At 40.9% G+C, this 115,343-nt stretch carries 114 protein-coding genes, 1 tRNA gene, 3 rRNA genes, 5 pseudogenes and 3 other annotated features (2 of these 126 cut by a window edge); of the genes and pseudogenes, 30 read left to right on the top strand and 93 right to left on the bottom strand.

The window, feature by feature from the left end; genetic code table 11:
• On the bottom strand, positions 1-17 hold the 5' end (the start) of the coding sequence (locus AA0Y26_RS06745; RefSeq protein WP_413366259.1) for a hypothetical protein. 409 nt of this gene lie to the left of the window's left edge; 17 of the gene's 426 nt are visible here — the first part of the coding sequence; the start codon lies at positions 15-17; its stop codon lies beyond the left edge, outside the window.
• A gap of 611 nt (positions 18-628) precedes the next feature.
• On the opposite strand from AA0Y26_RS06745, the gene AA0Y26_RS06740 reads away from it, so the two are divergent.
• A protein-coding gene (locus AA0Y26_RS06740) for an IS3 family transposase (protein WP_413366258.1) occupies positions 629-1,758 on the top strand; the annotation gives its coding sequence in 2 pieces (ribosomal slippage) (positions 629-908 and positions 908-1,758; 1,131 coding nt in all).
• On the opposite strand, the gene AA0Y26_RS06735 is transcribed toward AA0Y26_RS06740, so the two are convergent.
• Positions 1,739-2,116, bottom strand: a complete 378-nt coding sequence (locus tag AA0Y26_RS06735) for a hypothetical protein (RefSeq protein WP_413366256.1) — start codon at positions 2,114-2,116, stop codon at positions 1,739-1,741. The genes AA0Y26_RS06740 and AA0Y26_RS06735 overlap by 20 nt on opposite strands.
• Positions 2,117-2,419: 303 nt before the next feature.
• Here AA0Y26_RS06735 and AA0Y26_RS06730 point away from each other — a divergent pair.
• A protein-coding gene (locus tag AA0Y26_RS06730) for an IS3 family transposase (protein WP_413366254.1) occupies positions 2,420-3,549 on the top strand; the annotation gives its coding sequence in 2 pieces (ribosomal slippage) (positions 2,420-2,699 and positions 2,699-3,549; 1,131 coding nt in all).
• Positions 3,550-3,631: 82 nt separating this feature from the next.
• On the opposite strand, the gene AA0Y26_RS06725 is transcribed toward AA0Y26_RS06730, so the two are convergent.
• From AA0Y26_RS06725 to AA0Y26_RS06710, 4 genes are all read right to left on the bottom strand, one after another.
• Positions 3,632-4,084 (bottom strand): hypothetical protein, encoded by a 453-nt coding sequence (locus AA0Y26_RS06725; protein WP_413366253.1) that lies wholly within the window; start codon positions 4,082-4,084, stop codon positions 3,632-3,634.
• Positions 4,085-4,415: 331 nt separating this feature from the next.
• A complete protein-coding gene (locus AA0Y26_RS06720) occupies positions 4,416-4,586 on the bottom strand; it encodes a hypothetical protein (RefSeq protein WP_413366251.1) in 171 nt (56 codons plus the stop codon).
• Positions 4,587-4,621: 35 nt separating this feature from the next.
• Entirely contained in the window at positions 4,622-5,065 is a 444-nt protein-coding gene (locus AA0Y26_RS06715; RefSeq protein WP_413366249.1) for a contact-dependent growth inhibition system immunity protein, read from the bottom strand.
• 68 nt (positions 5,066-5,133) lie between these two features.
• Entirely contained in the window at positions 5,134-5,571 is a 438-nt protein-coding gene (locus AA0Y26_RS06710) for a hypothetical protein (protein WP_413366247.1), read from the bottom strand.
• A gap of 151 nt (positions 5,572-5,722) precedes the next feature.
• On the opposite strand from AA0Y26_RS06710, the gene AA0Y26_RS06705 reads away from it, so the two are divergent.
• A protein-coding gene (locus AA0Y26_RS06705) for an IS3 family transposase (protein WP_413368087.1) occupies positions 5,723-6,855 on the top strand; the annotation gives its coding sequence in 2 pieces (ribosomal slippage) (positions 5,723-6,005 and positions 6,005-6,855; 1,134 coding nt in all).
• A gap of 924 nt (positions 6,856-7,779) precedes the next feature.
• On the opposite strand, the gene AA0Y26_RS06700 is transcribed toward AA0Y26_RS06705, so the two are convergent.
• From AA0Y26_RS06700 to AA0Y26_RS06620, 17 genes and pseudogenes are all read right to left on the bottom strand, one after another.
• Positions 7,780-8,058: a hypothetical protein gene (locus tag AA0Y26_RS06700; RefSeq protein WP_413366245.1), complete on the bottom strand. Its 279-nt coding sequence runs from the start codon at positions 8,056-8,058 to the stop codon at positions 7,780-7,782.
• Between the two features lie 18 nt (positions 8,059-8,076).
• Positions 8,077-8,175 (bottom strand): annotated as a pseudogene (locus AA0Y26_RS06695) (polymorphic toxin type 17 domain-containing protein); the annotation flags it as partial.
• Between the two features lie 415 nt (positions 8,176-8,590).
• Positions 8,591-8,677 (bottom strand): annotated as a pseudogene (locus tag AA0Y26_RS06690) (DUF600 domain-containing protein); the annotation flags it as partial.
• Positions 8,674-9,165: a hypothetical protein gene (locus AA0Y26_RS06685; RefSeq protein WP_413366243.1), complete on the bottom strand. Its 492-nt coding sequence runs from the start codon at positions 9,163-9,165 to the stop codon at positions 8,674-8,676. The pseudogene AA0Y26_RS06690 and the gene AA0Y26_RS06685, both read right to left, overlap by 4 nt.
• A gap of 29 nt (positions 9,166-9,194) precedes the next feature.
• Positions 9,195-9,392 carry a hypothetical protein gene (locus tag AA0Y26_RS06680; protein WP_413366241.1) on the bottom strand — a complete coding sequence of 66 codons (198 nt, stop codon included), beginning with the start codon at positions 9,390-9,392 and terminating at the stop codon, positions 9,195-9,197.
• 319 nt (positions 9,393-9,711) lie between these two features.
• The gene (locus AA0Y26_RS06675; protein ID WP_413366239.1) at positions 9,712-10,110 is read right to left on the bottom strand and encodes a hypothetical protein; all 399 of its coding nucleotides are present in this window, start codon (positions 10,108-10,110) and stop codon (positions 9,712-9,714) included.
• Positions 10,111-10,407: 297 nt separating this feature from the next.
• Entirely contained in the window at positions 10,408-10,845 is a 438-nt protein-coding gene (locus tag AA0Y26_RS06670; protein WP_156117019.1) for a hypothetical protein, read from the bottom strand.
• An 852-nt stretch (positions 10,846-11,697) separates the two neighbouring features.
• A complete protein-coding gene (locus AA0Y26_RS06665; protein ID WP_413366237.1) occupies positions 11,698-12,561 on the bottom strand; it encodes an IS3 family transposase in 864 nt (287 codons plus the stop codon).
• Positions 12,562-12,569: 8 nt separating this feature from the next.
• Entirely contained in the window at positions 12,570-12,890 is a 321-nt protein-coding gene (locus AA0Y26_RS06660) for a transposase (RefSeq protein WP_413364128.1), read from the bottom strand.
• 117 nt (positions 12,891-13,007) lie between these two features.
• Positions 13,008-13,259, bottom strand: coding sequence for a hypothetical protein (locus tag AA0Y26_RS06655; RefSeq protein WP_036150291.1), 252 nt, complete (start codon positions 13,257-13,259; stop codon positions 13,008-13,010).
• Positions 13,260-13,271: 12 nt separating this feature from the next.
• On the bottom strand, positions 13,272-13,910 hold the full coding sequence (locus AA0Y26_RS06650; protein ID WP_413366235.1) for a hypothetical protein: 639 nt from the start codon (positions 13,908-13,910) through the stop codon (positions 13,272-13,274).
• Between the two features lie 225 nt (positions 13,911-14,135).
• The gene (locus tag AA0Y26_RS06645; RefSeq protein ID WP_413366233.1) at positions 14,136-14,345 is read right to left on the bottom strand and encodes a hypothetical protein; all 210 of its coding nucleotides are present in this window, start codon (positions 14,343-14,345) and stop codon (positions 14,136-14,138) included.
• Positions 14,346-14,679: 334 nt separating this feature from the next.
• Positions 14,680-15,081, bottom strand: coding sequence for a hypothetical protein (locus AA0Y26_RS06640; RefSeq protein WP_413366231.1), 402 nt, complete (start codon positions 15,079-15,081; stop codon positions 14,680-14,682).
• 111 nt (positions 15,082-15,192) lie between these two features.
• A complete protein-coding gene (locus AA0Y26_RS06635; protein ID WP_413366229.1) occupies positions 15,193-15,585 on the bottom strand; it encodes a hypothetical protein in 393 nt (130 codons plus the stop codon).
• Positions 15,586-15,756: 171 nt separating this feature from the next.
• The gene (locus AA0Y26_RS06630; RefSeq protein WP_036150220.1) at positions 15,757-16,029 is read right to left on the bottom strand and encodes a hypothetical protein; all 273 of its coding nucleotides are present in this window, start codon (positions 16,027-16,029) and stop codon (positions 15,757-15,759) included.
• 388 nt (positions 16,030-16,417) lie between these two features.
• Positions 16,418-17,656: pseudogene (locus tag AA0Y26_RS06625) on the bottom strand (IS110 family transposase).
• Positions 17,657-17,804: 148 nt separating this feature from the next.
• Positions 17,805-18,587: pseudogene (locus tag AA0Y26_RS06620) on the bottom strand (recombinase family protein).
• Positions 18,588-18,795: 208 nt separating this feature from the next.
• Here AA0Y26_RS06620 and AA0Y26_RS06615 point away from each other — a divergent pair.
• Complete coding sequence (locus AA0Y26_RS06615; protein WP_107897808.1) at positions 18,796-19,011, top strand: helix-turn-helix domain-containing protein; 216 nt, start codon at positions 18,796-18,798, stop codon at positions 19,009-19,011.
• Here the strand turns inward: AA0Y26_RS06615 and AA0Y26_RS06610 are convergent.
• From AA0Y26_RS06610 to AA0Y26_RS06525, 18 genes and pseudogenes are all read right to left on the bottom strand, one after another.
• Positions 19,008-19,829, bottom strand: coding sequence for a replication initiation protein (locus AA0Y26_RS06610; RefSeq protein ID WP_413366226.1), 822 nt, complete (start codon positions 19,827-19,829; stop codon positions 19,008-19,010). The two genes, AA0Y26_RS06615 and AA0Y26_RS06610, sit on opposite strands and share 4 nt — an antisense overlap.
• Positions 19,830-20,484: 655 nt before the next feature.
• Complete coding sequence (locus AA0Y26_RS06605; protein WP_259420521.1) at positions 20,485-20,832, bottom strand: hypothetical protein; 348 nt, start codon at positions 20,830-20,832, stop codon at positions 20,485-20,487.
• Between the two features lie 19 nt (positions 20,833-20,851).
• On the bottom strand, positions 20,852-21,508 hold the full coding sequence (locus tag AA0Y26_RS06600; RefSeq protein WP_413366224.1) for a deaminase domain-containing protein: 657 nt from the start codon (positions 21,506-21,508) through the stop codon (positions 20,852-20,854).
• 617 nt (positions 21,509-22,125) lie between these two features.
• On the bottom strand, positions 22,126-22,734 hold the full coding sequence (locus tag AA0Y26_RS06595) for a pentapeptide repeat-containing protein (protein WP_413366222.1): 609 nt from the start codon (positions 22,732-22,734) through the stop codon (positions 22,126-22,128).
• 13 nt (positions 22,735-22,747) lie between these two features.
• Complete coding sequence (locus tag AA0Y26_RS06590; protein WP_413366221.1) at positions 22,748-23,917, bottom strand: hypothetical protein; 1,170 nt, start codon at positions 23,915-23,917, stop codon at positions 22,748-22,750.
• A 626-nt stretch (positions 23,918-24,543) separates the two neighbouring features.
• Entirely contained in the window at positions 24,544-25,017 is a 474-nt protein-coding gene (locus AA0Y26_RS06585) for a hypothetical protein (RefSeq protein ID WP_063180277.1), read from the bottom strand.
• A 181-nt stretch (positions 25,018-25,198) separates the two neighbouring features.
• A complete protein-coding gene (locus tag AA0Y26_RS06580) occupies positions 25,199-25,522 on the bottom strand; it encodes a hypothetical protein (protein WP_063180282.1) in 324 nt (107 codons plus the stop codon).
• A gap of 218 nt (positions 25,523-25,740) precedes the next feature.
• Positions 25,741-25,902 carry a hypothetical protein gene (locus AA0Y26_RS06575; RefSeq protein WP_413366219.1) on the bottom strand — a complete coding sequence of 54 codons (162 nt, stop codon included), beginning with the start codon at positions 25,900-25,902 and terminating at the stop codon, positions 25,741-25,743.
• A 42-nt stretch (positions 25,903-25,944) separates the two neighbouring features.
• Positions 25,945-26,433: a DUF2247 family protein gene (locus tag AA0Y26_RS06570; RefSeq protein ID WP_413366217.1), complete on the bottom strand. Its 489-nt coding sequence runs from the start codon at positions 26,431-26,433 to the stop codon at positions 25,945-25,947.
• A 4-nt stretch (positions 26,434-26,437) separates the two neighbouring features.
• The gene (locus AA0Y26_RS06565; RefSeq protein WP_413366215.1) at positions 26,438-27,226 is read right to left on the bottom strand and encodes a hypothetical protein; all 789 of its coding nucleotides are present in this window, start codon (positions 27,224-27,226) and stop codon (positions 26,438-26,440) included.
• A gap of 593 nt (positions 27,227-27,819) precedes the next feature.
• Entirely contained in the window at positions 27,820-28,218 is a 399-nt protein-coding gene (locus AA0Y26_RS06560) for a hypothetical protein (protein WP_413366213.1), read from the bottom strand.
• Between the two features lie 34 nt (positions 28,219-28,252).
• Positions 28,253-28,582 carry a hypothetical protein gene (locus AA0Y26_RS06555; protein WP_413366211.1) on the bottom strand — a complete coding sequence of 110 codons (330 nt, stop codon included), beginning with the start codon at positions 28,580-28,582 and terminating at the stop codon, positions 28,253-28,255.
• 72 nt (positions 28,583-28,654) lie between these two features.
• A pseudogene (locus AA0Y26_RS06550) lies at positions 28,655-29,890 on the bottom strand (IS110 family transposase).
• Positions 29,891-30,064: 174 nt separating this feature from the next.
• Complete coding sequence (locus tag AA0Y26_RS06545; RefSeq protein ID WP_413366209.1) at positions 30,065-30,823, bottom strand: recombinase family protein; 759 nt, start codon at positions 30,821-30,823, stop codon at positions 30,065-30,067.
• Between the two features lie 582 nt (positions 30,824-31,405).
• Positions 31,406-31,717: a hypothetical protein gene (locus tag AA0Y26_RS06540; protein ID WP_413366207.1), complete on the bottom strand. Its 312-nt coding sequence runs from the start codon at positions 31,715-31,717 to the stop codon at positions 31,406-31,408.
• Positions 31,718-31,730: 13 nt separating this feature from the next.
• A complete protein-coding gene (locus AA0Y26_RS06535; protein ID WP_413366205.1) occupies positions 31,731-31,907 on the bottom strand; it encodes a hypothetical protein in 177 nt (58 codons plus the stop codon).
• Between the two features lie 224 nt (positions 31,908-32,131).
• Positions 32,132-33,370: an IS110 family transposase gene (locus tag AA0Y26_RS06530; RefSeq protein ID WP_413366204.1), complete on the bottom strand. Its 1,239-nt coding sequence runs from the start codon at positions 33,368-33,370 to the stop codon at positions 32,132-32,134.
• Positions 33,371-33,521: 151 nt separating this feature from the next.
• Positions 33,522-34,304 (bottom strand): recombinase family protein, encoded by a 783-nt coding sequence (locus AA0Y26_RS06525; RefSeq protein WP_413366202.1) that lies wholly within the window; start codon positions 34,302-34,304, stop codon positions 33,522-33,524.
• 202 nt (positions 34,305-34,506) lie between these two features.
• On the opposite strand from AA0Y26_RS06525, the gene AA0Y26_RS06520 reads away from it, so the two are divergent.
• Positions 34,507-34,725, top strand: a complete 219-nt coding sequence (locus tag AA0Y26_RS06520; RefSeq protein ID WP_342559060.1) for a helix-turn-helix transcriptional regulator — start codon at positions 34,507-34,509, stop codon at positions 34,723-34,725.
• Positions 34,726-34,810: 85 nt separating this feature from the next.
• Here the strand turns inward: AA0Y26_RS06520 and AA0Y26_RS06515 are convergent, their stop codons facing one another.
• Entirely contained in the window at positions 34,811-35,140 is a 330-nt protein-coding gene (locus AA0Y26_RS06515; RefSeq protein ID WP_413366200.1) for a hypothetical protein, read from the bottom strand.
• A 90-nt stretch (positions 35,141-35,230) separates the two neighbouring features.
• A complete protein-coding gene (locus AA0Y26_RS06510) occupies positions 35,231-35,683 on the bottom strand; it encodes a DUF4365 domain-containing protein (protein ID WP_342559062.1) in 453 nt (150 codons plus the stop codon).
• A gap of 121 nt (positions 35,684-35,804) precedes the next feature.
• On the opposite strand from AA0Y26_RS06510, the gene AA0Y26_RS06505 reads away from it, so the two are divergent.
• Complete coding sequence (locus tag AA0Y26_RS06505) at positions 35,805-36,026, top strand: helix-turn-helix transcriptional regulator (protein WP_319836917.1); 222 nt, start codon at positions 35,805-35,807, stop codon at positions 36,024-36,026.
• 534 nt (positions 36,027-36,560) lie between these two features.
• Here AA0Y26_RS06505 and AA0Y26_RS06500 read toward each other — a convergent pair.
• Together AA0Y26_RS06500 and AA0Y26_RS06495 are read right to left on the bottom strand one after the other, a co-directional pair.
• The gene (locus AA0Y26_RS06500; protein WP_413366198.1) at positions 36,561-36,935 is read right to left on the bottom strand and encodes a hypothetical protein; all 375 of its coding nucleotides are present in this window, start codon (positions 36,933-36,935) and stop codon (positions 36,561-36,563) included.
• Positions 36,936-36,951: 16 nt separating this feature from the next.
• The gene (locus tag AA0Y26_RS06495) at positions 36,952-38,646 is read right to left on the bottom strand and encodes a ribonuclease YeeF family protein (RefSeq protein ID WP_413366196.1); all 1,695 of its coding nucleotides are present in this window, start codon (positions 38,644-38,646) and stop codon (positions 36,952-36,954) included.
• Positions 38,647-39,110: 464 nt separating this feature from the next.
• Here AA0Y26_RS06495 and AA0Y26_RS06490 point away from each other — a divergent pair, with 464 nt between their 5' ends.
• Both AA0Y26_RS06490 and tyrS read left to right on the top strand, forming a co-directional pair.
• A complete protein-coding gene (locus AA0Y26_RS06490; protein WP_413366195.1) occupies positions 39,111-39,500 on the top strand; it encodes a hypothetical protein in 390 nt (129 codons plus the stop codon).
• A 77-nt stretch (positions 39,501-39,577) separates the two neighbouring features.
• Positions 39,578-39,822: a binding site (T-box leader), on the top strand.
• 84 nt (positions 39,823-39,906) lie between these two features.
• Positions 39,907-41,121, top strand: coding sequence for a tyrosine--tRNA ligase (tyrS, locus tag AA0Y26_RS06485; protein WP_413366193.1), 1,215 nt, complete (start codon positions 39,907-39,909; stop codon positions 41,119-41,121).
• A gap of 83 nt (positions 41,122-41,204) precedes the next feature.
• Here tyrS and AA0Y26_RS06480 read toward each other — a convergent pair whose 3' ends face one another.
• On the bottom strand, positions 41,205-41,438 hold the full coding sequence (locus tag AA0Y26_RS06480) for a DUF779 domain-containing protein (RefSeq protein WP_413366191.1): 234 nt from the start codon (positions 41,436-41,438) through the stop codon (positions 41,205-41,207).
• 296 nt (positions 41,439-41,734) lie between these two features.
• On the opposite strand from AA0Y26_RS06480, the gene AA0Y26_RS06475 reads away from it, so the two are divergent.
• From AA0Y26_RS06475 to AA0Y26_RS06460, 4 genes are all read left to right on the top strand, one after another.
• Complete coding sequence (locus AA0Y26_RS06475; RefSeq protein WP_413366189.1) at positions 41,735-42,244, top strand: DUF6944 family repetitive protein; 510 nt, start codon at positions 41,735-41,737, stop codon at positions 42,242-42,244.
• A gap of 247 nt (positions 42,245-42,491) precedes the next feature.
• Positions 42,492-43,739 (top strand): erythromycin esterase family protein, encoded by a 1,248-nt coding sequence (locus AA0Y26_RS06470; protein WP_413366187.1) that lies wholly within the window; start codon positions 42,492-42,494, stop codon positions 43,737-43,739.
• A gap of 191 nt (positions 43,740-43,930) precedes the next feature.
• A complete protein-coding gene (locus tag AA0Y26_RS06465; RefSeq protein ID WP_413366185.1) occupies positions 43,931-44,920 on the top strand; it encodes an arsenic resistance protein in 990 nt (329 codons plus the stop codon).
• Between the two features lie 871 nt (positions 44,921-45,791).
• Complete coding sequence (locus tag AA0Y26_RS06460) at positions 45,792-46,154, top strand: multidrug DMT transporter permease (RefSeq protein WP_413366184.1); 363 nt, start codon at positions 45,792-45,794, stop codon at positions 46,152-46,154.
• A 682-nt stretch (positions 46,155-46,836) separates the two neighbouring features.
• Here the strand turns inward: AA0Y26_RS06460 and AA0Y26_RS06455 are convergent.
• From AA0Y26_RS06455 to AA0Y26_RS06435, 5 genes are all read right to left on the bottom strand, one after another.
• Positions 46,837-47,799 (bottom strand): alpha/beta hydrolase, encoded by a 963-nt coding sequence (locus AA0Y26_RS06455; RefSeq protein ID WP_413366182.1) that lies wholly within the window; start codon positions 47,797-47,799, stop codon positions 46,837-46,839.
• Positions 47,800-48,701: 902 nt separating this feature from the next.
• Positions 48,702-48,817, bottom strand: a 5S ribosomal RNA gene (gene rrf, locus AA0Y26_RS06450).
• 131 nt (positions 48,818-48,948) lie between these two features.
• A 23S ribosomal RNA gene (locus AA0Y26_RS06445) occupies positions 48,949-51,877 on the bottom strand.
• A 277-nt stretch (positions 51,878-52,154) separates the two neighbouring features.
• Positions 52,155-53,710, bottom strand: a 16S ribosomal RNA gene (locus tag AA0Y26_RS06440).
• The 16S, 23S and 5S rRNA genes sit together here, the layout of an rRNA operon.
• A 723-nt stretch (positions 53,711-54,433) precedes the next feature.
• Complete coding sequence (locus tag AA0Y26_RS06435) at positions 54,434-55,912, bottom strand: aldehyde dehydrogenase family protein (protein ID WP_413366180.1); 1,479 nt, start codon at positions 55,910-55,912, stop codon at positions 54,434-54,436.
• 278 nt (positions 55,913-56,190) lie between these two features.
• Between AA0Y26_RS06435 and AA0Y26_RS06430 the strand changes: the two genes are divergently transcribed.
• Entirely contained in the window at positions 56,191-57,225 is a 1,035-nt protein-coding gene (locus AA0Y26_RS06430; RefSeq protein WP_413368085.1) for an SDR family oxidoreductase, read from the top strand.
• 91 nt (positions 57,226-57,316) lie between these two features.
• Here AA0Y26_RS06430 and AA0Y26_RS06425 read toward each other — a convergent pair whose 3' ends face one another.
• The 4 genes from AA0Y26_RS06425 to AA0Y26_RS06410 all read right to left on the bottom strand — a co-directional run bounded on the left by AA0Y26_RS06425 (position 57,317) and on the right by AA0Y26_RS06410 (position 61,109).
• A complete protein-coding gene (locus AA0Y26_RS06425; RefSeq protein ID WP_413366178.1) occupies positions 57,317-58,393 on the bottom strand; it encodes a PQQ-dependent sugar dehydrogenase in 1,077 nt (358 codons plus the stop codon).
• Positions 58,394-58,600: 207 nt separating this feature from the next.
• The gene (locus AA0Y26_RS06420; protein ID WP_413366176.1) at positions 58,601-58,984 is read right to left on the bottom strand and encodes a hypothetical protein; all 384 of its coding nucleotides are present in this window, start codon (positions 58,982-58,984) and stop codon (positions 58,601-58,603) included.
• A gap of 95 nt (positions 58,985-59,079) precedes the next feature.
• Positions 59,080-59,559, bottom strand: coding sequence for a hypothetical protein (locus AA0Y26_RS06415; protein WP_413366175.1), 480 nt, complete (start codon positions 59,557-59,559; stop codon positions 59,080-59,082).
• A 494-nt stretch (positions 59,560-60,053) separates the two neighbouring features.
• On the bottom strand, positions 60,054-61,109 hold the full coding sequence (locus AA0Y26_RS06410) for a tartrate dehydrogenase (protein WP_413366173.1): 1,056 nt from the start codon (positions 61,107-61,109) through the stop codon (positions 60,054-60,056).
• A gap of 583 nt (positions 61,110-61,692) precedes the next feature.
• Between AA0Y26_RS06410 and AA0Y26_RS06405 the strand changes: the two genes are divergently transcribed.
• The gene (locus AA0Y26_RS06405; RefSeq protein WP_413366171.1) at positions 61,693-62,232 is read left to right on the top strand and encodes a copper resistance protein CopC; all 540 of its coding nucleotides are present in this window, start codon (positions 61,693-61,695) and stop codon (positions 62,230-62,232) included.
• A gap of 3 nt (positions 62,233-62,235) precedes the next feature.
• Entirely contained in the window at positions 62,236-63,321 is a 1,086-nt protein-coding gene (locus AA0Y26_RS06400) for a copper resistance D family protein (protein ID WP_413366168.1), read from the top strand.
• Positions 63,322-63,417: 96 nt separating this feature from the next.
• On the opposite strand, the gene AA0Y26_RS06395 is transcribed toward AA0Y26_RS06400, so the two are convergent.
• The 6 genes from AA0Y26_RS06395 to AA0Y26_RS06370 form a co-directional block, all read right to left on the bottom strand.
• Entirely contained in the window at positions 63,418-63,888 is a 471-nt protein-coding gene (locus AA0Y26_RS06395; RefSeq protein ID WP_413366165.1) for a hypothetical protein, read from the bottom strand.
• Between the two features lie 147 nt (positions 63,889-64,035).
• Entirely contained in the window at positions 64,036-64,620 is a 585-nt protein-coding gene (locus AA0Y26_RS06390; protein WP_413366163.1) for a hypothetical protein, read from the bottom strand.
• Between the two features lie 558 nt (positions 64,621-65,178).
• Entirely contained in the window at positions 65,179-66,549 is a 1,371-nt protein-coding gene (gene argH / locus AA0Y26_RS06385; protein WP_413366161.1) for an argininosuccinate lyase, read from the bottom strand.
• Positions 66,550-66,644: 95 nt separating this feature from the next.
• Entirely contained in the window at positions 66,645-67,853 is a 1,209-nt protein-coding gene (locus AA0Y26_RS06380; protein ID WP_413366159.1) for an argininosuccinate synthase, read from the bottom strand.
• Between the two features lie 174 nt (positions 67,854-68,027).
• Positions 68,028-68,777: an SDR family NAD(P)-dependent oxidoreductase gene (locus tag AA0Y26_RS06375; RefSeq protein ID WP_413366157.1), complete on the bottom strand. Its 750-nt coding sequence runs from the start codon at positions 68,775-68,777 to the stop codon at positions 68,028-68,030.
• 91 nt (positions 68,778-68,868) lie between these two features.
• Complete coding sequence (locus tag AA0Y26_RS06370; RefSeq protein ID WP_413366155.1) at positions 68,869-70,266, bottom strand: MBL fold metallo-hydrolase; 1,398 nt, start codon at positions 70,264-70,266, stop codon at positions 68,869-68,871.
• A gap of 256 nt (positions 70,267-70,522) precedes the next feature.
• Between AA0Y26_RS06370 and AA0Y26_RS06365 the strand changes: the two genes are divergently transcribed.
• Complete coding sequence (locus tag AA0Y26_RS06365) at positions 70,523-70,795, top strand: YesK family protein (protein ID WP_413366153.1); 273 nt, start codon at positions 70,523-70,525, stop codon at positions 70,793-70,795.
• Between the two features lie 383 nt (positions 70,796-71,178).
• Here AA0Y26_RS06365 and AA0Y26_RS06360 read toward each other — a convergent pair whose 3' ends face one another.
• Positions 71,179-72,468 carry an MFS transporter gene (locus tag AA0Y26_RS06360; RefSeq protein WP_413366151.1) on the bottom strand — a complete coding sequence of 430 codons (1,290 nt, stop codon included), beginning with the start codon at positions 72,466-72,468 and terminating at the stop codon, positions 71,179-71,181.
• 208 nt (positions 72,469-72,676) lie between these two features.
• On the opposite strand from AA0Y26_RS06360, the gene AA0Y26_RS06355 reads away from it, so the two are divergent.
• The 3 genes from AA0Y26_RS06355 to AA0Y26_RS06345 are packed head-to-tail and all read left to right on the top strand — an operon-like array spanning position 72,677 to position 74,420.
• Positions 72,677-73,165: a sigma-70 family RNA polymerase sigma factor gene (locus tag AA0Y26_RS06355; protein ID WP_413366149.1), complete on the top strand. Its 489-nt coding sequence runs from the start codon at positions 72,677-72,679 to the stop codon at positions 73,163-73,165.
• Positions 73,162-74,145, top strand: a complete 984-nt coding sequence (locus tag AA0Y26_RS06350; RefSeq protein ID WP_413366147.1) for an anti sigma factor C-terminal domain-containing protein — start codon at positions 73,162-73,164, stop codon at positions 74,143-74,145. Before AA0Y26_RS06355 ends, AA0Y26_RS06350 begins: the two co-directional genes overlap by 4 nt.
• On the top strand, positions 74,127-74,420 hold the full coding sequence (locus tag AA0Y26_RS06345) for a hypothetical protein (protein WP_413366145.1): 294 nt from the start codon (positions 74,127-74,129) through the stop codon (positions 74,418-74,420). Before AA0Y26_RS06350 ends, AA0Y26_RS06345 begins: the two co-directional genes overlap by 19 nt.
• A 133-nt stretch (positions 74,421-74,553) precedes the next feature.
• Here AA0Y26_RS06345 and AA0Y26_RS06340 read toward each other — a convergent pair whose 3' ends face one another.
• A complete protein-coding gene (locus AA0Y26_RS06340; RefSeq protein ID WP_413366143.1) occupies positions 74,554-75,708 on the bottom strand; it encodes an MFS transporter in 1,155 nt (384 codons plus the stop codon).
• Positions 75,709-76,217: 509 nt separating this feature from the next.
• Positions 76,218-76,904, bottom strand: coding sequence for a hypothetical protein (locus tag AA0Y26_RS06335; protein WP_413366141.1), 687 nt, complete (start codon positions 76,902-76,904; stop codon positions 76,218-76,220).
• 315 nt (positions 76,905-77,219) lie between these two features.
• Between AA0Y26_RS06335 and yeiL the strand changes: the two genes are divergently transcribed.
• Entirely contained in the window at positions 77,220-77,891 is a 672-nt protein-coding gene (gene yeiL / locus AA0Y26_RS06330; protein WP_413366139.1) for a transcriptional regulator YeiL, read from the top strand.
• Positions 77,892-77,990: 99 nt separating this feature from the next.
• Here yeiL and AA0Y26_RS06325 read toward each other — a convergent pair whose 3' ends face one another.
• Positions 77,991-78,431 (bottom strand): RrF2 family transcriptional regulator, encoded by a 441-nt coding sequence (locus AA0Y26_RS06325; protein ID WP_413368083.1) that lies wholly within the window; start codon positions 78,429-78,431, stop codon positions 77,991-77,993.
• A 181-nt stretch (positions 78,432-78,612) separates the two neighbouring features.
• Between AA0Y26_RS06325 and hmpA the strand changes: the two genes are divergently transcribed.
• Positions 78,613-79,749 (top strand): NO-inducible flavohemoprotein, encoded by a 1,137-nt coding sequence (hmpA, locus tag AA0Y26_RS06320; protein WP_413366137.1) that lies wholly within the window; start codon positions 78,613-78,615, stop codon positions 79,747-79,749.
• Positions 79,750-80,019: 270 nt separating this feature from the next.
• Here the strand turns inward: hmpA and AA0Y26_RS06315 are convergent, their stop codons facing one another.
• The gene (locus tag AA0Y26_RS06315) at positions 80,020-80,406 is read right to left on the bottom strand and encodes a hypothetical protein (protein ID WP_413366135.1); all 387 of its coding nucleotides are present in this window, start codon (positions 80,404-80,406) and stop codon (positions 80,020-80,022) included.
• A gap of 217 nt (positions 80,407-80,623) precedes the next feature.
• On the opposite strand from AA0Y26_RS06315, the gene AA0Y26_RS06310 reads away from it, so the two are divergent.
• Positions 80,624-80,695 (top strand) — tRNA-Ala (locus AA0Y26_RS06310).
• 211 nt (positions 80,696-80,906) lie between these two features.
• Here AA0Y26_RS06310 and AA0Y26_RS06305 read toward each other — a convergent pair.
• The 7 genes from AA0Y26_RS06305 to AA0Y26_RS06275 form a co-directional block, all read right to left on the bottom strand.
• The gene (locus AA0Y26_RS06305; RefSeq protein ID WP_413366133.1) at positions 80,907-81,209 is read right to left on the bottom strand and encodes a hypothetical protein; all 303 of its coding nucleotides are present in this window, start codon (positions 81,207-81,209) and stop codon (positions 80,907-80,909) included.
• A gap of 83 nt (positions 81,210-81,292) precedes the next feature.
• Positions 81,293-82,222, bottom strand: coding sequence for a D-ribose ABC transporter substrate-binding protein (locus AA0Y26_RS06300; RefSeq protein ID WP_413366131.1), 930 nt, complete (start codon positions 82,220-82,222; stop codon positions 81,293-81,295).
• A gap of 11 nt (positions 82,223-82,233) precedes the next feature.
• A complete protein-coding gene (rbsC, locus tag AA0Y26_RS06295; RefSeq protein ID WP_413366129.1) occupies positions 82,234-83,196 on the bottom strand; it encodes a ribose ABC transporter permease in 963 nt (320 codons plus the stop codon).
• Complete coding sequence (locus AA0Y26_RS06290) at positions 83,156-84,658, bottom strand: sugar ABC transporter ATP-binding protein (RefSeq protein WP_413366127.1); 1,503 nt, start codon at positions 84,656-84,658, stop codon at positions 83,156-83,158. Before AA0Y26_RS06290 ends, rbsC begins: the two co-directional genes overlap by 41 nt.
• Positions 84,659-84,676: 18 nt before the next feature.
• Positions 84,677-85,066, bottom strand: a complete 390-nt coding sequence (gene rbsD, locus AA0Y26_RS06285; RefSeq protein ID WP_413366126.1) for a D-ribose pyranase — start codon at positions 85,064-85,066, stop codon at positions 84,677-84,679.
• Positions 85,063-85,944 (bottom strand): ribokinase, encoded by an 882-nt coding sequence (rbsK, locus tag AA0Y26_RS06280; protein ID WP_413366124.1) that lies wholly within the window; start codon positions 85,942-85,944, stop codon positions 85,063-85,065. Before rbsK ends, rbsD begins: the two co-directional genes overlap by 4 nt.
• Positions 85,941-86,924: a LacI family DNA-binding transcriptional regulator gene (locus AA0Y26_RS06275; RefSeq protein WP_413366122.1), complete on the bottom strand. Its 984-nt coding sequence runs from the start codon at positions 86,922-86,924 to the stop codon at positions 85,941-85,943. The genes rbsK and AA0Y26_RS06275 overlap by 4 nt, the downstream gene beginning before the upstream one ends.
• Positions 86,925-87,427: 503 nt before the next feature.
• Here AA0Y26_RS06275 and AA0Y26_RS06270 point away from each other — a divergent pair.
• Entirely contained in the window at positions 87,428-88,540 is a 1,113-nt protein-coding gene (locus AA0Y26_RS06270; protein WP_413366120.1) for a branched-chain amino acid aminotransferase, read from the top strand.
• A 199-nt stretch (positions 88,541-88,739) separates the two neighbouring features.
• Here AA0Y26_RS06270 and AA0Y26_RS06265 read toward each other — a convergent pair whose 3' ends face one another.
• Positions 88,740-89,621, bottom strand: coding sequence for a GNAT family N-acetyltransferase (locus AA0Y26_RS06265; protein ID WP_413366118.1), 882 nt, complete (start codon positions 89,619-89,621; stop codon positions 88,740-88,742).
• A 3-nt stretch (positions 89,622-89,624) separates the two neighbouring features.
• On the bottom strand, positions 89,625-90,566 hold the full coding sequence (locus AA0Y26_RS06260) for an MBL fold metallo-hydrolase (RefSeq protein ID WP_413366116.1): 942 nt from the start codon (positions 90,564-90,566) through the stop codon (positions 89,625-89,627).
• A 128-nt stretch (positions 90,567-90,694) separates the two neighbouring features.
• Positions 90,695-90,901: a binding site (T-box leader), on the top strand.
• 124 nt (positions 90,902-91,025) lie between these two features.
• Between AA0Y26_RS06260 and proC the strand changes: the two genes are divergently transcribed.
• The 4 genes from proC (at position 91,026) to AA0Y26_RS06240 (ending at position 94,994) form a co-directional block, all read left to right on the top strand.
• On the top strand, positions 91,026-91,832 hold the full coding sequence (gene proC, locus AA0Y26_RS06255; RefSeq protein WP_413366114.1) for a pyrroline-5-carboxylate reductase: 807 nt from the start codon (positions 91,026-91,028) through the stop codon (positions 91,830-91,832).
• 208 nt (positions 91,833-92,040) lie between these two features.
• Positions 92,041-93,051 (top strand): NADPH dehydrogenase NamA, encoded by a 1,011-nt coding sequence (namA, locus tag AA0Y26_RS06250; RefSeq protein WP_413366113.1) that lies wholly within the window; start codon positions 92,041-92,043, stop codon positions 93,049-93,051.
• A gap of 297 nt (positions 93,052-93,348) precedes the next feature.
• Positions 93,349-94,455, top strand: a complete 1,107-nt coding sequence (locus AA0Y26_RS06245) for a hypothetical protein (RefSeq protein ID WP_413366111.1) — start codon at positions 93,349-93,351, stop codon at positions 94,453-94,455.
• Between the two features lie 104 nt (positions 94,456-94,559).
• Positions 94,560-94,994 (top strand): hypothetical protein, encoded by a 435-nt coding sequence (locus AA0Y26_RS06240; protein ID WP_413366110.1) that lies wholly within the window; start codon positions 94,560-94,562, stop codon positions 94,992-94,994.
• On the opposite strand, the gene AA0Y26_RS06235 is transcribed toward AA0Y26_RS06240, so the two are convergent.
• Together AA0Y26_RS06235 and AA0Y26_RS06230 are read right to left on the bottom strand one after the other, a co-directional pair.
• On the bottom strand, positions 94,951-95,181 hold the full coding sequence (locus AA0Y26_RS06235) for an acyl-phosphate glycerol 3-phosphate acyltransferase (protein WP_413366108.1): 231 nt from the start codon (positions 95,179-95,181) through the stop codon (positions 94,951-94,953). The genes AA0Y26_RS06240 and AA0Y26_RS06235 overlap by 44 nt on opposite strands.
• Positions 95,182-95,280: 99 nt before the next feature.
• A complete protein-coding gene (locus AA0Y26_RS06230; protein WP_413366106.1) occupies positions 95,281-97,536 on the bottom strand; it encodes a S9 family peptidase in 2,256 nt (751 codons plus the stop codon).
• A gap of 233 nt (positions 97,537-97,769) precedes the next feature.
• On the opposite strand from AA0Y26_RS06230, the gene AA0Y26_RS06225 reads away from it, so the two are divergent.
• Entirely contained in the window at positions 97,770-98,273 is a 504-nt protein-coding gene (locus AA0Y26_RS06225) for a GNAT family N-acetyltransferase (protein WP_413366104.1), read from the top strand.
• A 154-nt stretch (positions 98,274-98,427) separates the two neighbouring features.
• Here the strand turns inward: AA0Y26_RS06225 and AA0Y26_RS06220 are convergent, their stop codons facing one another.
• The 3 genes from AA0Y26_RS06220 to AA0Y26_RS06210 all read right to left on the bottom strand — a co-directional run bounded on the left by AA0Y26_RS06220 (position 98,428) and on the right by AA0Y26_RS06210 (position 101,672).
• Positions 98,428-98,739, bottom strand: a complete 312-nt coding sequence (locus AA0Y26_RS06220) for an RNHCP domain-containing protein (RefSeq protein WP_413366101.1) — start codon at positions 98,737-98,739, stop codon at positions 98,428-98,430.
• A gap of 91 nt (positions 98,740-98,830) precedes the next feature.
• Positions 98,831-98,976 (bottom strand) — a sequence feature (16S ribosomal RNA rRNA prediction is too short).
• A 196-nt stretch (positions 98,977-99,172) separates the two neighbouring features.
• Complete coding sequence (locus tag AA0Y26_RS06215) at positions 99,173-100,927, bottom strand: ABC transporter ATP-binding protein (protein ID WP_413366098.1); 1,755 nt, start codon at positions 100,925-100,927, stop codon at positions 99,173-99,175.
• Positions 100,914-101,672 carry a MerR family transcriptional regulator gene (locus tag AA0Y26_RS06210; RefSeq protein WP_413366096.1) on the bottom strand — a complete coding sequence of 253 codons (759 nt, stop codon included), beginning with the start codon at positions 101,670-101,672 and terminating at the stop codon, positions 100,914-100,916. Before AA0Y26_RS06210 ends, AA0Y26_RS06215 begins: the two co-directional genes overlap by 14 nt.
• Before the next feature lie 170 nt (positions 101,673-101,842).
• Here AA0Y26_RS06210 and AA0Y26_RS06205 point away from each other — a divergent pair, with 170 nt between their 5' ends.
• A complete protein-coding gene (locus AA0Y26_RS06205; protein ID WP_413366094.1) occupies positions 101,843-102,376 on the top strand; it encodes a GNAT family N-acetyltransferase in 534 nt (177 codons plus the stop codon).
• Between the two features lie 59 nt (positions 102,377-102,435).
• On the opposite strand, the gene AA0Y26_RS06200 is transcribed toward AA0Y26_RS06205, so the two are convergent.
• The 12 genes from AA0Y26_RS06200 to AA0Y26_RS06145 form a co-directional block, all read right to left on the bottom strand.
• Positions 102,436-103,674, bottom strand: coding sequence for a DNA polymerase IV (locus AA0Y26_RS06200; RefSeq protein WP_413366092.1), 1,239 nt, complete (start codon positions 103,672-103,674; stop codon positions 102,436-102,438).
• Positions 103,675-103,807: 133 nt separating this feature from the next.
• Positions 103,808-104,239 carry an acyl-CoA thioesterase gene (locus tag AA0Y26_RS06195; protein ID WP_413366090.1) on the bottom strand — a complete coding sequence of 144 codons (432 nt, stop codon included), beginning with the start codon at positions 104,237-104,239 and terminating at the stop codon, positions 103,808-103,810.
• A gap of 36 nt (positions 104,240-104,275) precedes the next feature.
• Entirely contained in the window at positions 104,276-104,695 is a 420-nt protein-coding gene (locus AA0Y26_RS06190; protein WP_413366089.1) for a MaoC/PaaZ C-terminal domain-containing protein, read from the bottom strand.
• Entirely contained in the window at positions 104,692-105,141 is a 450-nt protein-coding gene (locus AA0Y26_RS06185) for a MaoC family dehydratase N-terminal domain-containing protein (protein ID WP_413368082.1), read from the bottom strand. Before AA0Y26_RS06185 ends, AA0Y26_RS06190 begins: the two co-directional genes overlap by 4 nt.
• 19 nt (positions 105,142-105,160) lie before the next feature.
• Positions 105,161-105,931 (bottom strand): beta-ketoacyl-ACP reductase, encoded by a 771-nt coding sequence (locus AA0Y26_RS06180; protein ID WP_413366087.1) that lies wholly within the window; start codon positions 105,929-105,931, stop codon positions 105,161-105,163.
• Positions 105,932-105,947: 16 nt separating this feature from the next.
• Positions 105,948-107,123, bottom strand: a complete 1,176-nt coding sequence (locus tag AA0Y26_RS06175; protein ID WP_413366085.1) for an acyl-CoA dehydrogenase family protein — start codon at positions 107,121-107,123, stop codon at positions 105,948-105,950.
• A 52-nt stretch (positions 107,124-107,175) separates the two neighbouring features.
• Positions 107,176-107,946 (bottom strand): glucose 1-dehydrogenase, encoded by a 771-nt coding sequence (locus tag AA0Y26_RS06170; RefSeq protein WP_413366083.1) that lies wholly within the window; start codon positions 107,944-107,946, stop codon positions 107,176-107,178.
• A gap of 154 nt (positions 107,947-108,100) precedes the next feature.
• Positions 108,101-109,567: a carboxylesterase/lipase family protein gene (locus AA0Y26_RS06165; RefSeq protein ID WP_413366081.1), complete on the bottom strand. Its 1,467-nt coding sequence runs from the start codon at positions 109,565-109,567 to the stop codon at positions 108,101-108,103.
• Positions 109,568-109,594: 27 nt separating this feature from the next.
• Complete coding sequence (locus AA0Y26_RS06160) at positions 109,595-110,569, bottom strand: quinone oxidoreductase family protein (RefSeq protein WP_413368080.1); 975 nt, start codon at positions 110,567-110,569, stop codon at positions 109,595-109,597.
• A gap of 52 nt (positions 110,570-110,621) precedes the next feature.
• Positions 110,622-111,236 (bottom strand): TetR/AcrR family transcriptional regulator, encoded by a 615-nt coding sequence (locus AA0Y26_RS06155; RefSeq protein WP_413366079.1) that lies wholly within the window; start codon positions 111,234-111,236, stop codon positions 110,622-110,624.
• Positions 111,217-112,848, bottom strand: a complete 1,632-nt coding sequence (locus AA0Y26_RS06150) for a long-chain-fatty-acid--CoA ligase (RefSeq protein ID WP_413366077.1) — start codon at positions 112,846-112,848, stop codon at positions 111,217-111,219. Before AA0Y26_RS06150 ends, AA0Y26_RS06155 begins: the two co-directional genes overlap by 20 nt.
• A gap of 690 nt (positions 112,849-113,538) precedes the next feature.
• A complete protein-coding gene (locus tag AA0Y26_RS06145) occupies positions 113,539-113,982 on the bottom strand; it encodes a MarR family winged helix-turn-helix transcriptional regulator (RefSeq protein WP_413366075.1) in 444 nt (147 codons plus the stop codon).
• A gap of 253 nt (positions 113,983-114,235) precedes the next feature.
• On the opposite strand from AA0Y26_RS06145, the gene AA0Y26_RS06140 reads away from it, so the two are divergent.
• Entirely contained in the window at positions 114,236-114,580 is a 345-nt protein-coding gene (locus tag AA0Y26_RS06140; protein WP_413366073.1) for a DUF6176 family protein, read from the top strand.
• A 60-nt stretch (positions 114,581-114,640) separates the two neighbouring features.
• Here AA0Y26_RS06140 and AA0Y26_RS06135 read toward each other — a convergent pair whose 3' ends face one another.
• Positions 114,641-115,343, bottom strand: partial view of an amino acid permease gene (locus AA0Y26_RS06135; RefSeq protein ID WP_413366071.1) — the 3' portion only. 635 nt of this gene lie beyond the right edge of the window; only the last 703 of its 1,338 coding nucleotides appear in the window; its start codon lies off the right edge, out of view; its stop codon occupies positions 114,641-114,643.

Raw genomic sequence — 115,343 nt, 5'->3', positions numbered from 1 at the left:
TCTTCTAAATTTCTCATTATTTCTCCTTTATAAGTGTACCATTTAGTTTGTATGATTTAGGAGTACCCTCTTGAACCCTCTTTTTTATACTCTTGGGGTAATCCAAATTAATTATCCCTTCCTTCAGTCTTTTATATAATTAAAAAGCCTTGAAAAGCGTATAGCCAATCAAGGTTTACTTCGAGTCAGGATTATCTATCTTGATACAACACTTCTTTATTTGTGTCTCCTAAAGAAGTAAGCAGTTTAAATGTATTACTTTTCCCATAAACTTTTGGATTCAAAACTTTGATACACCAGGTTTAATCCATGTATCCCTCAGCAATTTGTATACTTCTCTTTAAATTTAAGTCAGGGTATCTTTGATCTAGAAAATATAGCAATTCAATATACTCTTTACTTTGCAAATTATATGCTACTTCTTCAAAAATCTCACTTACAAATGAAAGTTCTGTTTTTGTACAAACCTGTAAAAAATTCAAAGTCAAGCTCTCATCTTTACTTAGTAAAACAATTAACTCTTCCCGCTTTTGCTCAATCCTTGGATCATTGGATAGGTTACACTAAGTTGGACAGATAATATAAGGGCTTGTAAACTTAGACTATCAATTAAAGGGAGCGTGCTATTATGACACGTCAACGTCGAACATTTACACCCGAATTTAAACTGCAATTAGTGAAACTTTATGAAAACGGCAAGTCTCGTGCGGACATTGCCCGAGAATATGATATTACGCCTTCTGCGTTAGATCGCTGGATTAAAAATCATAAGGAAACAGGATCATTCACAGCGAAAGATAATCGAACAGAAGAAGAAAATGAACTTGCTCGATTACGCAAAGAAAACCAACGTTTACTAATGGAGAACGATATTTTAAAGCAAGCAGCGCTGATCATGGGACGAAAATAAATGTGATTCGTAATAATGCTCACAAATATTCGGTATCAGCAATGTGTGCCGTCCTCCACTTACCAAAAAGTACGTATTATTATCACGCTGATCTATCCAATAAGCGTGCACAAAAGACCGAAGATATAGCAATTTCTAAAGAAATCGCCCGTATTTTCAAAGAAAGCAGAAACAATTATGGTACACGTAAAATCAAAAAGGAATTAGCTAAATTGCCGAAGCCAATGCTGGTTTCACGTCGGCGAATTGGACGTCTCATGAAGGAACAAGGACTTGTTTCGAACTATACAATCGCACAATTCAAGCTTCATCAATCAATGTGCAATGAAGCCCCTGTAAAAAATGAATTACAACGACAATTTAAACAAAAAGAGCCGTTGGCTGTTATTGTGAGTGATTTAACGTACGTCCGAGTCGGAACAAAATGGCATTATGTATGCTTATTTGTTGACCTTTTCAATCGTGAAATCATTGGCCATAGCGCTGGTGCAAGTAAGAGCGCAGAGCTTGTCTATCAGGCCTTATCAGGCATTAAAGGAAACTTGAACGACGTTCAATTATTTCATACAGATCGAGGGAAAGAGTTTGATAATCAACTAATTTCAGAAGCTCTTGGAGCCTTCGGAATCCAGCGGTCACTAAGTATGAAAGGCTGCCCTTATGACAATGCAGTGGCCGAAGCGATGTTTAAGGTATTTAAAACGGAATTCGCTAACGGAGCCCATTTCTCTTCCCTTGAACAGCTCGCTCTTGAACTTGGTGATTATGTTCATTGGTTCAATAACATTAGAATTCATGGAACACTGGGCTATTTAACACCTATAGAATTCAAGCAACAGCTCCTATAACTTTTGTCCAGTTTAGTGTTGACATTCCAATTCTATTTAATGTATTTTCAACTACCTCCATATCGAATTCTCCTGATAAATAGTATAGTTTTAACCAATAAGCATTATTATCAAGATAAGTTTCAAGCGCTTTTCTAATATTTCCCTCTGTAATTTCGTTAACAATAATCATTGGAGGCATGGCAGGTAGATATTCAATGTTTTCTCTTTTCATTAATGTTTCAAGGTTTTTGGGAGTACAGACAACTAGAGTATAGGTAAAACCATCATCTAGTTCCACAAAAATATCAATATTATCATCTTTACTATTATTTACTTGTAGTAATGAAGTTGGAAAACTAATTTTATTAATTTTCATCCATACTCTTCCTCTCTTTTCCTATAATACCTTTTTTGTTAACTTAGCTATTCACCTTATAACCCCTTGGAATATAAAAAGCACCTGACCAAATCACCACTATTTTCCGCCATTTATGTATTATAATAAACTCCCTTAAGGGGATTACCGCCAGAATTTCTCAACTCTCAAACAAATCATTTTTTTGTTGTCTCCTACAAATGTCCGCTGCTTTAATATAAATTATGGATAGGTTACACTAAGTTGGACAGATAATATAAGGGCTTGTAAACTTAGACTATCAATTAAAGGGAGCGTGCTATTATGACACGTCAACGTCGAACATTTACACCCGAATTTAAACTGCAATTAGTGAAACTTTATGAAAACGGCAAGTCTCGTGCGGACATTGCCCGAGAATATGATATTACGCCTTCTGCGTTAGATCGCTGGATTAAAAATCATAAGGAAACAGGATCATTCACAGCGAAAGATAATCGAACAGAAGAAGAAAATGAACTTGCTCGATTACGCAAAGAAAACCAACGTTTACTAATGGAGAACGATATTTTAAAGCAAGCAGCGCTGATCATGGGACGAAAATAAATGTGATTCGTAATAATGCTCACAAATATTCGGTATCAGCAATGTGTGCCGTCCTCCACTTACCAAAAAGTACGTATTATTATCACGCTGATCTATCCAATAAGCGTGCACAAAAGACCGAAGATATAGCAATTTCTAAAGAAATCGCCCGTATTTTCAAAGAAAGCAGAAACAATTATGGTACACGTAAAATCAAAAAGGAATTAGCTAAATTGCCGAAGCCAATGCTGGTTTCACGTCGGCGAATTGGACGTCTCATGAAGGAACAAGGACTTGTTTCGAACTATACAATCGCACAATTCAAGCTTCATCAATCAATGTGCAATGAAGCCCCTGTAAAAAATGAATTACAACGACAATTTAAACAAAAAGAGCCGTTGGCTGTTATTGTGAGTGATTTAACGTACGTCCGAGTCGGAACAAAATGGCATTATGTATGCTTATTTGTTGACCTTTTCAATCGTGAAATCATTGGCCATAGCGCTGGTGCAAGTAAGAGCGCAGAGCTTGTCTATCAGGCCTTATCAAGCATTAAAGGAAACTTGAACGACGTTCAATTATTTCATACAGATCGAGGGAAAGAGTTTGATAATCAACTAATTTCAGAAGCTCTTGGAGCCTTCGGAATCCAGCGGTCACTAAGTATGAAAGGCTGCCCTTATGACAATGCAGTGGCCGAAGCGATGTTTAAGGTATTTAAAACGGAATTCGCTAACGGAGCCCATTTCTCTTCCCTTGAACAGCTCACTCTTGAACTTGGTGATTATGTTCATTGGTTCAATAACATTCGAATTCATGGAACACTGGGCTATTTAACACCTATGGAATTCAAGCAACAGCTCCTATAATTTTTGTCCAGTTTAGTGTTGACATTCCAATTAATACAAAAAACCTTGAAAGGTATATAGCCAGTCAAGGTAATCAAATTATTTACTCATTTTCATATACAGTAATGAACAATTCTCCGTCCTCTTCCTCAAACACCCTTACTATTATCTTCCGCTTTGGAAATCTGTTCTTAAAGCTAAGTGACCAAAATATTTTAAGAACCTCTCCTAAAGCCTGTATTTGCTCCTCGAAGTTCTCATCTTCCTCAATATTAATATGAAAAAAATCTCTCACTTGATATAAGTTCATCATTTTTTCTATGTTAAATTTATTTCCTTTACATTCTTTCTTCCACATTTCGAAATGTTTTTCCGAAAACTTATCTTTTAATAAAAAACAGCCTTCGACTTCCAAAACATCAGGATAAAAAAATTTCGCAAACCCAAGTGCTGTTTTTATATCTGATTTCATATTTACATAGCTCCACCATGTAAATTTTCCTTCATTAACATCTTTAAATTCCATAAACTCACCATTTATTTCATCATTGAACAAGATTGTCACACCCTAATCTTTTCATAGATTATATTTACATGTTTATTCATTCTTCTCGTTTTATTCATAATCCACAACCCTCGTTAAAAATTTATATATTAAAAATGAAAATATTTTTTTGGTGCAGGAACTAGATATGTAGTAACTAAACTACCATTTTTATCAGTTATTACTTGTATCCATGTAGTTTCAGTGCCTTTTACATCTGGGATACTTGGCTTTACAGTACCTACAGTTTTCATCTTCTCTACAAAGAAATCGTTATTAGGTAGACCATAACAAAAAGAGAAACCTTGAAAGTCATTTAACCAATCCAGGCTTCATTATATAATTATTTTAGTTTGCTTATCTGTTTTGAGAGATAAACTCCTTGGTATTTGACCATACCTTCCACATCGCCAAATTCAACCTTATAAGCTTTATTATGTATATCATAAATTATTATTATAGTACCTACCTCTCTTTCTCTCCCACTACTTTTGATTGTATCTAGTTTTTTCACGTTCCCTGCTTGCTTGTTACATTTTCTATATCATATTATTTAATTTTATTTTTTATTATATTTACATAGCCTTTATACATTTCCTTTTCTTCATCGGACATGCAAACATCTGCAAAATCTATGAAGTTGTTCCTTTCCACATTTTCAATCATCCTATCTAATTTACACTTATGTGCCGAGAGTATCTCCGGACTAATGGATGACAACCTTTCCATCATTTCCGTTGAATCAATGTCAGCATAGAAAGGTGTGTTCTGTTCATCAATCCTTTCAATAATTTCAAACGCTGCTAAATCTTTAAAAACATCTTGGCTAATACAGCGAATCAAATCAAAGTTTGATAACTCACATAGACATTTATTTGTAATTTCTAAGTACCATACAGGAAGTGACATATCAGAATATTGAATTGCATTTTGTATTACACCTTCATATTCTTCATTGGTCAAAAACTCTTTTAGTTTCATTTTTCTATTCATTACATACATTACTCCCATTATTATTTAAGTGGTTACACTCCGCCATTGGGGGTAACCATATTTTCTACTTATTCTGGGCAAAAATCTAAAAGATCAAAAAACAAAGCATATTCAACCGTTACCTGGGGACCAAAAATCGTAACTTGCGGCTTGAATGATAAATCAGGGATAACTTCATTTAATTCCCCATAGGATAATATTGTATATCCTTTTTGGGTAAATATATTTTTAATTAATTCGTCAAGCGCTTGTTGCTTTCTAGTATACGGTTGGGTATCATAGCCATCAAGAGTTGAAGACATACTATTCGTATCCTTATTTTCAACTTCAAATTCATGCTGAAGATAAATTAATGGAGCAAGTTTGGATATCAACAAAGTACTGCTATAGATAACTTCAAATTCTCCTTTCGTATATTTCTCATATCCAAAAATCAATTTTGATGAGGGCCATATTTCCCCACCGCTCATATCGATGATTTCTATGTCGTTCTCCTCTGCAAACAAATTTAGTTCTCGCGGTATTTTTATGCTTTCTTTACACCTCACTAAATAGTCTTCTGTGTCCTTATTTCTGTAATATTGGATAGGTTACACTAAGTTGGACAGATAATATAAGGGCTTGTAAACTTAGACTATCAATTAAAGGGAGCGTGCTATTATGACACGCGGGCGTCGAACATTTACACCCGAATTTAAACTGCAATTAGTGAAACTTTATGAAAACGGCAAGTCTCGTGCGGACATTGCCCGAGAATATGATATTACGCCTTCTGCGTTAGATCGCTGGATTAAAAATCATAAGGAAACAGGATCATTCACAGCGAAAGATAATCGAACAGAAGAAGAAAATGAACTTGCTCGATTACGCAAAGAAAACCAACGTTTACTAATGGAGAACGATATTTTAAAGCAAGCAGCGCTGATTATGGGACGAAAATAAATGTGATTCGTAATAATGCTCACAAATATTCGGTATCAGCAATGTGTGCCGTCCTCCACTTACCAAAAAGTACGTATTATTATCACGCTGATCTATCCAATAAGCGTGCACAAAAGACCGAAGATATAGCAATTTCTAAAGAAATCGCCCGTATTTTCAAAGAAAGCAGAAACAATTATGGTACACGTAAAATCAAAAAGGAATTAGCTAAATTGCCGAAGCCAATGCTGGTTTCACGTCGTCGAATTGGACGTCTCATGAAGGAACAAGGGCTTGTTTCGAACTATACAATCGCACAATTCAAGCTTCATCAATCAATGTGCAATGAAGCCCCTGTAAAAAATGAATTACAACGACAATTTAAACAAAAAGAGCCGTTGGCTGTTATTGTGAGTGATTTAACGTACGTCCGAGTCGGAACAAAATGGCATTATGTATGCTTATTTGTTGACCTTTTCAATCGTGAAATCATTGGCCATAGCGCTGGTGCAAGTAAGAGCGCAGAGCTTGTCTATCAGGCCTTATCAGGCATTAAAGGAAACTTGAACGACGTTCAATTATTTCATACAGATCGAGGGAAAGAGTTTGATAATCAACTAATTTCAGAAGCTCTTGGAGCCTTCGGAATCCAGCGGTCACTAAGTATGAAAGGCTGCCCTTATGACAATGCAGTGGCCGAAGCGATGTTTAAGGTATTTAAAACGGAATTCGCTAACGGAGCCCATTTCTCTTCCCTTGAACAGCTCGCTCTTGAACTTGGTGATTATGTTCATTGGTTCAATAACATTCGAATTCATGGAACACTGGGCTATTTAACACCTATGGAATTCAAGCAACAGCTCCTATAATTTTTGTCCAGTTTAGTGTTGACATTCCATATTTTCACTAATTTCTACCACAATATTTTTTTCGGAAGAAGTTCCTTCATCCTCAATTGCCAAAAGTAAACTAGAACTTCACCGAATTGATTAATACTCTTTTCATTTTCTACTGATTCTCTCTATGCGTGTAAAAAGAAATCACCTAATAATCAAGTATTTATAAATTGTTCAATTTCCTTTCGATTGTTAGCAAACTGTGCCTCTAACTCTTCAATATCATTTTGATATAACTCAGAAATAAAAATATAATATTTTATTTACCTCAGGGGATAAAATACCAGAAACCGCCATAAAATCTCCAATATTACAAGTATCTTCTACATGACTCATAAAAGAAATTCCATTTTGGTTTTTAAAGTCATTAAAAATTTCTTTTTTACTATACCTTTGTGAATCAATTTAAAATGCCTCCCTTACTGTACTTTCTTTCCCTAACATTTTGAGTATCTCATTTAGAACATCATCACTTAGTTTTCTTAGCCATATAAACTGCCTTAATTTTATATAGTTCGGGAAGTCAATCAAGGTTTTAGAGCTAGACGCTCTGCCTCTTTCTACTCCCAGTTCCCTAGTGAATGAAAATTCGATATCACTAAATTTCTTCACATCATCCTCTGCGTACTTATAACACTTTCTTGGCAGTTCCTTTCACCTTGTTTGGATGAAGGACACCTTCACTTGATCTGGTATTTCTTTACCTGTATCGATGGTGCAACTTCCATGAGATTTTGGGTCAAATAGTAGATTACTTTTTAACCATAAATTTCTTTGCGTTAAGAAAAAACCTTGAAAGGCATATAGCCAATCAAGGTCGATCATCCAAATTATTTATTCGAAGTCTTCAAACCAACAAGTAAAAAACTTCACACTTTCATTAAAGAAAACTGTACTTTAATCATTGATATCTGAACAAGCGGAAACTTTCCCTTTATTCCAAAACCAATTACTTGATATCTTTTCAAGTATTTTTTCTGCCTCTTCCATATCAAGAACATTTGATGTTTCGATATCACATGTAACCTTAAACCATCCATCAACTTTCCAATAAGGTTCACTTGAACGCATATTGAATGAAGTTATATTACTTTCAATCTTTTTTATACAATCGTTTAATATTATCAATGCCATATCATTATCCTGACATTCTCCAAATAAGCTAAGTTTAAACATAATACCTCCTATTCTAAGTTAGTGTGAAAGTGTCCCATCAGTTGCAACGTTAATATATTTCTTATCATTTTCCGTATATTTCTGCCGCTCTTTCATTCCTTTTTCAAAAAGTTGAACACCCCATTCAAATTAGAAATTCTTGTTTGGATCACCATGATGATAAGAACTCGTAATCGATAATTTAATAAATTTATCAACATGTTCATCCAGTTGCTTATTTAACTTAGCTTCTTTACCTGAAACAAATCAAAAACTTCCTTTATGAGGTAAACTCTCCTATGTCATTGAATTTATAATATTACTTTGATAATCTTCCATTCTCCGGATGCTTCCGTCTTTAATATTCCTTATAAGCATCACTATCCTTATTCGTAAAAATATTTTTATAGGTCTTACATGGGTTACTCATATTCTATGTATAAAAAATCAACTAATATCGACTGGGTAGCACCAACTATAAAAACCTTAAAAGGCATTAGCCAATCAAGGTCTAATTTACAAATGACTTTCTTTTACTTCTTCTTACCAACAATCAAAAAATATCATCAGGTAATAGTTCGTCATCATTTGAATAACTCAAGTCATATCTATAGTTTGCTTTTAAACTATTTTTCTTTACCCTTTTTTAAAATCTTTTCCTCTTGGATTTTTGTGGCACCAATCACTCTGGTACGGCATGCTTGTGATTTTATCTAGGTCTTCTAGAGTGTAAAACCATTCTTCCTCAACCCATATTTTTGCTGTCGGATAAATCTTAAGTATAGCGTGTGAAAATCGCAATAATAAATCTTCATTATCATCAAAATCGTCAGATACTACTGCTTTAAAATATTCATTATTCGTATCATCCCATTTAAAACTCACTAATTGATATTCATACGGTTCATCATATAAGCTAAAACAAATAGTTCTTGAATAATTCTCCCTAAATGGTATGTCACTTATATAAACTCGGGTGTATTTTAGTGTCCCATCTCTATCGTAAGTTTCTTCGTCATTATCAAAGAAAAGATTCTCCTCTATACATATTTTATTAAGATCCCTCAATAAATCATTTGCTGGAATACTTTCTCCACGTTTAAATAATAAAAAAGATGACATTCCCATTACTTCAGTACTCCCCCTAACTCTTCAAGCTAATTTACAACTGCTACACCCTTGCTGTTAAGTTCTTGAATCATTTTAGTTGTTTGTGGATTTGAGACATACAGTACACTCTCTCTGCCCTCATAATTAAAGAATGGAGAGCTACTTGGATTAACACACTTATCAATTTGATCCATTTTAACAGCATACTTTGACTTCTTAAACTCAATAATTTGATGTTGCGTCATAATATCAATATCTCCTGGTGATTTACAGATGGGGATATTATGTAATTTTAAACCTACCCTGTTACTTCCACCCTTTATTAAAAATAATTTCCAACTTTACCCTCTATGGCTTTACCAACATTGCTACTATTCCTTGCACTTTCAATTACATTTGGAATATTCTTAGGGTTTTGTTCAATCCACTTTATTTTACTACCGCGTGGATTTTCAAATTCAACTCATAAATTTAGATGTGCTATTGAATAAATCGATGACTTACTCGGTCCTGGGAAGCCCCATGAGTCTGTAAAAGAGATTACACAAAAATCTTTACAAGCCTTTATATAATGACGTTAAAAGGTGCATGACCTGTTTCAGCATTCCTTAATAACGTTGGTTTTCTAAAACGTAAACTAGTTTCCAATTTGAATATGGCGATATCTCCTTCCATCTCCATAAAAGATACATTAATCCACATGGGAGCTTTTGGGAAAAGTCCTCCTACAACTCCTACCACATCCTCTAATAGTAGTTTTTTATCACCAATATTCTCTTTAGATAATACAACACGTTTCATCATTTCATCGCTACCATCTAATAGTTTCCCATGTTCCTCCACAGGCTCTATAACAAATTTAACTATATCACTTGAAATTTCCCTAGCCTCTTTTATCTTATCAACTGCTTTAGATAAATTTGTTGAAAAAATTTCTTCATTCATTTGAGTAACTTTAGTCAAAATATCTCCTCCTTTATTTCCATTTAGTTGATTGTATTTTCTTTAATTTAGTTAAATCAACATAGCCATTGCTCGTTAGTTCTAATTGGTATATTTCTAACCACGCGTTTTTCATCTTTACTCCAGCACTATTAAGTATTTGCTCATAGTTTTTGGCTTACTCAGCTGTTGGAGTATAGTGTCCTGATTCATTTGTTATTTTTCTAACATTTCCATTAGCATCAACTTTTTATTTTCCAGCAGCTTTTTTCGCTAAATGAGAATGTCCTCGTTTAATCTTTAATTTACCATTTATATCTATGATGAAGTTAACTTCTTTAATTCGATCTCTAATCTTAACTTGACCATTCTCCAAAACATATCCAAAGCTCTTCCTTGCTGAATCTCATTTAGATATCTGTTTTGAATTATTTGAACTGGTTGTCTAGATACCGAGACAACACTATTATCCGTAACATTATCTACAGCCTTACCTGCATCCCTCGCAGCACCTATAACATCCCCTGCCTTATCCAATAGCTTCGCAGGCTTAAAGAAGGTGAACCTAATTGCCATTGCTTTTTTAACTACTGTTGCTTCTGGGTCCAGTATAGTTCTAATATCCCCTGCAAAGAAATCATACGCGGCCATGGCATATGGTGCCAGTCCGCCTGGGCCATTGCCGCCCAGCACCTTCCGCATACCTTCATAGGTAAGCTCTTCCTTCGAAACTACCTCCTGCATATAAATTGTCATCTCCCCTATTTATCATACTTCCTTCGCAAAGCAAGTATTAAAACCAAGTACCTTGATGGTACAACCATCATGAGTTATGATTTTCATAAGCATTTTTTACATTGTCTATAACTCATAAAAAACACTTGATGCCTGAAATGGCAATCAAGTGTTTTACAACTAGCTATATGACTATTGTGAGTATTGATACTTTATGAAATTAAACTTCTTTTCCTTTTGATCAGTAGTTATCTTTAAAAATTCTATATTTCTGCTGTCAACTTTTAATATTTATCCATCAATTCAGGGTAATCAGAGAAATACTCATCGTCGTCAGCAAAAACTAATCCTGCATGAAGTTTATCCTCATATCATTTGTGGTGCCTGACACCTTTATCTTGAAATAGTTGATCGACATTGTCTTGCTCCGTTATGGAATACATATATTAATCGAATAGTTCGATGTCGTTTCAGGTACCAAGCGCAGAACATCCTATTATTTTTAATTTTAAAAAACGTTGCCGACTTAGTAGCAACGTTTCTTCATATTGTCCTCGTATTAGGGACCAATTCACACATTTTTCTTTCGTGGTACCTGGTCCTAGTATTTCTCTTTCAGTTTTTCGATCATATTTTCATAATCAAGAAATTCTGTTAGTTCTATGGCTATTAGTGAATTGATTGCCGTTTCCAATTGTAAATGGAAAATCTCCGCAATATTTTAATTTTTCACTAGGGCATAGACGATTTCTATCATAAATCGGTTTAATAGGAAAGATCTCTTTTTAGGATTGGTTGTGGTGACTTAATTAGGACAAAAAAAAGATCTTCTTTTTGGACTTACCCCTGTCAAGTAGACAGCTTTAAAAAAGACTAAGCAGCCATCTGGTGTCGATATTCTATCGGTGCCAGGTGGTTGAGTCGTTTTTGGAAGCGTTGGAAGTTATAAAAGTAGATGTATTGTTCAACGGCTTGTCTCACTGCTTCTTCCGTATTATCGTGTAAAAGATACAAACACTCGCTTTTAAAGTGCGAGAAGAACGACTCGATACAAGCGTTATCATGGCAGTTTCCTTTGCGAGAATGACTGCCAATCATGCCAAGTTGACCTACGGTCTGATGATACTTAATCGATGTGTATTGGAAGCCCTGATCCGAATGGATGATGCTTCGGTACACCTTTCTTTTTGCCGTCAATTCCTGTAGTGTGTCCATGACTAATTCTAAATCGTTACGCTCACTAATTTTCCAGGCGACAATTTCGTTGTTATATAAATCTTGTACAGCTGATAGGTAGAGAAAACCATTTTTCGTCGGTAAATACGTAATATCTGTCACGAGCACCTCATTTTCTACACGCTCTTTAAAATTACGCGCCAGCACATTATCAAATACACGTGATAGTCGATTTCCCCATATACGATGCTTTTTACGGATAATCGATTGAATACCCAACTCACTCATTAATCGATAGACCTTCTTATGATTCACATGAAATCCTTTGTCCCGTAAAGCGATTTTCATACGAGGATAACCATACATTTTATGCGTTTGATGAATCGCTAAAATATGCTCCTTTAAAAGGATATCATCACGTTTACGTAACGATATCTTGCCATTTTTAAGCCATCTATAATAACCTGAACGTTCAACTTTCGCCATTTCAGTGAGCCATGTAATCGGATACCGATCTTTCATTTCTTCGATAATATGATAACGGTCTGGATAAGTGGGCATTCCTCCATTTACAGATTTGGATACTGCTTTTTTAAGTATTCTACCTGTGCCTTATAGTAATCACGTTCTTCTTCTACAGTTTTAAAGTGGGTACGTTTTCCTTTTAACGGATTCTTCACACCTTTCGCTCCAGAACCCGTAGATGGAAGGCGATTAAAGGCTTCAATTGATTCAACTTCTTTAAATTTTTTCACCCAGGCCTTCACTTGTGAAACATTGCGAATTTCATATCGATCCGCAATCTTTTGCATACTTTCATTGCTCGTTAAATAGGCTTGTACAATTTCTAACTTCAATTCATTTGAATACGTATTATTTTTTCGCGACATAGAGAAAATCCCCTTTAAGTAAAATGTTTATCTACAGCGTACTGTAGGTTTTTTAACATTGTCTACTTAAAGGGGATAATATCAGAAAGGCATAAAGCCAATCAAGGTTTAAACTCCTTAGGATTCAAATGTCATTTTCTCAGGAAATACACCGCCTTCCTTAACTAGAAATCTTGCCATTCTTTGAGCCGCTCTATCGAAGTAAAATTGACTTGAATGATTTGGGTTGTTAATCGGTTCTAATTCGGAGAACATTCTAGTTTCTTTGTTTAATTCAATCTTTCCCATTATCTCTTCTTTTGGACCGAATCTATAAATCACAACTGATTCATCCTCGTAGTCTTTCAAGAGTAAAACAAAAGCTCCCATTTATAATCACCTCTAATCTATTTCCCACAGACGACCTGACCTAATAGCAGCGTCGTGAGCAGTTTCATAGTTTGTCTTAAATATACCTTCAAACCTTGACTCAAACAATTCATGATTCAATAAATCAATGTCTTTCGAGTTGTAAGTGCCTTGCTGTAATCTAGTCCATGCTTGAGCAATTTCATAATCAGGGTCAAACCTTCCATTTCCACTTGACTTGATATGTTCATTATTAAATACATGGTCTTTGATGCGTTGAATTCGAATTTCTGAAATTCCTGTGTTCTTTGAAATCGCCTGAACATCTGAAGTTGATGCTCTTATACTATCATACATTTTCGATGCTTCAGCTTCTTGACGGAAATATTCATCTACTGAGAGGTTATTACGACCTCCAGTTTGAACATTACCCGTACCCTTATCTACCGCCTTACCTGCATCCCCCGCAGCACCTGCAACGTCCCCTGCCTTATCCAATAGCTTCGTATGCTTAAAGAAGGTGAACCAGATAACCATTGATTTTTCAACTGCGGTATTCTCCGAATCCAGTATAGGTTTAATATCCTCTGTAAAGAAATCATACGCGGCCATGGCATATGGCGCAAGCCTGTCCGGTGTACTCTGGCCATTACCGCCCAGCACCTTCCGCATACCTTCATAGGTAATCCCTTCCTTCGAAAACTACCTCCTGCATGTAAAATGTCATCTCGCCTAATTCTCACACTTTTCTTCCTAGACCGCTGTTTACATAGTACTTCTTGATGGCCCAGCCTTCATGAGCTCTCGAATCAAATATCAGATAACTTTTTAACCACAAACTTCTTTGAGTTAAGAAAAAACCTTGAAAGGCATATAGCCAGTCAAGGTAATAAACTCTCAAAGAATTATTCTGTTTTCGACCTTATAATTATCGCTTAATTTGTTTTCAATGGAGTTGGCGGTTTCGCTAACTAAACGTAGAAAATGCTCTCTATCTTGTTCCTGTGCAAAACCTTTAAATCCAAAATTCACTTCGTTATCCTCGAATAAGTTATCATACATTCCTTGAATTTCATCTAGCGCTTTAACAATCAATGGCTCATTCATAAGTTCTACGTTTTTTGTTACGGCAACAACATCATTAGCATTATCCTTTACGCCACTATTGACCGCCCACTATAACTATCGGGTCATCCATGTTTAAAGTTGCAAATATTTTAAATAATGTGAAAAAAGAAGATACAAAAACAGGTCAATCATGGTATCATCTGACCATAATCAACCTGTTTTTTACAATATTCAAGCGTCTCTGTGTGTACAACGAATTGATGAAATCATTATGCGGGTATCATATGGCTTAACTGTGTTATTGGTTTAGTGTTAGGTTAATTTGGCACTAGCCCACCGTTTAACCAGCGAAAATAGATTACATATCAAAAACTCACAAGGTATATCTTTCATAAAAATCGTCATTTTTATATGATTGTTCTATCATATAAAATAAGTCTACATCAATTTCATCAGACCACATATCCAATCCAATATATGGAGACTCCGTATAATTTATTTCGATATTATAATCATCAATGACAAACTTACGTCTCTTACCATTTTTAATTAATGAAATCAATAAATTTTTGTTAATTGACAACTGCTTACCTTCAAAATAAATTTGCGGACCTGTCTTTGTTGGGTAAATCGCAAAAAAACTTTGATCATCCTTAAAATACAACCCTGTAAATCCTGGGGCTTTTTTGTACTTTGCAAATATTTTCTTTCCAGTTGAAAGTTCTAATTCACAGTACTCGGCTTCATCATATTTTTTCAATTCTATTACATTCATTTTTTCTCTGCTCCTTTAACCATTTTTCAAAACTCGAAAGCAATTTGTCCACATCAGGATTTGGTCTAGAGGCAGACTGTATAATTTGAGCGTCTGTTTTTCCGTTTGCCTTTAAATACTCGTAGGTAGGCCAAGTGGATCTCCGTACCTCCCTTTGTTTACTTCGTAAATGTATTCCCTTAAACGTTCTGGGGTAACATTATTATACTGTACACCAATATCTCTTCTAGCTTGATTCATTATTTGTGCGATTTCTGCTTCGGATCTTCCTTGCTTTAATAGTTCCTCAGCTTTCTGAGCCAAGCCTGCTACTTCTTTTTCATATGCCTGTCTAAGTGGATGGATCTTTACCCCATTAGCTGTTTCTTTTAAAATTTGTTGGATTTGTTCTTCGGTAAATCTCCCAACTTTACCCTTCCCCTTATCAACAGCCTTTCCTGTGCTCTTCACATCATCAACAGCATCTGGTTTTTTGTTTAACAAAATAGATAGTAAATCAAGCATACATTTCAAAGACATTGCACGTACTACATAATTCGTAAAAATATAATCTACGTTTTACATAGGTGACCCATATTCTCTGCATAAAAAAATGAACTATTCGTCACTGGGTAGCCCTACTAATAAAAATAGACCTTGAAAGGCTTGGGAGCCAATCAAGGTCAAATAAAAATACTAATTAATATAATAATTAATTAAGTCATCACGTAGTTTATCAATTAATTCATCTTCACTCATTGAAATCGGATATAGGTCACCATCTTCAAAAACATTATTAACCGCTTCATTATAACTATTGGCAAATTCGATAACGTACGATTTTAATCCTTTAACAAAGGTTACTTTATAATAAATGCCACCCTGTGAAAATAGTGGGATACCATTCACACTAACTTTTTCAAAACTCAATTCCTGAAATATCTCTTCGATTTTTTTCTTTAGTTCCATAATCTCATCCTTATGAATTATTTAATAAAATTCCCTTGCATGTCATAACGATTTGTTCCAGTTTTACCTGAAGATAACTTCCAATATGGAACTCCACCATGGTGTCTACTCCCAGGATGATATTGTAATATCCTGTCACCACCCCAATTAACCTTAAATCCACCACCAACTTCAAAAGTCTTTCCTTTTAATGAACCTCCACTTAGTGGTTGTGGATTATATCCATTATCTTTTAGATATTTATGAAGCTCATCAGGCTTAACTCCTTTTAACTTACTTGGGTCATCTAATATATCATCTAAACCTCTAATACTCTTTAAAGCATTACCCGTACCCTATGTTGTAATCTTAAAATCCACTAATAAAAAAACATCTATCTTCAACCTTATTAAACTACTACTTCTTCCTCTTTTATTATCGGCAATTTATAGGCTGTTTTGTGCTTCATCATGCCGTAAATAATGTTTACAAGCGTTCTCATGATACAAACTAATGCTTGTCCCTTTGTTTTGCCTTCTTTTAGCTTCCGTTGATAGTATGCATGGAATACTGGATTTCTTGGCAGCTTACTTCCTTTTACCACCTGTACTTGCTGTACGGCTAAGTTGTAAAATAAAGCGTGTAGCGCCCGATTTCCCTGCTTGCTTTTTTGTTCCCTTCCTTTCCCACCAGAACCAAAGTAAACAGGCGCAATGCCCGCAAATCGTGCTAATTTATTGGCATTAGGAAAGCGCCTTACATCACCTATCTCGGCAATTAATGCGGAAGCTCTCACAAGGTCAATTCCTGGCATAGAGTCTAGGTGAAAGTCTAGTAAGCTCATTAACTCTTTTAATTCTCTTTCCACCTTGCCTATTTCCTGCTTTCCAAATAAAATATGGCGCAAAATGCTTTCTACCAAAAAATTTCGTGTTTCTTGATATTCTTTTGTTGTATTCCCATCCTCTTTTACTAGCTTCAATATTTCGTTTGCTTTTTTCACCGAACACGTATTATTACTCACTTCTAATAAAAAGGTAGTCAACTGTTTTACACTCACACCCTCTAAGCAAGATGGTGAAGGGTACTTTTCCCAAAATGCTAGTGCTGTTTTTCCATCCACCTCTGAGAAAAACTTCTTATAGCCTGGATAATGGTGGTTCAATTGAATGTGAAGTTGGTTCTTCAAAGCACCTTGTGCTTTCACCAATGCATTTCTTCTAGTGACCAGTTATCGTATTGAGCAAAATAAATCATGTGGCTTTGCGTCTGGCAATTGGTCAAGTTTATTTACCAATATGCGCGCCACACAATTCGCATCCCAACTGTCACTTTTTTGTGTGGTCATGCGGCTTTTTCGTTCAGCGTATGAAAGTGCTGGATTTACTTCTTTTACAACTTGTCCATGGTCAGTTAGATATTGTGCCAGTGCTCGACCGTAACCACCCACATCTTCTAAGCCAAATACAGGTGTCAACCCTTCTTCTGTCAGTTTATCAATATCTAGTAAACATGTTGAAAAAGCGGACGGTTTATTTTCAACCTTTATTTCATCAAGCTTCTCTCGCCAACAATTAATAATCACTGCCACATGAGGATGTTTATGTAAGTCTACTCCCACATAAAAATGTTTCTGTCGTTCGTGCATTAACTTATCCTCCTATTCAATGGAATGAAAATGCCAGCAACCTTAGTTCGAGCGTTCACCAACTGGTGCGCATTGGTACGAAAGCCTATCCATTTTCACCGTTATATGAAGATATATAAGTAAATGAGCACCTTTTTTAAGTAGCCCTTCAAATTATTGCAGGGTGTTGCCCATTTGCTTGTATTTGTCCATATGTATAAATCCCCCGATAAAAGCTCTCACGGTCTAAAATGCGCTTCACTTGTACTTTTGTAAATCGTTTTCCTTTCTCTGTTTGATAGCCTTCCATGTTAAGCTGTTCTGCCAATTGAGATAGTGACCAATGTTAAAAAAAATGTCTTAATTCAAATAGCCTCCGTACAACGATCGCTTTCTCTGTATCCACTTCTAATACTTTTCGCCCTTTCTGTACTGTATAACCAAACATGACACCGCCACCTGCATAGCCACCTTGTTCAGCTTTTTTCTTTCTGCCCCTACTTAGTTTCAATGCAATCTCTAATCGTTGATATTGGTCTAATAGCTCCAACATCCCATTCACTAAAAAATCATTTGGTTCATGTGTGTAGATGCTGTAATTTGGCTGCTCAATCGCTTTCACATCTGCGTTATATTTTTTCAACTCTCGTTGTATCAATACTTTTGCCATATCAGAGCGCCACAAACGAGACGTATTTAATACAATTACTTGGCTCACTTGATGATATTCTATATCTGCCAATAGCTCTTGCAAGCCTTCTCGCTCAATAGTTAATCCATCTTCATCAACTGTCGCTCCGCTGAGTCCTCTATCCTCATATATGTGAAGCAGTTGTAGCTTATTTTCGTCACAATACCTCTCAATTTCTTCTACTTGATACGCTAAGCTATATCCTTCACGTACTTGCCCTTTTGTTGAAACTCGTACATAACCAACTACTTTTTCTTTCATAATGCCCCTCCCGTTACAGCAATTAAAGTCCCTGTAACGCTTACCCGTTTTTTGCGGATAACTTGTGTGTAACGTCTATCCGTTACAACATACTGTACGACCTTACCCAAATTCTGCACAACCCTTTATTTTACAGTCGTTTTTTCTCTAGTAGGGTCGTACACTATAAGTAACCGTTACAATCCAAAAAAGAGGTGGTGTTTTTATTATGTCTTCTACTATTCGTCTACGTCTCAATGAAATTTTAATTGAAAAACAAATGAGCCGTCGGCAACTTGCCAAGCAAGCCTCATTGCGTCCTAATACCGTCAATGATTTATGTACTCAGCCCATACAACGTCTGCATCTAAGTACTCTTTCAGCTTTGTGCGACACATTACACGTCTCGATCCAAGACCTACTTGTATTGGAGATAAACGATTAACTTACTCGAAGAACAATTGAACTTGGTTCTTCTATCAATCTTTTCCACTCCACCCTTGCTAATTCATCGAAGTCCAATCGATACTGATTCGTAAGGGTCTTTTTTATTTCCCTCCGTATATACTGTGTATACATATCTCTTCCATCTCGCATGCTAGCTACCCGTTCTTGTTGTTTTTTCTTAAATTCTTCCCCATCTATGACCACCGCCGCAAAATAGTGTTCATTCTGTTTTGGTGGATGTTTCATGAGGTCTTTAAGCAGTACTTGCTCATTTACCTTGTACACCACTTCTATTCGGCTTAATTCATGTGCTAAATAAATTCCTTTATTCCTTGCTAGTTCTAGTCGTTTATCATAAACCCTACAGAAACCATTCCGTTTACGTTGGTCACTTCTACCAAAATACCGTGTTGTATCAAAGTGTGTCATATTCCTCCGTGCGTCTGTCGGTATCACCACTATATTTTCCAAGCCCGTTTGTATATCATACGCTACATCACAGCTTACAAATTCTACTCGGCTTGCTCGTATTCCTATCCTCTCTAGTATTTCTTTGAAATGTGAGTAATGCTCTGGCCTTGTCTCAATCCTTAGGGTATGTAAGTGACCTTCTGTTTCTCTAAAGTTTTTAAAATATAAATGAATGTATACATCGTCACTTTTCCGCATGTGCAGTTCATAGCTATATGTTCCACTATAAATCTTCATTTTCACTTTATATTTCTGCACCCCCACCATATAAACACGTAAAAATGCTGAATGTGGTACATCCTTATAATCTATAACAAACTTATCTATCGAAACCTCTATTTCCATTGCCTGCTCCTCCCCTTGTATGCTAGTACTTGTATAAAATTTAACACTTAGTACACTAATTAAATAATCATCATCTTCTCTATCTATGAATATAGAAATACGAAAAAGCACTTGTCGCCTGTTATAGACAATCAAGTGCTTTAAGTTTATAAATTTTCTAAGTTTATTAATATATTTGAAAGTTTTATAAGTAATTTTATATCGACAGTATGACATCTTTTATACTACTTGGCAAGTGTAACGTTTAAACCCTTTAGCATGTTTAATCTCGTGTGTTGTTACTAATACCATCCATAAGTGGCCCTTGTAAGTAAAATGTCATCTCGCCTATTCTCGCTCTTATTGCTTTATTGTTAAAATAGGACTCCTTGATGGTCTAGCCTTCATGAGTTATTATTTCAAATTCAAGGAATCTTTAACCGTAAACAAGTTTTAAATGACTCTGTCATATTATACCTTGTATTTATCGCCACGAGCATTGGCAGTATCATTTGTTTGTTACTATTTCCTGGTCTTACTACCCTCACTGTGTAAAATGTCATATTGCTTACTTCTCACGCTTTTTATTGTTTAGTAATACTCACACTGCCTTCATGATATCATAATTTTAAACACCGCATTGTTTATTACCTCAACTAATTCTAATTTTTCCTTACTATAAAATTTTATTAACATCCTTAGATTTCTTTTTAAATCTTTCGATGTCTAATAAAATTTGTTTTGTATTTTCAGAACCTACTTCCTCTTTAGTAGGTATTGATTCGAGTTCATTTATCATACTCATTAACTCAGCTTTAATATCTTCACGAAGATAATTTCTTTCAATACTCAAAAGTGCAATTCTTAAATATATAACTAATTTCTCAACCTTACTATTCACTATCCCCCTATAGTATTCTTCAAGAAGTTTTTCAGTTACTTGTGAAATAGATAAACCTTCATTTAAAAATTCATCAAAATCTTCTATGACATATTGATTAAGCTCTTCATAACTACTCAACATTGATTTTATACATTCCCTTCTAATCTTTAAATTCTCCCGAGTATACATTTAATTTGATATTCGGATATTCTTTTCTAAACTGCAAAATTATATCTGTACAACTTCCACAAGCAGGTAACTCCGTAAATAAATCAATTGTTCCCTTAACAGTCTTATCATCGCCTAATTGCCTTGATATATCTTCAAGGATTTTACGTTCAGTATCATTAGCTCTTAAGAACGCATTTGGTGCATCTGTTTCTCCTTTATGGTTAACTGACTTAGCTGGAAATTTACCTTCACCAATGACATATGAAAAACCACCTTCATATTCTTTATGAATTCTACTATGCGCTTTAAATTCTGACTTAAGTCCAGAAATATTAACATCCGCTACTGCAACGTTACCATATTTCTTATATTTTGATGGTAAATTATCACGGATAGCCTGGGTCCTTTCTTGATATTTATCTACTTTTTGTGTATATGAAAGATTACCCGTACCCTTACCACCAATCTTCTCATCCAGCTTCTTGGCCATCTGAACAGTGGCTTTCTTTAAGTCCTGTGCCATTTCACTTACTGTCTTAGGCACTTTTATGCTGCCTAGCGGTGTCGCTGCTTCATACGTAAGAGGTGTTTTTACATCTCCTAATTTTTTCGTATAATTTTTAAAATACGTATAACTCTTCTGCAATGGAGACTTTATATAATCGCCGTACACTTTCTTGGCAGCTTTTTTACCTTGTCTGGATGAAGGACATTCTTTACTTGTCTCACCACTTCTTTCCCCGTATTAATGGCGCCTTTGCCTACCTTAGCTCCTACTCTGACAAGCGGCTCTCCGGGAATAGCTGCTAATTTTGTCGCCGTTGATTGGATTTACGCCGAAGACTTCTTCGAGTCCGTCCTTAATATTAGAGATACCCAGCTAAAGGACTTCTCTTCCGATTTATATACCTTTTAGGATTCCTCCTTCGACAGATTCAGCGCCTTTATCATAATCTTCACTCTTTAAAACTCCAGCAATTTCATTTACACTCTTCCCACTAGATGCACTTGGGTTTGATTCAATTGTTTCAATTGATTTAACTGTAACTTTACCATCATTATTTTAAGGTTCATAATATATGATCAACTAATCAAAGATTTTTAGAAAACAGACTCCTAAATAATTTATCACACTACTGTTTTTTCATCTTTCAACTGAAAAAAATCCGACAAAAAAGCTGATAGATCAGTTTTTCTGTCGGGTTTTATTATATGTTAATGAATAATCTAGGATTAGAATAATTGTTTTTTCGGAAGAATATTTTATTGTAGTAAAGTCTTCATCTCATGGTTTGATAAGCCACTTTTAGACTCTCCATTAATTACAATTGTTGAATTTACAAATTGGGTCTCACTAAAACCTGTAATATTTTGAAATGTCGTTTTCTCAAAGTAACAATTAATAAATTTTACATTTTTAAAAGTTGAATCATTAAATGATGCTGATTTAAACTGTGTATTTTTAAAAACCACTTCTAAAAAATGCGAATCATCCAAATAGGTTAATTCATATTTGGAATCGAAAACGTTCACATTGTTAAATTGAGATTCATAAAAAGTAGTTCTAAATAAATCAAATCTATTTATTTCTGTTGAATTAAAAATTGAATAGTCAGCATTACCTTTCCTAAAAGTATTTTCTGAGAACTTACATTTGTCAAAAACACTACCACAAAGCGTTGCTCCACTTAAATATACTTTTGAAAAATCACAACTATTAAACTTAACCTCTAAGAAGTTGCTATTATTCAAATCATATCCCGTGAATACTATGTCCTCAAATGAAGTATCTTCGTAAATTAGTTCACACACTTCTTCAGATAATCCCATTGAAAACTCTTTATATTTTTTTAGTTTAGTAAATAAATCCATATATTAGCACCTCCTAAGGCCACACTACTACTTTATCCTTTAAACCTCGATTTGAAATTTCTTGCAAAAGCCCTGTTTTATTATCCTTACTCATATTAGAAACATCAAGTATAACATTTTCTCCTTCTTCTAAAGATTTATCAATTGACTTCATTGCGTTTTCAAGTTTATAACCTCCCTTTTTAGGAGGATAATTTGAGTTAAAAGACTTGACATCCCAGGCTTGCCCTTTGGCATCAAAAAATTCAGCCTTGCCAGACGGATCTCTAGTTATTGGCCCATCTAGTTTCTTAGCCTCCTCCAATTCTAGACCAACCCTTGCTTCATGTTTTCCTTTATCCATATCAATCTGCCTTGTAGAGCCTGCATGAGCTGGATCATGTGCCAATTCATCCAACTCTGCTTTTGTTCTTCCTCCAGTATAATTACCCGTACCCTTACCAACTGCCTTACCTGTGCTCTTCACATCATCAACAGCCTCTACAGCCTTCCCTGCATCCTTCGCAGCCCCTGCAACGTCTCCTGCCTTATCCAATAGCTTCGCAGGCTTAAAGAAGGTAAACCCGATAGCCATTGCTTTTTCAACTGCTGTTGCTTCTGGGTCCAGTATGGTCCGAATATCCTCCGTAAAGAAATCGAATACATACTTGGCAGATGGCCCCATAGATTTGGCATATAGCGCAAGCCCGTCCGGTGTACCTGAGCCATTTCCCCCAAGCACCTTCCGCATGCCTTCATAGGTGATCTCTTCCTTCGCCGAATAGGTACCAAGTGAGGACGGGCTGCTAACATCCATGCCTTCTGCCTGCTTGGCCAGTGCAGCATAGATTTCCTCCAGATCTGGATCGCTGCTTTTGCTTACCTGCTGCACCGTTTCACTTGTTTGATTGCCTGGTGATAGGTTCCCTAAGCCGAGCATCACAGGGCCATACGTTGGGTAGGGCTTTTGCGCAAATCCGCCAAAGCCGAATCGGATTGGCGCCATATTGGATAAGGAAGCCTGCAGCATCATAGTAAGCTGATTCTGTTCATGCAGCGCATGTGCCACACTGCCGACTGGTGCCTGCTGGGCAGCTATCGCCATGCCCAGGCTGGACCGTGAAGCCATCGCAGACCAGGTATCAGCTGGGAAATTGACATCTGTCAATCCCGCTTTATCCTCGAACTTTGCTATTCTCGTCATCCGTATAATGAAACAAAATATTATTGCAGCCTACTTGAGCTTTCCACTCGCAGATAAATCGGTTTTAAATTGTCTCGAATGTATCAGCTAATTTTATCATCAGAGAAAAAACCTTGAAAGGCATTTAGCCAATCAAGGTTTTTGCTTGGAAACCAGGATTAATCTCTCTTGATACAAAATATCATTATTTGTTTCTTCTAAAGAAGTAATTAGTCTAAATAAAGTAATTTTTCGCATAAACTTTTGGATTCAAAACTTTGATATCTCAAATTTAATCCATGTACTCCTCAGCAATTCGTATACTTCTCTTTAAGTTTAAATCTAGGTATCTTTGATCTAGGCAATATATTAATTCAATATACTTTTTACTTTGTAAATTATAAGCCACTTCTTCAACAACCTCACTTAAAAATGAAAGTTCTGTTTTTTTGTACAAACCTTTAAAAAACTCAAAGTCAAGTTTTCATCTTTACTTAGTAAAACAATTAACTCTTCCTATTCCTGCTCAATTCTTAGGTCATTATCATCTAGTAATGCTCGTGCACCTAAGACTGCTCTAACTTTTAGGTAGATGTTAATTTCTTCTATAATTATAATGGTTTTATTCGTTTATAATAACCAAATGCCTAGTTTGGCAATTTTTCTTTAATGTAAGAATGTTCAAGAAAACTAAGCAAACTCTTGGTTAAATATTTTACCTGGTATTGATCTAAATCACTATTGACAATTAACTGACCATTCTCTTTTCTAAGTAATTGATCCGAACCGTTTTCTAAAAACAATAGATTTCCGCCAACTTGTCTCATAAGATTCCCAATAACTTTAAACAAAACTTCTATTCCTTGATAGAAAGTGTTACCAAATAATTGAACTCTAATGCATACATTTACATCTAAATCGTAATGCCTTCTAATAAAAGCTATGTCAGATATATCCTCAATTTCTAGAGCTAATGAAAAATACTTAATCCCAATAACTATTTCTTCTTCACTAATGTGAACAGTTATCTCTTCGTTCACAGATTCAACTATTATACTTCGAATAATTTCCGCCAGGGATTTACAACTTAAATTAGAGCTTAAAAACAATTCGTAATCCATTTATTTCTCCTCTCCAAATACTCGTGTAATTTTTCCGTCGTTCACAATAAGTAATTCTTTTAAGTTTTTCAAATCTCCATTTGGATTAGCTTTTCTTTAAATACCTTCAGTAATTTCAAGAATTTTCTCAGGTGGAAAATTATCCACATTAAGAACAATTCTTTCTGCCTGTGTTTTTGTTTTACTTGTTATGGGTCCTAAGGACATTATCTGTCTTCGTATTTGGTGTTGGAGCATAACAATCAAATACTTTGCCTTCAATGAGAAAATCTGGATTAGATGTTGCTTTTATACCGTGACCATTACCGCCATTTACTTCATTTAACATTTTTATTTCATAGCCCTTATTTGCCAAGAACTCTGCTGTTTCATTCTCTTTCTTAACACCAGGTGAATCACCCTTTGTGTATTCTCCTTTTGGCTTACTCCCATTAGGTAATGAAGATTCAGTCAGATTAGTATTACCCGTAGCCTTATGCCCTGGCAATAGGATTTTATAGACCATTTATAAAAAACACAAACCACAATACAAGCGCCTAGCTCACATTATGGTTTATTGATTGTATTGTAAGTTCTGCTGATAGGATTGAAAATAAAATATCTGGATAAATTATTATGTGTCTAGCTTTCTTAGAAGATATAGACAATGAGTTTGCGTCTATTGCTGACTCTAATCTATAAGCATTAATCAACATCAATTATCTAAAAGGAAGATTATTTTTACTACAAACTAAGCTCTAGCTCATAGATTAAATTTTGTACCATTTTTATATTTTCACTTTTTAATAATTGAGGGTTTAATACTGATACAAAGCTTAAAAACTTTTGTGCATTTATGAGTGTCTCTTTTACAAAGATATCTATATCAATTAAACTTTCTTTCACGATGGCTTATTAGTCCATCGTTCTCTTTAAACTCTCTAGTTATTATAATATTAATTGCTTCTCCGCATCCAAAAACTCCTCAACAAGTTCTTTAATTGTATGTTTTGAATCAGATGGATAATAAAATGCATCCGATACTTTTCTAAAAAAGTCATACATATTTTGGGGCGTATTAAACATTGAAAAAATATTTTCAATTTCTTCAAAGATATTTTCATCAGAATAATTATTATATGCCTCTTTTATAATACTATATAACCACTTATGATACTCTTTAGCCATGTCTTCCGAAGAACTGTCAGAGATTATTCTTTCAAGTATATCATCTACTTTATCTTCTACTTTATCTTCTACTTGTTCCCACGCCAATTCAAGGATGAACTCATTATTAACATTAGGATTATTCTTTAGATATTCGGTAGCGTAATTTGTTACTTCTAAGGAAGATATTAACTTAAACTGTCTACCAATAAATAACGTAGCCCAGTTACAATTAAATCCATTTTTCTCAACTATTTCGATTTTATACAATTTCCTATTTCCCCCATTGATTTATTTTTCCTGTAACTTTGCCACCAGGTATAAATGTTCTATGGGTTACTGTGTTAGTCTTAGGATCTACCACCCATTCAAACACTCCATCTTTTGTTTCTTTCGTCTGTATCATTTCAGAGGCGTTATTCTTAACCTTTACATATTTCGTTTCATACTTAACCACTGAACCTTCTATCTGATACAACGAATCCATATGTCCTTTTTTATTTGGCAAATCAAATCTTTGAGCATCATCTGCATAATTATCAATTATATCATTAAAGTTATGATAAAAATCATCTTTTAATGCACTACCTACTCGTGGATTATCTAAAACTGGATGCTTAAGTTCACCCGTACCCCTACCCCTATCAACAGCCTTACCTGCATCCCTCGCAGCCCCTGCAACGTCTCCTGCCTTATCCAATAGCTTCGCAGGCTTAAAGAAGGTAAACCCGATAGCCATTGCTTTTTCAACTGCTGTTGCTTCTGGGTCCAGTATGGTCCGAATATCCTCCGTAAAGAAATCGAATACATACTTGGCAGATGGCCCCATAGATTTGGCATATAGCGCAAGCCCGTCCGGTGTACCTGAGCCATTTCCCCCAAGCACCTTCCGCATGCCTTCATAGGTGATCTCTTCCTTCGCCGAATAGGTACCAGGTGAGGACGGGCTGCTAACATCCATGCCTTCTGCCTGCTTGGCCAGTGCAGCATAGATTTCCTCCAGATCTGGATCGTTGCTTTTGCTTACCTGCTGTATCGACTCCTTTAAATCCGGTCTTAACATTGGAGATACTAGGTACAAGGTCAGCTACTTTCAATACCAAACTAAAGGACTTCTCTCCAGATTCTATACCTTTTAGGATCTTCTTTTTGTTACCTTTAGTGCTTTTCAAAGAAGCTTTATTCCCTTGTATATTAGTACCTTTAAAATGTTTAACATTTAGTAAGCTAACCAAATAATCCTTATCTTTTCACACGATGTACATGAAGATATAAAAATATGAAAAAACACTTGTTACCCGCAATAGGATAATCAAGTGCTTCAAGTCATATATTATCTTGTATATCTGGCACTTACGAAAGCAATAGAAGAGTGCTGACTAACCAAAAGGATATGACTATATATTAATATCATACGCTTATTTAGCGCCAAGAGCTATGTCATTCCCGTTGGTTCGTTAGTTATACTACCCTTGCTGTTTAAATATAATCTCATCCAATTTTTGTTCTTTTCTCGTTATCTCTTTATTAAAATAACTAAATGGTACAGCCTTCAAGAACTCGCGATTCTGGAACATACAATTTTCTAGCAGTAACATATAATAACTTATATTCTACTGAGTAGCTCAACAAATTTTCCACATTAAACTTTGCATGTTATTTTAACTCATTTGTTTGCTTATCAAGCAATAAACAGGAAATTTTTTTTGCTCCCACAAAGTAATATTTTTCACTATCAAAACCTTCAGCAATGAACTTAAAAATATAGTTACCTTTGTCCACTTCAAATTTATCTGTTAAATTCTCTATTTCTTCCTCATTGGCCAACTTAATTATTGGGTATGATGTATCCGTTTTCCAACCAAAAGGCAGAGAAACAAAGTGGACTTGCTCAAAATTGATTTCAATATTAACTTTCTTTGTGGTATTATCCAACCTACCTATAATTGTTAAATCCCACCCATTTGATAAAGTAACATCAAAATCCATCCATAACTCTTGAGAAACGTACTCATTAATTCGCGTTATTATTTGCATTACTTCATTTTCATCCATTAAAAATCTTTGGTCACTCAATATTATCACTTCCTTATCTATTTAACTGAATATGTGTATTTCTCGCAGCCTCTTCATTAAATAAAGGGTTTGGCCGCCCATCTTTATGCGTTTCCTTCAGTGTACTTTCATGATGCCATTTCCCATTAGAATCCATATATTCTGTTCCGTTACCTGGTTTCTGTCTCCCTACTCTATAAATACTACCAGTTTTTCCATACTGAGTTTCAGCTTCGTGAGCCCTTATCTCGTATTTATAGTCACCATCCATCCACTTTTCTTTGAATCTTCCAGGTAATTTATCTAGTCCCTGTCGCTCCATTACTATATCTAAGAAATCTTCAGGGTTAGTTATTGTAGTCAAATCAACTTTTCCAGTACCCTATGTTGTAATCTTAAAATCTAAAAGTTAAAAAATAACCCATCTAAAACCTTATTAAACTACTTCTCTCTCTTGTATTATCGGTAATTTATAAGCAGTTTTATTTTTCATCATTCCATAAACAATGTTCACAAGCCTTCTCATGATACAAACCAATGCTTGTCCCTTTGTTTTGCCTTCTTTAAGTTTCCTTTGGTAGTAAGCATAGAACACTGGGTTTCTTGGAAGTTTACTCCCTTTTGCTACTTGCACTTGTTGTACGGCGAGGTTATAAAATATAGCGTGCAGCGCCCGATTTCCCTGTTTGCTTTTTTGTTCCTTGCCTTTCCCGCCAGAACCAAAGTAAACAGGCGCAATCCCCGCAAATCGTGCTAATTTATTGGCATTAGGAAAGCGCCTTACATCACCTATCTCGGCAATTAATGCGGAAGCTCTCACAAGGTCAATTCCTGGCATAGAGTCTAGGTGAAAGTCTAGTAAGCTCATTAACTCTTTTAATTCTCTTTCCACCTTGCCTATTTCCTGCTTTCCAAATAAAATATGGCGCAAAATGCTTTCTACCAAAAAATTTCGTGTTTCTTGATATTCTTTTGTTGTATTCCCATCCTCTTTTACTAGCTTCAATATTTCGTTTGCTTTTTTCACCGAACACGTATTATTACTCACTTCTAATAAAAAGGTAGTCAACTGTTTTACACTCACACCCTCTAAGCAAGATGGTGAAGGGTACTTTTCCCAAAATACTAGTGCTGTTTTTCCATCCACCTCTGAGAAAAACTTCTTATAGCCTGGATAATGGTGGTTCAATTGAATGTGAAGTTGGTTCTTCAAAGCACCTTGTGCTTTCACCAATGCATTTCTTCTAGTGACCAGTTATCGTATTGAGCAAAATAAATCATGTGGCTTTGCGTCTGGCAATTGGTCAAGTTTATTTACCAATATGCGCGCCACACAATTCGCATCCCAACTGTCACTTTTTTGTGTGGTCATGTGGCTTTTTCGTTCAGCGTATGAAAGTGCTGGATTTACTTCTTTTACAACTTGTCCATGGTCAGTTAGATATTGTGCCAGTGCTCGACCGTAACCACCCACATCTTCTAAGCCAAATACAGGTGTCAACCCTTCTTCTGTCAGTTTATCAATATCTAGTAAACATGTTGAAAAAGCGGACGGTTTATTTTCAACCTTTATTTCATCAAGCTTCTCTCGCCAACAATTAATAATCACTGCCACATGATGATGTTTATGTAAGTCTACACCCACATAAATGTGTTTCTGTTTTTCATGCATGGTTCATCCTCCTATTCAGTTGTCAACTATTGAATGAAAATGCCGCCAACCTTAGTTCGAGCATTCACCTTCAGGTGCGCATTGGTACGAAAGCCTATCCATTTTCATGTCCTCATAGAATATATAGTAAAATAAGCGTTTTCTTTAAGTACCTTGTTAAATTATTGCTTGATGTTACCCATTTGCTTGTATTTGTCCATATGTATAGATTCCTTGATAGAAGCTTTCTCGGTCTAAAATGCGTTTTACTTGTACTTTGGTAAACATTTTACCTTGAGTTGTTCTATACCCTTCCTCATTTAATGCTTCTGCCAACCTAGACAGTGACCATTTCTTATGTAGCTGTTTTAGTTCAAACAACCGTTTAACTACTTCTGCTTGACCGTTATGTATCTTTAGCTCCTTTTCACCTTTTTGTTTTGTATAACCAAATGTAGCCCTTACTCCTGCATATCTACCTTCCTTTGCTTTTTTATTTCTTCCTTTCGTTAGTTTCAGTGCTATTTCAAGCCGTTGATATTGGTCTAATAACTCCATTAACCCATTAACCAAAAAGTCATTTGGGTCTTTTTTGTGAATGCTGTAAAACTGCTGTTCAATACTTTTAATATCACAGCCATATTTCTTCAACTCTCGTTGTATCAACACCTTCACACTATCCGACCACCATAATCGGCTTGTATTGAACACCACCACATAATTAATTTGGACAGAAGAAAGGTGAGCCAACATTTCTTGTAAGCCCACCCTGTCTATTTCCAATGCTTCTTCACTTAGTTTTGCACCACTTATACCTTCATCTCTAAAAATGTGTATCAAGTTCAATCCTTGTTCCTCACAATATGCTTTAATTTCATCTTCTTGATATTTCAAACTATATCCTTGTTTGGCTTGCCCTTGAGGGGAGACTTGTATATAACCAACAACGTTCAACTTTTCACCCTCCCGTTACATAAATTTTAATTTTCGTAACGCTTTTTAAACGAATAGCGAGCATTATACGACCATCTCTTGTAAAGATACAACCTAAAATTTAAAATCCAACGCAGAGTAAGAACACCTTTTTACGTTATCCATTGTTTATCGCCACGATCTTATGCGATTTCGTTAGTTTATTGCCTATGCCATGTTATTACTACCCCTACCATGTAAAATGTCATCTCACCTATTTCTCGTTTCCTTTCAGCCAGTCCAAGTATAAACATGATACTCCATGATGGTACTACCTTCATAAGTTATGAATTAAAAGAAATCGTTCATGTTGACCTTACTTGCCTTATGACTAGTTTATTCCCACCTTTATTACCACGATTTTTGTCATTCTCGTGTGCTAATATTAATCGCGTAGTAAGTTTGGACATTTTATTTAAATGGCACTGAAACCAATCTCGTTTGTCCGCTTACCATCATGAGTTTTTGATTCTAATTTCAGAGAAATATAACCATAAAGTCGTAAATTCAAAAAACCTTGAAAGGCATTATAGCCAATCAAGGTTATGACTACTCAAGGTTCTTTTACAAAGATTCAATTATGAACGGTAACATTTTATGGGCTAGGTTCTCCAAAAAAATAATATCCTCTCCGCTATCTTTAACCGGGCATAGACAATTACCCATGTCCTCATGGTACATCAACTTAAATGGTATATTGTCCATTTCAAAAGTACAGTATCTTGAATATATTCCCTCAATTTTATCAACAATTATTGCGTGCATTTGGGTTTTCAGAATATTTATTAAAGTATCGAAGTCTTCCCATAACTCAAACCCGACAAACTCAAAATCAACTTTTCCATCTTCAGAGATATGTTTTACAATTCTTACCACACTAAACCTCCTCTCACTCTAATCCCAATGATTCATTTACACTTTTCCTAGATTTTTGAGAACTTTCAATAATCCCTTTGTATATATCATCACCAGTTAGACCTTTATCTTTTTGCCGTTGAACAATTTGTTCCCAAGTCAAATTAGGATCTGACTTATATAATGATGTAGCCGCATCTCTATCAGCCATTAGCTCCCTCGCCTGAGTTCGATATTGGTTTCTCAATTCAAAAGCTTGTCTAGCCTGTTTCTCTATTGGAGCATTTTTGTTTATTAAGTTAGGGATATTGGCTTCCTGCTCTAAATACCACTTCCTTGCTTCTACATTATTTAGTGTACCAGGTTTAAGATTAACCGTACCCTATGTTGTAATCTTAAAATCTACTAATAAAAAAATCAGCGTTGTTTTACCTATTAAACTACTTCTTTCTCTTCTTTTATTATCGGCAATTCATAGGCGGTTTTGTGCTTCATCATGCCGTATATAATGTTGACAAGCCTTCTCATGATACATACCAATGCTTGTCCCTTTGTTTTTCCTTCTTTTAGCTTTTGTTGGTAGTAAGCATGGAATACGGGATTCCTTGGTCGCTTACTTCCTTTTGCTACTTGTACTTGCTGAACGGCTAGATTATAAAATAAGGTGTGTAATGCCCGATTTCCTTGCTTGCTTTTTTGCTCTCTTCCTTTTCCACCAGACCCGAAGAAAACTGGCGCAATCCCTGCAAATCGGGCTAATTTGTTGGCATTTGGGAAACGGCGTATATCACCTATTTCTGCAATGAAAGCCGACGCTGTCACAAGGTCTATGCCTGGCATCGTCTCTAATTGAATATCTAATAAGCTCATTAATCCTTTTAATTCTTTTTCTATCATGCGCATTTCCTGCTTTTTAAATGAAATATCTCGGACAATGCTCCTAATTAAAAAATGTTGTGTTTCTTGATGTCCCTTAATGGTGTTGCCATCCTCTTGCACCCTTTTTAAAATGTCGCTCGCTTTTTTCACTGAGCATGTATTACGGCTCGCCTCTAATAAAAAGGTCGTTAGCTGTTGTAACGTCAGTCCTTCCAAACAAGCAGGTGAAGGGTAACGTTCCCAAAATGCCAAGGCTGTTTTACCGTCTATTTCCGAGAAAAACTTCTTATAGCTTGGATAATGGTGGCTCAATTGAACATGCAGTTGGTTCTTTGAAGCACCTTGTGCCTTTACTAAACCGTTTCTTCTTGTCACTAACTGTTGTATCGACCAATATAAATCATCTGGTTTCACATCTGGTAACTGGTCTAGCCTGTTTACCAAAATCCTTGCTACACATTCTGCATCCCAACTATCGCTTTTTTGTGTGGTCATATGGCTTTTTCGCTCCGCATAGGAAAGAGCGGGATTGACTTCCTTCACAATTTGCGCATGATCTGTTAAATATTTGGCTAATGCTCGCCCATACCCGCCAACATCTTCTAAACCAAAAATCGGGGTTAAGTCATCCTCTACTTGTTGATAAACAGCCAATAAAAAGGTTGAAAAAGCAGCCGGTTTATTTTCAAATTTGATTTCATCTACCTTTTGTTGCCAACAATCCATCACCACCGCTACATGGTGCTGTTTATGTAAATCTACGCCAATATATAGATATTTCTGTTTTTCATGCACGCTACATTCTCCTCGTCATTTTAATAAATGAAAATGCCGGCAACCTTAGTTCGAGCGTTCACCTATTCGTGCGCATTGGTACGAAAGCCTATCCATTTTCATCTTTACACAAATATATATAAGAAAATGCACCTCTTTTTTAAGTAACCCCTCAAATAATTGCAGGATGTTGCCCATTTACTTGTATTTGTCCATATGTATACAGGCCTTTATAAAAACTTTCCCTGTCTAAAATGCGCTTCACTTGCACTTTCGTAAATCGTTTCCCTTTCTTTGTTCGGTGTCCTTCCGCATTCAACTGTTCTGCTAATTGAGATAACGACCAATGCGGATAAAGGTGCTTGAATGCAAAAAGCCGCCGTACAATGACCGCTTTCTCTCCATCAATACGGACTACTTTTTGCCCTTTCTTCACTGTATACCCAAATATGACACCGCCACCTGCGTAGCCACCTTGCTCTGCCTTTTTCTTTCTACCGCGGCTCAACTTCAAGGCAATTTCAAGCCTTTGGTACTGGTCTAACAGTTCTAACATACCGTTCACTAAAAAGTCATTGGGTTCATATGTGTAAATACTGTAGTTAAGTTGCTCAATTGCTTTCACATCGACGTTATATTTTTTCAACTCACGCTGTATCAATACTTTCGCCATATCAGAGCGCCATAAACGGGATGTATTCAGTACAATGACTTGGCTCACTTGGGCGGATTCCATATCTGCTAATAGCTTTTGTAACCCTTCTCGCTCTATCGTCAGCCCATTTTCATCCACTGTGGCTCCGCTGATACCTTTATCTTCATAGATATGAAGCAAATTCAAGTGATTGTCCTCACAATATCGCTTAATTTCTTCCACTTGATACATGAGGCTGTATCCATCACGTACTTGCCCTTCCGTTGAAACACGTACATAACCAACTACATTTTTCCTCATTCTATCCCCCTCCCGTTACAGCAATTAAAGTTCCTGTAACGCTTACTTGTTTTTGCGGATAACTGATGTGTAACGTCTATCCGTTACAACATACTGTACGACCTTCTCCTAATTTTGCACAACCCTTTATTTTACAGTCGTTTTTTCTCTAGTATGGTCGTACACTATACCAAGCCACTACAATTTATGAAAGGGGTGTTGGATGATGGCTTCCGTTATTCGTTTACGTCTAGACGAAATTTTAATTGAAAAGCAAATGACCCGTCGGCAACTTGCTCGACAGGCTTCTTTACGTCCAAATACAATTAATGACCTCTGTACCCGCCCTGTAAAATGTCTACATATGCGCATACTTTCTATCTTATGTGATACATTGCAAGTGTCTATTCAAGACCTACTTATATTAGAGCCTATAGACTAAGTAATGAAGCCTTATCTCACTGTTATGCCCTCTGCAAACCTATTGAAACCCACTTCATAGCAGGCTTGCAGAAGGCTTTTTCTATCTATTTCATTTCATTTTTTGTTTTTCTTTTTTCTTCCTTTTCCTTTAATTTCTCCTGTACCAATCTATCAATTGCCGCTAGTCTAGCTTTTCGTGCTTCTGGCCAAAGGAATTGCTGAAACAATACGCCTTCCCCATTTTCTAGGATTATTCTTGGAAAATATTTGGCTATTAATTTATTTCTATACCTCTGCATCTCTTTACTCAATTTTTCTCCATCTTTCTTACGTTCTACCATGTAAGCCTCACTCTTTTCTGTTTTAAATTTGGTTCGTACAATAATATATATAATAAAAAGTTGAAAATTTTTAAGTAACCACTCAACTTCCAAACAAAAAAACACTTAATTTTCTATGAGTTAAGAAATTAAGTGTTTTTGATTCGCCTAGCAGGCAATGGTTATACAATTCTATCTGACAGCTTACTTAAAAAAATCACTATTTTCAAAACGGTACGCTTCAAGTCTTGGCAGGTTTTTCTTTGATAAATTAATTCCCCACTCCGCTTTGCTTTTTTGTCCTTCTTGGTCATAATCACGACTCACAAAAACTTCATCTGGATGTTCCCATACAGTAGATGGTATTAAGTAAAAATCAGGTGCTTTATCTTCATGAAGAAACACCAACGCTAAAAATACATTATTTCTCAATGTAAATACATGCTTCTGTAAAAAAACATAGCTTAATTTTCTACATGTTTTCACTTGAATATCATAGTATTGCCCATCTTTTCTTATAATAAAATCAATTGCCTTGTCATCTACCTCAGATGTATATACATCACAACCATACAGTGTAAACTCCATCTTCGTTGCATATTCACCAAAACGTCCTACCTGTAATTTGTTCAATTCACTAATCTTACGTTTTTTCAACTTGCTCTCCCCCTACAAAATATATCCATATCCAAATGATACGCTTATACGTACCACTAATTCTTTCATTATATGCTAACTTTTTCTTTGTAGTCAATATCATTCGATTGTAGGGATAGCTATGGCGAAAAAGATTAAAGTGAACATCCATGAATTAACTAAACAAAAAGGGATCTCCCTTCGAGAATTGTCTCGATTAACAGATATACGTCATGCCGCTTTAAGTGAGCTAGCCAATCAAAAAAGGCAAAATATTAATTTCCATCATATCGAAAAAATTGCAGAAACATTAGAGATAGAAGATATTCGAGAAATTATTGACCTGATAGACATAAAAGATTAAAAAAGTCGCCTCCAGTGTTGGAAGAAGCGACTTTTTTTATCGTCATTATTAATAAAATTGTATACAACCTTTTGTTCAAACCCCGTTCCCTCTATATGGTTAGCGTAGAGCAAGAGTACCTTTTTTGTCTTTCTTATTGTTTATCGCCACGAGCATTGGCAGTATCATTTGTTTTTTATTATTTCCTACTCTTACTACCCTTGCCATGTAAAAAGTCATCTCGCATACTTCTCACGCTTTTTATTGTTTAGTAATACTCATTGATGGCACTGCCTTCATGATATTTGATTCTGGACATGGCTTGACTTTATTTTATCAACAAATTCTAATTTCTCTTTTACTCTCCTGTTATGAGCCGTAATTCTATATTCTTATTGTTTTAACCACAAAAAAAACCTTGAAAGATGGTTAGCCAATCAAGGTATTAAAAATACTTCTCTAATTTTCACTCCTTCAAAATCTTGTTTGCCTATTTTCTTACTAGTTAAGACACTATCGCTTTGTTGCAATCAAGTAGTAGTGAACTTCTTTATGTTATAATGTTTTTAGATATTCTATTTCTTCATCTGTCCATTTTTTATGAATCAACTCACAAATTTGATCAGAGAGAGAGAAAATCTCGTTCCACTCTGAACTTTTTTTTATAGAAGGACTGTCCCATACTTTTATTTGATCTACCAAAAAGTATACACTTTGTAATTCCCGACATTTCCCTAAAATTTCCTCATCTATAATTCCTTCATTACTTAGTCTATCAAGAGTAAATTTACTTAAGTAAGCTGGTGCCTCTATTGCAAACTCTTCAAGAAGATAATACTCAATTAACTCATCTGACAATGTTAAAACATTAGAATTCGAATGTTTTAAGGTCTCTAAAAGTAGTTCAAATGATTCTCCAATTGTTATCACAATTTACTCCCCTTCTTTAATCAATTTGTATTGCCTTACCTTTATCGTCAATGGTAGGAACATAACCATCCTCTATTTTATATATCTTCACTTTTTTTGTTTGTCCATTTGAAAATCCATAGTATGAACCTTTATGGACGCCTCCACCACCATGATAGAACACACTTCCATCTGGATTAGTGAACTTCCAACCAGAACCATTTCTACCGTAAACACCTTCTACCCAATTTGGTCCTAAAGTTGACTTAACTTCACTTTTAGTACTTCCATACAACTTTTCAGGGTTCGTAATAATGTCGTCAAATGACGTAGGTTTCCATTGAACATTTCCATTCCCATATTTATCTTTAAAATAATTATTCCAGTCTTGTCCAGATACTGGATTCTCTGCTCCAAAATCTACTTTAGCTCCGCTGACTGGCTTATTATTACCCGTACCCTTATCAACGGTCTTCCCTGTGCTCTTCACATCATCAACAGCCTTACCTGCATTCTTCGCAGCACCTGCAACGTCCCCAGCCTTATCCAATAGCTTCACAGGTTTAAAGAGGAAAGAACTCAACGCCTGAAAATATTCACTATTTGATGCATTCGGGTCAAGGATAGTTTTCATGTCCTCTGCAAAGAAATCATACGTGGCCACAGCATATGGCGCCAGTCCGTCCGGTGTACCTGAGCCATTTCCCCCAAGCACCTTCCGCATGCCTTCATAGGTGATCTCTTCCTTCGCCGAATAGGTACCAGGTGAGGACGGGCTGCTAACATCCATGCCTTCTGCCTGCTTGGCCAGTGCAGCATAGATTTCCTCCAGATCTGGATCGCTGCTTTTGCTTACCTGCTGCACCGTTTCGCTTGTTTGATTGCCTGGTGATAGGTTCCCTAAGCCGAGCATCACAGGGCCATACGTTGGGTAGGACTTTTGCGCAAATCCGCCAAAGCCGAATCGGATTGGCGCCATATTGGATAAGGAAGCCTGCAGCATCAGAATAAGCTGATTCTGTTCATGCAGCGCATAGGCCACACTGCCGACTGGTGCCTGCTGGGCAGCTATCGCCATGCCCAGGCTGGAGCGGGAAGCCATCGCAGACCAGGTATCAGCTGGGAAATTGACATCTGTCAACCCCGCCTGGAACAGCCCTTCGATGTTTTTCACCCATTCCTTCATCGACTGAATACTTGTTTCGATGGGGAGCAGCTGTGCCGTCTGCGTGCTATCAAATGTATGTAGCGCCTCTACCGTATCATCCCGCTTTGTTTTGGCATCCGCGATACTTTCATGGACAAGCGTATCATCGAGCTTCGGCAGGCCGACAATATCGGCTACCTCGTCCATAATGGCATTGGCTTCGTCTGTCAGCGCTGTCGTGATATCAGCGCTCGCTGTGAGTCCTTCCTCCACCGTTGTTTCGAGAAATTCTTCTACGATATGCCCATCATCCATCGGCTCTAATGACGAGAGTGCCTGCTGGGCCTGCTGGAGGATTGTATTGAACTCCTCTTTAAACGATAGGAAATACTGAAGAAAAGGAAGATGGCAGGACGTGTAGAAGTCGCGGATTGCCTGGCCGCCCTCCCCTTTCAGCGCCTCCTCCATGTTCGTCAGTTCCTCTACTGCCTTCTGGATGGCGGTCATTTCCTTTTCCAGCCGGTTCATTCGGTTGATGTTACGGGTCAATCCATCTTGGAGATGATCGACATCCAATACCTTCATTATATCACCCACTCCAATTTGTCTAGAAGTATTTCCACAGTCTTCCTTACTTGTTTCCAAAATAGCTGTACTTTCCCTTTAACATAGGAAAACCTTGAAAAGCAGAACGCTGTCCAAGGTAAATAATAACCATATTATTACATAATAAGGAACTTCTCTAAAACCGCTTTTCATCCTATTTTTTCTTATACTATTCCATCTAATTATGCCTACAGAATGCCCTGAAATTATGTAACATATCAATCATTTTTCCAGCGAACAAAAGTGAAAATATTCTTATTTCAAACTGTTTCCAACAAGCCAATTCAGCCTAGTCCCATTAGCAAATAGTTATTCTTTTTAATGGATATATAATCCAAATCTATATGGGAAAGTGATACAATGATGAGCAGAATGAAAACTGCTAGAGTATCTCTTGCTTCCCATGTACTATGAAACTCTCTATCATACAAGGAGGTTTATTCATGACAACCGATCAATTCAATACCATTACGGATGCCCTATTACAATCCTGGTCCTTACGATCAAGCTCCAAATGGACAAAAGACAATCCAGCTAAGGGGCAATGTGGTGTCACTGCATTAGTCGTAAACGATCTATTTGGAGGAGACATAATGAAAACAAAGCTTCCCGGCGGCTGGCATTTTTACAATGTTTCAGGCGGTAAGCGCTATGATTTTACCGCCTCTCAATTTAACGAAGATCTCATTTATACAGACACCCCCTCTAACCGGGAAGAAGCCTATGCGGATACGAATGAAGGGCAGTATCGCTACTTGAAGCAGGTCTGCAGCTTATACGTATCCCTTCTTGTCTGTTCAGACGGGATAACTAGCGAATATTTTTATAATTGACAAATTCTCAAATGCGATTATAATAGACAACAATATCTGCATAACGAAGATTTGTTTCGACATTTCGGAGTATAAGAGTAAAAGCGATGAAAAGAACGAGTAGTGTTGATGGAACTTACAGAAAGCGGCCGGTTGCTGAGAGGCGCAAGGAAAGTCAGCATGAATACATCTTGGAGCTGCGTACCGAAACATAAAGTAGGCTACGCCGGAGTTGCACCCGTCATCCATGCAGGAGGTATCGCATTTTGGCCGTACCGAATGAGGAGAGTTATGTGAGTAGCTCTCGAATAAAGGTGGTAACACGTTCCTGCACGTCCTTTAGGGTTTTCCCTAAAGGGCGTTTTTTGTTTTACTCTTATAGAGCTTGCAATATTAAATTATTTAATATTACAAGGAGATGTTATTTATGTTTTTAAAACCAAAAGAGCAGTTGGAAATCATTAAAAAAGGTGCCGATAAAATTGTCGATGAGGCCGAATTACTAGTAAAGCTGCAGCGCTCTTATGATGAGCAGAAGCCGCTGACAATTAAACTCGGCCTGGACCCTTCTGCACCTGATATCCATTTAGGTCATGCGGTTGTGCTGCGTAAGATCAAGCAAATGCAGGATCTTGGCCATCACGCGGTCATTTTGATTGGTGATTTCACTGGACGTATCGGTGATCCGACCGGCAAAGCAAAGGGTCGGGTTGCTTTAAGTGATGAAATGGTGATGGAAAATGCAAAAACATATTGCGAGCAAATCTTCAAAGTGCTGCATCCAGAAAAGACGACGGTCCGCTTCAATAGTGAATGGCTTTCGACCTTAACGTTTGAAGAAGTAATCAAACTGGCGGCAACAACGTCCGTTGCACGGATTTTGGAGCGCGATGATTTTCAGAAACGCTACAAAAACCAGGTCCCGATTGGCATCCATGAATTCTTCTACCCGCTTATGCAGGCATATGATTCAGTCGAGCTAAAAGCCGATATCGAGCTCGGCGGGACAGATCAGACGTTTAATATTCTGATGGGGCGTACATTGCAGAAGCATGTAGGAATGGAAAAGCAAATCGCCATTTTCATGCCGCTTCTTGAAGGGCTTGATGGCGCAGAGAAAATGAGTAAAAGTCTAGGTAACTATATCGGGGTGAACGAAGCACCGGAAGTAATGTTCAAAAAGATAATGGAGGTTCCAGATCATTTAATTATCAAATACTTCGAATTGGCAACGGATGAACACCCAACTGTTGTCAATGGCATAAAAGAGCGGCTGCTGCAAAACGAAAATCCCCGTAATCTCAAGCTTGAGCTGGCGCAGATCATTACACGTCTATACCACGGGGATGAAGCGATGAAGGAAGCCCAGCACTATTTCAAGACCGCTTTCCAGAAGAAGCAGATTCCTGCAAACATCCCAAGCCTTTTAGTTGAAATCGACCAGGAGCTGCTGCAGGACGTGATTCCCCAGCTGATCGAGATGGGGCTTGTGAAAAGCAAAAGTGAGTTTGTTCGATTACTGAAGCAAGACGGCGTCTCAGTAAATGGGGAGAAATTAAATACGGAGGAGCTTTCCCGTGTCCTTATGAACGGCGATGTACTGCAAATTGGCAAAAAGCGATTTGTGCGGTTTGAAAAATAAACTCTCTTTCATTTGAAGGCTTTGATCCAATTAAAAAGCTGTCCACAAAAGTCATTCGACTTTTGTGGACAGCATTTTTCATTCTACATTTTTTTAGCAACAAGGGTAAAGCTTTTATCCTCTCGTGTCTCAAGGGAAAAGCTGGCGCCTCTTCCTTCTGATACGCCAAGGACAAGCTGCATCCCTTCCCACATCGGCATCATCGATTCGTGCATATAGTACGGGACATCCCCTATATGACCGATCAGCTTTTCTTCCCTCCCCTCGTAGCTTTCCCATTCTACAATGATATTACGGTTTGCGAAAACTCGTATCACTACTTTGATGAATGGAGAAAGAAAATTACTCTTTCTATTTCAATGAAAATACGTATATTTATCACTCTTCCTGAGACGGTTATATAGATATTTTTCTGCGCCCCTATTGATTTCCCAGCTCTTCTTTTTCTATTCTTTATTTTTGGTTTTCGTATGGATGATTCTATATGGGATTCACACTATTTTTCTATTCTTCTTCTTTTCGGAGTGGAGACCCTTTCGCGCCGCCTAACGTTTCGGCTTAAAAATTCATATAATAATTTATAGATTAAACACTACGCATTGGACTGATGGAGATGAATGAAGCTCAAATTAGTGCTTGGCTTGAGGCTATTGGCACGACCCTATCGGCAATAGGAAGTACCCCTTCCAAGATTTTGCCGGCTTCCGTATTAAATGATTTAAATCTAATCGGCAATGTACTGCAGGCAGTGGGAAGCGGTATTATTCCTGAAGATGAGGAATACCTCGATCAAGTCGGGAGTAAAATTCAGGCATTAGGCAATATCGTCACAATTCAAGGCTTTTTTGTAGAGGACCAGCAGACGAGCCAGCTCCTGAATACCCAGGGAAACCTCATTCAGGCATTAGGTGGAGGGGTTAGTTTAGACTTTGAGAATAATCAAACGGTAAATGAAGCATTAAATAATATTGGGAATGCTATTCAGATCATCGGCAATGCATATCAGGCCATCTCGATTAACTATCCATCCAACAGTAAAAAGGCGCAGGAACTCAATACAATCGGCAGCTGGATCCAAGCTGTGGGATCCGTTCTTTCTGCTCTAACGGTGGATAGTTCATGAGGATGACTATCCATCTTCTTTGGATGCCTTTTAGCTAATGACTTTCCTCCAGCTTATCCCCTCTTTCAGAGTTTTTCTTCCATGTTTTTTTGCGTTTATCCTCCTCTCTTTTTACACCTATCAGATTTGCCAAAATAAAATGACCCCCAAGCCTAAAATTTTTGTTTTTCATAGCAGAAAGAGCAACAGACGTGTTTCCATAAGAAAGTCCTGGGTAAGCTAAAATTAGAAAGGAGAGGAAGTAAATATGCCACGAAAACTGATTTCAGCTATCAAAGAACAATCGCTCCCGTTAAATGATCAAAGTTTGGACAAGGTATTAGAGGCAATTGGAAATGCCCGAATTGTCATGATTGGGGAAGCATCACACGGTACATCGGAATTTTATTCAATTCGTGCTGAACTTTCAAAGAGATTAATCAATCAAAAAGGCTTTAATGTAATTGCTGTAGAAGGAGATTGGCCTTCTGCTCAGGCAGTAAACCGCTATGTTAAAGGCTATGGAAACGAAGAAGAATCAGCAAGGGACGTACTGTTGAAATCCTTCAACCGGTGGCCGACATGGATGTGGGCAAATGAAGAGATAGAGCAGTTTACGGAATGGCTGAAGGAGAAAAACACATTATTAGATAAGAAGGTCGGTTTTTATGGTATTGATCTATACAGCCTTTATGAATCCATTGATGAGGTTCTTAACTTTTTATCGGAAAATCCTCAGTACAACGTAGATCTGGAACATGCACGGAAGGCATTCTCCTGCTTTGAACCTTACAATCGAATGCCAGAGCACTATGCTCTTTCTGCCGCCCGTTTTACAGAAGAATGTATTAGCGAGGTATCGAGCTTGTTGAAGTCATTGAGAAATCATGAAGAGCAGTATCCGGACAAGCATGAAGAGGATTTGAATGTCATCATGAATGCGCTTGTCGCCAAAAATGCGGAACTCTATTACCGGGAGATGATGCAGGACGCCATTTCGTGGAATACGCGCGACCAGCATATGGTTGAGGCGGTTAATGAATTAATCAAGTACCACGGAGAGGATGCAAAAATCATCATTTGGGAACATAACACCCATATCGGGGATGCTTCTGAAACCGATATGAAGAATGAGCAAATGATCAATGTCGGTCAGCTCATCAGAGAGCAATATGGAAAAGACAATACATTTGCTATCGGGTTCGGCACGTATGAAGGTACTGTTATCGCTGCGGACAGCTGGGGAGATCCTTTGAGAGTAATTGATGTACCGCCAGCGAAATTAAATTCATGGGAAGGCCAGCTGCGTGCAGCCGGTGAGGAAAACAAGGTGCTGCTTTTCACAGAAGATAATCGAGAATTGTTTAATGAGTGGATTGGTCACCGCGCGATTGGTGTTGTATATAATCCCGAATTCGAGGCATATGGAAACTACGTACCTTCTCGAGTCGGCAGCAGATATGACGCTTTTATCCATATTCATCAATCAACGGCTTTACGGCCTTTAAAAGAGTAGCTGATAGAAGCCTCACCTTCTCTTTCTCAGCCTCATTGTTAACCTCATAAATACCCTTCAAAATATGGTATCGAGTTAAATCTTCATACCATATTTTTTGATGTCTCTCTTCTTGTATAAGCAAGCCCCTTTGGTAAGGCAAATAGCATATAATGTATGTATGAAAATAAATAGAGTAAGGTAGGAAAATAATGAGGATTTCAAGAGAAACATTAGAGAGCCAGCAAATCTGGATATACGCAGCTGCACTTTTAGTTGGAAGTATTGTCGGTATAGCAAGCGAATCTCTCGGAAATCGACTGGAGATATTGATATCACCTTTTATCGCCATATTAATGTATAGCATGTTCACGCAAATACCGTTTTTAGCGTTAAAGAAGACGATACATAATGGGAGATTTCTAGTTGCACTGCTCATCGGAAACTTTATACTTGCCCCGCTTGTTGTCTGGGTTCTGCTCTTATTGTTTCCCCAGACATCAGCTGTATTAATCGGTGTTTGTTTAGTATTACTTACACCATGTATTGATTACGTCATCGTCTTCACGCAGCTGGGGAAAGGGGATGAAAAACTAATGCTGGCAGCAACCCCAATCCTTTTAATCGTTCAATTGCTCCTATTACCTGTTTATTTATGGCTGTTTCTAGGAGAAGGGATTTCACAAATCGTTCATATCGAGCCATTTATAGAAGCGTTTCTGCTGTTGATTGTTATCCCCCTCCTTTTAGCGCTCGGGACACAGCTGTGGGCTAAAAAACAAACAATAGGAAAGCAGCTGTTTCGAGCAACTGGCTGGCTCCCCGTTCCGTTTATGGCTTTCGTATTGATCGTGGTTGTAGCTTCACAAATTCCAAAAGTATATCACGATTTTGAAGTAATTATTGGGGTCATACCAATTTATATATCATTCCTAGTAATCATGCCTCTTATCTCTCGGCTGCTCGTTTCAATCTTTCAATTAAGTATTGGGGCAGGACGGGCTCTGGTTTTCAGTACAGGAACTCGAAATTCTTTAGTCGTTCTTCCATTAGCTTTCGCCTTACCTGATTCGATAGCTGCGTTGACCGCTGCTGTCATTGTGACACAAACGATTATTGAATTGGCTGGTGAGTTAATTTATATTAAATTGGTTCCTAATTTGATAGTAAAGGATAGCCCAGACAATAGAAGGATGAGTTAAACGAATGGAGATTGATTTTCTCTAGTGCCTGGTTGCTTGCTATAAACAAAAATCCAATCCGTTAAGTTTTATTAAAAGTCAAGTTTTAATTATCTATACGTATTCTAACAACAGAATATAATGTTAAACATTATGGTTGTTCAAGACGGATTCCAACAGGGTTTCGTCTTTTTATTTTATTAGCAATTATTAAATGGCGAAATTTAGTTGTTAAATAGAGCGTTTATTTATTGTAGTTTTATAAGAAGGTTGATCATTTTTAAAAATTGGATTATCAACTATTTCTTTTTATTCAACAATCGCACCCGATTGTTGAATAGCTGGACTAATTAGAAAATCCACTCAAAGAACTTTGCAAGAATGAAAAGTGGTACTCCAACGAGTAATAAGCCAGCATGGCCCAAAACATGAGAAAAGAAAGTCATTCGTGCTGCTGAAATGCTCTTGATTAGGGAGCGTCAAAATTTGTTGAAGCTAGCTCTTGCTCAAAGGTAAAAAGTGGTGTTTCGTCGAATATAATAAAATATCTATCCAAGGTTATATAAAGGTTAGTTTAACGATTGTTGTGTTTGGCGGGGAAATACTCTTATGGATAAAAGAACTCGTTTAAATGAACATTAGATGTCACATCCCCTCGCCCAAAATGTCTAAAACTTTCATCGATCTCCTAAAGGGAGGCAATTTTATGTTCCTAGGATGCCGTTTAACGATAGCCTGTTAAATTACTTAGGACTGTACTCGTGTTTTATTGCCATTGAAGCTAACATATGCCTTGTCTAGAATTCTCTGGTTGCTGTTTGGAAATTTCCAAGATTAGATGAAAAGGGGAAACAAAGTGAAAACAAAATGGCTTTTGAGTAGTAGTGCCGTGATGATGGGTTTGTTGGGGTTGGCAGGAACCTTTATTCCCGAAGAAATTTCAAAAATATTAGGGATTGACCCTTCACCCATTACTCTGATTCTTCTGCAAATCATCGGAGGACTATATTTAGGGTTCGCAATGTTGAACTGGTTTACACGTTCTGCCCTGATCGGCGGCATCTATAACAAACCTGTCGTATTGGGAAATCTGATGCATTGCATCGTTGTCTTTTTTGCCCTAGTCCGGCAGTTGGCGGAGCAGTTTCATTTCATATTCGTTATTTTGACATTAGTTTATCTTGGGTTTGCCGTCTGGTTTACATTGGTTATGCGTTCGAATCCTTTAAGCAATCAATCAAAAATGTCTGTCTAACGCATAGTAGACGGGGATTTATATGGGGGTCTCTCTTTTTAAGTTCACTATGCTGAACTAGTCTTTTGAGCAACCCTTAAGTATATTAAAACGACAAAAATTCCTGCTTTTATATTGAAAGAAGGAATTTTTTTATTCCATTATGAGAATTTAAGTTAAAGATTACATGGTATCTAGCGGTTTAACTTTTTAAAATAATGATAAATCTTTTCAAGATTTCAGACTGTTGACAAACGCTTTCATACATCGTTGCTTGCCTTGCTCGTCCACTCATGAACTTAGGTTCTATTCGTGTCTTCACTCGTCGGCGCGCCTCGTCTGGCAAGCGTTTTCAAGACAGGCTGAGTAAAACATACCTTTATAAAACTACTTGAAAAAACGTAAAGACAAAGTCAAAAAGTTACTTTGTCTTTACTCTGAAATCTTTTCAAGATTTTTTATTTGTTTTCCCTTTGTTTTAAAGAGATGGGTTATGAATTTAATAACAAGTTAAAGACTTTCGAAAAGAATGTCTTAAGTTTAATCTAGATACTTTGATCTCGTTCAACAATCTGGCCCTATTACTGAAAAGACACAATTCCTTTTACAAGAATTGCGCTCGTTTATGGTATAAAAAACGTTTCTTTGTAGGGCATATTAAAATAAATGAACTGATTACATAATCTGATCTTGCAAGTAGGTTCTATATATCAATTTCTATTTCTTTGATAAATGAGAGAACTGCTTTTCTCATTTGTTCTAATCCAAGTTGTTCTATAGGAAAGTGGCCAGCTCCTTCTAAGATCACACATCTTTTCTCACAATTTAAACGATTATAAAACGGTTCACTTAAATTAAATGGCGTCATTGGATCCTTTTCCGGATGAATTAATAATATTGGGCAAGAATCAAAATGCTCGGGTTCTACCATTAGTTTCATATTTAAAAAGGTTCTTAGAAGGCGAAAGGAAATTTTTGTTCCTGCTGCTAAAGGGTCTTTAATTATTAATTGTGTCAATTCAGAGTTATTTGTGATTAACTTCATTCTCGATACCCTCGAGACAGAAATCCGAAAAGAATCCAATAGGTATGGGAATGTATCCATTGTGAATTTACCTAAACGGCTTATTGCTTTATTCGGAGCAATTTGATCACGAACTTTCGGATTACCCGTGTCGACAAAAGTCGTTACAATTAATCCTTTTACTTTTTTACTCATATTAGCAGTATGATAAGCAAGCATACCCCCGATACTGGCTCCCAATAAAACAATTGGTTTACCGTCTCGTTCACTCTCTCGTTCGATTAAATTCGTAATGATTTGAATCCATTGTTGGTAATCGATTAATTTTTGGCGCTTGGCGGAACTGAGACCATATGGAGGGAGATCTGGTGATACAACTTCATATCCATGTACTTGCAGCATTCGTCCGTAGGGTGCTAAGAGTCTACCGTTTCCACCTGCACCATGAATCATAATAACTTTGATCTTTGAATCTGGAACGGGCATCCGATCTAGATGGATCTTATAATCATCCCAATCCAACCATTCTTCAGTCGGTAGGTTATTCTCATTAATGCACAGTTCATCGGGAAAGAAACCCTGATATTTTTTCCAATATACTTCGGTTTCATTGTATGTTGGACGATTAATGAAAGTAATCACTCTTTTAGCCTCCATATTGTTTTTATTTTGTTCCCAAATACAAACTCTCTTTAATTACTTATTTATGAATTAAATACCGCAGCTCATTTTGCGGAAACTTGCCTCGTTAATTTAAGTGTAATGCCTTTCAATCCCAATTGCATTATAAAATAAATAGGTGCTAAATTTCCTCCTCAGCAATATGGAACTTAATATTTAATGGAAAAAGCACTCCCCTTTTTCTGAAGTGATCAACTTTTTTAAATACTCATTTTCCATTATAGGTTGAGTCTAGCTGCAAAGCGACGTCCTACTCTCACAGGGGCGCCTCCAACTACCATCGACGCTATCTTCGCAGCGCGATGACCGGCGGATGACGGCGTCATCTGCGCTCACTCTTTCAGTCACGTACCGAGTACGTTCCTTCTTTCGTTCCCTTGTTTCCTTGTCCTTCTTGGTCCTCCCACTGCTCGGGGATTACAACCCGTAGCTTTCGATTCTTTTGATAAAAAGAACCTTTCGCTTACGCGCCGGGCTCACCTTCGGTGTTTGGTCGTTGGGAGCTTTTTTGGCAATAAAAAAACTCAACCTCTACAGGTTGAGTCTTGTTGCCCAGCGATGTCCTACTCTCACAGGGGGGCCTCCAACTACCATCGACGCTATCTTCGCAGCGCGATGACCGGCGAATGACGGCGTCATCTGCACTCACTCTTTCAGTCACGTACCGAGTACGTTCCTTCTTTCGTTCCCTTGTTTCCTTGTCCTTCTTGGTCCTCCCACTGCTCGGGGATTACAACCCGTAGCTTTCGATTCTTTTGATAAAAAGAACCTTTCGCTTACGCGCCGGGCTCACCTTCGGTGTTTGGTCGTTGGGAGCTTTTTTGGCAATAAAAAAACTCAACCTCTACAGGTTGAGTCTTGTTGCCCAGCGATGTCCTACTCTCACAGGGGGAAGCCCCCAACTACCATCGGCGCTAGAGAGCTTAACTTCCGTGTTCGGTATGGGAACGGGTGTGGCCTCTCTGCCATCATCACTAGACTTGCATATGGATATGCTGACTTCTGCGCTGTAACACGATGTTGCGCTTTTAGCAGAAGTTCCTTTATATAACTGAAAGAAATTTATTCTTTCAAAACTGGATAAACGTTTCATTGTGCAACACACAAAATTTGGTTAAGTCCTCGACCGATTAGTATTCGTCAGCTCCATATGTCGCCATACTTCCACCTCGAACCTATCTACCTGATCGTCTTTCAGGGGTCTTACTTACTTGCGTAATGGGAAATCTCATCTTGAGGGGGGCTTCATGCTTAGATGCTTTCAGCACTTATCCCGTCCATACATAGCTACCCAGCGATGCCCTTGGCAGAACAACTGGTACACCAGCGGTATGTCCATCCCGGTCCTCTCGTACTAAGGACAGCTCCTCTCAAATTTCCTACGCCCACGACGGATAGGGACCGAACTGTCTCACGACGTTCTGAACCCAGCTCGCGTACCGCTTTAATGGGCGAACAGCCCAACCCTTGGGACCGACTACAGCCCCAGGATGCGATGAGCCGACATCGAGGTGCCAAACCTCCCCGTCGATGTGGACTCTTGGGGGAGATAAGCCTGTTATCCCCGGGGTAGCTTTTATCCGTTGAGCGATGGCCCTTCCATGCGGAACCACCGGATCACTAAGCCCGTCTTTCGACCCTGCTCGACTTGTAGGTCTCGCAGTCAAGCTCCCTTGTGCCTTTACACTCTACGAATGATTTCCAACCATTCTGAGGGAACCTTTGGGCGCCTCCGTTACCTTTTAGGAGGCGACCGCCCCAGTCAAACTGTCCGTCTGACACTGTCTCCTGCCCCGATGAGGGGCATGGGTTAGAATTTCAATACAACCAGGGTAGTATCCCACCGACGCCTCCTCCGAAGCTGGCGCTCCGGGCTCTCTGGCTCCTACCTATCCTGTACAAGTTGTACCAAAATTCAATATCAAACTACAGTAAAGCTCCACGGGGTCTTTCCGTCCTGTCGCGGGTAACCTGCATCTTCACAGGTACTATAATTTCACCGAGTCTCTCGTTGAGACAGTGCCCAGATCGTTACGCCTTTCGTGCGGGTCGGAACTTACCCGACAAGGAATTTCGCTACCTTAGGACCGTTATAGTTACGGCCGCCGTTTACTGGGGCTTCAATTCACAGCTTCGCTTGCGCTAACCGCTCCTCTTAACCTTCCAGCACCGGGCAGGCGTCAGCCCCTATACGTCACCTTACGGTTTTGCAGAGACCTGTGTTTTTGCTAAACAGTCGCCTGGGCCTATTCACTGCGGCTCTCTCGGGCTTTCACCCTACCAGAGCACCCCTTCTCCCGAAGTTACGGGGTCATTTTGCCGAGTTCCTTAACGAGAGTTCTCTCGCACACCTTAGGATTCTCTCCTCGACTACCTGTGTCGGTTTGCGGTACGGGTACCTCCCACCTCGATAGAGGCTTTTCTTGGCAGTGTGAGATCAGGAACTTCGTCCATACGGACTCGTCATCACAGCTCAACGTTACAGTGTGCGGATTTGCCTACACACACGCCTTACTGCTTGAACAGAGACAACCAACGCTCTGCTTACCCTACCCTACTGCGTCCCCCCATTTCTCAAACGGTGGGGAGGTAGTACAGGAATATCAACCTGTTGTCCATCGCCTACGCCTGTCGGCCTCGGCTTAGGTCCCGACTAACCCTGAGCGGACGAGCCTTCCTCAGGAAACCTTAGTCATACGGTGGACGGGATTCTCACCCGTCTTTCGCTACTCATACCGGCATTCTCACTTCTAACCGCTCCACCAGTCCTTCCGGTCTGACTTCAACGCAGTTAGAACGCTCTCCTACCACTGACATCAAAGATGTCAATCCACAGCTTCGGTGAATCGTTTAGCCCCGATACATTTTCGGCGCAGCGTCACTCGACCAGTGAGCTATTACGCACTCTTTAAATGATGGCTGCTTCTAAGCCAACATCCTGGTTGTCTAAGCAACGCCACATCCTTTTCCACTTAACGATTACTTTGGGACCTTAGCTGGTGGTCTGGGCTGTTTCCCTTTTGACTACGGATCTTATCACTCGCAGTCTGACTCCCGTGTATAAATATCCGGCATTCGGAGTTTGTCTGAATTCGGTAAAGCGAGATGCCCCCCTAGTCCAAACAGTGCTCTACCTCCGGTATTCTCAATCACGAGGCTAGCCCTAAAGCTATTTCGGAGAGAACCAGCTATCTCCAAGTTCGATTGGAATTTCTCCGCTACCCACACCTCATCCCCGCACTTTTCAACGTGCGTGGGTTCGGGCCTCCAGTAAGTGTTACCTCACCTTCACCCTGGACATGGGTAGATCACCTGGTTTCGGGTCTACGACCACGTACTATTTCGCCCTATTCAGACTCGCTTTCGCTGCGGCTCCGTCTTCTCAACTTAACCTCGCACGTAATCGTAACTCGCCGGTTCATTCTACAAAAGGCACGCTATCACCCATTAACGGGCTCTAACTACTTGTAGGCACACGGTTTCAGGTTCTCTTTCACTCCCCTCCCGGGGTGCTTTTCACCTTTCCCTCACGGTACTGGTTCACTATCGGTCACTAGGTAGTATTTAGCCTTGGGAGATGGTCCTCCCGGATTCCGACGGAATTTCACGTGTTCCGCCGTACTCAGGATCCACTCTGGAGGGAATAACTTTTTGGCTACAGGGCTTTTACCTGCTCTGGCGGACCTTTCCAAGTCGCTTCGCCTAAATCATTCCTTTGTAACTCCGTATAGAGTGTCCTACAACCCCAAGAGGCAAGCCTCTTGGTTTGGGCTCTTCCCGTTTCGCTCGCCGCTACTCAGGGAATCGAATTTTCTTTCTCTTCCTCCAGGTACTTAGATGTTTCAGTTCCCTGGGTCTGTCTCTAACGCGCTATGAATTCACGCGAAAGTACTGCGCGATTAAACGCAGTGGGTTCCCCCATTCGGAAATCCCCGGATCAAAGCTTACTTACAGCTCCCCGAGGCATATCGGTGTTAGTGCCGTCCTTCATCGACTCCTAGTGCCAAGGCATCCACCGTGCGCCCTTATTAACTTAACCAATAAGTTAACGCTAACTCGAAGAGTTAGACTTCAGTTTACACGTCAATTGCTTGACTTGTTTGACTCATATCTATTTAAAGATAGAAATTTGTGTTTGCTTTCAATGTCGTTTTATCCAGTTTTCAAAGAACAAGTGCGCTACCTGTGTCTACTTCTTCGCACATTTGCGACGAGTAACCGCAGGAGCAAGTTTTGAAAGTATGAACTTTCAAAACTGAACAGCAAGAACGTTAACGTATATCACCGTGTGATATACTTCCGAAAAATATCCTTAGAAAGGAGGTGATCCAGCCGCACCTTCCGATACGGCTACCTTGTTACGACTTCACCCCAATCATCTATCCCACCTTCGGCGGCTGGCTCCAAAAGGTTACCTCACCGACTTCGGGTGTTACAAACTCTCGTGGTGTGACGGGCGGTGTGTACAAGGCCCGGGAACGTATTCACCGCGGCATGCTGATCCGCGATTACTAGCGATTCCGGCTTCATGTAGGCGAGTTGCAGCCTACAATCCGAACTGAGAACGGTTTTATCGGATTAGCTCCCCCTCGCGGGTTGGCAACCGTTTGTACCGTCCATTGTAGCACGTGTGTAGCCCAGGTCATAAGGGGCATGATGATTTGACGTCATCCCCACCTTCCTCCGGTTTGTCACCGGCAGTCTCCTTAGAGTGCCCAACTAAATGATGGCAACTAAGAACAAGGGTTGCGCTCGTTGCGGGACTTAACCCAACATCTCACGACACGAGCTGACGACAACCATGCACCACCTGTCACCGTTGTCCCCGAAGGGAAAACTGTATCTCTACAGTGGTCAATGGGATGTCAAGACCTGGTAAGGTTCTTCGCGTTGCTTCGAATTAAACCACATGCTCCACCGCTTGTGCGGGCCCCCGTCAATTCCTTTGAGTTTCAGTCTTGCGACCGTACTCCCCAGGCGGAGTGCTTAATGCGTTAGCTGCAGCACTAAGGGGCGGAAACCCCCTAACACTTAGCACTCATCGTTTACGGCGTGGACTACCAGGGTATCTAATCCTGTTTGCTCCCCACGCTTTCGCGCCTCAGCGTCAGTTACAGACCAGAAAGTCGCCTTCGCCACTGGTGTTCCTCCAAATCTCTACGCATTTCACCGCTACACTTGGAATTCCACTTTCCTCTTCTGCACTCAAGTCCCCCAGTTTCCAATGACCCTCCACGGTTGAGCCGTGGGCTTTCACATCAGACTTAAAGGACCGCCTGCGCGCGCTTTACGCCCAATAATTCCGGACAACGCTTGCCACCTACGTATTACCGCGGCTGCTGGCACGTAGTTAGCCGTGGCTTTCTAATAAGGTACCGTCAAGGTACAGCCAGTTACTACTGTACTTGTTCTTCCCTTACAACAGAGTTTTACGAACCGAAATCCTTCTTCACTCACGCGGCGTTGCTCCATCAGACTTTCGTCCATTGTGGAAGATTCCCTACTGCTGCCTCCCGTAGGAGTCTGGGCCGTGTCTCAGTCCCAGTGTGGCCGATCACCCTCTCAGGTCGGCTACGCATCGTTGCCTTGGTGAGCCGTTACCTCACCAACTAGCTAATGCGCCGCGGGCCCATCCTGTAGCGATAGCGTAAACCATCTTTCAACTTTCTAACATGAGGTAGAAAGTATCATCCGGTATTAGCCCCGGTTTCCCGGAGTTATCCCAGACTACAGGGCAGGTTGCCCACGTGTTACTCACCCGTCCGCCGCTAACGTTAAGTCGGTGCAAGCACCAACAAAACGTCCGCTCGACTTGCATGTATTAGGCACGCCGCCAGCGTTCGTCCTGAGCCAGGATCAAACTCTCCATAAAAGTAGTTTGAGTTAAGCTCAAAATGTTGCTGACTATTGTTTTAGTCAAATTGTCTCTTTCAATTAAGAAAGAAAATTATTGTTAACGTCTTGCTTGTTCAGTTTTCAAAGTTCATTTTGCTGCCGCTCTTTAGCAGCGACTCTTATATATTAACATTTACCGAAGTTTATGTCAACAACTTTTTCAAAAGCTTCAATTCTGTCGTTTTACAGCGACTTTCTTATAATAACACCGACTTATCGTCGAGTCAATAACTTTTTAAAAGTTTATAATTTTATCATCGCATTTTAGCGACGTTTAATAATTTAACATGAATTTAATATAAAAACAATACTTTTTCTAAAAAAATATCATTTCTTCTTCTATATCTTGCTTCATTACTTTGTTAAATCACTTTTTAGTTTTTATCTACCGCGATACAAATGAATACATATAGACGATAGAAAAGTTAATTGCATTAATTGATGACACTTTTCCTATGACTGCAATGATCTATTCGCAACAGGACACCTAGTACAAATAATTTGAATTTCTGCAGCAGAAGAAGAACATGAGATCGATGATTTCGAGTGAAACGGTGAGACAATTATAAATATGTAGGAAAGCAAATAGGCAAAAAGATGACTTCGTTATATACCAAAGTCATCTAATCACCCGAACCTGAGAATTCTGTTTCATTATTATTGTCTGCTTTATAAGGTATGTTCCAAAAACATATACATCTTACTCTGGAATAAAAGGCAAGTCCAAATTGTTAGGTATGTTGATTACATGTGTTTCCGTATAGGATTTTAAACCATCTTCACCATATTCACGGCCTACACCGGATTGCTTGACGCCGCCAAACGGGAAACGGACATCTAAGCCTTGGATAGCTGCTGTATTAATCATTGTTGTCCCTGCTTCTATGCGTCGGGCAACTTTTATGGCATGTTCTACTTCTCCCCACACCGAACTCGTTAAACCATAGATACTCTCATTATGCAATGCAATGACTTGTTCTTCATCATCAAACGGAAGGATCGGCACAGTAGGACCAAATTGTTCCTCCACTACGATTGGATCATGGTAATCCGCACCGAGCACTAATGTCGGCTGTAGGAAGTAACCATTTTCCATCAGTTCCGGGCTCACTATTTTTCCTAACTTGATGACCTCCGCCCCCTTGCTTTTAGCATCATCAATAAGGCTTTGCACATATTTTACCTGGTTCTTATTATTAACAGGCCCTACTGTAACCTCTGGATGAAATGGGTCTCCCACTCGGATCCACTTATTTGCTGCTTCGATATATTTCTCGACAAAAGCATCATAAATAGAGCGATGGACGTATACACGCTTAGCAATCATACAAATTTGTCCTGCTGTTAAGAAGTTGGAAATAACCATTCTACGTAAAGCACGTTCATCATTAACATCGAAATCTTCTAAAACGATGGCTGCGTCATTACCGCCTAACTCAAGTGTCATCTTTTTAATCGTTTCGGAGGCAGCCTTCATAATGCTTTTCGCTGTTTTTGTGCCACCTGTAAAGGCAATTTTTGCAACCTTCTCGTTCGATGTCAGTTCAACACCTACATCTGCTTCTCCGTGTACAAGATTCAGCACACCCGGCGGAAACTCATCGGCAATGATTTCTACAACACGACTTACTGCTAACGGAGCAAAAGGACTCGGCTTTAAAACCATTGTATTACCTGTTAATAATGCCGGCGCTACTTTGATCGTCGATAAGGAAATAGGATAGTTCCAAGGGGTAATGGCTGACACGACACCTACAGGATCGAACGTAAGAATGGTTCTCCCGTTTTCATGCTCTTTTTCTTGTGGTGTCACTACATTTTTTACATGATCACAGGCAAATTCCATCCACATGAGCGAAACAGCAATTTCTCCCTGCGCATCATATAACGCTTTTCCGTGCTCGCGGGATAATAATTCAGCAATCTCCGGCGTCGCTTCCTTAATTTTTTGAATTGCACGTCTCATTCTTGCTATCCGGTCCTCTACATCACTCCATGCCCAGCTTTGAAAAGCATTATAGGCAGCATCGATGGCACGGATTGCTTCTTCCTTTGTATTAATAGGAGCATACCCGACGATTTCGTCCGGATGTGTGGGATTTTCACGAGGCAGTTTGTTTTCGGTCTCTACTTTTTTACCATCTATTATGGCATGTACAATCATCGAATCATTTGACATACACAATCCTCCATCGTCTTCTTAAGTTTTTTCACAATTCTAGTATAGGATTGAAGGTCTTCAACTATACAAATGTTTGCTTCCTTACAAAGTGAGCCACACTATTACGATAACCACTTTAATTACCTTTCGATTGACACATACTAACTCAACTAAAACTGATAAAGCCCGATCTGCAGCGTTTTGCATAAGAGCTTCAGGGTAAAGATGAAAAAAGTAACAGTGAGGAGGAATTACTAATGGAAATGAAAGATGTGGAACATGATTCTCTAATAGATATGATGCAGGATAGAGATGGATCAATGGAAGAGCTTTCATTGAAAAAGCTGCAGGACCAAGTGATCGTTATTACGGGGGCTTCTAGCGGAATCGGGCTTGTTACGGCAAGGATGGCAGCAAAAAAAGGAGCCAAGGTTGTCGTAGCCGCAAGAAATGAAAATGCCCTTCAAGAGCTGGTAGAGGAATTACAAAGTAAAGGCTGCGAGGCGGCTTGGGTTGCTGCAGATGTCGGCGTCGAAGAAGATATCCAAAAAATTGCCGACACAGCGATCGAAAAATTTGGCGGCTTTGATACGTGGGTTAATAATGCTGGCGTCTCGATTTATGGGAAAACGACTGAAGTTACCATCAAGGATATGCGCCGCATGTTCGATACTGTTTTTTGGGGTGTCGTTTACGGTTCTAGAGTTGCAGTAGATCATTATACAAAAAGAGGTACTCCCGGAGCTGTTATCAATATCGGCAGCTTCTTCGGTGACCGCGGAACAGTCGTCCAGTCGACATACTCCTCCGCAAAGTTTGCCCTGCATGGATGGACGGAAAGCTTACGGATGGAGCTGGAGAAAGAAAACGCTCCTGTTTCTGTTACGCTTATACACCCGGGACGGATTGACACACCCTACAATGAGCATGCCCGCAGCTATTTGGACAAGCAGCCGACCCACATCGGTATGATCTATGCACCTGAAACGGTGGCGGAGGCCATTCTTTATAGCGCAGAACATCCAAAGCGGGACATGTATGTAGGTGGACAGGCGAAGCTCTTAGCCGTACTTGGCAGACTGGCTCCTAGGTTTTCCGATAAGCTGATAGAAAAGACCTTATACCGGACGCAGCATGATGACCGCCCGTCCAACCCGCCAGAAGCCAGCGCCCTATATAAAGCTGGATATGGCTTGCATGAACGCGGTACCAATAAAGGGTGGATACGCGAGACAAGCTATTATGTTAAGGCAACCAAGCATCCGGTTTTAAGCTCTGCCATAGCTGCCGGAATCGGCGCTTCACTTTGGGCGGTATTTAGAAAAAAATAAAGACCCTGAAAATCAAAAAAGCAGAAGGCGACCGGTTCGTCCTTCTGCTTTTCATTATTTTTAATCACTATCATTAGAAAAGGAATCGTTATTATTGTGAAAGCGGCATCCTGTAAAGCTTGTCTCCATTTTCCTCCGGATTGCCCCGACCGTCTGTATTATTGGTGATGAAATAAAGTGAATTATCCTCTATTAACACATCACGAATTCTACCTAGTCCCGTTATGACTTCCTCTTGTTGATCTGATGCCGGGTCAAATGCCAGCACTGCCGTTCCTCTTAAAGCAGCTACATACAATTTTCCATTGTAATGGTCCATTCCCGACGGTGCCCAAGTCGTTTCAGCTCCCGACGTAAATAACGGCGAGACCATTCCTTCTTGTTCCTTATGCCCTTCGATAAGCGGCCAGCCATAATTTTTTCCTGCTTCAATCCGGTTAATTTCATCATTGGCATTATTGCCGTGCTCACTAGCAAACAGCTCCCCATCAGGTAACCAAGTAATCCCCTGCGGATTGCGGTGTCCATAACTGTAGACGTAGGAATCCGGGAATGGGTTGTCAGCTGGAATCGTACCATCCGGATTCATCCTTAGAATTTTTCCGCCCAAAGAATTCAAATCCTGTGCGATATCCCGTACAGTTGCATCACCAGTCGTCGCATACAGCTTTCCATCAGGTCCGATCTTGAGCCTGCCGCCATGATGATAGGCACCGCTTGGGATGTTATCGAGTAGCAGCTTTTCTTCCGTCCAGACACTGCCTTCCAGATGAAGTGTCACCACTCTGTTAAATTGTCCTGCACCATCTTCATACGTATAGTAGGCATATGCCCTATTTGAATCCTGAAAATCCGGTGCGAGCACAAACCCTAATAAACCTGCCTCTGAAGCAGTTGAAAGCTCCTTCTGCAGCTCAACTTCCTGCCGCTCCATTTTTCCGTTTTCGATTTTTACAATATTCCCTGCTCTTTCTGTCAGATAGAACGTATTACCAAGCTTTTCGATAGACCAAGGCACTTCAAGGTTTTCCATGATTACCTCAATGCCCTCGTTTTCCTGATCTTGAATAGCATCGTTTTGCTGATTTACCGCCTTTTGCTCTCCACCCTGGGAACACCCCGCTAATAAAGCCACCGCCAATAAACTAAATAGAAAGAGTTGCTTCACCAATCATCACCTCTGCTTTTTATAGTCAATCGTAAGTTACCCTGCTTTGTTTGCCTCGTAACTTTTATGAATAGGATACACAAATTGCATGGCTAGAAAAACAAAAAACATCCCCAGCACATATAATGATTGTTTTAAAGAAGGACCCTACTACCTATCTCCTTCAGTCAATATCGTCTGACTTTTTTTCAAAAGAAAAAGACAGCTCTAGTAGCTGCCTGGTTCTTTCTCTTCATTCCCCAGCGATTGTACATGGTATACAGCTGGATCATCTTCGAATGATACGTATGTTGGACGCGGGAAATGGTGATGCCCGTCGTGGTTAAGTTTTTCGAAAACATCGAGCAGTGCGCGTTTGAATTCGGGCTCGATCAAGTTCTCCTCGTAGCCGCTCGTAATGACACGGATCGGTGTGTAGCCTTCCTCTTCGAATTCCTCGCCGTCTTTTGTTAAGTAGTGAAGTGTGATATTAAATGTATTGACGGGTGGGTCCATCCAGATTTTGTAGAGGTGTGAATGTGCATGCGGATGTTCAGGCTTATCCCTCATTTGCTGTAAGAAGCTTTCCAGCTGGTCAAAGATTTTTTGCATAAGAACACTTCCTTTTTCATTGGTTCTTTATCTATTGACCAAATCCGGACATCATAAACTTCGTTTCAGGTATTTATACCCCGTCCAGCTCTCTGTTATTTTCTCGGCTGCAGGATGAACGGTTTCGATTGAAGGGAATCCTCGGCATCCTTTTCGGATTGAACGATGACGCGCATTTCTTCGTCCCCTTCAAACATTCTGTTCGGATTCATCATCGATACAAACAGCTCTCCATTCGCATTCGGGCGGAAGGTTGTCTGGCCGACTATTTTCCCTGCTGTAATTTTCACATTTTCCTTAGGCCCAAATGTAACACCGCCATCTGCCTTTTCAAGTGTAATGGTATACGTCTGCTCAATGGAAAGATTCTCAGCAAACACCTGGATATCGACAGCATCACGTTCAAAAATGAACTGTACATCTCCATGTCCATCAGGGAAATACAGCTTACCGATCTGCTTGATAACCATTACCTCATCCTGATCGGCCTGCACCTCCTGGCTGCCTAGGTTTTCTTCATCTGAGCAGGCGGCTAACATGGCACTTAACAGTAACATTAAACCGAATTTTTTCATATGCTCTTCCCTCCCTCGTCTATATGTTTTTGCTTTACTGTACCTCTTCAGGAATGGTTATATACTGCTCCAAGCCTTGACCAGACGTGCCTAATCGATTTCCCCTTCCCGTATATGAACGGCACGATTGATAAAATGAATTGTGTAGGTCGCAACCTGAGTATTGCTTTCTTAAAGTATTTGCAATGCCTTGTAAGCCCTTTCAAGTTCCGCCAGGCTCTTTTGTATGGTTATTTCATAGGGCAGCGAGAATTATGTGCCATAGTGTATGTTCTTTTCGCTTCTCCTGATCCGCTGTATTTTCTGTCCTCTTTACTATTTCAGCATGTAATGCCAATGAGCCGGAAGTCAATTGTTTATAACATTCCCTAATTGGCGGCAATATAAAACGGCTGTCTTCCTTTTGCCAACCGGAATAGCTATAACCATCCGTTACGGACGTGTCGGCCGATTATAGAAAAAACAACGTCCGTGAACGTTGTTTCTCTCGTTAATTAATACTGCAAGTGCTGCAGGATGCTGTTTTTCACTTCCTCAAGCGTTGAGGTACCGCCGATATCGCCTGTTTTCACGCCGCTTGCGAGTGTCTGCTCAATGGCAAGTAATACTTTGTTTCCTATCTCCTGGCGGCCAAGGAAATCGAGCATCATTTTGCCCGTCCAAATTTGACCGATTGGGTTTGCGATGCCTTTGCCAGCAATGTCTGGTGCCGAACCATGTACAGGTTCAAACATGGACGGGTATTCCCGTTCAATATTGAGGTTGGCAGCAGGCGCAATACCAATACTGCCCATGATCGCACCGCCTAGGTCTGTTAAAATGTCCCCGAACAGGTTCGATGCGACAATTACGTCGAATTGATGCGGCTTCATCACGAAAAAGGCAGCCAGTGCATCAATATGGTTTACCGCTGTATCCATATCCGGATAATCCTGCTTCACTTCCTCAAATACCTCATCCCAAAATGGCATGGAATACGTAAGACCGTTTGATTTTGTGGCACTTGTTACGTGCCCGCGCGAGCTTTTCGCAAGTTCAAATGCATAGCGCATTGCCCGCTCCGTCCCTTTACGGGTAAACACGGCATTTTGGATAGCGATTTCATCTGCTCCCTGGTGCATCCGGCCGCCGCTGTCCGAATACTCTCCTTCCGAGTTTTCACGAACGACCGTGATATCGAAGTTCTGCGGATTTTTCAATGGAGAGTCAAGTCCGGCAAGAAGCTTTGCAGGTCGGACGTTAATGGCCTGTTTGAGCTCCCGGCGGATTTTAATCAAAAGCCCCCATAAGGAAATATGGTCCGGGACTAGCTCTGGCATGCCGACAGCACCTAGGAAGATTTGGTCATAACCCTTTAAGATTTCAATGCCGTCTTCCGGCATCATCTTGCCATGCTCCAAATAATAGTCGCATCCCCAAGGAAAATACGTCCATTCAAATTGGAATCCTCCGTCCAGCTTGGCGGCTGCGTCCAGCACTTCGATAGCAGCCGGGACGACCTCCTTCCCTATTCCATCCCCTTCAATGACAGCAATGCGGTATGTTTTCAAGCCAGTTCCTCCTTATGTATGAATATTCAAATATGTTATTGCTATTATAGCAAATACTATTGAAGAAATACTATTTTTATAAAAAAGCTTGGTATAAAAGGAGAACTTACAGGCTCTCTGAGGAAAAGATATAATAAGGAACCTGGGAAACAGAAGGCAAGAGAATGCTTGGTTTATTCCCTATCAAAGAAACTGGATGGTCATTCTTGTATGGGAATTCAAGTGCCGTCTTTATGATCATGTTAGCGATTTTGCTGCTTAGCCTGTAGTTCTTGTCTATTAAGAAATCGAGGAAGAAATACCCGTTGTTCAACCTAGTTTATTAATAAAAGATTTTGACATTACCGCTATACAAAAAATATTCATTGTGACATCAGGTCAAGTATAATGTTTGTCAATTTCTCTGAAAAAAAGAGATATTTGTCTATATATTGAAAGAAATGAACCCGTCTATCAATATTTTACGAAAAATGACGGCTTCATTTCATTTAAACTTCACATTTTTTGTTTACACTAGTCAATGGAAAAGGAAGTGGACAGCCCCTTCTTTTCCATTGAATTTCTATATAGGAGGCGTAGTTCATTGAAGAAAATTATACTAACATTGTTATCCTGTGTGTTTATTTTTAGTGCCGCAGGAAATACCTTTGCACACACACATTTAAGCAGCACAAATCCACCAGACGGTGAAACGGTCACAGAGCCGCTGACGGAAGTATCGCTGACGTTCGAAGGTCAAATTGAGCAAGGGAGTACCTTTGATCTGATTGATGCAAATAATGAACCAATCGAACTTGAGAATATTTCTATCGCTGATGGCGTAATGACAGGTACGCTTACCAGCCCATTAGAAAATGGAACATACCTTGTAAAATGGAGCAGCATCAGTGCAGACGGACATCCAATGGAAGGCGAGTTTTCGTTTGCAGTAGAGATCCCTATAGCCGAAGAAACGACAGAGGAAACAGACACTATAGATGATGAGGCCGCACCGATAGCAGAAGATAATAATGAAGAAAAAGCTGCAAAGTCACCATTCACGTCCACGATGTTCAGCATAGTTTTGATATTAGTCCTACTTATGGCAGCGAGCTTGTTCTTCTTAATGAAAAGAAAGAAATAGAAGATGCAAACCCTTGTAATCATTAGTCAAACATTGTTATACCTTTGCTTTTCCGTTCTCATGGGCAGCTTTCTTGTCAGGCTGGTCCCTTCTACATATCGACCTGCGATTACTAGTTCGAGACGTCTATTAGCCATTTGTTCCATTGGTATTCCGCTGTTTGCCTTTATACCGGTACTGCAGGTTATTCTGTATCTTACACCGAGATTAGGTATAATGGAAAGCTCTCTATCTGTCTTAACGAGCTTTACGATTGGAAAAGCGTGGGGATGGACTTTTGTACTGACTGTTGGATTGCTGGTGATGATTGTGCTTGTTAAGGAGCTTGAAAGTACATTATTCAACATATCAGGTGCTGCCCTCACATCTCTGTTGATTGTAACAATCGGGTGGTCCAGCCATGCGAGCTCTGTAGATCCTCTCGCTGGTTTTATCGGAGATACGATTCATTTACTGGCGGTAAGCGTGTGGACAGGTATTTTAGTAATCATTAGCTGGCGCTCTGCAAATACTGCAAATTGGCGGTCGTTTCTCACATGGTTCACCCCGGTTGCTATTTTCTGTTTTGCAGCTGTAACAATCAGCGGGCTGCTGCTGATGAATGTGTTGATTGACGGTTATATAGCATCCTGGGTGTCATCCTACGGGCAAGGTCTTTTAATTAAGCATTTGTTTATCATTCCATTACTGTTCTATGCGGGCATCAACGGCATTTGGATCAAACGCAAGCTTAAAAATGACCAAGACTTCAACCCAAAACCATGGGCGCGGCTTGAAAGCGTCATCGTTTTTATCATTTTCGCTATTACCGCTGCTTTCAGCCAGTTCTCCCCTCCATCAGGGAGAATTGACGAAGACCCTTCAAGCTTGTTTCTGCTCGTATATGGAGGGGACATTCTTCCGGATGCTAACGTACAGCTTACATGGAGTGCTTTAGGAATATTGCTCCTGCTGCTGGCAGCTGCCTGCATCGCTTTGATAATCATGGCATTTGTTAAACAAGCCCCCCGCTTCATGGCACTCTTGCTAAGCTGCGCGCTTATCCTGTGCCTATATTTAGCACTCATGACTAGTGTCGTGTTTGTCTAAGCATACAAAAAATGGCTATCCAGCATCTGACTGGATGGCCATTTCATATCTACAGGAATAATTCAGCCACTAAAATTGCCGGTCTTTTACGAAGCGTTAGTTTTTTATATCGTACACTAGAATATCAAATAACTCCTCATCTGCATAAAGGAGAATTGCCCACTCTCCTTGGTCAGGGAAAGAGACGGAAGAAGGGGCATGTGCATCTGCTCCGTTATTTGATCCACCCATGGGAACACTCCAGCCCTGGGTCAATATTTTGTGAACTGTCTCTGTTTTACGCTCATAACCGACAACTGTTAATTCCGTCGGCTCCACACCCCACAAATGCCACATCCATTTCTGTCCGTTAACGCTTGGCATACCTGCTCCGATAACACCTGACTTATTTTCATTGCCAATCATGCCTCGGCCAAACGCCTCGGCTTTTTGCTCCCAATTGATTTCTTTAAAATCGCTCCCCTTTACGAATGCCGGCACATCGTCAGGCAGTTCAATCAACTTTTTCTCTGTACATGCCGTCATTACCAGCACAAGCAGAAATAGAACGAACGATAATTTTTTCATACATCCTCCCCCTCCCAATGAAACTATTAACTTATTTCAGATTGCTATCGAAAACTCCTTCTCAGTCTTATAAGTTTTGATTTAAACCCCCGTACAAAAAAGGACGGAACCAAAACAAGGGATTCCATCCGTTATCCTAACGTTTTATTAATAATTTCCGCCGATTGCCCCACCATTGCGGTTAAGGCCATTTGAATTATAGCCGCTTAAATTATAGCCTTCACGATCGTAGCCTTGCGCATCGAAGCCAAATATATCATAGCCATCCCTATAGCCATGCGGGAAATATTCCTTGAAAGGGTCGCCATCCATTGTCAGCCACCTTTTTGTCAAGCCATTGATATCATAGCCATGATCATCATAGCCCCGGACATGCGTACTGTGGCGGGAGTAACCAACCTTATTATAACCTTCTCTATTAAACCCTTGTTCATCAAAGCCAAATATATCGTAACCATCTTTATAGCCAAGGATGTGCAAGCCCGTTGTCGGATCATACCCATACGGATCAATCATATGTGTGAGCTTTGTACCCGTTCGCTTCTGTGAATCAAATGGTGCCGGTCCATCACCAAACACAAGATATTGCATAGCAGCATGCTCACTGTCGGAAATCTTCACACCTACTGATTGGCCATATAGGTAATACCAGCTCTTATGAATGCCAAACACATTATAGCCAAATTTGTTATAGCCTGTGAGGCCGATATACTGATCGTCATATATATTCATCTGAAGCGCCTCCTTATGATGTTATTATGAAACAATAAGATTGAATTTTCAAATTATAGATAAAGAGGATACTTTCTTTATCTATAGCTAATTTTTATTTTGAAGCAATCCATTACATGTCCGCTCCTCATTTTGTAGAATATGGTTGCGGAGGTGAAAAAATGAAACATCTTCAGCTTTCAGCACTTGTTTGAAGGCTGCCGCAAAACCATATGCACTTTCACTATTGGGAGGAGCAAAACAGTCGTGCCGCAGCCGGATATATGGGGGGACGATTACCAATCAGGCATTTCGAAGATTCTTCGGGGTAAAATCCCGGGATGCGGCAGCCCGGCTGCTTCGGAGTTTGGAACGGATAGGCGATACGCGAGGAGCTGTTTATAAAATTTCAGAGCAATTAATTACTAAGCATCAGGACTTATTGTTTAATTCGCGTAATAGGAGGTGAAATTCGCGTAATACCCTCTTCCGACAGAAAGCAAAAAGGCAGATGTGTATACACATCTGCCTTCACCTTGCTGATCGCTGCCTCACGGGACAGCATTAATCAAAGATTTATTAAAGTAGCTCTTTTGCTTTTGCTAATTGGATTTTTACCTGCTCAAAACCAGTACCGCCAAGTGAGTTACGGCGGCGTACAGCTGCTTCCGGTGCCAGCACTTCATAGATATCGGCTTCAATAAGCGCTGATTCCTTTTTCATCTCCTCAAGCGGCAGATCTAATAGGTAGATTCCCTGCTGGATACAGGTAAATACAAGCTTCCCTGTTACTTCATGCGCTTCACGGAACGGCATCCCTTTTGTCGCCAGATAATCCGCAAGCTCTGTTGCATTAGAGAAATCAGAATGCACGGCTCCGTGTAAACGCTGTGTATTCACGGTCATTGTGCGGACCATGCCCTCAAAGATTTTCAATGAGCCGAGTACCGTTTCCATCGTATCGAACATGCCCTCTTTATCTTCCTGCATATCCTTGTTGTATGTCAGCGGTGTCCCTTTTAGCACTGTTAGCAGCCCTATCAGATTGCCAAATGCACGGCCCGCTTTCCCGCGGATTAATTCCGCCATATCCGGATTTTTCTTTTGCGGCATAATGGAAGAGCCTGTCGAGAATGCATCATCCAGCTCGATAAACTTGAACTCATCTGTTGACCAAATGATGATTTCCTCTGCAAAGCGTGACAAATGTGTCATTAATAGAGCTGAATTCGAAAGGAACTCTACGATGAAGTCACGATCACTTACCGCATCCATCGAGTTTGCGTACACATCCGCAAAGCCAAGAAGTTCTGCCGATTTCAGGCGGTCAATCGGGAAAGTCGTCCCCGCCATTGCTCCTGCACCAAGCGGCAGGATATCGATTCGCTTCATCGACTCAGAGAAACGCTCCTTATCGCGCTGCAGCTGCCAGAAATAGACCATCAAATGATGGGCAAATGAAATGGGCTGTGCACGCTGCAAATGAGTATACCCCGGTGCGATTGTTTCAACGTGCTGCTCGGCCTGCTCCAAAATCGTTTTTTGGAAGTTTTCGATCAAACCGATGACTTCCGGTACACGTTTCTTCAAGAATAGGTGCATGTCTGTTGCGACCTGGTCATTACGAGAGCGCCCTGTATGTAATTTACCGCCGACAGGACCAATCAGGTCAATCAGCATTTTCTCCAAGTTTAGATGAATATCCTCGTTCGCTACGGAAAATTCCAGCTCACCAGCATCCGCTTTTTCCTTCAGCTGGGCTAGTCCCTCTAGGATTTTCGCTACATCCTCAGCTGGCAGAATTTCCTGCGCGCCAAGCATCGTTACATGTGCAACAGAACCCTCGATATCTTCCATCACAAGCTGCTGGTCAAAGCCGATTGATGCGCCGAATTCATCGACCCAGGCTTCTGCCGACTTTTGAAAACGGCCGCCCCATAATTTCGCCATAATTGCCACTCCTATATTAGTAAGTCATTTGGACAGACGATAAGATCTGCCTTTAAAAGAGGAGCAAGAAGCATTCGCCCCTTGCTCACCGTGAATTATTTTGTTACGGATTGCTTTTTCGTTACTTCTGATGCTACTACAGTCGGAAGGCCCCATAATTCAATGAATCCAACTGCTGATGCGTGGTTGAATTGGTCTGCTTTCGAGTACGTTGCCAGCTCTTCAGAATATAGAGAGTTTGCAGATTTACGTCCTTCTACAATCGCATGACCTTTATATAATTTTACACGTACTGTACCGTTTACATATTTTTGCGTTTCTTTTAAGAACGCTTCTAACGCTGTACGGATCGGGTTGAACCATAGACCGTTGTAAATAATTTCAGATAGCTTATGCTCGATGATCGGTTTGAAGTGAGCAAGCTCTTTTACAAGCGTGATATCTTCCAGTTCTTTATGAGCAGTTAATAACACTTTTGCACCTGGGATTTCATATACTTCGCGTGATTTAATCCCAACAAGACGGTTTTCTACGTGGTCGATACGTCCAACACCATGTGCACCTGCAATTTTATTCAACTCTTGGATTAGGTCCGCTAGTTTCATTTCGATACCGTTTAATGAAACAGGCTTTCCTTCCACGAACTCGATTTCTACGTATTCAGCAGTGTCTGGCGCGTTTTCCACAGAGACTGTTAAACCGTACGCTTCCTCTGGCGGCGCTACCCAAGGATCTTCCATGACACCTGCTTCGTTTGCACGGCCCCAAAGGTTTTGGTCGATAGAGAATGGAGAATCAATTGTTGCAGGAATCGGTACACCATGTTTTGCAGCGTATTCGATTTCCTCATCACGGCTCCAGCCCCAGTCACGTACAGGCGCAAGAACTTCTAAATCCGGATTTAATGCTTTAATTGACACTTCAAAACGAACCTGGTCGTTTCCTTTACCAGTACAGCCATGTGCTACTGCATCCGCATTTACTTCGTTTGCAATTTCCACTAATTTTTTTGAGATTAATGGACGGGATAAAGCTGATACTAATGGATACTTTTGTTCGTACCATGTATGGCCTTGCAGGGAAACTAATGCATATTCCTCTGCGAATTCGTCCTTCGCATCTACCATATACGATTCAATCGCACCTACTTGAAGTGCCTTGTTTTTGATGAACTCAAGGTCTTTTCCTTCACCAACGTCTAGACAAACAGCGATGACGTCCCATCCTTGTTCTTTTAACCATGGAATTGCTACCGATGTATCAAGGCCGCCTGAATAAGCGAGCACTACCTTTTTATTAGCCATTTTGATTTGCCTCCGTTATGTTTTATGTATGTTTATACATCAAATTAAAAGTTTATACATGAATAGTATCATGGAATAAAAATAAACACAAGTGTATTTCTATAAAAAATTAGACTTTTTTAATTCCTTAAAAAAGTCTAATTGTCGCGCTTTTCAGTCTATATTATGCACGTTTTATTTTTTATTGAAAAAGCCCTTTCCTACCTTCTCGACGAGCACTGGTGCCAGTGCATAAAGTTTCGCCGTTAGTCCCATTACACGAGGCAGATTCACCTCGCGTACCGGACGTTCAATTGTTTTTACGACTTCTTTTGCTACGTATTCCGGTTCGATTAAAAAGCGTTTGATCGCTTCGCGGTAAGCATTCGTTGCATCCGCCTTCTGTAAAAAGGGCGTATCGATCGGGCCTGGGAAAATACCTGTTACCTTGACATTATCATCTGCCAGCTCCAAACGAACTCCATTCAAAAATCCTGTTATTGCATGCTTCGACGCTGCATATACGCTCGCCTTGCGTGTCGCTACCTTGCCCGCCTGCGAGCTGACAAAGATGAGATGACCCCCGCCTCGTGCAATCAACCTTGGAGCAAGACGCTTTGTAAAATAGATAGGTGCTTTGACATTTACATCTATCATTGTATCCACTTCGTCATCCGTCAATTCATATACGTTTGCAAATATGCCAAGACCTGCATTCAGGATAGCCACATCGATATCTGGCAGTTCGGAAACAACTCGCTCTACGTCCTCCAGCTTACGAAGATCCGCCTGCATGACATGAGCGCCCATGCTCGATAATGTCTTGAGTGCCGATTCGTTTCTTCCAGTCGCATAGACGATATAGCCTTGCTTTATACATAACTCAGTAATTTTCAATCCAATACCACTCGTTGCGCCAGTGACAAAAACTGTTTTTTTATTCATTTTCATGTATATGACCTACCTCTCTTTTCTCCTATTCATTATATAAAAAAAGAGAGTGGCCGTATATTCGCCACTCCTCTAAAAAGGTTTTTTAAATTTCTTCGACGTCCTCCTGCCATTTTGTATAACCGCCCTCCATGTTCACTAAATTATGAAATCCATTTGCCTTCAGAACACTTACGGCAATGGCAGAACGCTGGCCTGCTTGGCAATGCACAATCAGCTTTTTGTCTGGTACTTCCTGTAACCGGTCCTTCAGGGTTCCTATCATCAGATTGATGGCGCCTTCGATATGTCCTTCTTCATATTCATTCTTTCCACGCACATCAATTACTCCTGCGTCCTCGGTGTCCATTATGTTTTTTGCTTGTTCAGGTGTTACGTTCATATAAGAGTCTAGTTCGCTCGTTTCTTCTAGTACCTTATGGACGTCAAGATAGCCTGCTATCTCATCAATACCGATTGAAAGGAGTGTAATTAGAATGCCTTCCATGTCGAATGGATCAGCAAGCAGATAAAGCGGTTTTTCGTAATCCATTATCCATCCCATCCAATGCGGAAACGATTCATTAAAAGGAATGTTAATTGTTCCCTTCAAATGTCCTTCTGAAAAGCTTTGTGCATGCCGAGTGTCGATAACTTGGTGCTCTGTTGCAACTAGTCCTTCAAGATTTGCTGTTTCAGTTAGCAGATCCGGCTGCGGCAGACACTCAAGAAGCTGCGCCCCATTTTGATTGACAGCCTTCATAAGAGCAAAATACGGCGGGATTTCCGGCTGTTCTGCTAGTATTGCCTGTACAAAATTTTCTTCCGTTTCAAACTGAAACGCCCAATTGAAGCGTTTCTCATATCCAATTGTTGAAGAAGGAACGTCACCATCAGCTTTCCCGCAAGCGCTTCCTGCACCATGCGTCGGCCATACTTGCAGGTAATCCTCCTGCTGTTTCATCTGTTCAACCGATTTATAAAGAGCTTTTGCTCCTTCTTCCGCTTTTACATCGCCGCCTGATTCTCCTAAAATATCCGGGCGCCCAATACCTCCGAATAGTAAGAAATCCCCCGTAAAAATACCGATCGGCTCATCTGCCTGTCCGCTGTCTTTCAGCAAAAAGGAAATGGACTCGGGTGAATGGCCCGGTGTGTGCAGCACTTCAAAGATCAAGGATCCGATTTCAAACTGGTCCATGTTCTTTAGAAGCTTATGCTCGAACTTCTCTAGATTGTGATATGCCCACTTTTCACCGCCCTCACCTGAAAGGTACATTGCTGCGCCTAGATGGTGTGCCAATTCCCGTGTGCCTGATACAAAATCGGCATGAATATGCGTCTCCAAAGCCCCGACGATTTTCATGTTCTTTTTTTCTGCTTCCTGTACATAAGGATTAATATTACGCATCGGATCAATAATGACTGCCTGCCTTGTCTTTTCACAGCCAACCATATAGGAAGTGTGTGCTAATTTCTCATCATAAAAAGTTCGTAATAACATCGCTGTCTCTCCTTCCTGTCTACGTGTAACTTTCAAAAATAGACATTCCCTTCCTTTGTTCATTCCCTGTCTTCCTTCACATAACCATCCCGCGTTAGTTCCAAACGGCAAATAAATGTTTCATATCTTCTACAAGATCATTATGAGAGGCTGGGCTGTCCAATCATTCATAATAAAAAATTCTATATAGGAATTTGTTTTCAACGGGGAGAATAGGATAGGGACAGCTCATTTATCCAGCCAAGGAGGTGATGTAATGGAAGGTTTCAATATCTTTCTTTATATTTGCTTAGGCATTGCGGTGTTTTCTGTGGCAATTGGTATTTTCCTGAGAAGAAGACAACATGACCGGATTATCGGCAAAATGTTTGCCTTGCTGTTTTTAGTAAGTGTATCGATTCTCTTAATCAGCCTGTTCATCGGAGGCTGGGAAGGAATGGGGTATGGATTCATCGGTATTTCCATTTTCCTTGGAAGTATCATTGGATTGGCTGTTACTGTGCTGATCAGACCAACGAAGCGAATATAGGTAATTTTTTTCCACAAACCGTTCAGTATGTGGCACGTTCCTTCAGTGGACTGCCACATGCAGGCATTTTTATTCCTCAAAAAAGCACATTCACATTCGCCCAGTTATTTCACGTATAGAAAAAGCGTGCTCCACTGCCGGGATGTAAGAAATACATTTTCCTCATGCGCCGCTTTATGGAAATTTTTTCTACAATAAAAAACGATGAAGCCAGATGCTTCACCGTCTATGAATAAAAGAATGGGGGATTTTATAAATATCCCTTTACGTTTTGTTGGCCATAACCGTTTTCTTTCTAGTATTTAGACTAGCATTGCCAATTATGACAGTTTGATACGTACATACTATAAGAAGCGATCTATCCATACCCCCTTCGCCTTTAGCTAAATAACCTGTGCGCTTTTACGCTTCTTAAGAGAAGCCCATACGAGGACAGGAACCAGCAGCAAAGAAAGATACATACCAATGAAGCCTAAAATGGCGTAGCTTGAGTATGCGACAATCACACTTGAAAGAATACTGCCTAAAGAACCGCCAAATGCAATGCCAACATCAATGGAACCTTGGATCTTTGCTCTATTTTGCAATGTTGTGGAATCAACGATAATAGCTGTACCGCTAATGAGCCCGAAGTTCCAGCCAAGACCAAGCAGCATAAGGGCAATTGTCAGCATGATGACAGAGCCGTCTGTTGCAAAAGCCGCCAACAATCCCGCGGCTGCCAATGTGAAGGCTGATGCTACTACCATCTTCACTCGCCCTACTTTATCAACAAGTGAGCCTGTAACTAGTGAGGGCAAGTACATCGATGCTACATGGAGACCAATTACCATGCCGACAGCAGACAGCGTACTGCCATGATGCTGCATATGAACAGGCGTCATTGTCATAATGGCTACCATGACAATATGAGAGAGTACAAGAACGGAAGCACCTACCACAATGCCTGTACGGTGGTAGCTTATAGATGCGGTTGTTTGAACAACTTCCTCTTCTTTCTTCTCTTTTCTTTCCTCTATCATCCGAGCCACAAGAAGCGGATCAGGCTTTAAGAATAAATAAAAGACAAGTCCTGCTGCCCCATAGGCAAGGACTGCCAGCATGAATGGCCCTGAAAGTGCAGGCAGAGAGAAAAATTCCGCTACCCGTCCCATTGGCGTCACTAAATTCGGCCCTGCTACTGCCCCGAGTGTCGTGGCAATCATAGCAATGCTAACGGCTTTGGCACGCTGATGCTTGCTTGCCAGATCAGCACCAGTATAGCGAGCCTGCAGATTCGTCGCTGTTCCTGCACCATAGACAAATAAGGCTATAAAGAGAAGAGGTACATTATTTAATGCAGCTGCCGCTACCACCCCAAGTGCTCCAACTGCTCCTGTAAAGAATCCTAATGAAAGCCCTAATCTTCTTCCTTTCTGGTGCGTTATCCGCCCTACAAGATAGGCTGCCAATGCAGATCCGAGCGTAAAAAGTGCAGAAGGAAGCCCCGTCAGACTCTCCAGCCCCAGCATATCTTTTGCCAATAATGCCCCTACTGTAATACCCGCTGCCAATCCCGCACCCCCGAGCGTTTGTGAAAGCAGGACGACCAGCAGCGTTCTTTTATAAAGAGCACGCTGCAATACTTCTGAAGCAGCAATTTCCGTTATATCTGTTGTTTGAAATCGAAACATCGCTCATTCCCTCCTTTTGTTTCTATCTATTATTATAGGAAACTTCTAAGTGCTTGTATGTACTATTTCATTCAGAAACTGCTTTTGCATTCTTTCTCTACAAAAAGCCTTTGCCTTCCGATACAGTACAAGAGCAGCTTTAATAAATATGTAATTTTTGCAACTTTTGACTTTGCAGATCCGAGGATAGGTTGAAAGGTGGGAAGAGATGGAGCTCGAACTTGAACAAATATATATAGAATATATGAACGATCTATACCGCTACCTGTATTCCTTGACGCACCACCATGCACTTGCAGAGGATCTTCTACAGGAGACGTTTTCTAAAGCACATGTCGCATTGCTGGGAGGCGGCATCCGTGACATAAAGCCCTGGTTATTCAAAGTAGCCTACTATACGTATATCGATAGTGTCAGAAAAGAAAGCCGCTTCATCCATTCAGACACCGTTGATGAAATTGATGATCATACACCTGAGCAAATCACCATACAGAAAGATTCGTTTCAAAAGCTGCTGGACCTTTTGGAAACAATTAAGCCAATTGAAAAGCAGGCAATCCTGTTATGCGATGTCAATGATTGTACAAACGAGCAGGCTGCTGAGATTCTCCAGCTGAAACTGAATACATTGAAAAGTCATTTAGCCAGAGGACGTCGAAAGCTGCGTGAAAAACTTACAAAGGAGGAGAATACATGAATTCATATGAAAAATTGCTGTTACAAGCAAAGCAGGATGCGCCTACTCCTGAAAATGATTCCGGACACAAAATCAAAAAAGCAATTACTTCCTCAAAATGGAGGCTTATTCTTTCAACAATTACCGTCGCTTTGCTCATTGTTCCAACCATTTATATGCTGACGTTCTTTTACTATGCATTCGGTACAAAATCAACGACACTGATGGATGTAACAAGCTATACGATGTATGTGACCGAACCAAACACAACACTGGAGGAGCTGGAATTCGATATGGACTTTTCCCTATTTTCTATGGATTTGTCGTTTGAGCAATTCAAGCAAATTGGGGACGAATTTTATCCAATTAAAACATACAATCTAAAATTTGCATTTGATGAGCTGGTCGACAAGGAGATAGCCTCCCGTCTAGAAAAGGCGTATCCTAAATACCCTACTGAGACAAACCAATGGCTCGTCCATCCTCGGAAAACTCCTGAATTCAGCACTACAGAAGAGGATCTTAAACTAGCCGGCCTGCCTGAAGAAACTGTTGTAGAAGCTTATCTATCCTTCAACGATCTGTATTCAGTCAAGGACGTAGTGAGCACAATGGAGGGTGTTGATGTGACATGGGCTGCCATTTATACAGGCGTAGAAGATACTATGCTCAGCGCTGGCGGTAATGTTGTATCTCCAATTGGCTATCCGGTACTGCCTGATTCAACGAACTGGTCTCCTTTTAAGGATGCTCAATCTCACGAAGAAGTGTTTCTTGATATGCTGAAATATTTACAGCCATATGAAGAAATTGCGGTCGATGTGTCGGCACATAAAAATCTGGAGCTCGCAGAACGAATCGATTATCTAGAAAAGAATGGATTTATGACATATGGTGTTGTCGTGACAGGACCGAAAAATGAAGTGGAAAAACTGCAGAACAAGCCAATGATTCGTTACATGAAACTCGGGGAGGTGAAGCTATGGAACTGGGCACGCTAAAGATTAGGATTTTTCAGTGGGCAGGCTGGTTGAGTGTCATCGTCGGGTTATTCGCTTTAGCAATGTTAAATATCTCTCTCTTATCGGGATACGATACACCATTTAACGACCGATTTTCCCTTTTCATTTTCTTAACGATTTTATTTGGTATACTGGCCTGCTTCCGGCGTACCAGCCGGACGTTAGGCTTATGGGGGATAGCCCTGGCAATCTTTCTAATTCTATTTATGGGCGTCATGTTCTTCCTTGGATGGGCTATTGTTCCTTTCCCTTGATGAAAAATGAGCGGTATCTCATTTCAGGCCTACCGGAATTAACATATGTATCTGAATAAAGTGAAATAAAATAACGATTCTGCATTTGTAAAGACCGGATTCACGATCTAAGTGAACCCGGTCTCTTTGTCAGTTAGCCTATTTTTTCAACTTTTCTATACATCAAAGCAAGCAGCATGGACGGAATCGTGCAAATAATCATTCCGATGAAAGCGTAGCGCGGCTCGATTTCATACAGATAGCCCCCTAGTATCGTAAAGACAGCCGTACTCCAGCTGAGCGCGAGTGCCGAGTACATCCCTTGGGCATTTGGCACCTGCAATGGCGGGATGTTCTTCGTTAAATATTTCATAAACGCATAATGCCCCATCGCAAAGGAAGCTGCATGCAGCGTTTGGGAAATGGTAAAGACAATGACACTCGGAAACGCAAAGACAATAATCCAGCGAAGCGTGGAACCGAGCGCCGCCACTGTCAGTAACGTACCGACCGAGTACTTACTGAATGCCGTATCTGCCTTCGCAAAGAAAATGATTTCACTAATAACAGCGATATTGATAATGACACCAATCAAGTATTTCGGTGCGCCAATTTCCTGCAGATAGATATAACCGTAGTTGTAATACGAAGCATGCGCTGCCTGCAGTAAGATAACGATGAGCAGCACGAGGCCGAAATGCTTAATTTTAAAGAGATCACGCATGGCAAACGACGACTCTTTCGTTCTTTCCGGTTTCACTGACAGCACTTCCGGTGTCTGGAACAACGCAAGCAGCATAAACACAATAACCCCGAGCAGCATTGCCCATAAAATAAAGCCATCACCGAATGTTCCTGTAAACAGTGTCAGGAGCAGCCCTCCGACAACAAAGCCAATCGATCCCCAAGAGCGGCTTTTTCCATAATGCTTCAGCTGGCGGCTTTGTACCAGCACAGATGCTGCGCTATCCAATGCCGGCATCAATACCGGATAACACATATGGATCAATAAAGTTACGATGAATAATGCACCAAAAGACTGCGATGGAATATACAATAGCAATGATAAAAATGTTGCAATCCCAAATGTATTAATCAATCGTTTACTGCTCCATATACGCAGCAAATACGGGAAGATGAACAAGGTCGTAATCCCGCGTGCTGCCAGTCCGGCACTCATCATAAAGCTTACATCCGATACGGTAAGCCCTTTCTCATCAATCAGCCAGCCCGACCAGTAAGGCAGGAAAATTCCCCACGTTAGGAAAAATATAAAGAAATGCTGACTCATCCAGCGATGTATATTCATCAATCTTACCTCCAATTCTATTGCATCATAGCACGAACTTTTTTAGAATAATGTGAGATATCTCATATTCGAGGATAGAATTTTGAAATAATCTTATCATTCTTCTTTTGAGAGAAAAACCAGAGTGAAGACAAAGTCGTTTTTTACCTTTGTCTTTACATTTCTTCAAATAGTATTTTAAGGTAAAGTTTTACCCAGCCGGTCTTGAAAACGTTTGCCAGACAAGGCGCGCCGCCGAGTGAAGACGCGAATAGAACTCAAGTTCATGAGCGCGCGAGCGAGGCAAGCAACGCTGAATGAAAACGTTTGTCAACAGGCTGATTCTTTTTTTGGGGGAAGAACTTTATAGTCCTGATTATTTCGTCTACCTTACCTTCCCCTCATTTACACAAAAATAAAGCTTTCCACAGCGTCTGCGGAAAGCTTATCCTCGTACTATTCTGTTAAGTATCTTTCTAGGCTAAAAAATTTTTTTACTGCCCTTTCACGGCTATGTATGCATGATGATACTATTCTTCATCCTTTTTCGTATTCTTTTCTACTACAGGCTCTTCATCTTCCTGCGCTTTCTGTTCTTGCATAGACTGCAGTTTTTCGTTTAATTGTTCACTAGTCTGCTGAAGGCGCTCCTCCATTGCACTTACCTTACTCTCCTTACGCTCCGTATTTACTCCTCTGCGTATATCTTGTTTAATCTGGCTTTCAAGCGTTCTTTTCTCCCGCTCAAGGCTGCTTGACACGCGGCCCATCATTTCCGCTTGATCTAAAGAAACAGCTTGTGTTAGCAATGCTTCCTCTTCAGCTTTAGGTGTCATTTGTTGTTCTTCATTCGCTTTTTTACCTAAAGCCTTTTCACGCTCTTTCTGCTGAATTTCTGCCATTTGTGCTTCTAACTCTGCAATCTGCTGATCAATTGTCTTTAATTCATCTTCAATAGAAGACATATCTTTTCCAGCTTCCATTGCTCGTTCTCTTACATTGCTTTTCATTTCCATTAACTGCTCACGCTGCTTCATCAAGCTATCAATTATGGAGGTACCAGCCTTCATCCCGCTAAACAATTGACGCGCCTGTCCGCTAATTTGAATACTATCCTTTCTCTTATTGATATGATGATTATTCGTCTCCGGTTCTTTGCTTTTGACAGCAAACCATTGACTGCTTACAGCCTTGTTATGGTTAAGTGAAATCTTCATTTTTACATCTCCTTTTCTATACCTACTTTAATATATCGGGGTACGATCGATTGCTTTTTATAATCCCCAAAAATCAAATAAGCTTTTCACTTTCCTAACTTTCCCCTTAAAATAGCAGGCTTTTATTTTATATAGAGGTGCTATTTAAAAAGGACTAGGCACTGAATACAGAAGCTAATCTTGCCCGTTGATTCGGTATAAAAATTAAAAATATGTATGTTTAAACTTCCTCATTATTTTTTCAATACTGCCCCTTAATCATCACAGTGCTTCGCGTTATAATATGAGATATCTCATAGTTTTTGGAGGCGGAGCATGCAAATTTTACAAAAGGAAAAACGCGCGCACTATTTAGATACTTATCCCGTTGCCCACCTTTTTTCATTTGATATCGAGGAGTCTATCCAGGTGCATGAATACGACCGGGGAGAATGGATTATCAGGGAGGGGCAGCCGCCTGACTATTTATTCTATGTTATCGAGGGTAAGGCAAAGATTTATATTACTCACCAGAACGGCAAGGTATCTCTGCTGAACTTTATCAATCAGGCGGACTATATCGGGGAAATGGAACTGCTGCATGAAGCTTATTATTCAAAAGGAATTCAGACAACCACGAAAACCATTTGCTTTGCTATTCCATTCCATAATTGGCGGGACAAGCTATTGGAAGACGTCAAGTTCCTTCGCCATTTATCAATCCAATTAAGCGATAAGGCAACCCTAATGGCTATGAAATATTCACAGAGCCTTGCCTTTCCACTTGAAAACCGGCTTGCCGACTTTATCCTTCAAACAGCAGATGATGACCTGTATAAGGAAAAGCATATTACGGTATGTGACTTTTTAGGGGTTTCTTACCGGCATTTGCTTCATGTGTTTGCCCAATTCTGTGACAAAGGTTTTTTGAAAAAGGAAGGCCATGCTTATCGAATCATTAATAAAAGCGCGATAAAGGTACTTGCCGACATGCTGAGAAACGGATAATCTCTTTCTTTTTCGACAAAAAAGCATCTTCCTCGTGAAATAGGGAAGATGCTTGTTATTTGTTATAGTCAATCAATAAAAAAGCGCTAGCTGTCTAGATTATTTATCAAACCCAAACAGCTGGAACAATGTCTCCTTCGAGACGAGCACATCTGCAAGTGTATAGCTATCGAGCACATTTAAATATGCCTGCAATGCCTCGTGTAATGCATTTTTCAGCCGGCATTCCGGTGAGATCCGGCAAAGATTGTTTTCTGGATTGAAGCATTCCACGATATGAAAATCTTCCTCGGTTTTACGGACGACTTGTCCAATGACAATATCCTCCGGCTCCATGGCCAGGCGGATTCCCCCGCCTCTGCCCCGGATTGTTTCAATATAGCCATGTTTCCCTAAATCATATGTGACTTTCATTAAATGGTTTTTTGAAATTTGATACGTGTCTGCAATTTCCTGAATCGTTGCCAAATGACCTGGACCTCGTACGCCCAAATACATCAGCACACGCAATGAATAGTCTGTATATACTGTCAAGCGCACATTCCCACCAACTTTCTCATTCGAGTATACCATCAAAGCTCCCTAGTCCGAATGTAATTTGCTTGAAATTAAAAGATGTATTTTTTATATATGTTTTGTGTCTGATTTGTTAAAGATGTATTTTATATATTGCTTTAAAGTTTTGACGAGCGTATAGTTTGTGGTGAAAGGACGTGACGTTATGTTACAACAACAAACAATCGACATTATTAAATCAACGGTACCGGTTTTAGAGGTACATGGACAAGAAATTACAAAGACATTTTACAAAAACATGTTTGAAGCACACCCAGAATTACTTAATATCTTTAACCACACAAACCAGCGTAGAGGCCGTCAGCCAAACGCTTTAGCAAACACTGTGTATGCAGCAGCTGTACATATCGACAACCTGGAGGCGATTGTACCTGCCGTTATGCTGATCGCTCACAAACACCGCAGCCTTGGTATTCTGCCTGAGCACTATCCGATTGTCGGCGAACATCTACTAGGTGCTATTAAAGAAGTACTTGGTAACGCAGCAACACCTGAAATCATCGATGCTTGGGCACAGGCTTACGGTGTGATCGCAGACATCTTTATTTCAGTTGAAGAAGACTTATACCAGCAAACAGAAGCAGCTGGCGGCTGGCGTATGTTTAAGCCGTTTAAAATTGCACGTAAAGAACAAGAAAGCGATATCGTTACAAGCTTCTACTTATCGCCGGTAGATGGTGTGAAACTTCCAGAGGCGGCGCCTGGTCAATATATTTCCATTCGCCTTTCAATTCCAGGTGAAGAATACTTGATGAACCGCCAATATACAGTGACAGATGTAACGGAAAACAATGAATACCGAATTTCTGTGAAGCGTGAAGACGACAATACACCAAACGGTCGAGTATCTACGTACCTTCACAACGATGCTGCAATCGGTACTGAAATCGAAGTTTCAGCACCTGCTGGTTTATTCACATTGCAAGAAGGCACAAACGATGCACTATTCATCGCAGGAGGTGTCGGTGTAACACCTCTTTACCGTATGCTACAAGCAGCGGGCGGTCGCCATACTTCGTTTATCCAGTGCGCACGCAACGAAAGAGTTGCTGCATTTACGGAACAAATTAAGGCACAAGCAAACAACTATCAAGCAGTCTATTCCGACACAGACGGCTACGTAACAAAAGAACAGATTGAAAGCATGCTGACAACTGGTGCTGATGTATATATCTGTGGCCCAGCCCCATTCATGCAAGCAATCATCGGACAATTAAAAGATTTAGGTGTAGCCGATGACCGCATTCATTACGAATTCTTCGGTCCAGCATTAGCAATGTAATAAAAGAAGGTACCCCCTGTTTTGGGGCACCCTCAGAGGGAAGACAAAGTCGTTTTTTGACTTTGTCTTTGCGTTTCTTCAGATAGATTTTTAAAATAAAGCTTTACCCAGCCTGTCTTGAAAACGCTTGCCAGACAAGGCGCGCAGATGAGTGAGGACGCGAATAGAACCTAAGTTCATGCGCGGGCGAGCGAGGCAAGCAACACTGGATGAAAGCGTTTGTCAACAGGCTGAGGGTGCCCCTGTTTTGGGGCACCCTCCCTTTTATCATTACCAATCTGGTCCAGCATCTTGATTAGTCACCTTCAAGCTGAAATCGGCAGCGTCTAGATTTTGCTCTTCCACCTCCTCATAGAATATAGAGTTCACCTCTTCTAGTAATGGTTCACTCACTTCCTCATTTTCCAATATATACTTCACCCTAATATCATCTTTAGAATAAATGGCCAGCAGCATCTGAAATGTATAGCCGTGCCCCTTTAATCTGTTTCCGACCTGGTCAAATAGTCCATTCTCTTGAAAAAGCAGCTGCTGGATCTTCTCTACTTCTTTTACTTTCTTCCTGTTTTCTATTTGAACGTCAGAAGTCGCTTCTTCGATAAAGGGATTATCAAAAACAATAAAAACAGCAACTAGAAAACAAATAACTGCTGTCATAAAAATAACTTTTTCCTTTTTCAGCTTGCCTACGCTCCTTTAGTCGAAGATATGTATACAGTAAAAGGGTTATTCATTTTCTTGAACTTTAATTATAGCGTGTCATCAAATACGCCTTCGTGTCATTACTTCATTTATAGGAAAGAGGACTTCAGGTGAACTAGAAGGGATATTGTCAGGGTATAGTAGAATATGCTATAATTTGTTTGTCTTACCCGGGGCATTAGTTCAGCGGGAGAATACTTCGCTGGCAGCGAAGGGGTCACCGGTTCGAATCCGGTATGCTCCATATGTAAATTAAAAAGCGGCAGAAATGCCGCTTTTTTTGTTTTGTCTACCTATAAATGCACCGTGAAAATAATAGACATTTTCTTTTTCTTAATAGACATTTCCCCCTAGTTAATAGACACAAATTATTAGTTAATAGACATTTTCACTTTCTTAATAGACAAAATACAATAAATAATAGACATTCTATTCAACTACTCTTTTTATCCGCTCTAATTTTCCATTTTCGGTTTATAAAACACACTCAAGATCGTCAAACCGAGAAACAAGCTGCTTCCTACATATAATGCCCAGCCATTATCAGTTACTAAATGCAATAACCATATGGACGCTGCACCGCTCAGGGCAAGCATGAGATTCCCAGCAAACTTGGCTATTGATTCTTTATTTATATTTTGGGCTTCGTCCTCTACAAGCAACTTGAGTCCCCTGCCGGAACGAAACAACATGCCAAGTACAGCAAATGCTAGTATGATGACAGTTACAGCCGCGCTATTCGAACTTATCTCCCTCACCCTTTCCATCAATACCAATTAGTTTACTATACTTTTAACATAAAAAGAAAATACCCGACCATTTCTGCCGGGTATTTATTAGATTATTTTTTAACTAATTCAAGATCTACCGGAATATTAGCTTCTAATGTTTCACCATTTAAATGATCCATTGCTGCCTCTATCGCTTTTTCACCGATTAATTCCGGCTGCTGTGCTACTGTTGCTGCCATTTCGCCAGCTTCAACTTTCGCTACAGCATCCTCTGTTGCATCAAAGCCAATAACGATGATGTCCTTATTAAATGAAGAAATTGCCTCTAACGCACCTAGCGCCATTTCATCGTTTTGTGCGAATACAGCTACGATGTCAGAGTTAGCCTGCATGATGTTTTCCATAACTGTCAATCCTTCAGAACGGTTGAAGTTAGCTGTTTGGCTTGTCACAATATCCAATTTACCTTCCACTGCTTCAGTAAAGCCTTGGCCGCGGTCACGTGCTGCAGATGAACCAGCAACACCTTCTAGCATCGCAACTTTTGCACCTTCATCCACTAGTGTCAGTAAATGCTCCCCTGCTAAACGACCGCCTGCTACGTTATCAGAAGCGATATGTGTCACCACTTCGCCGCCTTCAGCTGAACGGTCTACTGTAATAACTGGGATATTTGCATTGTTCGCTGACTCAACAGCTGTTACAACTGATGCTGAATCCACTGGGTTAATGATGATTAAATCTACACCTTGCTGGATTAAATCTTCTACATCAGATGCTTGTTTTGATGCGTCATCCTGTGCATCTACTACTGTAATAGAAGCGCCTGCCTCTTTTGCCTTGTCTTGTGCTGCATCACTTAATGATACAAAGAATGGGTTGTTTAAGGTAGAAACGGAGAAGCCGATTTTCACATCAGATTTTTTATCTGATCCTGAATTATTCTCTTCCTTGTCAGAAGAAGTCCCAGAATCCATTGAACATGCTGCTAATACGATTGCAGCGATTACTGCAATCAAAAGATTTGTCCACTTTTTCATTTCGTACACTCCTATGCTGTTTTTTTACGGTCAATTAACACCGCTAATAATATTACGACACCCTTCACAACTTGCTGGAAGAATGAAGAAACTCCGATTAAATTCATCCCGTTGTTTAACACACCGATGATGAGCGCACCGACTAATGTGCCGAAAATCCAGCCTTTTCCGCCTGTTAAGCTTGTCCCGCCGAGCACTACCGCCGCAATGGCGTCAAGTTCATAGGACTCACCTGCTGTCGGCTGGGCGGAATTTAGACGTGATGTTAAAATAAGAGCTGACATTGCTGCAAGTAAGCCAGTAATAGCATAGACAGCAATCTTCACCCGGTCAGGACTGATCCCTGATAATTTAGAAGCCTCTTCATTGCCTCCAACTGCATAGACACGACGTCCAAACGTTGTCTTATGAAGAATAAAATACAATACGACAAACGTTATGATCATCGTAATAACTGGTACTGGGATACCAAAGAAATACCCTTTCCCAAACATTTGAAATGCTGCACTGTCTCCTAAACCGGAAACCGGACGGCCTTCTGTATACACAAGTGTCAGTCCACGGTAGATCGTCATCGTTGCTAATGTAGCGATAAACGGTGCGACCTTCCCTTTTGTAATGATGACACCATTTACAGCACCAAGAAGCAGTCCTAAAATCAATGCTGCACCCATCGCAATAATAGGGTCAGTTCCACTAGCCAATAGACTTGCCGCAGCCGCTCCTGTTAGTGCTAGTGTGGAACCAACTGATAAATCAATACCTCCTGTGAGGATAACAAATGTCATACCGAACGCAATTAACGCGCTGATGGATACTTGACGAAGTACATTCAATAAGTTATTTACTGATAAGAAACTTGGATTAAGTAGTGTAATAACAATCACTAATAAAAATAAACCAATGAGCGGCCCAAGCTTCGTTATGAGTTCTTTAGTTTCCTGTTTGGACAACTTTGTCGCCTCCTGTTGCATAATGCATAATCTTCTCTTGGGTCATATCCTTTTTCGACAGTGTGCCTGTCACTTTTCCTTCGTGCATTACCATTACCCGGTCAGCCATACCGATGACTTCTGGTAATTCAGAGGAAATCATAAGGATCGAAACTCCTGCTTCAGCCAGATTATTCATAATCTGATAAATTTCCTTTTTGGCGCCGATGTCCACTCCGCGTGTTGGTTCATCTAGAATAAGGATTTCCGGATTTGTTCCGAGCCACTTGGCGATAACAACCTTTTGCTGGTTACCACCGCTTAGTGATTTTGCCGATTGATCGGCACTAGATGTCCGGATACGGAGCTGCTCAATATATTTAGCTACTAGATCCTTTTCTAGCTTTGGTACAATCACACCTGATTTTGAACCCTTCTCCAGGTTGGCTAACATGATGTTTTCTTTAACCGAGAAGTCCAAAATAAGCCCTTCAGTTTTCCGGTCTTCTGTCACAAAGCCAATTTTATGTTTCATCGCATCAATGGGAGAACTGATTTTGACTGGTTTATCATCAATTAAAACTTCACCTGCAGTTGTTTTACGATAGCCGAACAATGCTTGTGCAACTTCCGTACGGCCTGCTCCCATAAGGCCGGCGACCCCAAGGATTTCTCCTTTACGCAGCGCAAATGAGACATTTTCAAAAGTGCCTTTAGACGATAAATTATTCACCTGCAGCTTGATCTTACCAATCGCTGCTTTTCGTGATGGGAAGCGCTCTCCAAGCTGTCGCCCTACCATCATTGCTACAATTTCATCAAATGTTGTCTTTGGTATTTCACGAACCCCTACATATGTCCCGTCTCGTAAAATAGTGATCCGGTCACAAATTGCAAAGATTTCTTCCATACGGTGAGAAATATATACAAAGGAGATTCCCTTTGCCTTTAGCTCTCGTACCGTTTCAAACAGCGTTTCGATCTCTCTGTCTGTCAGTGCAGCTGTCGGTTCATCCATAATAATGTACTTGGCATTACTGGCAATGGCCTTTGCGATTTCAATGATCTGCTGCTTTCCTACAGACAAATCGCCAGCACGTGTTCGAGGATCGATATGAAGGCCAAGCTTGGCTAAAAGCTCTTTCGCCTCCTCCTGCATTTCCTTTTTCCGCAGAATACCGAATAGACCATATGTTTTTTCTTTTCCTAAAAAGAGGTTTTCAGCTACCGTCAAGTCAGGCAGAATATTCAACTCCTGGTGGATTACGGCGATGCCCATCTCCTCTGAGTCCTTCGGTGATTTGAAATCCACCTGCTTGCCATCCACCTTAACCACACCAGCGTCCTTTTCATAAATTCCGCTCAAAATTTTCATCAGCGTTGATTTTCCTGCACCGTTTTCTCCCATAAGGGCATGTATTTCTCCCTCATGAAGTTCAAACTCGACATTATTTAATACGACATTTCCGCTGAATGCCTTTGAAATGCCAGACATTTGAATCATGCTTGTCCACCTCCTCTTTTAAAAAATGACACCGCTCTGCAGGATAACATTCGCATACGGCGTTGTTTCACCCGTTCGAATGATAACCTTAGCGTTAGCTGTCAGCTCTTTGAATTGTTCATGACTTACCATTTCAATATCAGGTAAATGTCTTGTTAGTTTTTTATAAATTACTGGATTGTGCGACCCGATTTCCTCTGCCACAATTCCCTTTTCCACTACCAGGTCTTCCATGACTGTCTCAAGTATCGCTAAAAACGATGGCTCCCCCAGTTTGTAGGAAAGATCAATACATGGTACCCCCTCCGGAATGGGCAGACCACAATCAGCAATGACAATTTGATCTGTATGGCCAAGCTTAGCGAATATGCCAGCCAGTTCACGATTTAATATGCCCTGCTTCTTCATAACCGCGACTCCTCCACTCGTGCTTCTACTTGCTCAATTGTCGGCATACCGCCTTGTGCACCAAATTTCTCTACCGAAAGAGATGCAGCAACGTTAGCAAATTGAACAGCCTCTTCTACATCTGCTCCCTCGCAGATTTTATGAGCAAATGCACCATTGAACGTATCCCCTGCACCTGTCGTATCGATAGCAGTCGTACGGAATCCAGCCACTTTGACAATATGTTCGCCGTTGTGATACATCGCTCCCTCATCTCCTAGCGTTACGATGAGCTTGTTAGGATATGCTTGTAAGGAAGTTTCAATTTGCTCGTGGAAAATGAGCTCACATTCTGTTTCATTCGGTGTTAAGTATGTGATGTCTTCCATCCATTCTGTTTTAAAATTACGTGCTGGTGCCGGGTTCATTAAAACAGGCACGCCATGCTTTTTGCATAGTTTCAGTGTATGTTCTACAGTTTCAACCGGGATTTCCAGCTGCATCACCACGAGTTTCGATTCTTTAATGACTTGTTCATTCGCATCTACGAGCTGTGGTGTTACATAATTATTCGCACCGGGCACAACAATGATGCGATTATCCTGTTCGAACAATAAAATATTTGCGATTCCTGTGCTTGTCGGTGCCATCTGAACAGATGAAACATCCATCTTTTCATTTTTTAAAATATCAATCAATACTGGCCCAAAGCTGTCCTGACCGACAGCACCTACCATCTTCACTTTACCTCCGAGACGTGTAGCGGCTACCGCCTGGTTGGCACCCTTGCCTCCAGGAACTGTTTCAAAACGATTGCCGAGCACTGTTTCCCCCTGCTTAGGGAATACTTCCGTCTGGCAGACGATATCCATATTAATACTGCCAATCACTGTAATCATTTTGATTTCTCCTTTGTTGAATCTCGTACAATCAAGCTTGGCGCAATCATTACGTGTTCCTTGTCCAATTCTTTGCCTTCGATGATTTTCAGCAGCATCTTCACTGCCGTTTCGCCAAGCTGGTAAATATTCTGATCGACCGTCGTTAAACTCGGTGTCACCATCTCTCCTAACGAGATGCCGTCATAGCCGACGATCTGTATATCATCCGGCACAGAAAGTCCGAGCCTGTGAATCGCTCTTTGGACGCCTATAGCAATGACATCACTGCCGGCGAAAATCCCGTCGATTCCTGGATGCGCTGATAGTAAGTCAAATGCTGTTTTTTCCGCTTCCTTGAAATGGAAGGGACTTTCTACTACATGGGTTTTTATATTTAATCCTTCCACAGCTTTTAAAAAGCCTTGTGTCCGCTCATATGCAGGTACAACATTCTGTGGGCCGCTGATGCAGGCAATTTCTTTTACACCGCAAGATACTAAATAGTCGGTACCAAGTACTGCTCCATTTTTATTATGTGAAGAAACGGAAGGAGCTTTACCATCCGTTATCCGGTCAAGCAGTACAAGCGGCACATTCAGCCCCGTATAATACTCTCTTTCAAGCTGATTCGTTGCGATGATGAAGCCCGCTATATACTTCTGTTTCAGTGTTTCTATATATTGCCGCTCTTTATGTGCCTGCTCATCGGAGTTGCATAGGATAACTGTATAACCTTCTTTAAGAGCTGTATCCTCAATGGCACGGGCGATCTCTGGAAAGAATGGGTTCATGATGTCAGGCACGATGAGGCCGATTGTTTGCATACGCTTTGTGCTCAACGACCTGGCAACTTGATTTGGCCGGTAGTTCAGCTGCTTGATTGACGTTTCTATATTTTTTTTCGCTTCTTCGCTTATATAGCCTTTTTTGTTTAAATAGCGTGATACGGTTGCTACAGAAACGCCAGCGTGCTTGGCTACATCCTTTATCGTTGTCAATCTGCCATCCTCCCATCCTTATGTAACCGATTACACATAACAATAAAAAAGAAGTCGATTGTGTAACCGATTACACACAATATAATGTATCATTTATACTTATGTCAATAGAAAAATAGTATATAGTAAAACATATTTATTTTTATAGTATGTCACTATTAGAATGCATCTCTTAAAATATGTCATTTATGCGCTAAAGTGAGCGCATTATGCTTTCTACAACTGCTTTTCTCTTTAAAAATTTTTAGCCAGAGTCAATCAATTATTGTATCGTTTTCTTCCTTCGTGCTGATGTGGGATTCCCGCTGCCAAAAGATCTGTACAGTATTCAGCCTGATATTTATAGAAGGGGGAAATTCCCTTCTGTAAAGTAAAATATAGGACATGGCGGTGTTACTTTCTCTTCTTCCATATTAAAATCTTATCGTTTTAAAAGTTAAATAATTGCGAATAGTAAATTTATTGTATACTATACTAGTACATTATTTTTGAGGGGGAGACTTATGACGAAGTTAGAAATTAGACAACAGCTAACACTTGTACGGAAAGAAAAGCCGGATCCAGATAGCTTAGAGTTTGGGCGTGTATTTACAGACCATATGTTTGTTTTAGATTATACAGAAGGACAAGGATGGCATGATCCGCGCATCATTCCGTACCAGCCAATCACTCTCGAGCCATCATCTATGGTATTCCACTACGGTCAGACAGTCTTTGAAGGGTTAAAGGCGTACAAAACACCTGCAAAAGAGGTTGTACTTTTCAGACCTGAGAAGAACATCAGCCGCCTCAATAAATCAAGTGCCCGTATGAGCATCCCGGCAATCGATGAGGATCTTGCATTAGAAGGATTAAAGCAGCTTGTCGCGCTTGATCGTGAATGGGTTCCTGAAGCACCGGGGACTTCTTTATATATTCGTCCATTCATTATCGCAACAGAGCAATATTTAGGTGTTGCTCCATCGAGAAATTATCAATTCATTATTATCATGTCACCTGTTGGTTCGTACTACAAAGAAGGCATGAATCCGGTAAAAATTTTAGTAGAAAAAGAGTATGTACGGGCTGTAAAGGGCGGTACTGGCGAAGCAAAAACAGGCGGGAACTATGCAAGTTCCTTAAAAGCACAGCAGGAAGCAACAGCTTTAGGATACTCACAAACACTGTGGCTGGATGGCAAGGAGCAGCAATATATCGAGGAAGTTGGAAGTATGAATATTTTCTTCGTCATTGATGGTTTAGTCGTCACGCCTGCATTAAACGGCAGTATTTTACCAGGTGTAACGCGCGATTCCATTTTACATGTTCTGCGCAAAGAAGGAATTCCAGTAGAAGAGCGCCGTATCTCCATTGATGAGCTTGTAGAAGCACATAAGGCAGGTAAGCTGCAAGAAGCGTTCGGTACTGGAACGGCTGCTGTTATTTCCCCGATTGGCGAGTTTTTATGGGAAGGTCAAAATCTCCTTGTCAATAATGGCGAGGTCGGTTCTCTCACGCAGCACCTTTATGATACATTGACAGGAATTCAAACTGGCACATTAGAGGACCCATTTGGCTGGACTATTACGCTAGAATCCCCATCAGGTGATAAAGTGGAGGAAATCTCTACTTTATAGTTCAACTGTAAGCCTCTTTCGTGATTAGTGATAAAGAAAATGCACATGGCGAAGCGTAAGTGCTGGCCATGTGCATTATTTTGATACTGATATTTACTAAAAGCTTGCACCCGCATGAACTAAATCAGGAAGCATTGTGCTTAACGTGTAAGAAATAAAAAAGTGTCCCTGACCCCAATCTATAACGAAATGCCTTCATCTATGCGATCGATGTAAAAGGGTACAACACTTTATCCGGATAATTGATATCTGTTTCGGCTCGTATGAAGAGCACTCCGTCATCTTCCATTATACCTTTCGTAACAGGAACTGACAGGTCGTCAGGTGTAAAGCACAGCCGTACCTGCTTAATGGAAGCATCCATACAGCAGCTGATTGCTTCGATTAAATCCAGCCTCTTCGGTGAAATGATATCAATGATGGTCAGAACATCACCATCAATTTGATACAGGAAAGCAGCATCAAGCTTTTCATTGTAATACAGGTCATCGGCATATTGATAAAGCGCATGGAACAGCACTAAATCTTCGCTTTGAATGACAGCAAGCGCATCACTGATCGGTGCCCGCTTTTTCGCAAGGCGATACAAGAGTGCACGGTCAGCGGAATGATCCATAGATAGCTTCTGCAGCTCGATAGGTAAAATCGGCAGATGGTTTGCGTCGATAGCATAGGTTGCCTGTACTCGCTTTTCAAAGCCAAACTTCGGATAGAAATCAAGCACAGTGCTATTGGCAAATAGATAAAACAAATCCACTTCATCGTAGTGACCTAGCAAGGTATGCATTAATTGCCTGGATAATCCGCGCCCCCGGTATGACGGATGCGTCATAACTGTACCAATTTGGACTGCCTTTACATTCTTTCCGTCAATGACCAGCGTAACAGTACTGCCAGACACATTCGCCACGACCTTTCCGTCATCAACGAAGGCAAAACACTTGTAAGATGATGTCCAAAAGCCCGCATCTGCCCACGCCTTAAATTGCAGACCAAATGTATCTTCAGCTAATGCATAAAAGCTTTCAACAAGCACCTTGTCATTACGTAATGCTTCCCCGCTTACGATTTGCATTCCCATCTCCTACGCTTTCTGATAAATATTTACCCCGTTTTCCTCTGACACGACGGCAATCCCCTTATCTACTAAATAATCAAGTTGACCTAGTGTCTCAGAGAGCGTTAACCCAAGCTGTGCTTGATAAATCTTTGCAAAAAGCTGCTTTGTCACCTCTAATACAGTCTTTGGTTCTGTAATCATTTCGCTTACTTTCAGTGCACGGCTATGCTGCTTGGCAAGACGTTCTTCTACAAGCTCACTTGCATTGAATACTTCTCCGCCATGACCTGTATATAGTTTAGAAACATGTAAATCTCTTAATTTTTTTAAAGAAGCATTATATTGTAATAATGAACGCGGCCGTTCTCCCTCTAACGCAACGGGTGGTTCGACAAGCGGATTGGAAGAGACACGCTCTAACAATAAATCTCCGCCGATGCACTCACGTGTATGATCTTCCAGGAAAATAAGATGGCTTTGCGCATGTCCGGGTGTTTCATAGACAAACAATCCAGGATGACCTGGTACCTCGTCCCCCTCCACAAGGAAGCCGGTCAACGGTCTTGTACCGAATAACTCCATCTCACCTCGCACTTCTACAATGCGGTCGATGTAACTCTTTGGTACCCCCTGCTTTTGAAGCTCCCCTATATAAAAATGATTTCGATACTCAAGAAATTCAGGTTCCTGACGCATCCAATGGTCTACATACTGATGACCTAGAATTTCAGCATTTGGAAATGCATCCACCCACCCTGCATGATCGGGATGATGATGCGTCAGAACGACCTGCTCAACGTCCTTCATTTCATATCCTGCCGAGCGGATTCCCCACTGGAGCGCTTCATAGGCTTCCTGCGTCTTTGGGCCGGCATCAAACAGCGTCAATGCATCTCCCTTTAATAAAAACGCATTCACATCCCCCACCGCGTACGGTGTCGGCACGATTATTTTATGTAGCTGCATTACAACATCCCCTTTATTATTTCAAAAAATGAATAGCTATTCATATATTTTACCCCTTTTTTTGTCTTTCGTCACGCTTTAGGTTGACACTTTGTCATTACATTTATATAATTTTCACATAATTCAAAATAAAAGCATTGACGAAGCCAAGTAAATTGTTGAATGGTGGAAAGAGAGTGTCACATAAGCTGAGAGTGACACCACCCGCTTCAAAAATTGAACCTACTTCCGAGCTGCCATGACAACATGGCCGCGATCCTGGCGTTATAGGGAGAAAAGTTGCACTTTATGTGAACTAAGGTGGTACCGCGGAAACAAGCGTTTTCGTCCTTATTAGAAGGACGGGAGCGCTTTTTTTAATGGAAAAGTTTTTGAAGGTCGTCAGGGCTATGAATAATCATTTCGCCCTGATATCAACCTATATAACCAAAGCCTATAGATAAGGGAGGCACATTTTTCATGAAGAAAATTGTATTTATTGGAGCCGGATCAATGGCTGAGGCGATCATTGGCGGCTGGGTGAAAAATGGATGTGTACGTGCAGACGAAATTTACGTAACAAACCGGTCAGATTATACACGCCTTACGTATTTAAAAGACACTTACGGGGTACAGATTTTAGAAAGACTGCCCGACACAGAAGATGCAGACCTGCTCATTTTAGCTGTAAAGCCAAAGGATGCTTGGGCTGCGATGCAGAGTATTGCTCCGTATATTGGAGACAAAACAGCAGTTCTATCTGTTCTTGCCGGCATTCCTATTGAAACGATCGAAAAAGGGCTCTATTCAAGACCGATTGCGCGCGTCATGCCAAACACTTCTGCTACAATTGGAATGAGTGCAAGCGGGATTGCTTTCAATAAGCGTGTATCTTTAGAGCAGAAATCGGTATACATTCAAATGCTTTCGGCCATCGGGCTTGTAGTCGAAGTCGAAGAAGACAAACTACATGCCGTAACTGCCCTTTCCGGCAGCGGGCCAGCTTATATTTATTATCTGATTGAAGCATTTGAAAAAGTCGGCACCGAAATTGGACTGCCAAAGGAAGTAGTTCGTCAGTTAATGGTACAGACGCTTGCAGGTTCTGCCTCAATGCTTCAGTCCGTTGATGAAGAGCCGGATGTGCTCCGTCGCAAGGTAACAAGCCCCGGCGGCACAACAGAAGCCGGCATTCGGGCTTTGGAGGATCACCATTTTAATGAAACAATCAGTGCCTGTATTAAAAGTGCAGAGCAGCGCTCCCGTGAGCTGGCAAAAGGTGTTTAGCTTCTTTTTGCAAAAATCTTCTGCCTCTATAAATGTCGAAATGACTGTGGGCTGAAATTACTTTTCAGTCGGAATAGGGATGACAGATGATAGAAGCAAAAAGCCTCCGGCGGGATGTCATCGGTTCGAAAAGGATTTTTTTTAAGGAATTCAGCTGAATCCGGACACCATTATGTCGAGGTACAATTGAATTTAGGAGGTACTCTTTATGGTAAAACTATTTGAACCTTACAAATTACGCAATATCGAACTAAAAAACCGTATTGTCATGGCACCAATGTGCATGTATAGTGCAAACGAATTTGGGTTTGCCCAGCCATTCCACGTTGTCCATTATGCTTCCCGTGCAATGGGGCAGGTTAGCCTTGTCATTTTAGAAGCAACAGCTGTTCTGCCGGAAGGCCGTATTTCAGGAAACGACTTAGGTATTTGGCGGGATGAACAGCTTGAAGGGTTAAAGCAGATTGTCGATCAAATTCATGCATACGACAGCAAGGCAGGTATTCAGCTTGCCCATGCAGGACGTAAGGCGACCGTGGAAGGTCCGATTTATGCCCCTTCCTCTATCCGATTCAATGAAAATTATGAAATGCCGCTTGAACTGACGAAGGAGCAGATCAAGGAAGTTGTGGAGGCATTTGTAGCTGGTGCGCAGCGTGCGATCAATGTAGGGTTTGATGTACTTGAAATCCATGCAGCACACGGCTACTTGATTAATGAATTTTTATCACCGCTTTCAAACAAGCGGGAAGATGAGTACGGAGGCAGCCCAGAAAACAGATATCGTATGCTGCGTGAAATTATTGACGGCATCCGTGCTATTTGGGATGGTCCCCTATTCGTCCGCATTTCTGCCCATGAATATGCAGAAGGCGGCCACACACCGGAGGACTATATTCAGTATGCAGCTTGGATGAAATCGCAAGATGTAGATCTTATTGATGTTTCCTCTGGCGGAGTTGTACCCGCACATATTGATGTAAAACCGCTTTACCAGGTACCATTCTCTGAAACAGTCCGGTCTGCCGGTATCCCTACTGGCGCTGTGGGTCTGATTACAACAGGTACGGAGGCAGAGGAGGTTCTACAAAAAGAGCAGGCAGATCTCATCTTCATCGGTCGTGAGTTACTGCGTGACCCATACTTCCCTTATCATGCCGCGAAGGAGCTAGGTGCTAAAGTTAATACACCGAACCCAACGTATGAACGCGGTTGGTAATACGAAGAAATTCCCTAAACAGTTCATCAACTTATCGTAATATTTCCCATTCTACTGGACTAATCATTTGTATTAGTCCAGTTTTTCATTTTTAATACGTCATTTGGAAAATCCCTCGGAAAATTGTATAGTATAAGTAAAGAGATTTACAATTACTTCCGGCCTTTAAAAACCTATTACTTAAAAAATGTCCCTTCCTTCTGTTGTGTCACTAAGTTATTTAGTCTGTTTGACGAGCTGTGAAGCCTTCTTACCTATACAGAGAAAATACAAACTATAGAAAGCGGAGGTTTTGTGATGAAAAAATGTTTACTTCTTATCTGCCTGCTAGCCCTTTCAGCTTGCGGGGGAGAAGCTATAAAAGATAAAAAACCTGCAGATTCAAACACTACTTCTGATGCTAAAGCTGAAGAGACCGCAATAGAGGTTATCAAGGAATTTTGGCAAGCCTTTGAAGAAATCGATACAGCCGCCCCATTGGAAGAAAAGCGTGCCCATTTACTGCCTTTTCTAACAGAAAAACTTTTTACACAACTTTTCCAAGAGACAGAAAAACCAGTCCTCCCCGCCCTTCCTATAAACGCCATAAAGACAAAAGTGACCGAAACTTCCGTTGATTCCTTTACAATTGAACACATACTGCCTGCTAGTTTAGAAGATTCATCTGCTATTAAGCAAACAATCTCGTTCGAAAAACAGGAAGAGGGCTTTGTTATTAATGCTTTTACAAAGGAAAATACAACTCTTTCCCTGACACGGACAGAGGCAGAAGCTTTTCTAGCCGGGCAGGGCTATGAACTGACATTTATCAAAGAAGGCTCATTGAATGACCTCTCTATTCTGATGGATGAAGCCTACTTCTTTCAGGATGTAAACGAAGAACGTATACAGATGGTCATTAATAAGGAAACAGGCTATTTCACCTGGCTTGTGAAAAGCAGAGATTCATTGGAAGATTTCGAAAAGGAAGCGATAAAGTTAGAACAAATTCGGAATACCTATTCTCAACTATTTACCCACCAGCTTGCAGAAATTGATGTTGCGAAACTTTCTGCTGAACAGCAGCGTATTTATAATACGTATATTATCCTGCCAATTGAACAAGCAATTGATATAGACTTTGACCAGGCGCTTACTAATGAAGAGCAGATCAGGCAAACAAAAGAGCTGCTGGACCAAACCGTAAAAAAACTGCTTACGGAAATTCAGCATACTACGAGTGAAAAAGACTTTACTTCCATTCAAGTACATCATGAAAAGTGGCTGGATGAACGCCAACACTACGCGGAGGCTGTGGCAAATGTTTCTGGAAATTTTAAAGAAGAATCATTCCACGCGGCATATAAGGAAGCAACGGAAGACTATCTTGCCCATCTCTTTTATAAATACTTTTATGAAGAATAGTGCTTAGTCTACAAACCAAAATCACTTTATCAGCCTGGTCATTCTAGTTGACTCTCGGTTTATCGGATAAGTCCTTTACAATACTACTAGCAGGGTGAATGATAATGCTAAAAGTGATAACAGCAGCTATTATTGTAGTCGTTGCTGGTGTTATGCTTACGGGATTTTTCCGTCTAAGTAAGATGCAAATTGAAAAGACATATGTAATTGAGCCAGAAAACATAGCAGAAGAATCAGGGGAATATTTTCTTTCAATTGATGATCACCAATTAACGCTGCAAAATGTGAACGATGAGGCAATTGAATTCGGAAGGCAATATAAAGTCCTCTATGAAACGAGTAGTTTCAATAAAAATAAAGAGGAATTGCTCAGAGGGGAAGAAGTAAGCTTCCCACCAAAAAATGAATATTTTCATCATAAAGCGTATCCGCTTATTGTTATAGCGGATACGCTTCTTTATTTAAAAACAGCGGCCAAACGAAATCAAATTTCTATTAAAGCACCCCTGCTTTTATACGCTTTACGATTGAATATGTAGTATAGATTGCCATTGGTGCTAATACAAGCGGCATTACAATCCAAAAAGTCAATGCGCCTGCTGCCTGCAGTGCACTATAGTTTGTCAGCAGGTAGACGACCACCCCAAATAACAGAATATAACTTAATACATTTGGAAAAATGACCAGCAGCCGCAAAACAGCCGGATTCATTTTTGGTTGATTCATATCCTCACTCCCTTTGTTCTATTATAGCTCGTACACGCCATTTTTTTCTACAAAAAGTGAAAAGCGGCTAAGTTTCCCTAACCGCTTTTTCAAGTCTTCTTATTTTAAGTGTTTACCAAGGAACTCCGTCATGGCATTATAAAATTCAATTTTATTTTCCTCGTTCATAAAGCCATGGCCTTCATTTTCTTTCACCATATATTCTACATCAATACCGCGTTTTTTTAGTGCTTCAACAATCTGATCTGATTCTTGTTTATTAACGCGCGGGTCATTTGCACCTTGTGCCACAAATAAAGGTGTTTTGATTTTATCAGCATGGAATACCGGAGATACAGATTTCAGCAGCTCTTTGTCCTTTTCCGGATGGCCAACTCTTACATGGAACATATTCAGCATTGTTTCCCAGTAAGGAGGAATTGTTTCAAGTAACGTAAAGATATTGGATACACCTACATAATCAACTGCCGCTGCATACAGGTCCGGTGTAAATGTAATACCTGCCAATGTTGCATAGCCGCCGAACGATGCCCCATAGATTCCGATTTTTTCAGGATCTGCAATGCCTTGATCAATTGCCCATTGTACGCCGTCTGTAATATCATCTTGAATTTTTAGACCCCATTGTTTGTTTCCGGCATCCACAAATTCTTTCCCATAGCCGGTAGAAGATCTAAAGTTCATTTGCAATACAGCGTAGCCGCGGTTTGCTAACAGCTGTACTTCTGGATTAAAGCCCCACACATCACGAGCCCATGGACCACCATGCGGAATAACAACCATCGGCAGGTTTTCTGCCTTTTTATTTTTCGGCAGTGTCAAATAGCCATGAATCGTCAAGCCATCTCGACTCTTATAAGAAATAGGATGCATTTGCGCCATCTGTGCCTCGTCTAACCATGGACTCATTTCTGCCAACTGCGTCACCGTATCAGTCTCGGAATCATAATAGTAGTACTTGCCGTACACTGTATCGCTTCCTACACTAACAATGAACTTTGTCATTTCCTTATTGTAATCATTGATGCCCAATTCACTTTCATCAACACCAAGCTTGTCTTTCATCTTGTTAAAGACTGCTTCAAAATCGCTGTCCAAAAACTCATAGTGTACTTTATCCGTAATATACGAGCTGTACAGAAGTTTGTCTTTTGAAGAACTGTACAAAGCACCCATAATATCGACATGTGGATTCGATACAATCACTTCTTCTTTTCCTTGTAAATCGTATTTCACCAGCTCAATTTTATCCCGTCCCTTATCAGACAATGCATAAATAAACTGGTTGTCCTGCGAGAAGGCAATCGGTGATACCGTATCACCTGCTTCAATTGTAATGAACGGCTTGAACTCGTCTTTTTCTGTTTCGCGATACAACACATTTCCTTCATATCCGTCTGATTCGACAGCCAGGCGGATTTCACCGTTGCTGTCGGAAATCCAGCTTTGGATAGAACCAGGGTTTTTCGCAACAAGTTGCGTTTCCCCTGTTTTCACATTTAACTTATATACATCAAAAACCGTTGCGTCTTCCTTATTCATCGTGACAAGAATTTCATCCTTCACGTCTTTCAGCATATCAAGAGGAAGTACTGCTACTCCCTCATACGGTGTCAGATCCTTTTCTTCCGCCCCATTAAAAGAAGAAGAATAGATATGGTAGTTCTCGTCTCCTCCGTTATCCTTCAGGTAAAGGATGCTGTCATCCTTCCAGAAGAACCCTGCAATATCCCGGTCTTTCGTGCTTGTCACACGTGTTGGCTCACTATCGTCCCCCATGGCTTTCACAAACACATTCAACCGATTTTCCCATGCGGAGGCATAGGAAATATAGTTACCATCCGGTGATAATTGATAACCAACATCCCCTGGATTTTTCATGAAATCTTCAACCGGGATTTCAGGTACCCCTTTATCATCGATTGTTTTGTGCTGGTACTTTTCAATGTTTGCGAAAAGCTTCTGCATTTCTGTTCCGGTAATTGGCGCTACACTTGTAATGCCTTCAAAGAATCCAAGCTTCACAGCTGATGTTTTATAATCAGCAGGCACTTTTTCTTCTTGTTGAAGACCAAGCGCTTTGATGAGGATCAAAGCAGCTTCCCCTTGCGAAATCGGAGCTGCTTCATCCGCAAATTGGTAGTCACCAAGCCATTTTTGTATGATTTCCTCTCTCATATAATCTGAGCCATGCTGGTACGTAAACTCTGTAACAGCTTGCTCTAAAAATGCTTCAACTGTCACACGTGCGTGTTTCGTTTCAACCACAGCAGGCGCCGATTCATTTGCAAAGCTAGACATCGGCACTGCTAAAAGTGCTGCTGAAAAAATAAACGGTAACCATCTTTTCTTCACTAGTATCTCTCCTTTCTTTTCTCTGTTTCCAGCATACTGTTAATTTACATCATTTAGTATAAACTCTATAAAATATTCAATATTTTTACATATATGAAACAAAAAATGTCTAAAAATTGTATTTATTTGAAACTTCTCTTTTTCTTTTTACGTATATAAAGGTTATGCGAGGTATTTACCGTGCTGTAAAAATAGCGTTGTCATAAAAATATATAGAAAAGTGAGGTTCTCTTATGCCATATTCCTTTGAAACGAAACACCTTATCCTTCGTACTATGCAAGCGGAAGATGCAGAGGATATAACTCTTATTTGGGGAGACGCGCAAGTGATGAAATATTCGGGAGGCTCCAGCACAAAAGAGCAGGTCAGCCGTTCCATTGAAGCCTACCAGCGTTTATATGAGGAAAAAGGCTACTCGACTTATACTGTTTTACTAAAAGAAAACTCACGTATTATCGGCGTATGTGGATTTAATCCTTCTAATAATGAAAATGAGATTGAGCTAATCTATCATTTTAATCCGAGCTACTGGGGCAAGGGGTATGCAACAGAGGCAGCTTCCGCATGTGTAAAGGATGTGAAAGAGCGCAAGCCAGCTATTAAGAAAATTAAAGCAGCCGTCGATCCTAATAATCCTTCTTCAAGCAAGGTCCTTTCTAAAATCGGAATGACGGCAAAAGGAACGAAGTGGTTCGATGATACCCAGCAGGAGGAGCTCTATTATGAGCTTGAATGAAGTCTATAATTCAGGCGGGCATTCAAAAAATACTTGTACTTATTGACCGGGAAAGTTATGCAGCTTTCCGGGCGGAAATTCCGTTTATCACAGCGTAACAAATTGCAGGCTTGCCAAGTGTTTACGGCAGGCCTGCATAATAGCATGAAAGGACTTACGAATTCGTTTGCATAAATCGGATAAACTGGTCTTCCTGCACGCAGTCCACAGCTGCTTTATTGCGGCTGATCTGATGACAGACTGTACATTGGTGAATCAATTGATAGCCTTTTTTAGCTGAGTAATCTATTTCCACCGGCTTCATTAACCCGTGGCAGCTATTGGCCCTGTCGCCTGGGAAAATATCCAGATGCTTTGAATAGAGACATTCCGGACAATGATTCCGAAAGCTCCCATTATTTAAAGGTGTTACGGCTGTGCCGCAGTTTTCACATTGAAATGCTGTATTTTCTGTTTTTCTGCTCAATTGTTCTTCCTCCAAGATGTAGTTTCATCTATGGAGAAAGGGTTCCGTTTTGTTTTTCTACTTTAGAGTATCAGGCTTTCATAAGGATTGACCCATTCACCGCCCTGCTCTACAAGGCGATTACTTCTAGTTCCCGCTTCACAAGGGCCTATTTTCATCCCCTGATCCGAACCTCGATTGATTTTATTCATTTGTCTCAACCACTGTAAGACGGACTGCTCCACCTTCCACTAGTAGGTGCTCACTTATAATCACTGACTTCGGCATTCGTCCCCTAATGAACAATTGAAATAACGAAAGGTCTTTTCAATACTTGCTCTCCTTTTTATCAGTTCATGCTATCTTACTTATTATACCAAATCATTTACTATACCAAATACAAAAGAAGGCAGCACTTATTGTTAATGAGTGCCGCCTTCTTACCTGCTTGCTTTTATTGAGTTTGAATGATTGAATCATTCTCCCCGTGATGACCCGCTGATAGCTGCTGCAGTTTTTGATAATACGTATGGCTAGTCATTAACTCCTCATGTGTTCCAGTGCCTGTCACCCGGCCATTTTCCAGTACAAGAATTTGGTCGGCATGCTTGATTGTCGACAGACGATGGGCGATGAGGATGGTTGTACGGTCCTTCATCAGCCTTGTCAATGCCTCCTGAACCGCATGCTCGGACTCGTTATCAAGATTGGATGTCGCTTCATCAAGTAAGAGGATTTTCGGATTTCGCAGGATGGCGCGTGCTATAGCAAGGCGCTGTCTTTGTCCGCCTGACAGCTTCATACCGCCTTCTCCTACCTGTTCATCGAGCCCCTGCTGGAAGCGTTCAACAAATGACCATGCATTTGCCTGCTTCAGCGCCTCGATTACTTCTTCATCTGTACAATGCTCTTTTCCGTATTTTACATTGTCCCGCACTGTGCCATTCATAATAGGACTCTCCTGGGAGACATAGCCGAATAGCGAGCGCCACTGCGTGAGGTCTATTTCATCAATCGGCTGCTGGCCGAATCGAACAGTTCCTTCTGCTATATCATAAAATCGTTCTAGCAGCGAGAACAGTGTCGTCTTACCGCCGCCGCTTGCCCCAACAAGCGCTGTCGTCCTTCCTTTTGGAAGTAAGACCGATAAATCCTGAAGCACCGGCTTTTCACCGTATTGGAAACGGACATCTTCAAACACGATATCTTGTTCTGTAGAAGCAAGCGGCTGCTTCCCGCTTTTTTCAATTGGTAAAGCGAGCAGCTCATGCAGTCGCTCTGTTGCACCAAGCGCCTTTTGAAAGGCAGTGAAAAACGTTGCCATTTGTGTAAAGGGCACAATAATCTGAATGAGGTAAATCATAATCGCAACAAGCGCTCCTGCAGAAATCCCGCCTGTCGCTACTTGCGCACCGCCGTAACCGAACAATAAAATCAGCACAATCATCATAACGAAGGTCATGATCGGTGAAAGAATGGCCATAATTTTTGCTTCCTTCAACCCGTAGCGGTACAGCTGCTTGATCTGGCCTTCTCCTTTTTCTATCTCAATGTTCTCAGCCTGATATGCCTTTACCATTCGAATATTTCCAAGCACACGCCCCATGCTTCCTGTAAAACGTGCCAGCTCATCCTGGTTTGCCAGGGCAACTGCATGCATCTTGCTTCCTAATGGCAGCATCGTCAGTACTGTTAGCGGTACTGCAATCAGCATGAGCAATGTCATCTTCCAATCGATAACAAACAAAATGATAACCGAACCAACAATAGACAATAGACCTGTCACAAAGCTGATAAGGTGCTGGGTGATCAATTCCTTCACGACATTTGTATCCTGTGTGATTCGGCTCATTGTCTCCCCTGATTCATGTTCATCAAAATACGGCATTCGCAGCTTCAGGACATGTGACCAAATACGGCTGCGGATGGATGCCACAATTCCTTCACCAATCGATGTCATTAGATAGAAGGCGACCCCGGACAGGACGGCCTGCCCAAAGAGCGCTAACGCGGCAATAAATATAAGGTTATAAGAGATTCCCCCCTCTGAAAAGCCGTTAATCATTTGCATCGTCAGTAGCGGTACAAGCAGTCCCGCGACCGTCTCTAGTATACCGATGAAAAAGGCAAACCCTATTCTTCCCTTCGGAGGTTGTGCCTCCTTGATTAAGCGAAATAATTTTCCTGGTTGAAATTTAGGCTTCTCCATCTTTCTTGCTCCTTTCTTCCTCTGTAGCTAATATGTTGAGGCGTTCAATCATGCCATCAAGCCAGGCATCCTCATCTGGTGTAAATGGCGAAGGGAAAAGTGCTGCATCAAGCTTGATATCCTTTCCCTCCATTATCTCAGTGATCCGGGTTATCAGCCCAGACGGCACCAAATCGATGAAGGTGGACAAAATCCCCATTACCTCCTCCTCTGACGCCCCGTCCCGATATGCCTTCTTTAGTTTCCTCGTCAGCTTTATAAATGTCCGATTGACCTCTGCTATTTCCTTTGAGGAATAGTCATACAGCTCCTCCACTACATCCTCCGGCAGGACATCCCTTAGCCAGCTCTTCTGCTCATTCTCCAGTCGAAGATTTTGAATAAGCGCAATAAAGACGTCAGACTCGACCGTTTCCCCGTCCTCCGATAGCTTAACTGCATAATCAATCGTACGGATGGACTGTTCAATCTGCTCCTTCTTTCTTTCCAGCTGTTCTTTTTGGTACAGGAGCGAATCATGAAGATCCCAATCATTTTCATTAATAAATGTCTCGATTTCCTCTAGGGAATAGCCGAGAAACTTTAACGTCATAATCTTTTGCAGTGTGATGATATCTTCATCCTTATAATACCTGCGCCCGCTTTCCGACACGTATGAGGGCTTCAGCAGATTTTTTTCATCATAGTAGCGGAGCGTCCGGATCGTGACGCCCGTCTTTTTGGAAAATGCACCGATTGCATACATGATTGTTCTCCTTTTTTCTTTTGATATCCCTATTATAGAACCTCACGTTACGTGAGAATCAATAAAAAAGATAAACATATATATATGGAAAGATTTCTATTCAATCCATCAACCATAATATGGTATATTTAACGAACTACTCAAACAGGAAGAAAAAAGGAGGAGAGAGGATGTTTCCTACACTTGAATCAGAACGGCTTCGACTGCGAGAAATAACCCTCGATGATCGAGAGGATCTGTTCGAATACTTGTCAAATGAGAATGTAACAAAGTACTACGGACAGGAAGCATTTGTAGATCTAACGGAAGCAGAAACATTAATCGATTTTTTTGCAACTAACTTCCGAGAAAACAAGGGAGTACGTTGGGGAATAGAAAGAAAAGGAGTCCAAGGACTTATTGGCACAGTTGGTTTCCATGCCTTCTCCGCAAAGCATAGGCGCGCAGAAATCGGGTATGAAATTCACCCCGATTACTGGAGAAAAGGCTACACGCAAGAAGCAGTTATAAGCATCCTTCAATATGGGTTTGATGTACTGGAACTTACTCGTATCGGTGCTGTCGTTTTTACAGAAAATGATGCCTCCTATCAACTTTTAGAGAAACTTGGATTTGAAAGAGAAGGTCTGTTAAGGGACTATATGTATCAAAATGGTGCTTCACATGATACCTACATTTATTCGCTGCTCAAAAATAGCAGATGATAAATAGCCTTCCGTCGTTTTTACGAACGGAAGGCTACTGTAACTGGTTATAAGAAAACCTATTTAAAATCATCTAGAAAATCCTTGCTGAAGCTTGTATTGGCCTGGTATTTTCCCGGCCTTTTTGCCTTGATGCCACGATGAATGATACCTTCACCGAATTTACGTTCAAGCTGGTTCATAACATTGACAATCGGCTCGTCTTTCAGATGCTCCTCAAAACTAAAGATAGACAGCTGCTCCGTGCGGTCCGTCTTGTCGATTACATTTCCCACTGTCACTCCGAGCAGGCGCACCGGTTTCTCCTTCCAATGCTCTATAACTAAATCTCTAGCAATAGCAAAAATTTTACCTGTTTCATCTGTCCCGTTATTAACCGTCCGGCTGTTCGTCTGGTTCTTCCAGTCATTGTATTTAATTTGAATACTGATGGTTGTGCCGACCAGCCCTTTTGCTTTCAGGCGGCTGCTCACCTTTTCAGACAGCGTGTAAATGACGTCTTCTATCTCCTTGAGTTCCATCACATCATAAGGGAGCGTGGTCGAATTGCCTACACTTTTCGTATCATAGATGGATTCTGGATCTACTAGGCGCTGGTCATGGCCATTTGCTTTCTGCTTCATCCGTTCCCCGTTTATGCCAAATGAGATTTTTAGCAGATGGCTGTCTGCCTTTGCCAGCTGCTCGATCGTAAAAATGCCGATGCTGTTCAGCTTTTCTGCTGTCTTCTTGCCAATACCGTGCATTGTGATAACATCCCGCGGCCATAATAGTTCCGGTACATCTCTCTTTCTTAATACCGTGATCCCCATTGGTTTTTTCATATCGCTTGCTGTCTTCGCAAGAAATTTATTTGGCGCAACACCGATTGAGCATGGCAGCGACAACTCCTCATAAATCCGGTTTTGGATTTCCTTCACAACATCCAGCGCATAACGGGTTTGGGACAGCTCTGTTATATCAAGATACCCTTCGTCAATCGATACTGGTTCGAGAATTTCACTGTATTCCTTGAGCAGGGAAAAAAACGCATGGGACGCTGCTCGGTAGCGCTCGAAGTTCGGCGGGATAATGATCAGTTCCGGGCATAGCTTTTTGGCCTCAGGAATCAGCATCGTCGTATAGACACCATACGCTCTCGCCTCATAGCTGCATGTAACAATGATGCCTCGTCGCTCTTTTGGGTTACCAGCGATGGCGATCGGCTTACCTTTAAGCGAAGGGTCGTGCACTTGTTCAACGGAGGCATAAAAACTATTCATATCAATATGAAGGATGACTCTTGCTTTGTTTTCCATTATGCACCTCCAATACGCTAAGCTTTCTATGTATATTGCCAAGTCCTTTTTCTCTCATTATAGCATCATACGAAAAAAAGCTTTACTGTAAACAAAACTTACAGTAAAGCTTTTCTCCCTGTTCAAACGAATATTACACTTCCTGCGCAGAACCTGTATCCGTATACTCCTGAAGTGTTTGGCGGAGTTCCGGGTAAATCTCGACCGACTTCTGTTCACGAAAGTTAAAGCATACAACAACGGCTCTCCCCCGGGCAATTAAGGTACCCATCTCCTTCTCGTAAATTTCATGGAGAAGGGTAAAGCTTTTCGTTCCAATATGTTCTACCCTGCTTTTAATCGTTAACGTTTGTGCTGCATAGGCCTGTGCAATGAAATCACACTCCGTTCTTGCCAAAATGAAGCTGTTCTCCTCATCTGCCTGCTCAAATCCGAAATGAATGTCCGTAAAGAATTTCGTCCGTGCTTCTTCTAAATAACAGAAATAGCTCGTATTGCTGACATGCCCTCCTGCATCTGTTTCACAAAAGCGAACATACACGTCTACATCTGGAATGGTTTTCATTCCATCAGCCCCTTTCGGATGATTTTTGTCTGCTGTTTATCCGGCCGTTGTCACCTCATACAGACGGAATACGACTGTTCCGTTCACCACTTCCTGGCCCTTTTGATTCACTGCTGCTACCTTGAATTCCTTTTTGTTCTTTTCCCCATTTTTCAGAACCGCCTGTAATGTCAGCACATCATCGATGAACACCATATTCCGGAATCGAATAGCATAGTCCTCGATAAATCCATCCTCTAAATAAGGTGTGAACAGCTTGGCCAAGTTCCCCATCGTCCACATACCATGTGCGATAATTCCAGGCAATCCGGCATTTGTTGCGTCCTCGTCAATTGTATGAATCGGATTGAAATCCCCTGAGGCGCCCGCATACTTGATTAAATCCAGCCGTGTAACCGGGTCCAATTGTACCTGCTGTAATGACTCTCCTACTTGTATTTCTGTCATGGGTGTCATACCGGCATCCCCTTTCTTGCTGCCTCATTGATAATGATGATCTGCTCCTCTGTATAGATCAGCTCACCTTTTACATCTGCTCCTTGACGTTCGATGACAAGGAACCCCATTTTCCCGAAAGAGCCTGTCCGCTCATAGTAATTTTTTATTTCTGTCACGCCGTACACTTCCTCCCCTACAAAAAGAGGACGCTTATAATGAAACTTCTGCTCTCCGTGGATCAGCCCCTTTGTCGGCAATACGAACTCCTCAATCGTTCCGTACTCGAGCGTAATCGGGAATGTCGGCGGTGCAATATTACGGCCATATCGAGAAGCTTTTCCAGCCTCTTCGTCTATATAAATCGGTGCAGGATCATTGATTGCTTCTGCAAACTTCTTTACCGCTCCTCTTTCTATCACATTTTTTACAGGGATGGAACGCTTACCAATCAGTTCTTTAAACATCATCAGCTCTCCTCTACTATTAGTTTTTCGGTCCGCCGGCCACATATAATACTTGACCGCTGACAAAGGATGACTGCTCGTCCGCGAAAAACAGGACAGCGTTGGCAATGTCTTCAGGCTTACCGCTGCGCCCGACTGGAATCGTGCTGATCATGGCTTCTTTCATTTGCTCAAATGTTACTCCAATTCTTTCTGCTGTCGCGCGTGTCATATCCGTTTCGATGAACCCCGGTGCCACGGCATTGACCGTAATACCATATTTACCAAGCTCTATTGCAAGTGTCTTCGTAAATCCTTGCAGCCCTGCTTTAGCTGTTGCATAGTTTGCCTGTCCGCGATTACCAAGTGCTGATGTAGAGGACAGATTAATAATGCGGCCATATTTCTGCTCAGTCATATACCTCTGTGCTGCGCGGGAAGCATAGAATGCGCCTTTCAGATGGACGTCCATCACTGTCAGCCAGTCTTCATCTGTCATTTTAAACAGCATATTATCCCGGATGACGCCTGCGTTGTTTACTAAAATATCAATGGAGCCGAATGTTTCATATACTTCCTTCATGGCCTGCTCGACCTCTTCACGGTTCGTTACACTGGCTGCTTTCGTATAGACAGAGTAACCTGCTTCTGTAAATTGCGCCGCTGCTTCATTCAATGTTTCCTCATTCACATCAATAATTGCAACGTTGGCGCCTTCCTTTGCAAACTGTTCGGCAATTGCTTTTCCGATGCCGCGGCTTCCCCCTGTAACAAATGCTGTTTTCCCTTCAAATCGTTTGCCTGCTGCCATTTCCCTTTCCTCCCAATCAAATAAACTGTCCTACTTTGACATGTCCTTTTAATAGATTTCTTGAAATAATCATGCGCTGGATTTCATCAGTGCCATCATAAATTCGCCATAATCTTGCCTCCCGGTACCAGCGTTCGATCGGCAGTTCACGCGTATAGCCCATTCCTCCGTGAATCTGCAGTACACGATCCACCACACGATTCCCCATATTTGCTCCATACAATTTTGCGATCGATGCAAGATGACGGTTATCCTTTCCTTGATCGAGCGTAAATGTAGCATTTAGTACCAGCCATTTTGCCGCCTCAATCTCCACAGCTGAGTCAGCAATCATCCACTGAATTGCCTGGCGGTCAGCAATCGGCCGGCCAAAGGTTTCTCTTTCCTTTGCATAGTCGATTGCCATCTGGAGCAGCCGCTCTGCCATCCCCACAGCTTGGGCACCAACAACCCAACGTGCAAAGCCGATCCACTCTAGGCCGAGATTATATCCTTTATGGAGCTCTCCTAAGATGTTCTCCTCCGGGACACGGACATGATCGAAAATAAGGCTTGCCGGCCCCCATTCTCCCATCGTATCAATGTATTCGGACTTCCATCCCATTTCCCGGTCTACGATGAAGCACGTCACACCTTGCGTGCCGGTTTTTTCATGCAGCTCCTTATCCGTTACGGCAATAGCCATGACGAAGTCCGCCTCATTTCCGCCCGTAATGAACGTTTTCTCCCCATTCAGCACCCATTCATTGCCGTCCTTAACCGCCGTCATTTTAATATTGCGCGTATCAGACCCCGCGTTAGGTTCCGTCATAGCAAAACATGATTTCTTCTCCCCATTGATGGTCGGGAGTAAGTATTTTTTCTTCTGCTCCTCATTGCCGTAATAGAGAATATTATCAGCCGAACCGCCAAACGAGAACGGCACAAAGGTTTTTGAAAGTTCCATCAGGACGATGGCGAGCATCATCTGGCCAAGATTGGCGCCGCCATATTCCTCAGGTGTATTAATGCCCCAAAAACCAAAGTCCCTGGCCTTTTGCCGCAGCTCCTGTACCTTTTCCTTTGAAAGGCTCGGCCTGCCTTCACGTTCATTTTTCAACACTTCATTTTCCAGCGGCATCAATTCTTCTTTCACAAATTTACGGATTGTTTGCTGCACTAATTTTTGTTCTTCTGTTAATCGTAAATGCATATATTCACCCCATTTTCATTAGTGGACCTTCTTATTTCACTCTATCGGCTCTTTATAAAGAGCTGCCGCCATCTACCGCAATGACCTGGCCTGTAATAAAGTCGCTAGCGCGGCTTGCCAGGAATAAGGCTGCTCCCTTCAGCGAGTCAGGGTCGCCAATCTTGCCCATTGGATTACTTTTTTCAAGATAATCCCGATTCTTTTCAATAACATGGCTTGTCATTTTTGTTTCGAAAAAACCCGGGGCAATGGCATTGACGGTAATTCCATGCTCGGCCCATTTGCGGGCAAGATCGCGGGTAAAATGGTGAACCGCTGCCTTGCTTGTACTATAGCCAATTGCATTTAGTACTTTGCCTGGTTCTGCTCTTAAGCCTGCTACCGAACCAATATTAATGATTTTTCCGTAGCCATTGTGGATCATCTGCCTGCCGATCGCCTTTGTCATTAAAAATGTACCAGTCACGTTGACACCCAGCACTTTCTCCCAGGCTTCCAGCGGCATATCCTCTACTTTTTCTCCCCATGTAGCTCCGCTGTTATTCACTAAAATATCGACCCGTTCAAAATCCTCCAGCACTTCCTTGACAGTCCTGTCCACCTGCCCTTCCGAACTGACATCACACTGATAGGCCCGTGCCTTTACTGCATAGCGCGCCTCAATTTCCGCGGCCGTTTGTTGGCATTGTTCAATTTTGCGGGAACATACGGCAATATTTGCTCCGTGCTGAGCAAGCACAGAGGCGATGTCTTTGCCAAGGCCGCTTCCTCCACCTGTGATAAGCGCTGTACGTCCAGATAAATCAAAATAAGGCTGCTCCATCGGCTCACTTCCTTCTCAACTTTATATACTAACCGGTCATTTAATTAAGCTCGTTAACTTTCTCTTTTAGATAGATTCATACCATTCTGTTATTGAGAGGCCGCTTTCCGAACAATAGTCCCGTTCGGACGGCCCCTGTTAATTTTACTTACAATTACTGCGCTCCTACTATACCAGCTTCCCAAATCAGGCGAAGTTCCTGCTCAGGATCGTTCACAATTCTACATTCCTGATCAAATAACATCGTCTCCCTATTTTTCACCTGATAGGCAGGCCATATCGGCAGTTCCTCTATGTTCGGGTCTCCATGTTTTGCAAATGTCGCCCAAGCTTTATGCATATAATCGGACAGCTCTTGATTTGGTGCATTCCCCAGTAAAAATTCTGCTCCCCGTCCAAGAGCATTCCATACAAACGGAATTTCAAGGGCATGGCAGGATTTCAGACTTCCATTTAGAATAGGCGTTTCCCAATCAAATCGGTACATCCATACATCCCCGCCCTGCTTTACCTGCTCTTCTGCCAAATAAATGGCGGGCGCTGTGAAGATATCAAATGTCATGATTTGCTCAACAAGTTCTTTATTAAATGCCCGATTAGACAGGTGAGCTGCAAGATGCGGCCATTTATCAGGCAGCATATGCGCAAGTCGCTGCTTAATTCCTTCATCGTCCAATTGGTCCAGCGACGTATCCAAAATGGAGTAAAGATTGTATTCATCCTTATTTGTCCCAATTAGAATAGTAATATCCTTACATACACCCTTTGCTACAGATACTTCAGGGGACTCCTGAATGACAATGCCATCTAGAACCGGACCAAGCATCATAGGGGGCACATGTTTTGAAGCCTCAAGCAACTCAGCGGCAGACAGCTCCTCAAGTTTTGATAAATCATCTGCACCGATTTCAAGATTAGCTAAAATCCCTTTGCATACCTGCTCTGCAACAACCGGGCTCAGGACATTGCGTCCAGCACCGCTTTGCAGGATTGCTTTTTGAAACAGCGGCTTTGCATTTGGAAGTGTCAGCAAAATGCCGACACTCATCGCTCCGGCAGATTCTCCGAAAATAGTGATATTATTCGGATCACCACCGAATCCTTCTATATTCTCCTTCACCCATTCCAGCGCGGCAATTTGATCTAAAATACCGCAGTTGCCAGAACCCGCATACTGCTCATTATCCAGGTGGAGAAAACCAAACACACCAAGACGGTAGTTGATTGTCACTACTACTACATCATGATTAGCAGCGAAAGCCGTGCCGTCATAGGAAGGCGTGGAGCCTGCACCGTTTAAGAAGGCACCGCCGTGTATCCAAACCATTACCGGTCTTTTTTTAGAATCTGCTGCTGGGGACCAGATGTTTAGATAATGACATGCTTCATCCATCTCCTCATCCTTAAGGGAGGCACCTAAAAAGCCCATGACCTCACTTTGAGGCTGTACTGCCGAAGCACCAAATTGCAATGCTTCATATACCCCTTCCCAAGCATCCGGTCTTTGCGGCGGTTGAAAACGCAAGGCCTTCGCATAAGGAATGCCTTTCCATACCGATACGTTACCTGCTTGCTCACCTTTTACTTGTCCATAATGGGTCTGTACGACCGCTGTTGACATATCCATTTCCCCTTTAACTAGGAATTGTTATGGTACGAGCACAAGCTTGCCCATTGTCTTTCTGCCTTGCAATAAACGATGGACATCAGCCGCCTCTTCCAACCCGTAGACTCCGCCAATCGTTAGCGTGAGTTTTCCGTTTTCTACATAGTGCAGCAGCTCTTTCATGCTGCGCTGGTAAAGCTCCTGCTTGGCCATAATCTGAGGCAGGAAGAAACCGATAACTGAATGATTTCTTCGCATTAACTGGCTTGCTAACATTGGTGAATCTTCACCGCTTGCCGCCCCGAAGACGACAAGACGGCCGAACGGAGCAAGGCATTTCAATGTTTTTTGGAAGACATCTCCCCCGACCATTTCAAGTGCCACATCGACACCTTTCCCGCCTGTCAGCTCACGGATTTGCTGCTCCCAGCCTTCTTCTGTGTAATTGACTAATTCATCTGCGCCTAATTCTTTCGCATGCTGCAATTTTTCCTCCGAGCTTGCAGTGGCTATGATTTTCCCGGCTCCAAACAGTTTGGCAAGCTGAACAGATAACGCCCCAACCCCTCCTGCAGCAGCATGCACAAGAACAGTTTCTCCTTTTTCCAATCGTCCCATTGTTGTCAAAATGTGATAAGCAGTCTGTCCTTGCAGCGGTAGAGCTACAGCATCCGTAAAGGCGACGCCGTCCGGCACTTCCGACAAAGCCATTTCATGCACACTTGCGTACTCTGCATAAGCCCCCGATTCAATCATGGAGACAACACGCATTCCCGGAGAGAACCTTGTTACTTCTTTTCCTACAGCGACGACAATTCCTGCAATTTCAGAACCTGGAATAAACGGCAGCTTTGTTGGGACGACATATTTCCCTTCCCTCCTTGCCGTATCGGCATAGTTAACACCAATTGCCTTGATTTCCACAAGTACCTCACGTTCGCCGATTGCTGGCACATCCATTTCAATTAATCGTAAGACTTCCGGCCCGCCATACTCTGTGAATTGAATTCCCTTCATTGTTTTTACTGAATGCATTGTTTCCATGCTGTTTCCTCCTTTATTTAGCGCCTTATAGATGCTCGCCTTTTATGTGCTGCTTTTTAGCGGCAACACCATGTAGAATAATATCTATATATCGATCTGCTAGTTCTTCAACTGATAATTCCCCTGCAGGATTAAACCACTGATAGCTCCAGTTCGTAACACCGAGAATGGCAAAGCTCGTAATGCCAGGGCTTAGATGTGACTGGAATTCACCTGCTTGTATACCATCGGCGATAACCTTTGCGACATTCAACCGGAACTCTTCCCGCTTTTCCTTAATTGTTTCCGCATGTTCATTCGTCAAATTGCGCATTTCCCGCAGATAGATCTGTCCCTGAGCTTTGCGGAATTTCATATCATAGACGATAAGAGCAACGATTTCACTGAGCTGCTTACTAAAGCCCTTTATCGTCTGTAAAATAGCCCGCTGTTTTTCTAGTAAGTCACAAATATAGTGAAGATGAATCTCCATCAGAAGATTTTCCTTGCTCGCATAATAATAGTAAAACGTGCCCTTTGTTATGCCGATGGAATTGGCAATATCCTGGATGGATGTTTCACTGAAACCCTTTTGCTCAAATAGCTTTATACTATGACTGGCAATCATTTCCCTCATGCTGTTATGACCCTTTCTGGTCACTTATACTTTCCTCCCGCAGCGCTCTACGTAAAATTTTACCTACGATTGTTTTAGGTAATTCAGAGCGGAATTCTATATATTCAGGCACCTTGTATGCAGCAATACGCTCACGTGCCCAATCAATGACCTCCTGCTCGGTTACCGTGTGGTCCGCCTTCTTTACAATCAGTGCCTTAATGGTCTCTCCCCGATACTCATCTGGGACGCCAATAACCACAGCTTCTTGAACAGCCGGATGCTCATACAGTAATTCTTCAATATCGCGCGGGTACACATTGTAGCCGCTGGCGATAATCATGTCCTTCTTCCGGTCCACAATATAGAGGTAGCCGTCCTCATCCATCTTTGCAATATCCCCTGTGTACAGCCAGCCGTTACGGATTGTGTTTCCTGTTTCCTCCGGCATATTCCAGTAACCTTTCATGATCTGGGGGCCCCGTATAATCAGCTCGCCAAGCTTACCCGCTGGCACTTCTTTCTCCCCAGTAGATAGGTCGACAATTTTATAGTCCGTACCTGGCATACCGATTCCAACACTGCCTGGCTTCCGCTCGCCAAAAGGAGGGTTGCAATGAGTGACTGGAGCAGCCTCGGACAAACCAAAACCTTCCAGAATCTTTGCACCTGTCCTTTTTTCAAATTCATGCAGTGTTTGTACCGGTATCGGAGCACTTCCGCTATTACATGTTCTGATACTATCTATACCGTATTCCTGCGCGCGTGGATGATTGACAAGTGCAATATACATCGTCGGCACTCCCGGGAATGTCGTCGGCTGCTCTTGTTTAATCGTCTGTAAGACCTCTTCTAGTTCAAATTTGGGAAGCAGGATAATTGCTGCTCCATTCAGGATAGAGAGATTCATACAAGAGGTCATACCAAATACATGGAATAATGGAATGACGGTCAGGCATCTGTCCTCTCCAAAAGGATGTTCTTCTTCAAAGAATTTATGGGACTGCTGCGCATTCACAGCAATATTCCGATGTGTCAGCATTGCGCCTTTTGACACACCAGTTGTACCGCCCGTATATTGCAGTACTGCTACATCCTCCAGCGGATCGATTTCTACAGGAAGTATGGCTCTGCCGATGCCGTTTCCAATGAACTGTTCAAACAATTCATCCTCACCCTGCAATGTGGACTTTTCAGGCTCAAAGCTGACAACGATAATTTTCTCTAGTAACGTTTTGTCTGCAATTGCCTTGATACGCGGATAGAGCGGCTCATACACAACGATTGTTTTCGCCCCAGAATCATTCAAAATGTAGAGCAGTTCCTTCTCGAGATACATGGGGTTTACCTGTGTAACAACGGCACCCGCCTTTAAAATGCCGTAGTAGGAAATGATATATTGCGGACAGTTTGGCAGCATAATGGCGACCCTGTCCCCCTTTTCAATGCCAGTCTGTTGAAGCGAAGCAGCAAACATAGAGCTGAAAGACCACAGCTCCTTATAACGGATTTCTTTTGAGTAGAACTTGATGGCGATATGATCCGGGATTTTTTCCACCGTTTCCTTTAAAATTTCCGGCATTGTTTTAATGGGAAATTCCATATCCGGTGAAATGGAGCTAGGGTATTGCTTATACCAAACTTTTTTGACTTTCATAGTTTCTCCCCCCTGTTAGTAGGAAATGCATACACACTTTCTTCTACTGCTTTTCGTCATACACCAAATACTGAACAACTAACGGCCTTTTCCTTTGGAAGACACTCTTTTGCATTTCTCCTTCCTTGGCTCCTGATAGCGCAATTACTTTGCCTAACCAGAACACGCTTGCACATATACAATATGATAGGTTGTCCAGAAGCATTCCGAAGATGAAGAAGATAGACTTCTTCTTTTTTCGTATAGTGACAGCTTTAACGTACCAAAAAAACAGTAGATGATAGCTGGAATGCTTATTTTCTTTCTTCAATACTAACCGGTTGGTATTTTCAGAATACTTAAAATCCAGCCATGTTTCAAGGGTGTTTTTTAAAACGCTTTCATTTATTTCAACGCTTACTTACACTTTCCCTATCAAAATATTCAGCAGCATAAAATATTTTCTAGCAGTTCAGACAGGAATGGTACGTACAGTTCTTTACAAGTGAGTAAGATAGGAAGAAGCTCCTGCTAAGCGCCGTGCCCATAATTTTGCTATCCTCATAAAATATTTCTTTCCAAACAAAAAAAGCATCAGCATTAGCTGACACCTTTTAATACTTCTATATATAACTAACGGCAGAACAGCAGGTATAAAGGTAATGAAGCATTTTCCTGCATAGTCATTTACTTTATGGAGCAAGTCGTTTTCTACTCGCCCTGACGCTTCGACGCCTCTACACCGATTACCTTTAAATGCTCAATTGTTTGCTTCAGGTCTTCTGCTGGAATAGCGGAAAAAAGCTCTTCCATCTTTCTTTCATGCTCGGGGAAGACTTTTTCCATCAATGCCTCTCCCTCTTCCGTAATTACCGCATAGATAACACGACGGTCTGTCGGACAGCCGCGACGCTTGACAAAACCCTTTTGCTCCAATTTATCAATCACGTACGTAATACTGCTGCTAGCTACTAAAATCTTTTTGCCGATCACTTGGATTGGCTGCTCGCCTTTATGATATAAAAGCTCCAGAACGGCAAACTCTGTTGCATTCAGTCCGTATCCTGCTACATCCTTCTTCAATAAATCTTCCAAGGATCGGGACGCACGAAGCAGCACAGTAATGGCATGTAAAGCCTGATTTCGCTGTTCCATATGCTCACCTCTTATTTATTTCAATCTCAATTATCTTCAATTCGAGATAATTATATCATGAATTTGTTAACTCGTCCACTTCTCTCACAGCAGAAGGGAAACTGAGTTCAGCCCTGCAGGTTCGAATTGTGCAAAAATCACTCATAGTAAACTACACTTAAAATTGTTTACATTTATATAAGTAAATGTTATTTATTGTTTATATAAATTTTCTTATATAAGAAATTCATTATCAAAAAAGGATGTGGATGAAATGAATATAGAATGTACGAGATACAGAGTGAAGCCCGGTAAGTCTGGGAAAGTCGATGAATGGCTCCAATTTTTGAATGACAATATGAAAGATGTCCTAGTCACTCTAGAGGGCGAGAAGATGTATGTCGAAACTATCTTTCGAGAAGTATTGAATGGAGAAGAATATCTATATTGGTATTCGGTTCACGGAACAGGCGGAATCGAAGTAGAGCAATCTACTCATTGGATCGACAAGCAGCACCTTGCCTATTGGGAGGAGTGCATCGATAAAACGTTTAGACCTATTGATTTAAAAACGGAAGTCGTCATGATTCCTGAGCAAGTAAGATCTTCTATGGTCTAACAGACAAAAAAATAGCGGACAGCCCATGTTCTATGAGCTGTCCGCCTATAAAATTTCACCCTACATCCGTGCCTTTATACGGATTCGATATAAGATGAGCAGTAGAATAAACCACACCGGCGTCAAGAGCAGCGCCGTACGTGTTGCTTCTGCATACAGCATAACGCCAAGTAAAAATACAAAAAACGCTAGTAAGACGTAATTGATAAATGGCGTAAAGGGCGCCTTAAATTTAGAAGCCTCATGCAGAGCACGATTTTTACGCTTATAAATAATATGTGAAATCAAAATAATGCTCCATACCCAAATAAAGCAGATAGCACTAACCGTTGTTACAAGACTAAATGCATCTTCCGGCATCAATTTACTTAACAGTGCACCTGCCGATACAACAATTGTTGATACAATTAATGCATTTTGAGGGACACTGCGCTTATTCAGCTTGGCAAACTTTGCGCTTGCCTGCCGGTTACCGCCAAGATTGTATAGCATGCGGCTTGTTGAGAACATACCCGAATTACCTGCAGATGCAGCAGATGTCAACACGACAAAATTAATAATACCAGCAGCTATCGGAATACCCGCTAGTGCAAATACTTGTACAAAAGGACTGCTTGACGCGTCCATTGTATTCCACGGATTGATCGCTAGAATGACGATTAGCGCGCCTACGTAAAACAATAAAATACGAACTGGAATTTTATTGATAGCAGAAGGAATATTCTTCTGCGGATCTGCAGTCTCAGCCGCCGTTACCCCGACA

The sequence above is a fragment of the Lysinibacillus canaveralius genome (assembly GCF_047301505.1).
Lineage (GTDB): Bacteria > Bacillota > Bacilli > Bacillales_A > Planococcaceae > Lysinibacillus_B.
The sequence above is the reverse complement of the archived record's forward strand: the minus strand, read 5'-3'. Positions and strand labels throughout refer to the sequence as shown.

Bases quoted from the DNA above. Each gene is read 5' to 3' on its own strand.
- AA0Y26_RS06735 (WP_413366256.1), bottom strand. From the start codon at position 2,116: ATGAAAATTAATAAAATTAGTTTTCCAACTTCATTACTACAAGTAAAT.
- AA0Y26_RS06715 (WP_413366249.1), bottom strand. From the start codon at position 5,065: ATGAATAGAAAAATGAAACTAAAAGAGTTTTTGACCAATGAAGAATAT.
- AA0Y26_RS06700 (WP_413366245.1), bottom strand. From the start codon at position 8,058: ATGTTTAAACTTAGCTTATTTGGAGAATGTCAGGATAATGATATGGCA.
- AA0Y26_RS06685 (WP_413366243.1), bottom strand. From the start codon at position 9,165: ATGGGAATGTCATCTTTTTTATTATTTAAACGTGGAGAAAGTATTCCA.
- AA0Y26_RS06680 (WP_413366241.1), bottom strand. From the start codon at position 9,392: ATGACGCAACATCAAATTATTGAGTTTAAGAAGTCAAAGTATGCTGTT.
- AA0Y26_RS06670 (WP_156117019.1), bottom strand. From the start codon at position 10,845: ATGACAATTTATATGCAGGAGGTAGTTTCGAAGGAAGAGCTTACCTAT.
- AA0Y26_RS06665 (WP_413366237.1), bottom strand. From the start codon at position 12,561: ATGCCCACTTATCCAGACCGTTATCATATTATCGAAGAAATGAAAGAT.
- AA0Y26_RS06660 (WP_413364128.1), bottom strand. From the start codon at position 12,890: ATGTCGCGAAAAAATAATACGTATTCAAATGAATTGAAGTTAGAAATT.
- AA0Y26_RS06655 (WP_036150291.1), bottom strand. From the start codon at position 13,259: ATGGGAGCTTTTGTTTTACTCTTGAAAGACTACGAGGATGAATCAGTT.
- AA0Y26_RS06650 (WP_413366235.1), bottom strand. From the start codon at position 13,910: ATGCGGAAGGTGCTGGGCGGTAATGGCCAGAGTACACCGGACAGGCTT.
- AA0Y26_RS06645 (WP_413366233.1), bottom strand. From the start codon at position 14,345: ATGAATGAGCCATTGATTGTTAAAGCGCTAGATGAAATTCAAGGAATG.
- AA0Y26_RS06640 (WP_413366231.1), bottom strand. From the start codon at position 15,081: ATGAATGTAATAGAATTGAAAAAATATGATGAAGCCGAGTACTGTGAA.
- AA0Y26_RS06635 (WP_413366229.1), bottom strand. From the start codon at position 15,585: ATGCTTGATTTACTATCTATTTTGTTAAACAAAAAACCAGATGCTGTT.
- AA0Y26_RS06630 (WP_036150220.1), bottom strand. From the start codon at position 16,029: ATGGAACTAAAGAAAAAAATCGAAGAGATATTTCAGGAATTGAGTTTT.
- AA0Y26_RS06615 (WP_107897808.1), top strand. From the start codon at position 18,796: ATGTCTTCTACTATTCGTCTACGTCTCAATGAAATTTTAATTGAAAAA.
- AA0Y26_RS06610 (WP_413366226.1), bottom strand. From the start codon at position 19,829: ATGGAAATAGAGGTTTCGATAGATAAGTTTGTTATAGATTATAAGGAT.
- AA0Y26_RS06605 (WP_259420521.1), bottom strand. From the start codon at position 20,832: ATGTTGAGTAGTTATGAAGAGCTTAATCAATATGTCATAGAAGATTTT.
- AA0Y26_RS06595 (WP_413366222.1), bottom strand. From the start codon at position 22,734: ATGGATTTATTTACTAAACTAAAAAAATATAAAGAGTTTTCAATGGGA.
- AA0Y26_RS06590 (WP_413366221.1), bottom strand. From the start codon at position 23,917: ATGACGAGAATAGCAAAGTTCGAGGATAAAGCGGGATTGACAGATGTC.
- AA0Y26_RS06585 (WP_063180277.1), bottom strand. From the start codon at position 25,017: ATGGATTACGAATTGTTTTTAAGCTCTAATTTAAGTTGTAAATCCCTG.
- AA0Y26_RS06580 (WP_063180282.1), bottom strand. From the start codon at position 25,522: ATGGTCTATAAAATCCTATTGCCAGGGCATAAGGCTACGGGTAATACT.
- AA0Y26_RS06565 (WP_413366215.1), bottom strand. From the start codon at position 27,226: ATGTTAAGACCGGATTTAAAGGAGTCGATACAGCAGGTAAGCAAAAGC.
- AA0Y26_RS06560 (WP_413366213.1), bottom strand. From the start codon at position 28,218: ATGGATGAAAATGAAGTAATGCAAATAATAACGCGAATTAATGAGTAC.
- AA0Y26_RS06535 (WP_413366205.1), bottom strand. From the start codon at position 31,907: ATGGCTGATAGAGATGCGGCTACATCATTATATAAGTCAGATCCTAAT.
- AA0Y26_RS06525 (WP_413366202.1), bottom strand. From the start codon at position 34,304: ATGAGGAAAAATGTAGTTGGTTATGTACGTGTTTCAACGGAAGGGCAA.
- AA0Y26_RS06520 (WP_342559060.1), top strand. From the start codon at position 34,507: ATGATGGCTTCCGTTATTCGTTTACGTCTAGACGAAATTTTAATTGAA.
- AA0Y26_RS06505 (WP_319836917.1), top strand. From the start codon at position 35,805: ATGGCGAAAAAGATTAAAGTGAACATCCATGAATTAACTAAACAAAAA.
- AA0Y26_RS06495 (WP_413366196.1), bottom strand. From the start codon at position 38,646: ATGAAGGTATTGGATGTCGATCATCTCCAAGATGGATTGACCCGTAAC.
- AA0Y26_RS06490 (WP_413366195.1), top strand. From the start codon at position 39,111: ATGACAACCGATCAATTCAATACCATTACGGATGCCCTATTACAATCC.
- tyrS (WP_413366193.1), top strand. From the start codon at position 39,907: ATGTTTTTAAAACCAAAAGAGCAGTTGGAAATCATTAAAAAAGGTGCC.
- AA0Y26_RS06475 (WP_413366189.1), top strand. From the start codon at position 41,735: ATGAATGAAGCTCAAATTAGTGCTTGGCTTGAGGCTATTGGCACGACC.
- AA0Y26_RS06470 (WP_413366187.1), top strand. From the start codon at position 42,492: ATGCCACGAAAACTGATTTCAGCTATCAAAGAACAATCGCTCCCGTTA.
- AA0Y26_RS06465 (WP_413366185.1), top strand. From the start codon at position 43,931: ATGAGGATTTCAAGAGAAACATTAGAGAGCCAGCAAATCTGGATATAC.
- AA0Y26_RS06460 (WP_413366184.1), top strand. From the start codon at position 45,792: ATGATGGGTTTGTTGGGGTTGGCAGGAACCTTTATTCCCGAAGAAATT.
- AA0Y26_RS06435 (WP_413366180.1), bottom strand. From the start codon at position 55,912: ATGTCAAATGATTCGATGATTGTACATGCCATAATAGATGGTAAAAAA.
- AA0Y26_RS06430 (WP_413368085.1), top strand. From the start codon at position 56,191: ATGATGCAGGATAGAGATGGATCAATGGAAGAGCTTTCATTGAAAAAG.
- AA0Y26_RS06420 (WP_413366176.1), bottom strand. From the start codon at position 58,984: ATGCAAAAAATCTTTGACCAGCTGGAAAGCTTCTTACAGCAAATGAGG.
- AA0Y26_RS06415 (WP_413366175.1), bottom strand. From the start codon at position 59,559: ATGAAAAAATTCGGTTTAATGTTACTGTTAAGTGCCATGTTAGCCGCC.
- AA0Y26_RS06400 (WP_413366168.1), top strand. From the start codon at position 62,236: ATGCAAACCCTTGTAATCATTAGTCAAACATTGTTATACCTTTGCTTT.
- AA0Y26_RS06395 (WP_413366165.1), bottom strand. From the start codon at position 63,888: ATGAAAAAATTATCGTTCGTTCTATTTCTGCTTGTGCTGGTAATGACG.
- AA0Y26_RS06390 (WP_413366163.1), bottom strand. From the start codon at position 64,620: ATGAATATATATGACGATCAGTATATCGGCCTCACAGGCTATAACAAA.
- argH (WP_413366161.1), bottom strand. From the start codon at position 66,549: ATGGCGAAATTATGGGGCGGCCGTTTTCAAAAGTCGGCAGAAGCCTGG.
- AA0Y26_RS06380 (WP_413366159.1), bottom strand. From the start codon at position 67,853: ATGGCTAATAAAAAGGTAGTGCTCGCTTATTCAGGCGGCCTTGATACA.
- AA0Y26_RS06375 (WP_413366157.1), bottom strand. From the start codon at position 68,777: ATGAATAAAAAAACAGTTTTTGTCACTGGCGCAACGAGTGGTATTGGA.
- AA0Y26_RS06370 (WP_413366155.1), bottom strand. From the start codon at position 70,266: ATGTTATTACGAACTTTTTATGATGAGAAATTAGCACACACTTCCTAT.
- AA0Y26_RS06365 (WP_413366153.1), top strand. From the start codon at position 70,523: ATGGAAGGTTTCAATATCTTTCTTTATATTTGCTTAGGCATTGCGGTG.
- AA0Y26_RS06360 (WP_413366151.1), bottom strand. From the start codon at position 72,468: ATGTTTCGATTTCAAACAACAGATATAACGGAAATTGCTGCTTCAGAA.
- AA0Y26_RS06355 (WP_413366149.1), top strand. From the start codon at position 72,677: ATGGAGCTCGAACTTGAACAAATATATATAGAATATATGAACGATCTA.
- AA0Y26_RS06350 (WP_413366147.1), top strand. From the start codon at position 73,162: ATGAATTCATATGAAAAATTGCTGTTACAAGCAAAGCAGGATGCGCCT.
- AA0Y26_RS06345 (WP_413366145.1), top strand. From the start codon at position 74,127: ATGGAACTGGGCACGCTAAAGATTAGGATTTTTCAGTGGGCAGGCTGG.
- AA0Y26_RS06340 (WP_413366143.1), bottom strand. From the start codon at position 75,708: ATGAATATACATCGCTGGATGAGTCAGCATTTCTTTATATTTTTCCTA.
- AA0Y26_RS06335 (WP_413366141.1), bottom strand. From the start codon at position 76,904: ATGAAGATTTCACTTAACCATAACAAGGCTGTAAGCAGTCAATGGTTT.
- yeiL (WP_413366139.1), top strand. From the start codon at position 77,220: ATGCAAATTTTACAAAAGGAAAAACGCGCGCACTATTTAGATACTTAT.
- hmpA (WP_413366137.1), top strand. From the start codon at position 78,613: ATGTTACAACAACAAACAATCGACATTATTAAATCAACGGTACCGGTT.
- AA0Y26_RS06315 (WP_413366135.1), bottom strand. From the start codon at position 80,406: ATGACAGCAGTTATTTGTTTTCTAGTTGCTGTTTTTATTGTTTTTGAT.
- AA0Y26_RS06300 (WP_413366131.1), bottom strand. From the start codon at position 82,222: ATGAAAAAGTGGACAAATCTTTTGATTGCAGTAATCGCTGCAATCGTA.
- rbsC (WP_413366129.1), bottom strand. From the start codon at position 83,196: ATGCAACAGGAGGCGACAAAGTTGTCCAAACAGGAAACTAAAGAACTC.
- AA0Y26_RS06290 (WP_413366127.1), bottom strand. From the start codon at position 84,658: ATGATTCAAATGTCTGGCATTTCAAAGGCATTCAGCGGAAATGTCGTA.
- rbsD (WP_413366126.1), bottom strand. From the start codon at position 85,066: ATGAAGAAGCAGGGCATATTAAATCGTGAACTGGCTGGCATATTCGCT.
- rbsK (WP_413366124.1), bottom strand. From the start codon at position 85,944: ATGATTACAGTGATTGGCAGTATTAATATGGATATCGTCTGCCAGACG.
- AA0Y26_RS06270 (WP_413366120.1), top strand. From the start codon at position 87,428: ATGACGAAGTTAGAAATTAGACAACAGCTAACACTTGTACGGAAAGAA.
- AA0Y26_RS06265 (WP_413366118.1), bottom strand. From the start codon at position 89,621: ATGGGAATGCAAATCGTAAGCGGGGAAGCATTACGTAATGACAAGGTG.
- AA0Y26_RS06260 (WP_413366116.1), bottom strand. From the start codon at position 90,566: ATGCAGCTACATAAAATAATCGTGCCGACACCGTACGCGGTGGGGGAT.
- proC (WP_413366114.1), top strand. From the start codon at position 91,026: ATGAAGAAAATTGTATTTATTGGAGCCGGATCAATGGCTGAGGCGATC.
- namA (WP_413366113.1), top strand. From the start codon at position 92,041: ATGGTAAAACTATTTGAACCTTACAAATTACGCAATATCGAACTAAAA.
- AA0Y26_RS06245 (WP_413366111.1), top strand. From the start codon at position 93,349: ATGAAAAAATGTTTACTTCTTATCTGCCTGCTAGCCCTTTCAGCTTGC.
- AA0Y26_RS06240 (WP_413366110.1), top strand. From the start codon at position 94,560: ATGCTAAAAGTGATAACAGCAGCTATTATTGTAGTCGTTGCTGGTGTT.
- AA0Y26_RS06235 (WP_413366108.1), bottom strand. From the start codon at position 95,181: ATGAATCAACCAAAAATGAATCCGGCTGTTTTGCGGCTGCTGGTCATT.
- AA0Y26_RS06225 (WP_413366104.1), top strand. From the start codon at position 97,770: ATGCCATATTCCTTTGAAACGAAACACCTTATCCTTCGTACTATGCAA.
- AA0Y26_RS06215 (WP_413366098.1), bottom strand. From the start codon at position 100,927: ATGGAGAAGCCTAAATTTCAACCAGGAAAATTATTTCGCTTAATCAAG.
- AA0Y26_RS06210 (WP_413366096.1), bottom strand. From the start codon at position 101,672: ATGTATGCAATCGGTGCATTTTCCAAAAAGACGGGCGTCACGATCCGG.
- AA0Y26_RS06205 (WP_413366094.1), top strand. From the start codon at position 101,843: ATGTTTCCTACACTTGAATCAGAACGGCTTCGACTGCGAGAAATAACC.
- AA0Y26_RS06200 (WP_413366092.1), bottom strand. From the start codon at position 103,674: ATGGAAAACAAAGCAAGAGTCATCCTTCATATTGATATGAATAGTTTT.
- AA0Y26_RS06195 (WP_413366090.1), bottom strand. From the start codon at position 104,239: ATGAAAACCATTCCAGATGTAGACGTGTATGTTCGCTTTTGTGAAACA.
- AA0Y26_RS06190 (WP_413366089.1), bottom strand. From the start codon at position 104,695: ATGACACCCATGACAGAAATACAAGTAGGAGAGTCATTACAGCAGGTA.
- AA0Y26_RS06185 (WP_413368082.1), bottom strand. From the start codon at position 105,141: ATGTTTAAAGAACTGATTGGTAAGCGTTCCATCCCTGTAAAAAATGTG.
- AA0Y26_RS06180 (WP_413366087.1), bottom strand. From the start codon at position 105,931: ATGGCAGCAGGCAAACGATTTGAAGGGAAAACAGCATTTGTTACAGGG.
- AA0Y26_RS06175 (WP_413366085.1), bottom strand. From the start codon at position 107,123: ATGCATTTACGATTAACAGAAGAACAAAAATTAGTGCAGCAAACAATC.
- AA0Y26_RS06170 (WP_413366083.1), bottom strand. From the start codon at position 107,946: ATGGAGCAGCCTTATTTTGATTTATCTGGACGTACAGCGCTTATCACA.
- AA0Y26_RS06165 (WP_413366081.1), bottom strand. From the start codon at position 109,567: ATGTCAACAGCGGTCGTACAGACCCATTATGGACAAGTAAAAGGTGAG.
- AA0Y26_RS06160 (WP_413368080.1), bottom strand. From the start codon at position 110,569: ATGAAGGGAATTCAATTCACAGAGTATGGCGGGCCGGAAGTCTTACGA.
- AA0Y26_RS06150 (WP_413366077.1), bottom strand. From the start codon at position 112,848: ATGAAAGTCAAAAAAGTTTGGTATAAGCAATACCCTAGCTCCATTTCA.
- AA0Y26_RS06145 (WP_413366075.1), bottom strand. From the start codon at position 113,982: ATGGAACAGCGAAATCAGGCTTTACATGCCATTACTGTGCTGCTTCGT.
- AA0Y26_RS06140 (WP_413366073.1), top strand. From the start codon at position 114,236: ATGAATATAGAATGTACGAGATACAGAGTGAAGCCCGGTAAGTCTGGG.